Source organism: Streptomyces sp. ACA25 (assembly GCF_028200735.1).
GTDB lineage: Bacteria > Actinomycetota > Actinomycetes > Streptomycetales > Streptomycetaceae > Streptomyces.
On record NZ_JAQKPV010000005.1, the window covers coordinates 1 to 110780 of the forward strand.

The following is a 110780-nucleotide window of genomic DNA, read 5'->3' on the forward strand; positions in this document are numbered from 1 at the left end:
GCACACACCCGGGCGCCTCCACCGCCTGCCGGCAGCCCCATCCCCCCGCCCGTGCGTGTTCCGGCTTGCTCCCCGATGACCCGTGCCCGATACGGTAGCCGTCATGAGCGGTGAAGCATGGCTGATGTGGGACGAGAAGGTGACCGGCTACAACTTCGGTCCCGGCCACCCGATGGACCCGGTGCGCCTCGCGCTCACCATGCGGCTCGTCGAGGCGTTCGGCCTCGACAAGCAGCTCACGGTGAAGTCCGCGTTGTCCTGCGGAGACTCCACCCTCAGCCTCGTGCACCGCCCCGACTACCTGGCGGCCGTCCGGGAGGCCTCCGCGGACCCGTCCGCGGCCACCGGTGCCGAGCACGGCCTGGGCCCGGGAGACACCCCGGCGTTCCCCGCCATGCACGACGTCTCCTCGCTGATCGCCGGTCTGTCGGTGTCCGCGGCCGAGAACATCTGGAACGGCACCGTGCAGCACGCCGTCAACTTCGCCGGCGGGCTGCACCACGCCATGCCGGGCTCCGCCTCGGGGTTCTGTGTCTACAACGACGCCGCGCTCGCCATCGCCCGCCTGCTCGAGAGCGGTGCGGAGCGGGTGGTCTACCTCGATGTGGACGTGCATCACGGCGACGGGGTGCAGGCCGCCTTCTGGGACGACCCCAGAGTCCTCACGATCTCTCTGCACGAACACCCGCGCCACCTGTTCCCCGGGACGGGGTGGCCGGAGGAACACGGGGCGGACAGCGCGCCGGGCCACGCGGTGAACGTCGCGCTGCCGCCCGGCACCTCGGACGCCGGCTGGCTGCGGGCCCTGCACGGGGTGGTACCCGAGCTCCTGGCCGCCTTCCGGCCGCAGGTCCTGGTCACCCAGCACGGGGCGGACACGCACTTCGAGGACCCGCTCGCGCACCTCACCGTCTCTCTGGACGCTCAGCGTGCCGCCATGGAGGCATGCCACTCCTGGGCCCACGAGTTCGCCGAGGGCCGGTGGCTGGGCCTCGGAGGCGGGGGCTACGCGGTGATCGACGTCGTCCCCCGCAGCTGGACCCACTTGGTGGCGATCGCCGGCCACGTGCCGATCGCACCGGAAACGCCGGTCCCGGAGGAGTGGCTGCACGTCGTCCGCACCCTCACACGTTCCTCGGGACCCCGGCGCATGACCGACGGGCGGCAGCCGACGTGGCGGGACTGGGAAGCGGGATACGACCCCGCCGACCCCCTGGACCAGGCGATCCGGGCGGCCCGCAGATCCGTGTACCCGGCGCATGGCCTGCTGCCCTGACAGACCGTAGGGCTTGCGTGCGCGTCCACGGGTGAGAGCACTCGGCCTCGGTGCTGCCCCGCCTCGGCGCTGCCCCGCCTCGGTACGAAGCCCTGGACCAGGTGCCGCCGATGCTCCGCGAACCGGGCCAGGGACGTTCGCGGCCTGCCCGTCGCGCACGTCTACTGCTGCCCTCCTACGCCACCTTGGCCACAGGACACTCCGCGCCGGTATACCTACGTCTCACCCCGGTACAGGGCCGATCTATCGACATAACGACCCGATTTGAACTACGCATTGCCGACCGGTGCGGCGGCCCCGAACCGATGCGGTGTCAGCCGCGCTGTTGTGCAACGGACAGGGGAGAAGAGGGCGCACCACACCCTGCTTCCCCGTTCCCGGTCCGGTCTCCTCGGCGACAGCTGCCTCCTCCGGAAGGAGCAGACGAGACCACCGCCGGCTTCGCGGCGCAGGTCAACCGGGTAACGGGGGACAGCTGCCGGAAGTACACCGGTCCCTTCTGCCGTTCCGGCGGCCGCTTGGCAGCGGGTGCCGGCGGCAGCGCCGGGCGCCCCGGGCGCCGAGGCGTTCCCAGCGGTCGACGGCTCGCCGTGAGCCGGGGGAGTGCGCACTCCGCGCCACCGCGCTGGGCGTGCCCCTCTTTCTCTCTCGCATCACCCGCCCCTGATCTGGGGAGGACCGCACTTGCGAGAGGGAGTCACCGGAGGGGAAGCCGGTGTCCGACATGTGTGGAAGGGCAGGAGTGGCATGGCTGCTGGCGAGAGGCTTCTCAGCGAGGCCAAGTTCCTGACCGTGGCGGAGGTCGCCGCGGTCATGCGAGTGTCCAAGATGACGGTGTACCGCTTGGTGCACGCAGGTCATCTCCCCGCGATCCGGGTGGGAAGGTCCTTCCGGGTCCCCGAGCAGGCCGTCCACGAGTACCTCAGGCAGTCCTTCGTCGGCGTGGAGAGCGCGTAACGGCAGGACAGGAGCCCTGCGCGCCCCTCGATTAACCGGCATCACCCCGTGGCGGGTAGTCTGGCCCGATGTAGGTCGTGTGGGCTCGGACGCCCCGCACCGAGTAATTCGAAGTGAGCGAGGGTAGTCGTGGGCTCTGTTATCAAGAAGCGGCGCAAGCGGATGGCGAAGAAGAAGCACCGCAAGCTGCTCAAGCGCACACGTGTGCAGCGCCGCAACAAGAAGTGAGCGAGCGCAGCTGACGGTCCTCCCGCCTGTCCAGGCGGGAGGACCGTCGTGTTTCTGCAGGACCCGGAACAGCTGTCACGGGGGAGCGCCCGGGAGACGAGCGGGCAGCACGCACGCGGGACCCGTCGTCTCCTGACGGGTCCCGCGTGCGTGCTGCCCGGCCACGACGGGCCCCGGGCCGGGCAGCGGTCAGTCGGTCTTCCGCACCTCGATACCGAGGCCCGGGAGCAGGTCCTCGAGGAGCGGCGGGACAGTGATGTCCGGTTGCGGCCAGCCGGGATCCGACTCGGTGGACTCCGAGGGCTGCCCGCTGTCGTCCCGGCCCGGGTCGAGCAGCCCGGTGCCGCCCAGCAGTCCCTCGGACGGCTCCCCGGAGGGGACGGCGGGGCTCGTCGCCTCGCCGGTTTCCCGAGGACCCTCCGGGGTGCTCCGCTCCGGATGCTCCTCGGCGCCGGGCAGCTCGCCGGCGTCCTCGAGCAGGTCGGTCGGCCCGTCCGTCCCGCCGCGGGAGTCGTCGGGGGCGGTGGAACCGGTGCTCTCCGTCGCCGGTTGCTGCCGCAGGGGCAGGAGATCGTCCTCCATGGCCTCGAAGAGTGACGTCACGTCCTGACGCACGTCGTGGAGCGGAGCCGGCAGCCGGCTGCTCAGCCCATCCCAGGTGTCGCGGTGCTTCTCGGTGAACGCGGAAAGGGACCGCAGGGGGTCGAGCGACCCGTCGGACGCGTGCGCGCCGCTGAGCAGCCGGTGCCCCTCCGACGCGTCACGGTGCATGCTGGAGAGCGCCTGGCGGACCTCGGAGATCTGCTCCGCGTTCAGCTCTCCGGCCTTGCGCCGCTCCATCAGCCTTACCGACTCGTTCAGGCGGGTCGAGGCACGGTCGAGGTGGACCCTGCCGCGGTCGGCATCGCCCTGCGCGAAGTCCAGGCGGAGGTCCTCCATGCCGCGCTTGAGGCCGTAGAGGGTGTCTCCGGGCAGCGCACCGGTGCTGGCGGCGGCCGCGCCGCCGAACGCGCCGGCGGCCACGCCCACGGTGAGGCCACCGGCTGCCAGTCCCTTCGTGAGCCTTGTTCTGGGACGCAGCCTGCTGAGGGCGCGCACCGGGGTGGCCCGGTGGGCGCCCCGTCCGCTGCGGGCGGGGCCGGGCCGGGAGGAGCCCCGGCCCTCGGCGCCTCCCTCCGCGACGGCGGCCTCCATCGCCGCGACGAGCCGAGCCCGCTGGACGACTTTCGTGCCGGGACTCAGCTCCGGCTCGGGCAACGCCTCCAGCCCGTGCACCACGGACAGCAGAACCGCCACTTCGGACCCGGGCGCTGTAGCACCGGGGTCCGCCGGGGTCGGGTCTGCCGCCGCTTCCTCGCTGAGCCGCGGCTCAGCGAGGGCTTGGGCGAAGGCGTGGGCCCGGCGGTTCGCCGAAACGGATCGGATCACGGGCGGCACCTCCTCTCGTCAGCACGGTCGATTCCGCATTACGGCCGTATGAGTGCGTGACCGGGTCCCGTTCCGCCCGGAGGGGGTAACGGGGCCGTGGTCCCGGTGGCCGGGAGCTTGCAGACTCGACAACGAGCGGCAGGGCTCTCGGGTTACGGCTGAGTGATGATGTGACCGGATCAGTCCTTCCCCGCATCTCCGGCTGTTCCGTTCTTCACCGGACGTCCTCCGGCAACAGCCGGGCCAGGGTCCGGACGGCGCGGTACTGCAGGGTCTTGATGGCCCCCTCGTTCTTGCCCATGACCTGGGCCGTCTCGGCCACGGAGAACCCCTGCAGAAAGCGCAGGCTCACGCATTCCCGCTGCTGGGGGTTGAGCCGGCCGACGGCCTCCAGGAGCGCGGAGTTGGCCAGCTTCTCGAGGACCGAGTCCTCGGGGCTGCGCTCCACCTCGTTGGCGTCGAGCATCTCCCCGGTGGTGACCTCGAGCCGGAACCGGCTGGACTTGAAGTGGTCCGCGACCAGATTGCGGGCGATGGTGACCAGCCAGGCTCCGAAGTCCCGGCCCTGCCAGGTGAAGGTGCCGATGCGTCGCAGGGCGCGCAGGAACGTCTCGTTGGTGAGGTCCTCCGCGGTCGCCCGGCCGCCGACGCGGTAGTAGATGTAGCGGTAGACGGTGTCGGAGTACTGGTCGTAGAGGCAGCCGAAGGCCTCGGCCTCGCCGCTCTGCGCCCGTTCGACGAGGTCCATCATGCGGCGGCTGTCGCTGTCCGCGGCGGGACGGCGGGTGGTGCCGGCCGAGCCTGCGGAGCCTGAGCGGGCGCGCCTGCGCACCGGTGCGGCGCCGGCGGTGCTTTCGGCCAGAACGCAGGCAGGGCCTGCGGGGACTGGTGCGGCGAGGGTGAGGACGGCGTACGAGGTGGGGACGAGGGCGCGCAGCTGGTCGAGGACCAGAGCGCGCAGCGTAGCCAGGCCCGAGGCGTCAACCCCGACGTGTGGGTACACGGGACTCCCAGAGGCAGAGCTTGCATCACGTGCGGTGCGAGGTCCGAGGCCGTTACCTGGCTGGTGACGAGCGGGGACCGGGTTGCGTCCAAGGAGAATAACGCTTCGTGCCGGAACTGCTACCCCGAGTTGTGAAAATCACCGAGTCGGATTGGAGTGTGACACTTCGGGGTCGGTGCGCCAGGGTAACGCCAGGGCGATTGGGGTACATGAGTGACCGATTCTGCACAGTGGGTGATCAGGTTCGACCGATGTGCGCCGCCTGGTCTTGGGTCGCGCATCAGCGGGTAGGGGAGGCGAATGGCCGCCGGGGGTCGGTCGCGGAGCTCAGCGCCGACGGCGCTGCAGTGCCATCGCGGCGGCGGCCCCACCGGCCAGGGCACCCGCACCGGCGGCTGCGGGCACCCCGACTCGGACGGCCTTCCGTCCGGTCCGGTAGTCGCGCAGCCGCCAGCCCTGCTCCTTGGCATGGGAGCGCAGCTTGCTGTCCGGGTTGATCGCGTACGGATGTCCGACCAGCGACAGCATCGGGATGTCGTTGGCCGAGTCGCTGTACGCCGCGCACCGCTCCAGGTCGAGGTCTTCGGCCGTGGCGATGGAGCGGACCGCGACGGCCTTCGCAGCGCCGTGCAGCGGTTCCCCGACGAGCCGGCCGGTGTACACGCCGCCGACCGATTCGGCCACGGTGCCGAGCGCGCCGGTCAGTCCGAGGCGGCGGGCGATGATGGTCGCGGTCTCCACCGGGGCTGCGGTCACGAGCCAGACCCGCTGGCCGGCGTCGAGGTGGGCCTGCGCCAGGGCAAGGGTGCCGGGCCAGATGCGGTCGGCCATGTACTCGTCGTAGATCTCCTCCCCGATCGCCATCAGGTCGGCGACCCGGTGGCCCTGCACGATGGACAGGGCGCTCTCCCGGGCCTCTTCCATGTGGGCGGGATCCTCCGCGCCGGCCATCCGGAACCAGGCCTGCTGCCAGGCGAACCGCACCAGTTCGCGCTTGCTGAAGAACGCACGCTTGTAGAGCCCGCGTCCGAAGTGGAACAGCGCCGCCCCCTGCATCACGGTGTTGTCCAGATCGAAGAAGGCCGCGGCCCGGGGATCACCGGGAGCCGGGAACGGAGGCTCCACGGAGACCTGCCGGGCTGCTGCGGCGGCGGCCTCCCCGGCAAGCACGCTCAGCTCGGTGGTGGCGCCGTCACCCGGCCCGGGCCGGGGACGGAAGGGCAACGCGTCGCGCAGTACCCCGAAGAGACTGCTGCCGGAGCGCGGACCGGACGGCTGCTGGGGCATGCTATGAGGATAGCCACTCGGAGCCCGGCCCCCGGTTGCGCACGGGTGTCCCGACTCCGTCCGGGAGCTGCACAATGGCCGCTATGAGAACGTCCTGGCTCCGCAGCCGTCCCAAGCCCCCGCAGGACCACACGGTCACCCTCATCGGAAAGCCCGGATGTCATCTGTGCGATGACGCCCGCGCGGTGATCGAGGAGGTGTGCGGTGAGCTGGGAGTGAGCTGGGAGGAGAAGGACATCACCCAGGACCCGGAGCTCCACCGGCGGTACTGGGAGGAGATCCCGGTGGTGCTGGTGGACGGTGAGCAGCACGACTTCTGGCGGGTGAAGCCGGAGCGCCTGCGCCGGGCGCTGGGCGCTTGACCGAAATTCGTGCAGTATTCGAGGCCATTTGGGGGGCTAGGGCCTATACGTGAGGAGTGTGACGGGTGTCCGTGTCGATGTATGTGGCACCGGTCACTTTGGCCGGACAAATGGGACACCATCTTTGTGCACGCGTTCACAAAGGCATAGCCTGGAGCGGACGGAGCGGTCTTGGCGCGCGCGGCGCGCGCGGCCGCTCACCGCTTCGCTCAACCGGCAGGAGCACCGTGGCAACTGGCCGAACCCACCGACCGGCGACTCGCAGCCGAGGTATCCCCGAGGCGACGGTCGCCCGTCTGCCCCTCTACCTCAGGGCGCTCACCGCGCTCTCGGAGCGCTCGGTGCCCACGGTCTCATCCGAGGAGCTCGCCGGTGCGGCCGGGGTCAATTCGGCCAAACTCCGTAAGGACTTCTCCTACCTCGGCAGCTACGGCACCCGCGGGGTCGGCTACGACGTCGAGTACCTCGTCTACCAGATCTCCCGTGAGCTCGGGCTCACCCAGGACTGGCCGGTGGTCATCGTCGGTATCGGCAACCTCGGCGCCGCGCTCGCCAACTACGGCGGATTCGCCTCTCGCGGCTTTCGCGTCGCGGCCCTGATCGATGCCGATCCGTTGATCGCCGGCAAGCCGGTCGCAGGGATCGATGTCCGGCACATCGACGACCTGGAGGCGATCGTCGACGACAACGATGTCTCCATCGGGGTCATCGCCACCCCGGCCGGGGCCGCCCAGCAGGTGTGCGACCGGCTCGTCGCGGCCGGGGTCACCTCCATTCTGAACTTCGCGCCCACGGTGCTCGCGGTGCCCGACGGCGTCGACGTCCGCAAGGTCGATCTCTCCATCGAACTGCAGATTCTCGCCTTCCACGAGCAGCGCAAGGCAGGCGAGGCGTCGGTGTCGGAGACCGGCATCGAGGCCGCCCGCCCGGCGGTGCCCGCCGCCGCCGGCGCGTCCAAGCGGAACGGCAGCGGTCCTGACGACGGCCTTCCGGCGGTGGTGCCGGCATGACCCTGCTGGTCGTCGGCCTCAGCCACCGCAGTGCACCAGTGAGCGTCCTCGAGCGTGCTGCCCTCGCTCCCGAGGCGCGCGGCAAGCTGCTGGAAGACGCGGTGAGCACGGAGCCGGTCGTGGAGTCCGCGGTGCTCTCGACCTGCAACCGGATCGAGCTCTACGCCGATGTGGAGAAGTTCCACGCCGGGGTGGCCGAGCTGTCCTCGCTGCTGGCCCGGCACAGCGGCCTCGGCATCGACGAGCTCACCCCGTACCTGTATGTGCACTATGAGGACCGGGCCGTCCACCATCTGTTCTCGGTGGCCTGCGGGCTGGACTCGATGGTCGTGGGCGAGGGACAGATCCTCGGTCAGATCAAGGACGCGCTCGCCGTGTCCCAGGACGAGGACACCGCGGGCCGGCTGCTGAACGAGCTCTTCCAGCAGGCGCTGCGCGTGGGCAAGCGCGCCCACAGCGAGACCGCGATCGACCGGGCCGGGCAGTCCCTGGTCACCTTCGGCCTGGAGCAGCTGGCCGGAAGCCGGCCGGTCCCGGAGTGGGTGACGGGCAAGCGGGCTCTGGTGATCGGGGCGGGCTCGATGTCCTCGCTGGCCGCCACCACGCTCGCCCGCGTCGGCGTGTCCGAACTGGTGATCGCCAACCGGACTCTGGATCGTGCGGAGCGGCTGGTGTCCGCGCTGACCGGTGACGACGGCCCCGGCCATCCTCACCTGGCGGCCCGTTCGGTGCCGATCAACGCGATTTCCGTCACCGCCGAGCTGGCACTCGCGGACATCGTCGTGTCCTGTACCGGGGCGTCCGGGCTGGTCCTCACGGCGGACGTGGTGGAGAAGGCCGGAGCCGACCGACGGGCCGACGCCCCGCTCGCGCTTCTCGATCTCGCCATGCCGCGGGACATCGACACCGGGGTGCACCGGATCGACGGGGCGCGCCTGGTGGACATCGAATCCCTCGCCGAGGTGTCCGCCGACGCCCCCATGGTCGCCGACGTCGAGGCCGTACAGGGCATCGTCACCGAGGAGGTGGCCGCGTTCGACGCGGCCCAGCGCGCCGCACGCATCACTCCGACGGTGGTCGCCCTGCGCGCCATGGCCTCCGGTGTGGTGGCCGGTGAGCTGAACCGCCTCGAGGGCAGGCTGCCCGACCTCGACGAGAAGCAGCGCGCCGAGGTCACCCGGACGGTGCGCCGGGTCGTGGACAAGCTGCTGCACGCACCGACCGTGCGCATCAAGGAGCTGGCCCGTGAGCCCGGCGGTGCCGACTACGCGGTGGCACTGCGCGAACTCTTCGATCTCGACCCGCAGACGGTCGCCGCCGTCAGCAACCCGGAACAGGAGCGCCCATGAACAGCGGGCCCCAGCAGACCACCTCCGCGCCACCGGCCCTGCGGCTCGGCACCCGGCGCAGCAAACTCGCCATGGCGCAGTCCGGCGGTGTTGCGGACCGGGTGCGGCAGCTCACCGGCCGGGCCGTGGAGCTGGTCGAGGTCACCACGTTCGGGGATGTCTCCCGGGCGCACCTGACCCAGATCGGCGGCACCGGGGTCTTCGTGTCGGCACTGCGCGACGCGCTGCTCCGCGGTGAGATCGACTTCGCCGTGCATTCCCTGAAGGACCTGCCCACCACGCAGCCGGCCGAGTGCGCGCTGGCCGCCGTGCCGACGAGGGTGGACCCACGGGATGCCCTGATCGCCCGGGACGGACTGACGTTCGAGGGCCTCGCGGTGGCCGGGGGCGCGGGCGGCGGCGTCGCCCGGATCGGTACCGGCTCGCCACGCCGCATGGCCCAGCTGAGCGCATGGGCACGCGCGATCGGTTGCGAGATCGAAACGGTTCCGATTCGGGGGAATGTGGAGACCCGGATCGGGTACGTGCGCAAGGGCGAGCTCGACGGTGTCGTGCTCGCAGCCGCCGGACTGCGCCGGATCGGCCGGGACGCGGAAGTCACCGCTTTCCTGCCGACGGAGGCAGTTCTGCCCGCCCCCGGCCAGGGGGCACTGGCGATCGAGTGCGCTTCATCGAACGCACCGCTCGCCGCCCAGCTCGCCGAGCTCGACGACCCGTCCACCCGGGCCGTCGTGACCGCTGAGCGATCCCTGCTCGCCGCCCTGGAAGCCGGTTGCAGTGCCCCAGTCGGGGCGCTCGCCGACCTCCATGACGACGGGGAGGCCGCCACCGAAATGCGTCTGCGCGGCGCTGTCGGGACAACCGACGGTTCCACGCTGGTGCAGTTGTCCACCACCGGTTCCCTGCCGGCATCCGTCGAAGAGATCCTGGCCCGTGCCGAGCGCATGGGACGGGAACTCGCCGAGGAGATGCTGGCCAAGGGCGCGGCCGGTCTGATGGGGGAGCGAGTACTTTGAGCCCCACCACCGCCCACCCCGTGCACGTCCAGCCGTCCGGGACGGATCACGGGCACGTCACCTTCCTCGGTGCCGGACCCGGAGACCCGGGTCTGCTCACGTTGCGCGCTGTCGACGCGTTGGCGCAGGCTGATGTCCTGATCGCCGACCCGAGGGTCTTCGAGGTGGTGCGCACGCACATCCGGGCAGGGGTGGACACCCCCCTGCAGGTGACGGACGACGACACGTCGGCCATCCCGCCACGGGCTGACGATGCAGCAGATCTTGTCATGCGGGCCGCACGCAGCGGCAAGCGGGTGGTACGTGCGGTCGCCGGTGATCCGGGGATGGACGCGAACGCCCTCGACGACATGCTCGCCTGCGCCTCCGAGGGCATCACCTTCGAGGTGGTGCCGGGTATCTCCGAGGCGGTGGGAGTCGCCGCGTACGCCGGGGTGCCGCTGCGCAACGGCAAGGGAGCGGACGTGCGGTTCGTCGACGCCCGCTCGGCCGACGAACGCTGCTGGACCGAGGTCGGTACCAGTGACGCGACCGCGGTGATCAGCACGCCGCTGGACGAGGTTGCTGCCACCGCGCAGCGGCTGATCGCCTCGGGCCGCAAGCCGGACACCCCGCTGTCGGTGACGGTCGCGGGGACCACCACCCGGCAGCGCACCTGGAGCGCGACGCTGGCCACGGTCGAACGCACCCTGAAGGCGGCGAAGGTACTGCCGGCCGCGGACGGGGACCGGTCCGCCATAGCGGTGGTCGGGGAACACAGCACACCTGCCCTGCGTGAGCAGCTGGCCTGGTTCGAGTCGAAGCCGCTGTTCGGCTGGAACGTCCTGGTGCCGCGCACCCGGGAGCAGGCGGCCTCCCTCTCCGAGCAGCTGCGCTCCTACGGCGCGGTGCCGAGCGAGGTGCCGACGATCGCGGTGGAGCCGCCGCGCACGCCGCAGCAGATGGACCGGGCGGTCAAGGGTCTGGTCACCGGCCGCTACGAGTGGATCGCGTTCACCTCGGTCAACGCGGTGAAGGCGGTCCGGGAGAAGTTCGAGGAGTACGGGCTGGACGCCCGGGCGTTCGCGGGGATCAAGGTCGCGGCGGTCGGCGAGCAGACCGCCCGAGCGCTGATCGACTTCGGCGTGCGCCCCGACCTGCTGCCCAGTGGTGAGCAGTCGGCGATGGGTCTGCTGGAGGACTGGCCGCCCTACGACCCGGTCTTCGACCCGATCGACCGGGTTTTCCTGCCGCGCGCCGATATCGCCACCGAGACGCTGGTGGCCGGTCTGATCGACATGGGCTGGGAGGTCGACGACGTCACGGCCTACCGCACCGTGCGGGCCTCGCCGCCGCCGGCGGCGACCCGGGAGGCCATCAAGGGCGGCGGGTTCGACGCGGTGCTCTTCACCTCCTCCAGCACGGTGCGGAACCTGGTCGGCATCGCGGGCAAGCCGCACAACGTCACGGTCATCGCCTGTATCGGCCCGGCCACCGCCAAGACGGCGGAGGAGCACGGTCTGCGGGTCGATGTGATGGCGCCTGAGCCCTCCGTCTCGCAGCTGGCCCAGGCGCTGGCCGACTTCGGTGCGAAGCGCCGGGCCTCGGCGCTGGCCGCCGGCGAGGTGCTGAAGCGGCCCAGCGAGAAGCGTCCGCAACGCAGGAGGACCCGTACCCCGTGAGTGACGCACGCGCGGCCGGCCGGCCGTGCCGTCCGCGCGTGCGGTCGGTTCGCGGGTGCGCCGCGCGGGTGCCGAGGGTGGTGCGGGTGACGAGGTGAATCAGGAGATGGCGTGAGTACTTTTCCCCAGGCCCGGCCCCGGCGGCTGCGGACCACCCCGGCGATGCGCCGGATGGTGGCGCAGCACCATGTGCGTCCGGCGGATCTGATCCTTCCGGCGTTCGTCCGGGAGGGTATCCGGGAGCCGGTGCCGGTGTCGTCGATGCCCGGGGTGGTGCAGCACACCCGGGACTCGCTGCGGAAGGCCGCGGCCGAGGCGGCCGGGGCCGGTGTCAGCGGCATCATGCTCTTCGGGGTGCCGGCGGCCAAGGACGCGGTCGGTTCGGCGGCGACGGACCCGGACGGAATCCTGCAGGTGGCGCTCCGGGACGTGCGGGCCGAGGTGGGTGACGAGCTGGTCGTGATGTCGGACCTGTGCCTGGACGAGACGACGGATCACGGCCACTGCGGGCTGCTGGACGCCGAGGGCCGGGTCGACAACGACGCGACACTGGAGCGGTACGCCGAGATGGCCGTGGTGCAGGCCGAGGCGGGTGCCCAGGTGCTGGGCCCCAGCGGCATGATGGACGGCCAGGTCGGTTTCGTCCGGCGGGCCCTGGACGCGGCGGGGCACACCGAAGTCTCGCTCCTGGCCTACACGGCGAAGTACGCCTCCGCTTTCTACGGGCCGTTCCGCGAGGCGGTCAATTCCTCCCTGCAGGGCGACCGGAACACCTACCAGCAGGACCCGGCCAACGCGAAGGAGGCCCTGCGCGAGCTGGCCCTGGACCTTGCCGAGGGTGCCGACATGGTGATGGTCAAGCCGGGCCTGCCGTATCTGGACGTGCTGCAGCGGGTCGCCGACGCGGTGGACGTGCCGGTGGCCGCGTATCAGATCTCCGGTGAGTACGCGATGGTCGAGGCCGCGGCGGAGAAGGGCTGGATCGACCGGGAGCGGGCGATCGCCGAGACGCTGCTGAGCTTCAAGCGGGCGGGCGCCGACCTGATCCTCACCTACTGGGCCACCGAGGCCGCCCGCCGGCTCTGAGCGCTGCCGCGGCCCCGTGTCCAGGCAGGGGCGGTGGTGTTCCTGCCGGTTCTCCGGCCGCCCGGGAGAACCGGCAGGATCAGTGGCGACAGGTGGTCCGGGCGTACCGGGCGAGATCTGAGGGAGGCCATATGAGCAAGCGCACCGCGGTCGTGACCGGGGCCAGCAGTGGGATCGGGGCGGCCACCGTGCGGCAGCTGGCCGCGGCCGGCTTCCGGGTGGTGCTCACCGCCCGGCGGGCGGAGCGGATCGAGGAGCTGGCCGCCGAGCTGCGCCGGGAGCGTCATGACGCCACGGCGCACGCCCTGGACGTCACGGACCGGGCGGCGGTGGACGCGTTCGCGGCCTCGCTGGGCGGGTGCGAGGTGCTGGTCAACAACGCGGGCGGGGCGCTGGGGACCGATCCCGTGGCCCAGGGGGATCCGGCCGACTGGCGGGCGATGTACGAGGTCAATGTGCTGGGGGTGCTGCACATGACGCAGGCGTTGCTCCCCGCGCTGACCCGCAGCGGGGACGGCACGGTGGTGGTGCTGACCTCCACCGCCGGACACGGGACGTACGAGGGCGGCGCGGGGTACGTGGCCGCCAAGCACGGGGCGCACGTCCTCGCCGAGACACTCCGGCTGGAGCTGTGCGGGGAGCCGGTCCGGGTCATCGAGATCGCACCCGGCATGGTGCGGACCGAGGAGTTCTCGCTGGCCCGGTTCCGTGGTGACGAGGCGAAGGCCGCGAAGGTCTACGAGGGGGTGGCCGAGCCGCTGACCGCGGAGGATGTGGCGGAAACGGTGGCCTGGGCGGTCACCCGCCCCTCCCATGTGAACGTGGACCTGCTGCTCCTGCGTCCGCGGGCCCAGGCGTCGAACACCAAGGTGCACCGGGAGCGGTGAGGCCCGGTCCCGGGCCGCAGGTGGGGGGCTGTCGCGCTGCTGCGGTCCGGGACACGGGCGGTCGGGGCGGCCGTTCCCCGGCCAGGCTGCCGGGGAACGGGTCACCGGATCATCGGATGGTGACGGTCCGCGAGGTGGAGCCGGTGGCGCCGTCGTTGTCGGTGACCGTGAGGGTCACGGTGTAGGTGCCGGTCCGGTTGTAGGTCTTCCAGGTGGTGGAGCCGGTGCCGGTGGTGCCGTCACCGAAGCTCCATGCGTAGGAGACGATCTGGCCGTCGGCGTCCGTCGAGCCGGTGCCGTCGAAGTAGCACATGCCGAGGAACGTGTAGCAGTAGCCGGTGATGTCGGCAGCCGGCGGCTGGTTGTCACCGGGCTCGCCCGGGTCACCGGGGTCACCGGGGTCGCCCGGGTCGCCGGCGCCGATCTGGAGGAGCTTGTTCGGGCTGCCGCTGCCGGGGTTGCTGATCTTGCCGGTGACCGCGGCGGAGTCCAGGGCGTTCCAGACCTGCCCCGGGGTGGCTGAGGGGTTGTCGGCGAGGAAGAGGGCGGCTGCTCCGGCGACGTGCGGGGCTGCCATGGAGGTGCCGGAGATGGAGCGGGTGGCGGTGTTGCTGCCGATCCACGGTGCCGTGATGTTCTGACCGGGAGCGAAGATCTGCACCGCGCTGCCGTAGCTGGAGAACGAGGCGCGGGCATCGGTGCTGGTGCTGGCGGCCACGGTGATGGCCTCCGCCACGCGGGCGGGGGACCCGTTCCCGGCGTTGGCGTTGTCGTTGCCGGCCGCCACGGCGTAGGTGACACCGGAGGCGACGGAGTTCCGCACGGCCTGGTCGAGTGCGGAGTTGGCGCTGCCGCCCAGGCTCATGTTGGCGACCGAGGGGCCGGAGGCGTTGGCGGTGACCCAGTCGACGCCGTTGATGACACCCTGGATGGTTCCGGAGCCCTGGTTGTTGAGCACCCGCACGGAGACGAGGTCGACCTTCTTGGCCACGCCGTAGGCGGTGCCGCCGACGGTGCCCGCCACGTGGGTGCCGTGGCCGTTGCCGTCGTTGCCGTTGCCGCCGAAGGCGTCGAAGCCGGCTGTGGCCCGGCCGCCGAAGTCGGTGTGCGTGTAGTTGATCCCGGTGTCGAGGATGTAGGCGGTGACGCCCTCACCCGCGTGGTCGGGGTAGGTGTAGCGGTTGTCCAGCGGCAGGTTCGGCTGGTCGATCCGGTCCAGGCCCCAGGACGGCGGGTTGGTCTGGGTGGCGGCCAGTTGCACGACCTCGTCCTGGACGACCTTGTCCACCGCGGGGTCGGCCGCGAAGGCAAGGGCCTGCTCCTCGGTGGCCTCGACGGCGTATCCGTTGAGCGCGGCTTCATAGGTGGTGGTGATCTCCGCGCCGTACTTGGCGGCCAGGTCCGCGGCCTTCGAGGAGCCGGCGTCCAGTGCCGACTCGTGCAGCGTCACGATGTAGCTGCCTTCGATCGCCTCGGCGATTCCGGCGTTCTCGATGATGCCCTGGACCGACGGGGTGTCCGCGGCGGATGCCGCGGCCGGCAGCGCTGCGCCGAGGCCGAGCGCGAGCGTCGCGGCGGTGGCCACGACTGCGCCTTGTCTGCGGCGGTGGGGGGTGGTACGCATGCCTGCCATACGAGGGGTCCTCCTCTTGTGGTGGTGCGCCAACGGGAAGAGAACGGCGTGGTCATGACAACTGCCGTCGTCGAAAGATTCACTCAACCAGAGGAAATGGGCAAGGGGTTGGGACGCGATTTCACGTGGACGTCACATGCCCGGGGCAGACGCACCGGCCGCACCGCACACATTCCACGGTCAGACACACACAAAGCGACCGCCCTGCACCGGAATGCACAGGACGGCCGCTCGGCCGGACAGCAGCCGTTCAGTCGAACAGCGTCCGCTGTGAAGGGAGTTGCGCGTCGGAACCGGACCGGAGCCGGCGCGCGGCCGGCTACAGGCGCTCGGGCATCCGGATGCCGAGCAGCGCCATCCCCTGACGCAGGGTGCGCGCGGTCAGCTCGCAGAGGAACAGGCGGTTCTCCATGAGCTCGGGGGTCTCCGCCTTGAGAACCGGACACTGGTCGTAGAACGGCGTGAACGCCGTGGCCAGGCCGTACAGGTAGCCGGCGAGCCGGTGCGGCTCGTAGGTCTCGGCGACGGCCTGGACCGTCTCGGCGAACTCGTCCAGATGCAGGGCGAGGGCGCGCTCCGCGGGAGCCAGGGACAGCTCCGGGTGGGCGGTGGGCTGCCGGTCCCCGGCCCGCCGGACGATCGACTGGATCCGGACATGGGCGTACTGGATGTAGACGCTGGTGTCGCCGTTCAGCGAGACCATCCGGTCCAGGTCGAAGACGTAGTCCCGGGACATCGAGGTGGACAGGTCCGCGTACTTGACCGCGCCGATGCCCACCTGCCCCGCCCGCCCGGCGACCTCGGCCGCGGAGAGCAGCTGGTCCTTGTCCTTCTCCTGCACCACCTGCGAGGCCCGGTCGACGGCCTCGTCGAGCAGGTCGATCAGCCGCACCGACTCGCCCTCCCGGGTCTTGAACGGCTTGCCGTCCTTCCCGAGCACCGTGCCGAAGGGCAGATGCCGGCAGGTCTCCCCGTCGGTGAGCCAGCCCGCCCGGCGGGCCGTCTCGAAGACCATCCTGAAGTGCAGCGCCTGCCGGGCGTCCACCACGTACAGCAGGGTGTCGGCGTGCAGCCGGCCGACCCGGTCCCGGATCGCGGACAGGTCGGTGGCCGCGTAGCCGAAACCGCCGTCGGCCTTCCGCACGATCAGCGGTACCGGGTTGCCGTCCTGGCCCTTGACGTCGTCGAAGAAGACGCAGAGGGCCCCTTCGGACCGCACCGCCACGCCGGACTCCTCCAGGAGCCGGCAGGTTTCCTCCAGGGTGTCGTTGTAGGCGCTCTCGCCCACCACGTCCGCGTCCTTGACCTCCACGTCCAGGCGGTCGTACACGGCACGGAAGTAGATCATCGACTCGTCGACGATCCGGTGCCAGTGCGCCAGCGTCTCCTCGTCACCGGCCTGGAGCTGCACCACCCGTGCCCGCGCCCGCTCCTTGAAGCCCTCGTCGGAGTCGAACAGCGTGCGGGAGGCCCGGTACAGGCGGCCGAGCCGCGTCATGGCGGCCTCGCCCGACTCCCCGGCACCGCCCGCCTCGGAAGTGTGGTCCAGCTCGTGCGGGTGCTCGGTGAGGTACTGGATCAGCATCCCGAACTGGGTGCCCCAGTCACCGATGTGGTGGCGGCGCACCACCGTCTCGCCGCGGAACTCCAGCAGCCGCACGAGCGCGTCACCGATCACGGTGGACCGCAGGTGCCCGACGTGCATCTCCTTCGCCACGTTCGGCTGCGAGTAGTCGATGACCGTGGTGCCCGGCCGCTCGGCACGCGGCACTCCCAGCCGCTCGTCCGCGGCGCGCGCGGCCAGCGTGGAGAGGATCGCCCGGTCGGTCACGGTGATGTTCAGGAATCCGGGCCCGGAGACCTCGATCTCCCGGATCAGCTCGTCGTCCGGCAGCGCTTCCACGACCCGGCCGGCCAGCTCCCGCGGGTTCCCCTTGAGCCGCTTGGCGAGCGCCAGCATGCCGTTCGCCTGGAAATCGGCCCGGTCGCTGCGTCGCAGCAGCGGGTCCGAGGAGCCCGCTTCCGGCAGAGCGGCCGAGAGGGCGTCCGCGAGGCGCTGATGGACCGTGGCGGCGAGCGAGGGGACCGGGGCCATGAGGTCTGTGCCGTTCCGTCGGGGGTGGGGTGGGTCGATGCCCGCCCAGTATTCCATCCGTGCCACGGGTGCGGGCGGCACCTGCCCCCGGTGGGACAATGGGGGAGTCAGGCTTGGTGAGCACGAGGAGAAGGAAGTACCGGAAGTGGATCGGACCACCCCGGAGGCCGACTGGGTCTCCCGTTTCGCGGACGAGGTCATCGCCGAGGCGGAGCGGCGGGCCCCCGGGAAACCGATCGTCTGCGCCTCCGGACTCAGTCCTTCGGGCCCGATCCACCTCGGCAACCTGCGCGAGGTCATGACCCCGCACCTGGTCGCCGACGAAATCCGGCGCCGCGGCCACGCCTGTGAGCACCTCCTCTCCTGGGACGACTACGACCGTTTCCGGAAGGTCCCGGCCGGCATCGACCCGTCCTGGTCGGAGCACCTCGGCAAGCCGCTGACCTCGGTGCCCGCGCCGCCCGGCAGCCCGCACCGGAACTGGGCCGAGCACTTCAAGGCACCGATGCAGGAGGCGCTGAAGGCGCTGGGCGTGGAGTACCGCGGCATCAGCCAGACCGAGCAGTACACCACCGGGGCCTACCGCGACCGGATCCTCTTCGCGATGCGTGAGCGGACCCGGATCGACGCGGTACTGGACGCCTACCGGACGAAGGACAAGGGGCCGGAGGAGGCCGCCGCCCGGCCGCAGAGCGGGAAGGCCGGGCAGCAGCGCCGGCCGGACGCCCCGCTGGACGCCGCCGAACTGGCCGCCGCGGAGGGCTCCGGCGCCGCCGGTGAGGACGACGGCAGCGCCGGACAGGCCGGGTACTACCCCTACAAGCCGTACTGCAGGGCCTGCGAGCGGGATCTCACCACGGTGACCGCGTACGACGACGAGACCACCGACCTGTCCTACACCTGCGCCTGCGGACACGCCGAGACCTTCCCGCTGCGCGACGTCCATCACGGCAAGCTGGTCTGGAAGGTCGACTGGCCGATGCGCTGGGAGTACGAGGGAGTGATCTTCGAGCCCTCCGGCGTCGACCACTCCTCGCCCGGCTCCTCGTACGTGGTCGGCGGCCGGCTGGTGCGCGAGGTGTTCGGCGGCGAGCAGCCCATCGGACCGATGTACGCCTTCGTCGGCATCACCGGCATGGCCAAGATGTCCAGTTCGAAGGGCGGGGTGCCGACCCCGGCCGACGCGCTGGAGATCATGGAGGCACCGGTGCTGCGCTGGCTCTACGCCCGCCGCCGCCCGAACCAGTCATTCAAGATTGCCTTCGACCAGGAGATCCACCGGCTCTACGACGAGTGGGACGCGCTGGCCCGCAAGATCGACGAGGGCCGGGCGCAGCCCGGGGATCTCGCCGCCCACGGCCGGGCGGTGCGCACCGCCGAGCGCGAACTGCCCGCCACGGCGCGCCGGCTGCCCTACCGGATGCTCGCCTCCGTGGTCGACATCACCACCGGGCACGACGAGCAGACGCTCCGGATCCTCGCGGAGCTGGACCCGGACAACCCGGTCACCTCCCTGGAGGAGGCCCGGCCGCGCCTCGACTGCGCCACGCACTGGGTGGCCACCCGGATGCCGGACGACCAGCGCACCCGGGTCCGTGCCGAGCCGGACAGCGAACTGCTCGGCGCGCTGGACGAGGAGCAGCGCGAGTCGCTGGCGCTGCTCCTCGAAGGGCTCGACAAGCACTGGTCGCTGGACGGCCTGACCTCGCTGGTCTACGGAGTGCCGAAGGTGCGGGCCGGGCTGGCCCCGGACGCGAAGCCGACCCCGGAACTCAAGGCGGCACAGCGGGGCTTCTTCGCGCTCCTGTACCGGCTGCTGGTGGGCCGGGAGACGGGCCCCAGGCTGCCGACGCTGCTGCTGGCCGTGGGCGCGGACCGGGTGCGCAAGCTCCTCGGCGGGTAGCCCTGGGGCCGCGGCTCTGCGGGGTGCCGGGCGGGTGGCCGGCCGGGAGTTCCGGCTCCCGGCCGGCCTCAGCCGGCCATTCCCATGTCGGTGTTGTACCGCTCCTTGAACTCCCGCATGTACGGGCGCAGGTAGCCCTCGCTGAGCAGGCTGCCGTCGGCGTTGCGCACCCCGTTCTCGTGCAGCGTGCGGGAGAGCTGACGGGCGGTGGGGAAGGCGCCCTGCTCCGTGATGTAGCTGCGGTAGGCGTGGAAGAACGTCTCGCCCGGGGTCATGTCGTCCGGCATGCCGACGGGGTCGTCGTACGGCCGGGCCGGTGCGGGGGCCGGCGGCGGGTCCTGCTGCGGCTCGGTGCTCGGGGCGCTGCCGAGGGACCGGCGGCGCCCCGGGGAGACCGGGACCGTGACGCGGGCGGTGGTGGTTTCCGCCGCCGCGGAGACACCGGCCGGCTCCCGTCGCCCGGCCGGCACCGGGCGGCGGTCCGGGCCGTCCTGGTCCTCGCCCGGCCCCGGATCCGCCGGTGCGGGCTGAGCCTCCTGCCCGGTGTGCCCGGTGTGCTCAGCCGGCTCCTCCGGGGCGGTCTGCGCCGGCTGCCCGGGCCGTGGTGCCTGCCCGTGCTGCCCGCCCGGCAGTGGCTGTTCCTTCGAGAGCGGCCGTGTGCTGCCCGGTTCGGCGGGGAGGAGCGGCGCCGTCTCATGGAGCGGCACGCCGTAGCGGGCCAGCTTCAAGGGCATGCGTTCGCCCACCGGCGCCCGGCGGCGCCAGGCCCGCCCGTACCTCGCGCGCAGCTTCGCCTGGTAGACCAGCCGGTCCCGCTCCAAGGCGATGACCTCTTCGTATGACCGCAGTTCCCACAGCTTCATGCGCCGCCACAGCAGGAAGGTCGGGAACGGGGACAGCAGCCAGCGCCAGAACCGGACACCTTCCATGTGCCGGTCGGCGGTGATGTCGGCGATCCGCCCGATCGCGTGCCGGGCGGCCTCCACGGTGATGATGAAGAGCACCGGGATGATGGCGTGCATACCGACCCCGAGCGGATCGGGCCAGGAGACCGCGCCGTTGAAGGCGATGGTGGCCGCGGTGAGGAGCCAGGCCGTCTGCCGAAGGAGCGGGAAGGGGATCCGCAGCCAGGTCAGCAGGAGATCCAGGGCCAGCAGTACGACGATGCCGGCGTCGATCCCGATGGGGAAGAACGGGGCGAACTGCCCGAAGCCCTTGCGCTCTGCGAGCTCGCGCACCGCCGCGTAGGAGCCGACGAAGCCGATGCAGGCGATCACCACGGCACCGGACAGGACGATGCCCACGAGTATGCGGTGCGAACGTGTCAGCTTGATCGCGGCCACGCGCAGACCCCTCCACGACTGGAACTGGTGTTCTGGAGCGGCCCAGCCTGGCACACCAGGCAGGCGTCACCTGACGGAGAAGCCCGGTTCCTCCGGGTTTCCGGGGGAACCGGGCTTCCGAATCGGAATCCGGGAACAGGCATTTGTGTCGACGTGTCCCTGAACCCGGCTTTCCGGTCCGAGTGGTCGCAGCGAGCGCCTGGCACGGATGCACACCCGCAAGAGCCACGGCAGGGCGGCGGGGCGAGGGAACCGTTGCCTGGCCTTCAACGCCGGAGGTGAGACCTGGCCGCCACCTGGTCCGGCGCCACGTCGGGCCGTACACGGGTGGCTGGTCTTCCTCACGTGCATGCGAGAGAACGGTGCCGCGGCGCCGAGGCCGGACCTGAACGGAAACGCCATGTGGGGAGGGGAGCGGCGCTGGAGTCAAGCGCTATCGGCTCGTTCCCGAGCCGGCCACCGAGGTGAACGGCTCGGGAGAACGTATCCCTGAGGAGCGCGCTGCGCGTGGGGGCGCTCTCTTGTGGCTGCGGGCGCCCTTCCTCTTGTCGGACATCCTTCTGTGTCACTTGCAGCCCCGCCTCGCGCCGTTCGAGAACGCACGGCCGCGGAAATCATCCGGTGTACGGGGAGCCCGACATTCTCCATCGCCCCCTCGGGGCCGACTGATGGCAGGTGCATGGTGAGCGAACGGAATGCCTTCGGTGTGTCAGGTCCCGTCCTGGACGCTGTCTCTCCCACCGAAGTAATCCCGCGGGCAGTGTCGACGGTTCCGGTGGGGGCCATGCCTTTGGCGGTGGAGGTCAGTGTTCACGGAGCGCACGTCTACGTGGCCAACAGTGGTTCAGGGACGATCAGCGTTCTGGACGTGGGCACGCAGGCTTCCACCACCGCCATCGCCCCCTTCACCACTCCCAGCGGGGTGGCCGTCACCCCGGACAACGCCCGTCTTTTTGTGGCGAACAGCGGCACGCGCGCTGTCAGTACCGCGCTGAGAGACATCCTCGACGTCACCGGCACGATCGAGGTGGGAGACACTCCCTATGGCATCGCTGTGGATCCCAGCGGCCTGCGCGTCTATGTCACCAACCAGGGTTCGAACACCCTCAGCGTGATCGACACGCTCTCCATCACGGTACTGGCGACGATTGCGGTCAGTGAGGCTCCCACCGGGGTCGCGGTCGCCCCCACCGGGCTGGAGGTGTATGTGACGAACAGGGACGGCAACAGCCTCAGCGTGATCAACACTGCCACCAACACCGTGGTGGCTACCCTTTCCGGACTGTTTGCTCCGATCGGGGTGGCGGTCACCCGGGACGGCAGTCACCTCTACGTGGCCAACAGCAGCGCGAACACCGTCAGCGTCGTCGACACCACCACTCGGACGGTCACCGACACCATCGCGGTCGGCGCCACCCCCTGGGGTGTGGCGGCCAGTGCCGACAGCCGTCAGGTGTATGCGGCCAACAGCGGGGCCGATACCGTCAGCGTCATCGACACCACCACCAACACGGTCACCGACACCATCGCAGTGGGCACCCAGCCGACCGGGATCGCGGTCACTCCCAACAGCCTGAGTGTCTACGTGGCCAACAGCGGTTCCGACACCGTCAGCGTCATCCAGACACTCAATGCGATGGCTCCAGCCCTCGGTCCCCAGTCCGGTGGTTCCAAGGTCACGATCACCGGCACCAACCTCAGCGGAGTGACCTCGGTCAGATTCGGAAGCGTCTCCGCCAGCATCATCGCCAACACAGCCAACCAGGTCATCGCCGTCTCCCCGCCCGGCTCCGGAGTCGCCGCGGTCACCGTCACCACCGTCGGCGGCACCAGCAACCCCAAACCTTTCAGCTACTACCCCAGCGGGAACGCCCACTCCCTGACCCCTGGCGCCGGCCCCACCCTGGGCAGAAACCTGATCACCATCCACGGCTCCCAACTCGCCACCGCCAACCGGGTACTCTTCGACGCTGTCCCGGCCCTGCCCCTCATCGTCTCCGACCAGCAGCTCACCGTCGCCGTCCCACCCGCCATCACTCCCGGCCCGGTGCAGGTCACCGTCACCACCGCAGGCGGCCTCACTACCGGAACACTCACCTACACCTACGTTGACCCTCCACAGCTCACCGGTCTGAGCACCACCACCGGCACTTCCTTCGGAGGGAACGTCATCGCCTTGACCGGCCGGAACCTGGCGACCGCCACCGCAGTCACCATCAACGGCATCACCGCCCAGTACAGCATTGGCTCCGACACCGTCCTGGCCGTCATCGTCCCGCCCAGCCCTACCACCGGCCCTGCAGACGTCACCGTCACCACCGCTGCCGGCACCACCACCCTCCCCGACTCCTACACCTACACCTGACAGCCATCCAGGTGGCAGCCCACGAGGGGTGCCCAAGCCGTACGGACGCGTATGCGTGCCGAAACGACGACCGCGCCCGGTTCAGCCTTCGTACCAGCACACCCCGTTCGCGTCCCACGGTCGGAGCAACACCCCAACTCAAGGGGTGGTGGCATGGAGCCCGAGCTCCGCAAGCGGGGGGCGGGGGATCAGTCCTCGGAGTCCTCCTCCTTTCCGTCCTCCGCGTCTTCCTCGTCCACGTCGTCCCCGCCGTTCTCGTCGTCGGCGTCGTCGTTCTCCGTCGTCCCGGCGAAGTCCACCAGTGCCGTCACCACTTCCCGGGCCACCTGCTCGGCGTTCTCCCGGACGGACTCGGCGTCCGGCGCCTCACCGTCCTCGAAGCCGGTGCCGGTGTGGTCGACCGTCACCACGACGTTGTCCACCCGGATCACGACCCGCTGCTGGCGGTAGTCCCGGCTCTCGCTCTCGCTGTTCTCCTTGACCACGAGGTAACTGATGGTGGTGGCCTCGTCGCCGAGGCCCTCGAGCCCGGCCTCTTCGACGTCCTGGCTCTCTCCGTCGCCGGTCACTTCCTCCGCGGTCTGCCGCAGGTACTCCGCGGCACGCTCATCGCCGCTGCCGATGCTGAGATCGGAGTCGAACCGACGCATCGCCACGGTCAGGGACCGGAAGTCGTACCCGTCCAGGCCGCTCCAGAGGCAGGTGCCCGCGCGTTCCAGATCGGTGGAGTCCAGTGCCTCGCCGTCCTCGTCCTCGGCCTCCGGAACGACGTCCCCGATGGTGTCGGCACCGACCGTGGAGCAGGGTTCGGGGAGCGCGCTGAACCGTACCGGCTCAGGAGTCGGGTCGGTGACGGCGACGGAGTCCCCCTCCGGTGTGCCGCCGCCGGAGTCCGAGGAACAACCGGCGACCAGCAGCACGGGCACGACGGCCCAGCTCAGCGTGCGGAGGGCGAAACGCGTGGCGGTACGGTCCATGATTCCTTCGCTTCCAAAGACACATGAGGGCTCGTGCGGTGCCCGCTGGGAGGGACGGTACGTGCCCCGCCGCGGTTCCTGCGGCCCCGGGAGCAAGCAGGCGGACAGAGCCGGGCGCAGCCTACGTGCCGCCTTCCCGCCGGGGACGGGTGCGTCAGTCGGTGAAGCGTGCGGCGAGCTGCCGGGCGAGCGCCTGGGCCCGGTCCTGCAGGGTGGCACTGTCCGGTGTCACGTACCGGTCGGTCGCGGACTCGCTGTAGCTCACCGTCACGAGGACGTTGGCACTGCGGAAGGCCAGCGTGATGTCGCGGTGGGCACCCGCATCCCCGCTGACGAACTCGTCGTTGAGGAAGGCGTTCTGGCCGATTCCGGACAGGGCCCGCGGGGCCTGCTCACCGGTGGGTGATCCGCTGTCCGCGCCCTCTCCGGCCGTCCCGCCACCACCGGGCCGGGTCGGGTCCGGGTCCGGTGACGGGCCGTCCCCCGTACCGCCGGAACCGGGCGGGCTCCCGGAGCTCTCCGGGGTCACTGCCGGGTCTTCGGGCGACGGGATGCCCGCGGCCTCGCTGCGCGCCGCGAAGTCGAGTGCGGCCTGGTCGTCGTCGCTGATCCCGGGGTGGTAGGAAATGACGCGGTGGAAGTCCACCGCCAGGTGATGGGCCCCGGTCTCGGTGGAGGACCGCCACTGGCAGCCGACCCGGCGGCTGGTGTCGTAGGTGAGGTCCGGCTGCCCCGTGCGAACCTCGGGGTCCGCGCCCGGCAGCAGGACGTCGAGCTGCTCCTCGCTGACCGCGCCGCACGGCTCGGGAAGCCCCGAGTGCGTGCCTGGTTCGAGTGGGGTCGCCGCGGTCTCGGCGGTGGACCCGCCGTTTCCCCGGTCATCACCGCCGGTGCCGGCGGTGCAGGCAGCCAGCCCGAAGATCAGCGCGGCGGCCGCGGCGGCGCGCGTCGCGGAAGCTCTCAGCACCGGTCGGCCTCCCTTGCTCTGCTGACCGGGCGAGTATATGTACTGCTAAGGCCAGACCAGGCAGTACGGCTGGTGGCCGGCCTCGTGCAGGCGGCGGGAGAAGTCCTGCCATTCGTTGAGCAGCCGGTAGACACCGAAGGCGTCACTGGGGCCGCTGCGGTCGGGGACCGTGGACCAGATGAACGCGGCGGCGCCCACCGCCTCCACCCCCACACCGCGCAGCGGGTCGACGACGGTGGTGGGCAGCTTCACCACGGCGTAGTCCGGGTGCAGGACCACGAGCTCCAGCGGCGGCACCCGGTGGAGCGGGATGCCCTCGATGCCGGTCAGGACCATGGCGGCCATCGTCTCCGGCTTGATGCGGGTGAACATGCCCTGGCCGAGCTCGTCGCCGCCGAGCTCCTCCGGGCGCATGGTGGTGGGAACCCGGGCGGCCGTGGCGCCGTCGGGCGCGCCGAAGTACTTGTACGTCACGTCCATCCGGTCCATCCGGTTCACCCGGCCCCCCCTTCGGACCTCGCCGCTGTTGTTCTCCGCGCCACGCCGGTGGCGGCCGCGCGCACGCGTAGCCGGAGGAACTGCCTCCGGCCCGAGGTCCCCGGTGCCCTCGCCAAGTCCGCCACCGCGCTGCATGTCACCACCCGACTACTCGCGACCCCCGCCGCGTAACCCGATCATCGTCCCAGAGACCTCCCCCACCAGACGAGAGCGAAACGCCCGGCTGCTGGTGAGGTGCGCGTCTCTGCCACCATGGGCACGTGACTTATTCGTACGAAGCCCCAGTCTCGCAGACGCTCTACGACCGCGCTGCCGCTGTGACACCCGGAGGAGTGAACTCTCCGGTCCGTGCCTTCGGCGCGGTGGGTGGTACACCCCGGTTCATGGTGTCCGGTGCCGGTCCGTACCTCCGCGACGCCGATGGCCGGGAGTACGTCGACCTCGTGTGTTCGTGGGGGCCGATGATTCTCGGGCACGCCCACCCGGTAGTCCTGGACGCGGTGCGGGCCGCGGTGTCCCGCGGCACCTCCTTCGGCACCCCGGGAGAGGGGGAGGTCGAGCTGGCCGAGGAGATCGTGGCCCGCATTTCCCCGGTGGAACAGGTGCGTCTGGTGTCCTCGGGCACCGAGGCGACGATGTCCGCGATCCGGCTGGCCCGCGGTTTCACCGGCCGCCCCAAGGTCATCAAGTTCGCCGGCTGCTACCACGGCCATGTGGACGCCCTGCTGGCCTCGGCGGGTTCCGGCGTCGCGACGTTCGGGCTGCCCGACTCACCCGGAGTGACCGGCGCGCAGGCCGGAGAGACGATCGTCCTGCCGTACAACGATTTGGCAGCGGTGCGGGAAGCCTTCGCCGCGCACCCCGGGGAGATCGCCTGTGTGATCACCGAGGCGTCGCCCGGGAACATGGGCGTCGTGCCGCCGCGGGAGGGGTTCAACGCCGGGCTCCGGGAGCTGTGCACGGAGCACGGCGCGCTCCACGTCTCCGACGAGGTGATGACCGGGTTCCGGGTCAGCCGGCAGGGGTGGTTCGGCCTGGACGGCGTCGTCCCCGACCTGATGACCTTCGGCAAGGTCATGGGCGGCGGCTTCCCGGCCGCGGCCTTCGGCGGGCGCGCCGAGGTCATGGCGCAGCTCGCCCCGGCCGGGCCCGTCTACCAGGCGGGCACGCTCTCCGGCAATCCGGTGGCCACCGCGGCGGGTCTCGCCCAGCTGAGGCTGCTCCACGACACCGTCTACGAGGCGGTTGACACCGCCTCCCGGCGGGTTCGCGAGCTGGTGGCCGAGGCACTCACGAAGGAGGGTGTCGCACACCGGGTGCAGACGGCGGGCAACATGTTCTCGGTGTTCTTCACCGACCGGGAGGTGCCGGACTACGCCACCGCCGCCACGCAGGAGGTGTTCCGGTTCCGGGCCTTCTTCCACGCGATGCTCGCGGAGGGTGTCTACCTGCCGCCGTCGGCCTTCGAGTCCTGGTTCGTGTCGGCCGCGCACGACGACCGGGCGATCGAGCGCATCGCGGCCGCGCTGCCGGGCGCGGCCCGGGCCGCCGCGGGGGCGACCGCCTGAGGGCGCGATGATGGGTGGCATGACCATGAGCGAACAGCCCGAGGAGTCCGAGGTGGTGGCCGGCCGGCGGGCCGGCCACGAAGCCGGTGAGAAGACCGTCGTCCATCTGGTCCGGCACGGTGAGGTGCACAACCCCGAGGGTGTGCTCTACGGCAGGCTTCCGGGCTACCGCCTCTCCGGGCTCGGACGGGAGATGGCCGACCGGGTGGCGGAACACTTCGCCGGACGGGACGTCACCCACGTGGTGGCGTCCCCGCTGGAACGCGCCCAGGAGACTGCGGCGCCGATCGCCGGGGCGCACGGCCTGGAGGTGGCGACGGAGCGGCGGCTGATCGAGGCGGCCAACGCGTTCGAGGGGAAGTCCTTCGGCGTCGGGGACGGGGCGCTGCGGCGGCCCGCGAACTGGCGTCACCTGCGCAACCCCTTTCGGCCGTCCTGGGGTGAGCCGTACGTGGACCAGGTGGTGCGGATGAAGGGGGCGCTGGACGCGGCCCGGGACGCCGCCCGCGGGCATGAGGCCGTCTGTGTCAGCCACCAGCTGCCCATCTGGATCGTCCGCAGCTTCGTCGAGGGGCGCCGGCTGTGGCACGACCCCCGTAAACGGCAGTGCACCTTGGCCTCGGTGACGAGCTTCACGTACCGCGACGACGACATCGTCTCCCTCGGCTACACCGAGCCGGCCATCGATCTGGTCCCCGCCCATTTGCGGGGTGGTGGTGCGCGAGGCGCCGGCGCCTGACAGGTCCGAGCGGGCCCGCGGGAACGCGGAAAGTGTTCCGAGCGGGGGCGGGTGGGGTCCCGAGCAGGGACGGAACCCGGACAAGGGGGGCGCGGAAGATCACGGACGGCCGCATGGGAAACTTTTCACATGATCGAGAGCCGCGTCCCCCGTCGTCGTGGAACCCGCCGCCTCACCTCCGCCCTCGCCGGGGCCGCGGCGGCTGCCCTGGTCCTGACCGGGTGCGGCGGTGAGCAGGCCGGGCCGTCCGGTGGCGGGAGCAACATCGTCCAGGGCACCGGGGTGGTCACCGAGGTCCCGGCGGGCGAGCGGCAGCCCGCACCGGAGCTGACCGGCGAGGGCACCCACGACGAGGAACTGGCGCTCTCCGACTACCGGGGGCAGGTCGTGGTGCTCAACGTCTGGGGGTCCTGGTGCGCGCCGTGCATCGCCGAGGCCCCGCACCTGGCGAAGGTCGCCGCCGACACCGCCGACCAGGACGTGCAGTTCCTCGGCATCAACACCCGGGACCGGCAGAAGATCAACGCGCAGAAGTTCGACGAACGGCACGGCATCGACTATCCGAGCTTCTTCGACCCCACCGGCAGGCTGATCCTGGAGTTCCCGCGCGGGACGCTGTCCCCGCAGGCCATCCCGACCACCCTGATCCTGGACCGGGAGGGCAACATCGCGGTCCGCGCGCTCAAGGCCCTCACCGAGGACGAACTGCGGCGCGCGCTCGACCCGGTTCTTGCCGAGGGATGACCGCCTGATGCAGGTCCTCGCCGCCCTGACGGACACGAACGAGACCGTACTGTCCGGTGCCCTGCTGATCGCGATGCCGGTCGCGCTGCTCGCCGGCCTGGTGTCGTTCTTCTCGCCGTGCGTCCTGCCGCTGGTCCCCGGTTACCTCTCCTACGTCACGGGTGCCGGCGGGGCCGACCTGGAGCAGGCCCGGCGCGGCCGGATGTTCCTGGGCGCCTCGCTCTTCGTGCTCGGCTTCTCGGCCGTGTTCGTCTCCACCGGTGCGCTGTTCGGCGGCATCGGAAACGTCCTCCATGAGCAGCGTGAGGTGCTCACCAAGGTCTTCGGCGCGCTCACGATCGTTCTCGGCCTGGTGTTCATGGGGGTGGTCACCCGGTTCGGCCAGCGGGAGCTGCGCTTCCACCGGAAGCCCGCGGTGGGGCTGGCCGGCGCGCCCATGCTGGGGGTGATCTTCGGTATCGGCTGGACCCCCTGTATCGGACCGACGCTGGCCGCGGTCCAGGCGCTGGCGTTCACCGAGGCCACCGCGGCCCGCGGTGCGACCCTCACGGTCGCGTACTGCATCGGGCTGGGCATGCCGTTCATCGTGGCGGCGCTGGCCTTCCGGCGGGCGCTGGGCGCGTTCGGCTGGGTCAAACGGCACTACGCATGGGTCATGCGGATCGGTGGCGGCATGATGATCGCGACCGGGATCCTGCTGATGACCGGTATCTGGGACCACCTCGTCTACGAGCTCCAGGTCTGGTCCTCCGAGTTCACGGTTTGGATGTGAGGGGCATGCCCGAGCGGCAGAGCACGACGCGGCCGGCGGACGGTACCGCCGGTCCGGATCCCACTCCCGGGGAGGAGTCCGCCGGGCTCTCCACGGCGCCCGCCGAGGAGGAAGCGGCGGCACCGGGGAGCGGCGGCGGCTCGTTCGGCGGTGTGCGGGCACCCGGCCTGCGGGGCTCGCTGGCCTGGACGGGCCGCGAGATCGCCGGCTGGTCCCGCTGGTTCTGGCGGCAGCTGACCTCCATGCGGGTGGCGCTGCTGCTGCTGTTCCTGCTCGCGCTCGCCTCGATCCCCGGCTCGCTCATTCCGCAGGACAGCGTGAACGCCGCGGTGGCGGCAGACTTCCGGGAGCGCAACGAAGGGCTGACCGCCGTCTACGAGCGGCTGCAGCTCTTCGAGGTCTACTCCTCGGTGTGGTTCTCCGCGATCTACCTCCTGCTGTTCGTCTCGCTCATCGGCTGCATCGTGCCGCGTACCTGGCAGTTCGTCGGCCAGCTCCGCGGCCGGCCGCCGCGCGCCCCCCGGCGGCTGACCCGGATGCCCGCGTACACCACCTGGCGCACCGGGACGGAGCCCGAGCGGGTGCTGGACGCCGCGCAGCGGGCGCTCGGGCGACGGCGGTTCCGCCGGGTCCGGGCCGAGACGTCCGTGGCCGCGGAGAAGGGCTACCTGCGGGAGGCCGGGAACCTGCTGTTCCACGTGGCGCTGGTCGTCATGCTGGTCGCCTTCGCCGCGGGGCAGCTGTACCGCACGGAGGGCGGCAAGCTCATCGTGGAGGGCGACGGCTTCACGAACACCCTCACGCAGTACGACGACTTCCAGTCCGGCCCGCTCTTCGACGTGAACGAGCTGGAGCGGTTCAGCTTCGACCTCGACGAGTTCCACGCCTCCTTCGCCCGCGAGGGCCCGGACATGGGAACGCCACGCGAGTTCCGCGCCGATATCACCTACTGGCAGGAAGGCCAGGAAGGCGAGCAGGCGTCCATCGAGGTGAACCACCCGCTGACCGTGGGCGACGCGAAGATCTACCTGATCGGCCACGGATTCGCGCCGGTCGTCACCGTCACGGACGGGCAGGGGGAGACCGCCTTCACCGGAGCGGTGCCGTTCCTGCCGCAGGACAACGCGCTCACCTCCACCGGTGTGATCAAGGTCGCCGACTACCGGGACGAGAACGGCGAGTGGGACCAGCTCGGCTTCTCCGGGTTCTTCAACCCGACCTTCCGGCTCGACAGCGAACGCGGTCCGCACTCGACCTTCCCCGACCCGGACTTCCCGGTGCTGACGCTCAACGCCTACCAGGGCAGCCTGGGGCTGGACTCCGGCCTCGCGCAGAGCGTCTACCAGCTGGAGACCCGGAACATGGAACAGCTGCGGGACGAGGACGGGGAGCCGCTCCGGGAGAACCTGGCTCCCGGCGACACCTGGGAGCTTCCGGACGGCAAGGGCTCGCTGGTCTTCGAGGGCTACGAGCGCTGGGCGAGCTTCCAGGTCTCCACCCCTGCCGCCAACGGCTGGGCCCTCATCGGGTCGCTGGCCGCTGTCGCGGGACTGGCCGGTTCGTTGCTGATCCAGCGCCGCCGGGTGTGGGTCCGGGCGGTCGCCGCACCGGAGGGGCACACGGTGGTGGAGCTGGCCTCGCTCGGCCGCACCGAGTCCTCCAGGATCCCGGAGGAGCTGGGCGAGCTGGCCGACGACCTGCTGCCGGACGCACCCGTCCTCCGCGACCCGGACCCGGACCCGGACCGCGTCACCGACCCCGCCGCCGTTCGGGACGCCGGTGACGAGTCCGGTGCCGACGCAGATCCCGCCGCCGATCCCGCTCCCGCACGGAACCCGGCCCCGGACGCCGCGCGGGTTCCGGCCCCGGGCCGAGCGCCCGGGACCCAGCCCGCCGATTCACCCGAAGGAGCAGCGTGAACCTCGGAGCCAGCACGGAACTCACCGACCTCGCCAAGCTGATGATCTACTCGGCGATGGGGGTGTACGCCCTGGCGTTCCTCGCCTACATCGCCGAGTGGGCCTTCGGCAGCCGCAGCAAGGTCGCCCGGACGGCCGCCGCGCTGGGCACCGGGGACGGCACGGACCCTGCCGGGGACGGCGCAGCTGCCCGACAGCCGGCCGTCACCGTACGGAAGAAGAGCGGTACCTCGGTACTGGAACGCCCTGAGATCGTCACCCGCTCCGCCTCTCCGAGCCGCGATCACCTCCCCGACGGCCCGGGGGCGGCCGGCGGGGACGAGCAGGGCGACATGTACGGCCGGATCGCCGTCTCGCTGACGGTGCTGGCGTTCCTGCTGCACACCGCCGGCGTGCTGACCCGCGCCGCGGCCGTCCAGCGGGCGCCGTGGGCGAACATGTACGAGTTCTCCACCGCCTTCTCCATGGTGGCCGTCGCCGGGTTCCTGGGCTTCCTGCTGGCCCGCAAGAACGTCCGCTGGCTGGGGCTCCCGCTGGTCACCACCGTGCTGCTCGACCTCGGGCTCGCCGTCACCGTGCTCTACACCGAGAGTGACCAGCTGCCGCCCGCGCTGCAGTCGGTCTGGATGTGGATCCATGTCTCGCTGGCCATCATCTGCGGCGCGTTGTTCTACCTGGGCGCGGTCGCCACCGTCGCGTTCCTCTTCCGGGACCGCTACGAGAGCAAGCTCGCGGCCGGGGGCAGGGCGGGCGCCTTCGCGACGTCCGTGCTCGAACGCCTGCCGTCCTCGGTGACACTGGACAAGTTCGCCTACCGGATCAACGCCGCGGTCTTCCCGCTGTGGACGTTCACGATCATCGCGGGCTCCATCTGGGCCGAGAGCGCCTGGGGCCGGTACTGGGGCTGGGACCCCAAGGAGGTCTGGTCGTTCATCACCTGGCTGGCGTACGCCTGCTACCTGCACGCCCGGGCCACCGCCGGCTGGCGGGGCCGCAAGGCGGCGTACCTCGCGGTCGCGGCGTTCCTGTGCTTCCTGTTCAACTACTACGGCGTCAACATGTTCGTCGACAGCCTGCACTCCTACGCCGACATCCCGGACTGACCCGCCCCCGCCGGTGAACCCCGGTGCCCGATGAACCCCGGTGCTTCGGCGCACCCGGTGCACGACACGAAGGGCCGGTCACCACGGCATCCGCCGTGGTGACCGGCCCTTCACGCACCCGCCCGGCTCCCGTCCGGCCGGCTCCCCGAGGGAGCCCGCCGAGGTGCCGGGCTACGGCTTCGGCGGGTTGTCCTGCGAGCCGCCGCTTCCGCTGCTTCCGCTGCCGCCGTCGTCGCTGTCGTCCTGGCGGAGGTCCTCGTCACGGAGGTCCTCCTCGCGACGGCGCAGATCTTCCTCCCAGCTTTCCAGGAGTTCCTTGTCGCGCGCGTTCTCCTCGCGCAGCTTGTCCTCGTTGATCGACTTCAGGAAGTCCGGGTTGTCGTCCGGAGCGAGCCACCCACCGGGACGGTGAGCCGCGGGACTCCGTCCCGGAGCACCGGCCCGGTGCGGGAAGGTCCGTTCCCTGCCGAGAAGGATCCACGCCAGCGGACCGATCCCAAAGGCCAGCACGATCACCATGATCCAGACGACCTTCGGGAGGTGCTTGATGTCGTCCTTCTTGGTGCTGATGCAGTCGACGAGGGCGTAGATGGCCAGCGCGAGCAGCGCCAGAGGCATCAGTACCCTGAGCATGATCGTCCCCCTGGGAGATGGTGAGCCGGGCCGCGGGGTGGCCCCCTGACACGGCCAAGCGTAATGCGTCCGGAATACTGAGCGGCATGGCCTACGACGACCTTCGCACACTGCTCCGGGCTCTGGAACGTGATGGTGACCTCAGGCGGGTGAAGGCCGAGGTCGATCCCCACCTGGAAGTGGGTGAGATCACCGACCGGGTGAACAAGGCCGGCGGGCCCGCGCTGCTCTTCGAGAACGTCAAGGGCTCGGACCTCCCGCTGGCCATGAACGTGTACGGCACGGACCGCCGGCTGCTCAAGGCGCTGGGGCTGAAGTCCTACCGCGCCCTCGGGGAGAAGATCGGCGGCCTGCTGAAGCCCGAGCTGCCGCAGGGCTTCGTCGGGATGCGGGAGGCGTTCGGGAAACTGGGGTCGATGGCCCATGTCCCGCCCAGGAAGGTGAAGACCGGCCCCGTGCAGGAAGTCGTGCTGACCGGCGACGACGTCGACCTCGACCGGCTGCCCGCCCTGTTCACCTGGCCGGAGGACGGCGGCTCCTTCTTCAACCTGGGACTCACCCATACGAAGCACCCGGAGACCGGGGTGCGCAACCTCGGCCTGTACCGCCTGCAACGGCATGACAAGCGCACGATCGGGATGCACTGGCAGATCCACAAGGACAGCCGCAACCATTACCAGGTGGCGGCCCGTCGCGGGGAGCGGCTGCCCGTCGCCGTCGCTTTCGGCTGCCCGCCGGCGGTGACGTACTCCGCGACGGCGCCGCTGCCCGGCGACATCGACGAATACCTGATGGCCGGGTTCGTGCAGGGCAAGCGTGTCGAGATGGTCGACTGCCGGACGGTGCCGCTCCAGGTGCCCGCGAACGCCGAGGTGGTCATCGAAGGCTGGCTGGAGCCCGGGGAGATGCGCCCCGAGGGCCCCTACGGCGACCACACCGGCTTCTACACCCCGCAGGAGCCCTTCCCGGCGCTCACCATCGACTGCGTCACCATGCGCAAGCGTCCGCTCTTCCAGTCGATCGTCGTCGGCCGCCCGCCGACCGAGGACGGCCCGCTGGGCAGGGCCACCGAACGGTTCTTCCTGCCGTTGCTGAAGGTGATCATCCCCGACATCGTGGACTACCACCTGCCCGAGGCGGGGGGCTTCCACAACTGCGCGATCCTCTCGATCGACAAGAAATACCCCAAGCACGCGCAGAAGGTGATGTCCGCGGTCTGGGGAGCGCACATGATGTCGCTGACCAAGCTGATCGTGGTCGTGGACTCCGACTGTGACGTGCACGACCTGCACGAGGTCGCCTGGCGTGCCCTGGGCAACACGGACTACGCCCGGGACCTGCTCCTCACCGAAGGCCCCGTCGACCACCTGGACCACGCCTCCTACCAGCAGTTCTGGGGCGGCAAGGCAGGGATCGACGCGACCGCGAAGTGGCCCGAGGAGGGCTACACGCGGGACGGCGGCTGGCCGGAGATGGTGCTGTCCGACCCCGGGACGGCCGAGAAGGTGTCCCGCCGCTGGAAGGAGTACGGTCTGTGACCGGTACCCGGAGGGCCGCGGTGCCCCGGGCCGGGTGGGGCGGCGGGTGTCGTCGCCCACCCGGGAAATGACGAGGGAGAGCACGCTGTGACGGATGCGCGGGCGGCTGCCGCCGATACCACCGGCATGCCGGAGTCCGGACCGGTCCGGGCCTTTCTCCGGCTGGTGATGATCGAGCACTCGGTCTTCGCCCTCCCCTTCGCATACATCGCGGCGCTGAGCGCGATGTTCCTGGCGGACGGGACCGTCCACTGGTGGACGCTGTTCCTGGTCACCGTCGCGATGGTCGGGCTGCGGACCTTCGCGATGGCCGCCAACCGGATCATCGACCGCGAGATCGACGCCCGGAACCCCCGCACCGCCGGCCGGGAGCTGGTCACCGGGGCGGTGTCGGTACGCACCGCCTGGATCGGCGCACTCATAGCCCTCGTGGTGTTCCTCGGCGCCTGCGCGCTGCTCAATCCGCTGTGCCTGATGCTGGCACCCGTCGCGGTCGGCCCCATGGTGGTCTACCCCTACGGCAAGAGGTTCACGGACTACCCGCACGCCATCCTCGGGCTGGCCCAGGCCATGGGCCCGATCGGGGCCTGGATCGCGGTCACCGGCAGCTGGTCGTGGGAAGCGGTGATCCTCGGGCTGGCCGTCGGCATCTGGATCGGGGGCTTCGACCTCATCTTCGGCTGCCAGGACGTGGCGGCCGACCGGGCGGAAGGAGTGCGGTCGGTGCCCGCCCGGTTCGGCATCGCGGCGGCCCTGTACGGGGCGCGGGGCGCTCACGCGGTCGCCCTGGCGATGCTCGTCTGGTTCGCGCTGGTCACCGGGGCCGGGGCGTTTCTCTGGGCCGGGCTGACCGTGGTCGCGGCAGCCTTCGTCTACGAGCACGCGATCGTCAAGCCGGGTGACCTGAGCCGTCTCAACCGGGCCTTCTTCACCGTCAACGGCTTCGTCGGGATCTCGCTGTTCGGCTTCGCCCTCCTCGACCTCCTCGTGCGGGGCCTGAGCGCGTAGCCCGGTGACCGGCCGGGGCCGGTCACCGGGAAGGGCCGTCCGGGTGGAACCGGCCCGGCAGCCGGGTGAGTCCGCCGCTCCGGTCAGCCCGGGCTCTCCCCGGCCGGCAGAGCCCCGTCGGCGGATGCCGATCCGGCCGCCGCGCCCGGCGCCGCGCCGGTCACGAAGTGGTCGAACTCGTTGTTCCGCACGCCGAGGACAAAGGCATCCCACTTGACCCGGGTGGTGGTCACGATCTTGTCCGGCTCGTCCGTCTGGCGGATGTGGATCAGGTCGCCCTCGCCGGCCGCGATCTCGAAGCAGTGCTCGTCGCTGCCGTCCTCGACCTCGGCGCGCACCCAGCTCAACCGCTCCGCGTCGATGCCGCTCATCGTGTTCCTCCCCTGTCGTTCCCGCCGTCCGCGCGCCGGTGCGCCCGCTCGGGCGTCACGGTACCGGGCCGGCGTCCCCTCCACAGCATCAGCACGGTCCGAACGGGGTGGCCCGAAGGGGGCGGCCCGAAAGGAAACCCGGGCCGACCAGTGAAACCCCCTTCCCTGCTGGCCGGGGCGTTCCCAAGGTGTAAGAGAATTACTCCACAAGGGCTAATTCTCCACTGGTCCGACCGGTGACCTAATTGGGTTTCGACAAGATTGCCGAGGGGTAGTTCGGTGCGGTATGTGCTGATACCAAAAGGGCAAGTGCTACCAAATCCTTCAGCTGAATGAAACTTTCAGCTACAGGCATTGACTTCCTTTCTCGCGTGCCCGAAGGTGCTCGGCATTCGCTGATTCTCAGGTCTGGAAGGGGAGTACTTCCGTGGCAAGAACGTCTGACCGGTCGTTCCTGAAGCGCTCGGCCGTCGCCACGGTCGCCTGCGGCGTCGCCTTGTCGATGGCCCTGGCCGACGGCGCTCGCGCCCAGGACGAGGGCGACAAGCACACCCTGATCGTCGGCACCTACGGGCTCGACAACATCCCGCACATGAACCCGCTGGATTCCGGCTGGCTCATCCAGGGCGAGTTCAACAACCTCATGTACGACCCGCTGATCCGCTGGAGCCAGGACGACTACAGCCCTTCGCCCGCACTCGCGGAATCCTGGGAGCCCTCGGACGACGAACTGACCTGGACCTACCGCATCGACCCGGACGCCACCTGGTCGGACGGCGAGCCCGTCACCGCGCACGACGCGAAGTTCACCTTCGACCTGCTCCGGGACAACACCACCTTCAACAGCCGCCACGGCGACCTGGTCGACAACTTCACCTCGGTGGAGGCCACCGACGACCGGACCCTGGTCATCGAGGTGGAGGAACCGAGCGCCATGATGGCCCACCTCAAAGGGGTGGCCGTCATGATCATGCCGGAACACATCTGGGGCGAGCTGGAGAACCCCGAGGACTACATGGGCGAACCCGGCCAGCCGACCTCCGGAGCCTTCCGGCTCGCCGAGTACCGGGAAGGCGAACGGGTCGTCCTGACCGCCAACGAGGACTACTGGGCCGGCCCGGTCGCCTACGACGAACTCGTCATGCAGAACTACGAGACCCCCGAGGCCATGGTCCAGGCGCTGCAGACCGGTGAGGTGGACCTCATCGGCGGGCTGAACCCTCAGCAGTACGAGGCGCTCGAAGCGGTGGACAACATCACGACCAGCACCGGACCGGGCCGCCGCCTGCAGTCCCTCGGCTTCAACACCGGGGCCCGGAGCAAGGACGGCGAAGAGTTCGGGAACGGCCACCCGGCGCTGCAGGACCCCGCGGTCCGCCGCGCCATCCACCACGTGGTCGACAAGGAACGCCTGGTCGAGGTCGCCATGGGCGGACACGGCGTGCCGGGCGTCAGCTACGTCCCGCCGATCTTCGGTGACTTCGCCTGGGAGCCGGGCGCGGACCAGGTCGAGGTGAGCGCCGAGACCGGGAACCAGCTCCTGGACGACGCCGGATACCAGGAGCGGAACGCCGACGGCGTCCGCATCGACCCGGAGAGCGGCCGGCCACTGGAATTCCGGCTCTTCTACCACTCGGACCGGCCCACCTACGCCATCATCCAGGACTTCCTGGTCGACTGGGTGGAGGAACTGGGCATCAGCCTGGAGCCGGTCGCCATGGACACCACCCCGCTCAACGAGGAGCAGGAAGCCGGCAACTACGACATCGCCTTCGGCACCTGGAGCGCCGGCCCCGACCCGGGCTCCACCCTCGTCTACCACACCTGTGACCGCCTGCCGGACGAGCCCGAGGCCACCGACCTGACCTTCTCGTTCTACTGCAACGAGGACTACGACGAGATGTACCGGGCGCAGGACCGGGAGAGCGACCTGGAAGCCCGGGCGGAGATCGTGCGGGACATGCAGAAGCTCCTCTACGAGGAGGTCCCGGCCATCCAGATGTACTACGAGAACCAGCTGGAGGCCTACAACTCGGATGACTGGACCGGCTTCGGCACCCAGCCCACCGACGACGGAATGATCCGCGAGCAGCAAGGGGCCTTCGGCTACGAGAGCGCCACCCCGGCCGGGCTCGAGAACGGCGGCGGCGAGGCCGCGGGCGACACCGGCTCCGGAGCCGCCCCCTGGGCGCTCGGCGCCGCGCTGCTGGTGCTGCTCGCAGGAGGCGGCTACCTGCTGATGCAGCGCCGCAAGACTGCCGACAAGCGGGAGTAAGGAACACACGGGCAGATGGGCATCCACCCCACCGCCCAGGTGCCTGCGTCACCCTCCGGTGGCGCAGGCACCCCCGGCGGCGACACACACCCGCACGAGACACCACACCCCGGCTCGGGCGGAGATTTCTGGCGCTTCCTGGCCGTGAAGGCATCCGGAGCCGCGGTCTCCCTGGTCCTGGTGCTCTTCAGCGCCTTCTTCATCTTCCGCGTCATCGGCGGCGACCCCGTGAAGGCGATCGGCGGGGACACCGGGCTGACCCCCGGACAACGCGCGGAGATCGAGGAACGCCTCGGCCTCAACGAACCCCTCGGCGTGCAGTTCTGGGAATACGTCACCGGAGTGGTGACCCTCGACTGGGGCACCTCCTACGTCAACAACCAGGAGGTCACCACCCTGCTGTGGGCGCGGCTCCCCAACACGTTGCTGCTCACCATCACAGCACTGCTGCTCGCCGCGGGCTTCGGCATGTGGATCGGGGCCCGGGCGGGCTGGAAACAGGGCAGCCGCTTCGAGAAATCCCAGGTCGGGATCTCCCTCGCCCTCTGGTCGGCGCCCACCTTCTGGCTGGGCATGATCGTCATCATCGTGTTCTCCGTGAAACTCGGGCTGTTTCCGGTGAACGGGATGCGCTCCGCCCGGGGAGTCGGCGACGACCTCTGGTCGCAGACCGTCGACATCGCGCACCACCTGGTGCTGCCGGCCGTCACCATGGCCGCGGTGATCTACGCGCAGTTCGTGCTGATCATGCGGTCCTCGATCCTGGAGGAACGCGGCAACGACTACCTGACCGTGGCCAAGGCCAAGGGCCTGCGGGACGACGCGGTGCGCCGCCGGCACGCCGTCCCCAACGCCCTGCTGCCCACCGTCACCCTGGTGGCCGTCCAGGTCGGCACCGTCTTCAACGGCGCACTGCTGACCGAGACGATCTTCAGCTGGCCCGGCCTCGGCCTGCTCTTCTACCAGGCGATCAGGGTCCCGGACATCCCGCTGCTGCAACTGCTGTTCATCTTCTTCGCCGGCACCACCATTCTCGCGAACATGCTGGCCGACATCCTGTACCGCTTCCTCGATCCGAGAGTGCGCAGTTCCGCATGAGCACCCACGACACGCGCGACACGCCGGAAAGCCCCGACCCACCGGACGGGCCGGGCGCGGCGGCCACCCCGGACCCGCCAGGCGGCTCCGGGGCGCGCCGGCAGGCGCCTGCGGCACTCGGCTCGGCCCGCGCCATCACCTGGACCCGCCGACGGGCCGCACTCGCGGACTTCTGGCGGCTGTACCGCAAGCAGCGCGCCGGGCTGGCCGGCCTCGGCATCCTGCTGATCATCACCGCCGCCACACTGCTCGCCCCCTGGTACACCGACGAATCCGAACTGCGTGCCGTCAACGCCCCGGGCGAACGGCTGGAACCCCCCAGCACCGCGTTCTGGTTCGGCACCGACGAGATCGGCCGGTCGATCCTGCTGCAAGTCATCTGGGGAGCCCGGGTGTCGCTGCAGATCGGCATCGTCGCGGCCGTCCTCGCCGTCGGCCTCGGCACCCTCGTCGGCATGCTCGCCGCCCACTTCGCGGGCTGGGTCTCCTGGGTGCTGATGCGACTGACCGACTGGTTCATCGTGCTGCCCAGCCTCGTCCTGGCCATCGCCCTGGTCGTCGCCCTCGGAGCGAGCCGGACCACCATCATCATCGCCATCGCCCTGACCTCCTGGGCGAGCACCGCGCGACTGGTACGCGCCCAGACCATGTCGATCGAAGGGCGCCCCTACCTCGAACGGGCCAGAGCCCTGGGCGCCGGGCACTGGCACCAGATGTCCCGCCACGTCCTGCCGAACCTGATGCCGCTCATCCTGGCCAGCGCCACCCTCCAGGTCGCCGGCGCGATCCTCTCCGAAGCATCCCTGTCCTTCCTGGGCCTCGGCGACCCCAGCCAGGTCTCCTGGGGAAACATCCTGGAACGCGCCTTCCACGCCGGAGCCATCAGCTACGGCGCCTGGTGGTACATGCTGCCACCGGGCCTCGCCATCCTCGTGGTCGTGCTCGCCTTCACCCTGTGCGGCCGGGCCATGGAATCCGTCCTCAACCCGCGGCTGCGCGGCAGCGCCTGATGGGAGGCCCCTGATGCCGGTACTGGAGATCGACGACCTGCGGATCACGTACCGCGGCTCACGCGGCGACATCCCCGCCGTCCGCGGCATCTCGCTGGCCCTGGAACCGGGGGACACTCTCGGCCTGGCGGGGGAGTCCGGCTGCGGAAAGTCCACGGTCGCCGCGGCCGTGCTCCGCCTGCTGCCGCCGGGAACCGAGGTGACCGGCCGCATCATGCTGCACGGCGCGGACGTTCTGACCATGTCCTGGGGTGAACTGCGCGCGGTCCGCTGGGCCGGTGCGTCCATTGTCTTCCAGGGCGCCATGCACTCCCTCAACCCCGTGCACCGCATCGCCCGGCAGGTCGCCGAACCCCTCGTGCTGCACGAGCGGATGTCCTGGAACGCCGCCGAGGCACGCGCCGTCCAGCTGCTCCACCAGGTCGGCCTGCCCGCCTGGCGGGCCCGCAGCTACCCGCACGAACTGTCCGGCGGACAGCGGCAGCGAGTGATGATCGCGATGGCACTCGCCTGCTCACCCCGGCTGATCATCGCCGACGAGGCCACCACCGCCCTGGACGTCATGATCCAGGCGCAGGTGCTGCGCCTGGTGAAGGACCTGGTCGCGAAGCGCGACATCGCCCTGGTGATGATCAGCCACGACCTGTCGGTGCTGGCGGACACCTGCGAGCGCCTGGCCGTCATGTACGCCGGGAAGCTGGTCGAACACGGACCCGCCCACGAGGTGTTCGCCGCCGCACGGCACCCCTACGCCCGGGCACTGTCGGCCGCCTTCCCGACCGTGGGCGACCCCGCCGAGCGGCGCAACCCCTCCGGCCTCGCCGGCGACCCGCCGGACCCGGCCGCCCTGCCCGCTGGCTGCTCGTTCCATCCGCGCTGCCCGGTGGTGATGGACGAGTGCCGCTCCGCCACGGTGGGGTTGCGACCAGCCCGCCCCGACTGGCACGCCGCCTGCCTGCACGTCCCCGACCCGGGTCAGGGCCCGTCTGCCGGGGCCGTCGGCGGGGACGGTGACGTTGCCGACGCTGACGCCGCGCACGGGCCGGCCGACCCCTCCCATCCGTCCGTGCTCACCAAGGGGGACGCATGACCGATGCCGCCGAGCCTGCCGATGCCGCCGGGCCTGCCAGTGCCGCCGGGCCTGCCGATGCCGCCGGGCCCGTCCTGAGCGGCCGGGACCTCACGGTCCGCTTCACCGCGCCCGGCGGCCGGACCGCCCGTGCCGTCGACGGGGTGAACATCGACCTGGCACCCGGCGAGATCCTCGCGCTGGCCGGGGAGTCGGGCTGCGGCAAGACCACCGTGGCCCGCACCCTCCTCGGACTGGAGAAGCCGACGGCCGGAACGGTCACCTTCCAGGGCCGGCCACTGCGCTACCGCACCAAGGACCTCAAGGCATACCGCCGAGAAGCGCAACTCGTTCTGCAGGACCCCACGGGCGCCCTCAACCCCCGCCACACCGTCTACGACGCGGTCGCCGAAGGCCTGCGCATCCACGGGCTCCACGCCAACGAACGCGACCGGGTGGCGGACGCGCTGTCCCGGGCCGGGCTGCGCCCTCCGGAGAAGTTCTTCCTCACCTACCCGCACGAACTCTCCGGCGGGCAGCGCCAGAGGGTCGTCATCGCCGGCGCCCTGGTGCTGGACCCGACCCTCATCATCGCGGACGAACCCGTGGCATCCCTGGACGCCTCCGTGCGCGGGGAGATCCTGGCTCTTCTCCTGCGACTGCGCGACGAACTCGGCCTGGCCGCCGTGGTCGTCACCCATGACCTGGGGCTGGCCTGGAACATCGCGGACCGCATCGCGGTGATGTATCTCGGCCGCATCGTGGAGGTCGGCACGGTCGACGAGGTCCTGACGAACCCGCAGCACCCCTACACCCGTGCGCTGGTCTCCGTGCTGCCCGAAAGCCCGGTGGGTGAAGCCCAGGTCCTCCTCGGCGAACCGCCCGACGCGACCACCATCCCCGGAGGCTGCCGCTTCCACCCCCGCTGCCCGGCCTTGGCCCGCGGCGACGCCCACGCCGCGGGCGTCGCGGACGCCTGCCGCACCCAGCCCCTGCCAGTGCTCCGGCCAGGAACCGGTGTCGCCTGCCACCTCGTGGACGCCCGCACGAAGGCACCCGCCCCGGCCCGCTGAGCCTCTCGGTGGGCAGTGGCCCGGGTGTGGACCGGGGTTCAGGAGAAAACCTCCCGGCCTGCGGGCTCCGGCTGGTTTCGCGCCTCAGGGCTCCTGGTGCTCCTCGCACGGGGCCCGGGCGACGGCCGCCTGCATGTAGGGCTGAATCAGTTCGGCCAGCACGCGCTCGGATTCCTCCGGGTCCTTGGGGTACTTGGCGTCGATGACGAGGGTGAAGTCCTTGAGTGTTCCGGGGACGGTGCAGGGCGTGGTGGCCATGGCCGACCCGGGCCAGACCCAGGCGTCGAATTCTCCTTCCACGCGGAGCCCGTCCGCCAGCGCGCCTCCCTCACCGACCCCCATCCCGGGATACTGCTCCTCATACGTGCCCCCGTCGGCTTGGGACAGAATGACAATATCGCCGTCCACTCTGACGGAGCAGAACCCGATCAGGGTGTGAATCGAGCTTGTCTGCTCAACGCTTTTCCCTGGAGGGAAAAGAGGTGTGTACAGTTCTTGAGGTATTGCCTGATCGCACAGCGTGTCAGGGTATGTGTAATCGACTGACGATGCGTGATTAGTGCAGCCGACCGCAAGGTTTGCGGCAAGTGAAACGACAAGGCAAGCGGTATGTCTCTTCTTTTCTCTGGGCATTTATCAGCGGTATCCTTCCAGGCGAGTAATTCCCTTATTGAATCCGCTGTGAGCGGCATTTCGTGCTGTGTCGCGCAAGTCGGCCTCAGTGTCTGCGTTTTCATTCGAAAGAGCACGCTCGACTGCAGCAACGGCGTTAGCTTCCGTGGAGTCACGGCCGGACTCGTAGACGTCGTTCGCCGCCTTACTGGCGACGCCCTCCTGATCCTTCTTGATCGAGTCAAAGAATGCAGAATTTAATTCATCGGTAATCTTTGCAACTGGTGTCCCGGCGAATGGAATATCTTTTGTTGCGTAGTCAGAAACCGCGTTCAAGCTTCGTTCAGACCATTTCTGGTAAGTGGCCACACTTGCGTCGGTGTTGAGATCATAGATTGCTGATGACCGAGCATGGGTGAGGATGCCTGCCATCTCTGCTCCGGGACTGATGGCGATGGTCACACGAGTGCTCGGAGGCACTGTTGACTCGGTTTCCCCGTTCAATGCGACGTCAACGGTAACTGCTGTGTAGGCCTGCTGTGAAGCGCTGATCGCAATATAAGCCTCTGGGGCTCTCCCTACCTGTTCGAGGAACAGTCCTACAGGGACGCCGCGCAAGTTTGCACTGTTTTCCGGCAGGGGCAGGGTCTCGGAGCCGGCAAGCGAAAACTGGAAGTCGCCCATGTACTCCGCTGTCATTCTGCCCAGCTGTGGCCGCATGAAGGCGTAGCGGCCGTCGTCGGAGATGAGCTGAGGGGTCGCGCTGAAAGTGCTGACCACCTCATGCATGACGCGGGCGCCGGCTGCTGAGGGAGGCGGGGCGTCCGGGGGCGGATCCTGGTCAGGTGGGCGCCCGATTGTCGCCGCCTCCAGAGCATCGGCCAGACCGCTGGCTTCCCAGCCGATTGCCAGCTTCCAGAAGTCAGGTGGCTGCCTGCTGTCCTCCTTCTCTCCCAGCACGTATTCGAGGTGGTCGTTGTTGGCGGGGTCAAGGATCAGGGCGGCTGCCGCCGGATTGTTGTGGGCGGCCAGACCGAGTACCTGATGCAGCAAGTCGTGCGTCACCGTCTCCCCGGCTTCATCCGTATCGAACTGATACCAGATATCCGGGTGTTTCTTCTCTGCGGAGATGACGCCGTCCGCCAGCTCGTAGAGGAAGTGCTCGCCGATCGGCGTTTCCGCGTGTTCCAGTAGATCGGTGAGCTCGTGGTAGCCGTGCCGACCCCAACGCGCCGGACCGGATCCCTCCCAACGGCCCGGATTGTCGTGGCGCTCCAGGCCCAGTTCGTGCATTTCCTCCACCCACCCCGCGTACCTTCGGCCCTCCGGCGTTTCGGACAGCCACCGTTGGTAGGCAGGGTTGTCCGGGGACACGGCTGTCAGGTGGTCGGGCGTCCGTAGCGCGGTGGCCATCGTGTTCGACAGCCCTCGCAGCATGTCGTCATGCGAAGTGCCGGAGAGGAGCATGGCGGGCTGCCCGCTGAGCCGCTCGGACAGATCCAGCATTCCCCGCATTCCCAGTGCACTCATGACGTGGTCTGCGAAGGCAGGGTCGTCGTGGTGCTGGTTCATCAAGGACGCCATACGCGCAACGTCCTGGGGCAGCAGAGATGGGTTCTGCGCGAGTGCGATGAACTCTTCTGCGTCAGCTACAGCATGCTCGGCTCCTGTTGCTTCCCAGTTTCTGTAATGGGATTCCCTGAACTCGCCGGTGCCGTCCGCAACGATCTCCCGCAATGCTCGTGCAGCCGTTGCGTCATCGTCCGTGGCGCTTTGCAGGATGCTTCCGAGCCGGGTAGCCATATCCCGCATCGCGGCCCGTGTTTCCTCCGGGATTGGATGCGAGAGACCCGGTGCGGCCTCCATGATCAGTCCCGTGACGGGGTTGATGTTGCGGTGATCGGCTGACCACACACGCCCCGTCGCGTCGATGTGCAACCCGAGAGACGGGGCGGCCTCGACACACTCTCGAAGCGCGCGGCGGTGTGCGGTCAAGTGTGAAAGCAGGGCGCGCAACAAGCGGAGCGTCGCCTCTGCCTGGCTGTGCGCGTGGCGAAATTGCTCCGCTGTACGCCGTATGTACGGAACACTGGCTCGGGCGTTCTCCCCTTGCCATTCCCTGTCGCCTGACCTCACGTGCAGTTGGGAGCGGGCTTCCTCGGAGAGCCCTTCGAGGCGCGTCACCATGGCGGACCAATCGTCAACAGCAGCAGTCAGATGACTGAGGCGCAGGTGGTAGAGCTCCTCGAACATCATTGCGGCGTGGACCCCCCAGCGCCTTCGTCCTCCAACCACCGGGACAGCGTCGACACGTAGGGGCTCGGAGCAGCCCTGTCGGGGTCCACTCCGGCCAACCCGGCAAGGGAAGACGTCCACACGTCCGACCGGCTGTCCTGGAACGCGGACACCCAGGCGTATTCGGTGGTCTCATGCGAAGTGACGGTCCCGCCCAGATGCGCGGAAATTCTGTCGCAGTCCGTGACCAGGTTCACCCGGGCGAGAGCCCAGTCACTCATGAGCTCAAGCAGCGCTGCGCCGGAGAGGGCGCCATCAGCGGCGAGGGTCTCAGCCGCGTCAGCGGTACTGACATCCGCCAGACTTCCGTGAGCGAGCATGCCGTTCCGTAAGGCGTAGGCACTGTCAGCGAGTGACTCCAGATGAGAGCCCTGCACCGACAGGTCCGGATCTCCTTCTCCCGCTGCCCCCATCGCGCAGACGCCCCCTGCTGCTCATCGTGCCAATTTCCTCACTCACGGTACCGTCCGCGCGGGCTGAGGTGCGCGGCCGTCAGGCCAATTCCGCCTCAGGGCCCGGCAACGGCTGACGGGGTGCGATCGGACGGTTCGTCGTCGGCGGGCGGCTCTGCGGCAGCACCGGTGATGGTCACGGGCGCCACGTCCGCGACGCTGCGCTGCTTGCCGATCGTGGCTCGCAGTCTGCCGAGGCCCAGGAGCACGTAGCCGCCGATGATCACGGCCACCACAAAGCCGGCGATGGTGGCGACGAAGCCATCGGCCGACGGGTCGATGAACGAGTACGACGACACCTCGGCGTTCACCATGTAGGCCAGGTACGCGAGCAGCGGCAGGGTCCAGCTGAGTGGATACCACCAGGCGGCTGTGGACTGATTGCGTCCCACGGCAACCCAGTCGATGAGGACGATCAACGGGGTCAGTACGTGGGTGAACAGGGAGGAGGTGGTGCTGTAGTCGCTCTCCATCATGGTGGCGTACACGATGCAGACGAGCATGAGTGCGACGGTCAGGGACCCGCGGAGCCATCCGGAGCGGGGCTCGTGCCGCCGGCCCCCGGTGAGCAGCGGATAGGCGGCCAGCCCCAGGTAGACGAAGCCGGTGACCACACTGGCGAGCTGGCTGAGTTCGTGCAGATTGGCGAACGGAGTTCCGGCCCGGGCGACGACGTCTCCGTAGCCGATGAAGCAGAACGCCACGATGAGCAGTCGCCACAGGGTGACGCCCGTCAGTACCCGGCTCGGGAGGCGGGACGAGGGCTCCGGTTCGGCAGTCACCGGGCTGACCGGGACGGGACTCGCTGCATGCACGCTGGTGGACGCCATGGCGTGACAGTAGCGGGCCCCCGTCGCGAAGAGGTCACGGTTGGTGCGGTGAGCGTCGGCCTGCAGGGAACGGCAGCCACCGCCGGGAGGTGGCGGGCGGCGGAAGGGCGGGGCGCTCCGGATCCGGAGCTGTGAGCGCGGGGCAGGGGATTTCCGTGAACAGACGTGTGTCACGCGGTGTGTGGCAGGCTGGGTTCCCACGCGGCATGGGCACGACTGGGGAGGCGCGGGGAATGGTACGTGGCCGCAGAGTGGCCCGACGGGCGGCGGCGAGCGCCTTGTTGATCGGTCTGGTCGCCGCGTGCGCCGGTGGGCCGGCTGCCGACCGTGCGGGGCGGGAACAAGCAGAACCCGCTCCCCCCGGCGCGGAGGAGGCCGAGCCCGGTTCGCCGCCTTCGGCGGTACCGCCGGACGCCTCCGGCCCGGATCTCGACCCCGACCCCACCCCTGAACTTCCCGACCCCGACCCGGCACCGGCGGTCGGCACCGCCGAAGTGGCCGAGGTCGTCGCGAGAGGGCTGGACTCCCCCTGGGGGCTGGCCGAACTTCCCAACGGCGACTTGCTGGTTGGCTCCCGGGACAAGGCGACCATCCATCAGGTGGACAGGAACAGGGGTGAGACGACCCTGCTGGGAACGGTGCAGGGAGTGGCGCCCGGCGGTGAGGGTGGCCTGCTGGGAATAGCGTTCGAGGGTGAGCACGTGTACGCCTACTACACGACCGCCTCGGACAACCGGATCTCTCGCTTCCTGCTGCGTGAGGAGAGAGCGGAGGGCAGCAGGCTCAGCTCCCCGGACCACCTCGTGACGAGAATCCCCAAGGGAGACAGTCACAACGGGGGCCGGATCGCTTTCGGTCCGGACGGATTGCTGTACGCCGGCACCGGGGACGCCGGGGCGCCGGACAGTGCTCAGGATCCCGAGTCACTGGCGGGGAAGATCCTCCGTATGACTCCCCGCGGGCGTCCTCCGGAGGACGGGAATCTCAATTCCGGCTCTCTGGTCCACTCTCTGGGACACCGCAACGTGCAGGGCCTGGCCTGGGACGCTGCCGAGCGCCTGTGGGCCACGGACCTGGGGCCCGCTGCCTCCGATGAGCTGAACCTGATCCAGCAGGGGGGAAATTACGGCTGGCCGGACGTGACCGGAACCGGGGGGGACCCCGAATTCGTCGACCCGGTCCACGAGTGGGATCCCGCGGAGGCATCTCCCAGCGGACTCGCTCAGGTGAGTGGGTCGCTCTGGGTGGCGGCACTGCGGGGAGAGCGCCTGTGGCGAGTCCCCCTGGACGGCACCGGCACCGGCATCGTGGCCGAACCGCAGTCCTTCCTCGACGAGGAGTACGGGAGGCTGCGCAGCGTTCTGCCCGCAGGGGACGGGGAGCTGTGGGTTCTCACGAACAACACGGACGGTCGGGGTCATCCCGGCGAGGGGGACGACATGCTGATCCGGATGTCGGTGACCTAGACCGCCATGCCGTAAACGATGGTGAACAGCGTTCCGAGTGAACCGATGATGAAGACGCCGGTCAGCCCGGCGACGATGAGGCCCTTGCCCTGCTCCGCGCTGAAGGTGTCCCGCATCGCGGTCGCACCGATCCGTTGCTTGGCAGCACCCCAGATGGCGATCGCGAGGCAGATGATAATCGCCAGTGCCATGATCACCTGAACCATGGTCCGGGCCTCGTCACCGAGTGTGCCGAACGGCCCCCAGTCCGGGGCTATGCCGCCGATAATGGTGGTGATATCGCCTTCTTCGGCCAGGTACATGGTGAGCTCACCGCCTCTCGCTGTTGCTCTCCCGGATTGTGCCACGTTCTCCGGACAGAGGTGACCTCCAGTCAGAGAGGACGAACCCGCTGACGAGGTGTCGCGGGGCGGGATGGCTGGGGAGCATGGTCCTTGCCGGGTGGGGCCGGCGCACGTGCGGCGGTCGCGGGCGGCCGGGTGGAGCGTGCGCTGGGGTGTTCTGCTCCGGTGCGCCGGGTATGCGGGTCCTCGCTGGGCGAACGGGGTTTTCCCACCGGCCGGTTGTGCGGGATGGTTGTCGCATGAAAAAGGTGGCGCTGGTAGTTGGGCTGGGGTTCGGGGGGGTGGCCTTCTTCATGGCCCTCCTGGTCGTCGGTGTCTACGGTGCCGCGGCCGGTCTGCTCGGCCCCGGGGGCAAGGGCGGCCAGCTGGCGCGCAACTCCGTACCGGACGCGTACGCGGGGCTCGTCCAGGAGTGGGGGAACCTGTGTCCGGAGCTCACCCCGGCGCGGCTGGCCGCGCAGCTCAACCAGGAGAGCGGCTGGAACCCGAACGCGCAGAGCCACGCGGAAGCACAGGGCATCGCTCAGTTCATCCCCGGCACCTGGGCGGTGCACGGCATCGACGGCAACGGGAACGGCCGGGCCGACGTCTGGGATCCGGAGGACGCCATCCCGTCGGCCGCGTCCTACAACTGCAAGCTGGCGCAGTACGTGAAGGACGTGCCCGGCGATCCGGTGAACAACATGCTGGCCGCGTACAACGCGGGTCCGTACGCCGTCATCCAGTACAGCGGAGTCCCGCCGTATCAGGAGACGCAGCACTATGTGCGGGTCATCCGGGCGGCGGAGGAGAGCTTCGCCGAGGCGGAGGCCGAGGTGCGGCTCCCGCCTTCGGAGGCGGCGGCGCGAGCCGTGCATTTCGCGCAGGAGCAGCTCGGTACGCCGTACCTGTGGGGCGGGGACGGCGGCCCGGAGGATGACGGGCGGTTCGACTGCTCAGGGCTGACCAAGGCGGCTTTCGAGCAGGTGGGCATCGAGCTTCCGCGGGTGGCCAATGACCAGTGGCACGCGGGGCCGCACCCGGGCCGGGAGGAGCTGCTACCCGGTGATCTTGTATTCTTCGCGACCGACCTCACCGATTCACGCAGCATTCACCATGTGGGGATCTACGTCGGTGGTGGGTACATGATCGATGCTCCGTACACCGGGGCGGAGATACGTTTCAGTCCGATCGACAAGCCCGATTACTACGGGGCCACCCGCCCGGTTGCGACGTGACATGGTGATCGCGCTGCGTGAACGCTCCTGGCTGATCTCTCTTGGGTAACGCTGCGGTGATTCTTCGGTGGATGTCGGAACGCCGCAGGGTGTACGCGGCGTTACGTGGGCTGGTATGGAGCTTTCCGCTTCCGGATGTCACGACGCGGTGGACGAGTACGACGAGTACGACGAGTACGACGAATAAGAGGACGAAGGGGCCGCACGGCACATGGCAGGACTCGAGAACCCCGACGTCGATGTACTGCGCGGCATCAACGGGCTGGCAGAAGGGCTGACGGGCTGGGTCGGCGGCGCCGTCACGTTCATGGGGGAGTTCGGTCTCCCTCTGGCGCTGGTGCTCCTGGTGTTTGTCACCTGGTGGGTGGTGCGCCGTCGGACCGACGCCGTGCAGGCGGTGGCCGGGGCAGCCTGGGCCCCGCTGGCCGCCGCTCTGGCCTACTTGCTGAACTCCCCGATCCGGGAGTTCGTGGGCCGGCCCAGACCCTTCGTGGTGGATGCCGACATCCACGTGATGCTCGACGGCAAGGTCAGCTACTCCTTCGTCAGTGACCACGCGTCCGGGGCGATGACGATTGCGGTCGCCCTGATCCTGGTGCACCGCAGGATCGGGCTGATCGCTCTCGCGCTCGCCCTGCTGCAGGGCTTCGCACGGGTGCTGATGGGCCTGCACTACCCGACGGACATCATCGGCGGCTTCGCTCTCGGTACCGCCCTGGCGCTGCTCCTCTCGCCGCTGGCGATGGCCGCTCTCACCCCGTTGGTGCGGATCTGTTCCGAGTCCCGCTGGCTGGGCTGGGTGGCTGTACCGGCTGCCGGGCCCGATGCCGGGCCCCGCTCCGGGCCTGACGCCGGGCCTGATGCCGAGCAGGAACAGCCGCCCACCGGGCGCGCGGCGCGCCGACGTGCGCGTACCCGGAAGCGGATGGCTGCCTGAGCCCGAAGGTACGGCCGCCCTCAGCCCTCGGTACCCCCACCGGGCCCCGGAGACGGGGCGAGGACGTGGGCGGCGGCCTCGTCGCGGGCCAGCGGCCGTGAACGCCGGGCCGGGCCGGCCCAGCCGCAGCTGCAACGGGGGGCAAGGAAGGGGCCGCGCTCCACCAAGCTGATGTGGTGCTCAGGGGCGGGAGCGGCCCGCGGCGTTCTCGCTTCACTCTCGTGCTGCACGGATCCACCGTATCGAGCGCAGCCGGCCTTCCGCCCGTGACGGTGTCCGGGGGACTTCGTTATCCGGGTGAGGAAACGGTGACGGTGGTGGGGGGTCGGTGGTCCATGCGGGTTAGGCAGCGTGCGCGGCGCTCGAGCAGATGTCTCACAGCCCTGGTCTGCTGGGCGGCTGCGCTCGCCGCGGGGGTCGCGGTCACCGGCTGTTCGGGTATCGGCCCCGCGGCGCCCGGCACCGTGATGGACAGCGCCGCGGGGGTGGGCAGCGACCCCTCCGAGGAGGCCCGGGACGTCATCCGCCGAGTGGCGGACACGCTGGCTGCGGCGGAAAGCTCCCAGGCCGGCACCGCCTTGCGGATGACGTCCGGCGGCACCCGGCTCACGATCCATGGTGAAGGGGCCTTCGACTACGTGGGCCGGGTCGGTGAGCTGCGGGTCAGGCTCCCGGGGGAGCCGGTGGCCGAGCCGGTCACCGAGTTGTTCGCTCCGGGGGCGCTCTACATGAAGAACCGCGGTGCCGGCGTGCCCCCCGACAAATGGGTGCGGGTCGAGACCGCCTCGCTGTCCGACGGCAACCTCGTCACCGGCGGGGCCACGGATCCGATCACCGCTGCCGAGCTGTTGCGCGGCGTCCTGCAGGTCGCGGACCTCGGCGTCAAAGAGGTGGGGGGCGAGCTGCTGCGGCACTACCGGGGAGTGACGGACATCGCTGTGGCTGCGGAGGCCGCGGTGGATCCGGTGTACCGGGAGCAGCTGGCTGCGGCGGTGGGAGGCTTCGCCGACACAGCGGTACCGTTCGACGCCTATCTGGACGAGGACGGGCTGCTGCGGAAGGTCCGGCACCGCTTCAGCTTCGTGAACTCCGCGGCGGGTCAGGACGCGGCGGGCCAGGACACGGCGGGTGGGGACACAGCGGGCGGGGCGGCCGAGGACGCCCTCCCCGAGAGTATTGACGTCACCTCAACCGTTGTTCTGTTCGATTTCGGTGCGCCGGTGCACATCGTGATGCCGGAGCCGGAGGACATTTTCGCCGGGGCGGTGGTGGCCGCCGCGGCGCTGCGACGCGGGGAGCCCGCCGCTTCCTGAGCCACCGGTGCGTGGTGGACCCGGCCGCGGGCCGCCCGCAGCGGTGGGGTCAGGTCCTGAGCAGTCGCGCGATGGCCGCGGTGGCCTCCTCGACCTTGTCGTCGATACCCTCGCCGCCTTCCTGGGCGGCCCGGGCGACACAGTGCCGCAGGTGCTCCTCGAGCAGCTGCAGTGCGAAGGACTGCAGGGCCTTCGTCGAGGCGGAGACCTGCGTGAGTATGTCGATGCAGTACACGTCCTCCTCGACCATCCGCTGCAGGCCGCGCACCTGCCCCTCGATCCGGCGCAGCCGCTTGAGGTGGGCGTCCTTGTCCTTGCTGTAGCCGTGGCCGTGCTGGCTGTGCTCGGGCAGGACGGCCGGCGCAGGGCTCCCCGCCGTGCTCTCCTTAGCGGTGGTCATGACGGCTCCTCCCACGAGCGGATATACCCCTTGCGGGTATATCCTATCGAACGCGCGCTGCTTTCGGCAGTCTCGCACCTTCCGGGCTCTCCGGCGGCGGCCGGATGCGCCGGGGCTTACGGTTCTACCGAGGTGATTCTCCCCCTCGGCGGAATTCACCCCACGTGTTGCGTCGGCGCCCCGTGGTAGCCGGACAGGGGTGGGCAACCAGGCTGCCCTCCGCAGTTCATCTTCCGTTCACTTGCGACCGTCTGTCACTTCACCTGCTCTCCCTACTTTTGGCCTCGGGCGTGTGTCCGCGGCGTGCGTTCGCGGTCAGCCCCGGACCCGTACGGAAGGAACCGAAGACAGTGAAGCTTCCGCGCACGACCCGGCACCGTGCTCTCGGTCCGGTCGCCGTCGTGGTCTGCGGCGCCCTGGCTCTCACTGCCTGTGGCACCGATGACAACTCGGGAATCCCGGGTGCCGTCGACTACTCCTCCGAGAACGTGCGCTGCGGGCCCGAGGGGGCGCTGCTGGCCTCCGGCTCGACTGCGCAGGCGAACGCCATGGAGGTGTGGGCGAACACTTACCAGGCGAACTGCCTGGACAGTCAGGTGAACTACAAGGCGACCGGTTCCGGGGCGGGCATCCAGGAGTTCCTGCAGGGCACCACGGCCTTCGGTGGCACGGACTCGCTGCTGGGCGCCGCGGAGGTCGCCGAGTCGCAGGAGGTCTGCCGGGACGGCGGCAAGGCCATTCACCTTCCGATGGTGGCCGGCCCGATCGCCGTCGGTTATCACCTGCCGGGGGTCGAGGACCTGGTGCTGGACGCCGTCACGATGGCGGAGATCTTCGACTCCGAGATCACCCGCTGGGACGACCCGGCCATCGCGGAGCTCAACCCGGACGTCGAGCTGCCCGACATCCGGATCACTCCGTTCTACCGCTCGGACGGTTCCGGTACCACCGACAACTTCACCTCCTACCTGAACGCCTCGGCCCCCGAGGCGTGGCCGTACGAGCCGGACAAGCAGTGGCGGGGCAGCGGCGGACAGTCCGCGGACGGCTCCTCCGGCCTCGTCGGCATGGTGCAGCAGAACGTGGGGGCGATCTCCTACTTCGAGCTCTCCTACGCCCACGAGAACCACATACCCGTGGTGAGCATCGACACCGGCGCGAGCGAGCCGGTGGCCGCCACGGTGGAGACGGCCTCGGCCGGCATCGCGGCCGGGGAGATCATCGGTGAGGACGGGGACCTGGCCCTCCAGCTGGACTACGCGACATCGGACGAGGGCGCGTACCCGATCAACCTGGTCGCCTATGAGATCGTCTGCGACCGGGGGAACGCTCCGGACACGCTGGAGCTGACCAGGGCCTTCCTCGAGTACACCGCCAGCGACGACGGGCAGGGCATCGTGTCGGAGTTCGACTACGCGCCGATCCCGGAAGAGATCATCGTGCAGGTACGCGAGCGCATCGGCAGCATGAGCTGATGCCGGCTCCGCTGCCGGTCCCGGCTCTGACCGCCGGACCGACCGCTCCGCTCCGCGTCCCGCCCACACGGAAAGATGATGGGAATGCCTGCGACACGCACTGACCTCCCGCCTCCCGGGGGCGCGGGGCCGGCGAAGGCTCCGGCCGGCAAGGGAGCCACGCGCCCCGGCGACCGGATCTTCAGCGGCCTGTCCAAAGGGGCGGGTATCACCCTCCTGGTGATCATGGCCGCGATGGCGGCATTCCTCACCGCCCGGTCGGTGGTCGCCGTCCAGGCGAACGAGGGGAACTTCCTCACCACCTTCGAGTGGAACGCCAACGCCGACCCGCCGGTCTTCGGTATCGCCGTGCTGCTCTTCGGCACCGTGATCAGCTCGATCATCGCGATGGTGCTTGCCGTCCCGGTCGCTGTCGGTATCGCGCTGTTCATCTCGCACTACGCCCCGCGCAAGCTGTCCGGCACCATCGGCTACGTGGTCGACCTGCTCGCCGCCGTGCCCAGCATCATTTACGGCCTGTGGGGCGCGCTGTTCCTGGTGCCGCACATCACCGGCCTGTACGAGTGGCTGGACCAGTTCTTCGGCTGGACCGGTGTCCTCTCCTACGACGGCAGTCCGGCCCGTTCCCTGATGACGGTGGGCATCCTGCTGGCGATCATGATCCTGCCGATCATCACCAGCGTCACCCGTGAGGTCTTCAAACAGACCCCCAGGGCCCACGAGGAGGCCGCCCTCGCCCTGGGCGCGACCCGCTGGGAGATGGTCAGGATGACGGTGCTGCCGTTCGGCCGCTCCGGTGTCATCAGCGCCTCGATGCTCGGCCTCGGCCGCGCGCTCGGCGAGACGATGGCGGTGGCCACGGTGCTCTCCCCGGCCTTTCTCATCGACGCCAGCCTCCTGGAGTCCGGGGGCGCCACCTTCGCCCAGAACATCGCCAGCCAGTTCAAGGAGGCCGGGACGATGGGCCGGGACGCGCTGATCGCCTCCGGCCTGGTGCTCTTCCTCCTGACCATGCTGGTCAACGGCGCGGCGCGGCTGATCATCGCGCGCCGCAAGGAGTACTCGGGGGCCAACGCGTGAGTGAATCCGTGAAGCAGAACGAGAAGCAGGAGCCGGGCCCGCCCACGGTCGGTGACCAGCCGCTCCTGGACCCCGGTGCTCCGACGGCCGGCCATCGTGCCAGCACGCTGTACCAGCCGCGGCTGCCGCGCTGGGCGCCGGGCGCGACCGTGCTCGGCGCGATCGCCGTCGGCGTCGGCTGCGGGCTGGTGTTCGGCCTCGAGAGCCGCGTGCAGTGGGGCCTGATCGCCGCTCTGGTCTTCGTCACCGGCACGTTCGCGCTCACCACTGTGGTGGAGGGGCGCCGGCAGGCGGTGGACCGCTTCGCGGCCAGCCTGGTGTGGACCAGCTTCGTGGTGGCCGTCCTGCCGCTCGCCTCGCTGATCTGGGAGACGATCGCCCGGGGGGCCCCGGGGGTCAGCTGGTACTTCCTGACGCACTCGATGAACGGCGTACTCAGCTGGCAGGACGGCGGCGGCATCTACCACGCCCTCCTGGGCACCGTTCAGCAGGTGGTGCTCGGCTCGGTGATCGCCATTCCGATCGGCCTGCTCACGGCGGTCTACCTGGTGGAGTACGGCAAGGGGAAGCTCGCCAAGGTCATCACCTTCTTCGTGGACGTGATGACCGGCATCCCCTCGATCGTCGCCGGTCTGTTCATCCTCAGCATGTGGATCATGATGCTGGGCTTCGGCTACTCCGGTTTCGCCGGTGCGATGGCGCTGTCCATCCTGATGATGCCGATCGTCGTCCGGTCCACGGAGGAGATGCTCAAACTCGTCCCGAACGAACTCCGTGAAGCGTCGCTCGCCCTCGGGGTGCCCAAGTGGCGCACCATCCTCAAGGTGGTCCTCCCCACCGCTGTGGGCGGTATCACCACCGGCGTCATGCTGGCCCTGGCCAGGATCGCGGGCGAGACCGCACCGATCATCCTGCTCGTGTTCGGCAGCAACATGATCAACGCGAACCCCTTCGAAGGTGCTCAGTCCTCGCTGCCGCTGTTCGTGTACGAGCAGTGGGCACTCGGAACCGAGGCCGCCTACGACCGGGCCTGGGCCGCCGCCCTGGTACTGATCGTCTTCATCATGATCCTCAATCTGGTGGCGCGGGGAATCGCCCGCTGGAAGTCCCCGACCCACGCCCGCTAGCCGCCGGACGCCACCGACAGACGTGAGAGACAGCGAGAGACCCCATGGCCAAGCGCATTGACATCAAAGGCCTCAGCGCCTACTACGGCTCCCACCGGGCCATCGACGAGATCTCGATGCACGTGGAGCCCCGCTCCGTGACGGCCTTCATCGGACCGTCCGGCTGCGGCAAGTCGACTTTCCTGCGCACGCTCAACCGGATGCACGAGGTCACCCCCGGCGGCCGGGTGGAGGGCGAGGTGCTGCTGGACAACGAGGACCTGTACGGCCCGGGCGTCGACCCGGTACAGGTCCGCCGCACCGTCGGCATGGTCTTCCAGCGGCCGAACCCTTTCCCCACGATGTCGATCTACGACAACGTCACCGCCGGGCTGAAGCTGAACGGCAAGTACCGCAAGTCCGAGCTCGACGAGGTCGTCGAGAAGAACCTGCGCGGCGCGAACCTGTGGAACGAGGTCAAGGACCGGCTGCAGAAGCCGGGCTCCGGGCTCTCCGGAGGGCAGCAGCAGCGGCTGTGCATCGCCCGGGCCACCGCGGTCTCACCGGATGTGCTGCTGATGGACGAGCCCTGCTCGGCCCTCGACCCGATCTCCACGCTCGCCATCGAGGACCTGATCGACAAGCTGAAGTCGCAGTTCACCATCGTGATCGTCACGCACAACATGCAGCAGGCCGCCCGGGTCTCGGAGCGGACGGCGTTCTTCAACCTCGCCGCCGTCGGCCAGCCCGGCAAGCTCATCGAGGTCGACGACACCGACCGGATCTTCTCCAACCCGTCCCAGCAGGCCACGGAGGACTACATCTCCGGCCGCTTCGGATGACGCCGCCCCCGGGCCGGCCGTCAGCGGGACAGGGGCGGTCCGCGGGACAGGGGCCGTCCGCCGCGCGGCCGCGTCAGCCGAGGAGCAGCCGGAGCGCTCCGTAGGCACCCGCCGCGATCACCGCTGCCGCGGGCATCGTGACGAACCAGCCGGTCACGAGGTGTTTCGCCACCCCCCAGCGCACCGCGCTGAGCCGCCTCGTCGCCCCGACTCCCATGATCGCCGAGGTGATCACGTGGGTGGTGGAGATCGGGGCGTGGAATATGTACGAGGCGGCGTACATCACCGAGGCCGCCGTCGTCTCGGCAGCGAAGCCGCGCGGCGGGTCGAGTTTGATGACGCTCCGTCCCGTGCCCCGCAGGGTCCGCCAGCCGCCCGCGTACGTGCCCAGCGCCAGCGCCACCGCGCAGAGGAGCTTCACCCACAACGGGATCGGCTCTCCCTCACCGGCCGTCCCGCTGATGACCAGGGCCATCACCACCACGCCCATCGTCTTCTGGGCGTCCTGCAGACCGTGCCCGAGGGCCATACCGGCCGCCGAGACGGTCTGGGCCATCCGGAAGCCGCGCTTCGCCCGGCCCGGATGGGCGTCCCGGAACGTCCACAGCAGGGCGACCATCGCGAGCCGGCCCAGAAGCAGGCCGACGACGGGGAAGAGGAACATCGGGAGGACGACCTTCGTCACCACCCCGTCCCAGTGGACCGTGCCCGCACCGGCGAGCGCCGCCCCCACCAGGCCGCCGACCAGCGCGAGCGAGGACGACGAGGGCAGCCCGCGGCGCCAGGTGAGCAGGTTCCAGGCGAGCGCACCGACGAGCGCGGAGAACAGGATCGTCATGCCGTGGGAGCCGGTCTGTGGGGCAATCAGTCCTTCGCTGACCGTCCGGGCGACCTCGCTGCCCAGAAAGGCGCCGGCCAGATTCATGAAGGACGCCATGGCCAGGGCCACCCGCGGGGTGAGTGCCCGGGTGGAGACCGAGGTGGCAAGGGCGTTCGCCGAGTCGTGGAAGCCGTTGGTGCAGGTGAAGAGCAGGGCGGCCCCGATGACGAGAACGAGGGAGAAGGTGTCCAACGCGGTCAGGACTCCTTGACCACGATGGACTCCACCGTGTTCGCGACCTGCTCGAAGGCGTCCGCGGCCTCCTCCAGCACATCCACGACCTGCTTGAGCTTCATCACCTCAATGGCGTCGAAGCCGTCGTTGAACAGGTGGGCCAGCAGCTTGCGGTGGGCCCGGTCCGCCTGGTTCTCCAGCCGGTTGACCTCGATCCAGTACTCGGTCAAGCCGCTCATCGTCCGCAGCTGCGGCATCGCCGCAGAGGTCAGACCGGCAGCGCGGTGGAGCACCTCGATCTGCTCCTCCACGCCCCGGGGGAGCTCCTCCAGCCGGTACAGGACCACCAGGTCGACCGCTTCCTCCATGAAGTCCATGACGTCATCGAGCTGCGAGGCGAGCCGGTAGATGTCCTCCCGGTCGAAGGGGGTGATGAACGAGGAGTTCAGCTGGTGGATGATCGCATGCGTCGCGTCGTCCCCGGCGTGCTCGGCGGCCCGCATCCGCACGCCGATCTCTTCCCGGGAGGCACCGTCCGGGGCCGCGAGCAGTTCCAGCAGAAGCTCGGAGCCGGTGAGGATGTTGTCCGCCGCCTGAGCGAACAGCTCGTAGAAGCTGTCCTCCCGCGGCGTCAGGCGAAAGCGCACTGGAGGTCCTCACCGGGTTCATGTGGATGTACCCGATGATGCTAAGGCCAGTTTCCGGCCAGTACCCCACGTTCGTGCGAGACGTCACTCGTCACCCGGGGCGGCCGGGTACGGGCGCGGCAGGAGTCAGCGCCCACCGTTGTACGGGCCGTACGGACCGTCACTGCTGCTCCAGCCACCACGGCCGCCGCCCCCGCCTCCGGTGATGGCCTGGATCGCCGGGCGGACGTCCACGATGTACACGATGGCGGCGATGGTGCCGGCCAGGACCAGCAGCAGCCACGGCACGAAGAGCTGCACGGCCACGGTGAGCCCGAGGATGATCAGCCAGAACTGCTTGTTCTGCTTGTTCGCCGCGCGGAAGGCGTCGTCCCGTTGCAGCGCCGCGTGGACCAGCGCGAAGATGCTGAGGATGAGCAGGCCCAGGAAGAGAAGGCTCATCAGCGAGTTGAATCCTGACATCAGCATGCGTGTCCACCACCATGTCGGTAACCGGCCGTACCACCCCACGCTACCGGCCGTGCGGCCCTGCGCCCAATGCCTGGGCGGCCCGGGCTGCACGGACGGCGAACCCTTCCACGGTCAGTCCTGCGCGGGCGTCTTCTTCGGTCCGTCCCCCGCCTCGGCCGCGGGAGTCTCGGCCCGCTCCACGATCACCTCGGCGACGACCTCGGTGGAGTCCTTCTCGGAGCGCCACTCGTCGACCGCTCCCTTGCCGCGCTCGGTCAGCTCGTCATAGGTCTCCCGGGCCTTCGCCGCGTACTCGCGCGCGGCGCCGACGCCCTGCTGAGCGAGGGTCTGGGCCTGCTCGCGCAGCTTCGGCAGTTCGGTCTCCCGGACGCTCTGGATGCGGGCGGGCGCCTCGGCGCGCAGCTTGTCGAAGGTGGCGGGCAGCTCGCGCAGCTTCTCGGCCGCGAGGTCCGCGGTGCCGGCGGCGAAGTAGAGCGGGGTGGCGTTGCTGAGGGTCTTACGGAGGTCGTCGGTGCGTGCCATGGTTCTCGGCCCCTCCCAGGGTCTGCCGGACCCCAGGGCCCGGCGCTTGCGGTGGTTCAGTTGGGTTGTTCGGTCGGTGTGGAGTCGGCGGTGGTGCCGCGGAACGAGTCGTAGATCTGCAGCAGCGCCTGCTGCTGCTGCTCGGTCAGCGCCCGGTCGGCCAGCACTGCTTCCCGGACTCCCGGCCGGCCGGAAGGCTCCGCCTCCCGCTCGTCGAGAATCCCGGCCCGCACGTACAGCGTCTCGGCGGAGATCTCCAAGCCCTTGGCGATCTGCTGCAGGATTTCCGCGCTGGGTTTGCGCAGCCCCCGCTCGATCTGGCTGAGGTACGGATTCGACACCCCGGCGGCGTCCGCGAGCTGCCGCAGCGAGAGTTTCGCCTGGCGGCGCTGCTCGCGGAGGAAGTCGCCGAGACCACCGACGTCGAACGGAGTCATGACCTCAGCCTGCCCGATGTTGCTAACTATTGCAAGCGGAGTGCTTGCTTCTGTGCAGCACGGCGTGCCGGACCGCTGGGGAGCCCGGGTGCTGAACGGCGCGCCAGGAAGCAGCGGCACCTGACCGAGCTGCTCAAGAAGGTCCGGCCCCCGCGCCGCCCGTAGTAGCCACTTTTTTGTGGGTACTTGGCGACGGGCGGCAATGGGGTGACCCTGGTGAAGCGCGGCCGGAGGGCCGTCAGATCCTGGTGAAAGTGGGTGACGAGGCGATGCGTCATGAGGCCGACCGGGCCTCGGTGAGCTTCTCCGAACGGCGGTGGCCCCCGCCGATCTTCGAAGAGACCGCGGAGGAGGCCGACAGCGGTCACTACTCCGGTGAGGACAACCCGATCACGTGCCGTATCGTCCATGGCGCACATCGTCCACACCTCCGAGGCACACGGCATTGACGCGGGCGTGATGCGCGCGGCTGAGGGCATGGCCCGCCGAGCCATAGGACGGGGTCACGGTGCCGACGGGTTCATACGGGTCGCCGAGCTCCTGGGCCGCCGCTGAGGAAGACCCCGCGTTACCCGGATTGACTGAGACAGCCGAGCAGCAGCTGTCTCAGTCAATCTGCGCGGTGGGAACTCCAGCGGAGACGGGCCGGCCCATGGACGGGTCGTCAGCGGGTGGTGAGGATGATGAGCTGCCCGGTCGCCCGGGTCATCGCCACGTAACGGTCGACCGCTCCCTCGATCCCCGTGCCGAGCGTCCCCGGGTCGATGAGGACGACCAGGTCGAACTCGAGGCCCTTGGACAGCGCCGGGGTCAGCGACCGGACGCGGGGATCCGGCCGGAACGTGACGTCGCCGGTGCCGCCGGCGTGGATGACACAGGCGGTCCCCTCGGGGTGCGTGGCGAGCCAGTTGCCGAGAAGGGAGTCGATCTCCGCGACGGAGCCGTGCACGACGGGGGCGCCCCGGCGGACCGAGACCGGCACATTGGCATCCGGGAGCGCGGCCCGGATGACCTGCTCGGCCTCCGTCATGACCTCTTCCGGAGTCCGGTAGTTGATGCTCAGCGAGGCCACCTCGGCCCGGTCGAGCCCGATCCGCTTCAGCCGCTCCTGCCACGACTCCGTGAACCCGTGCCGGGCCTGGGCGCGGTCACCGACGATGGTGAAGCTGCGGGACGGGCAGCGCAGCAACAGCATCTGCCACTCGGCGTCGGTCAGTTCCTGGGCCTCGTCCACCACGATGTGCGCGAACGGGCCGGCCAGTGGTTCCGGGTCGGCGGTGGGCAGCGCGGCCCCGTCGATCAGGCTGTCCCGCAGGTCCTGGCCGTGCAGCATCGTGACCGCGCCCTCGCCGTCGTCATCGGCCGCGAGCACATGATCGATGACCTCGGCCATCCGGGCGCGTTCGGTGGCGAGGGCGGCGCTGCGCCTGCGTTCGCGCCGCTCCGCCTCCGGGTCGCCGAGCCGCTGCCGCGCCGCGTCCAGGAGCGGCAGATCGGACACCGTCCAGGCCCGGGGGTCCGCCCGCTGGAGCCTTCGGATGTCGTCGGGGCCGAGCCAGGGGGCGCACATCCGCAGATAGGCGGGCACCGACCACAGGTCGCCGACCAGGTCGGACGCCTCGATCAGGGGCCACGCCCGGTTGAGGGCCCCGGCCAGCTCCCTGTTCCGCCGCAGCGACCTGCGGAACGGTTCGGACGGGTCGTCGCCCTCCGGGCCGCCCGGCATGAGCTTGTCCTGCAGGATCGCGGTCAGCGCCTCCCAGATCTGCTCGCGCGCCTCGTTGTGCGGGGTGCCCGGGACCGGCGCGTCGAAAGCCTCGGCCCAGTCGTCGGCGCTCAGCCGGACGTCGGACCCGTCGACCGTGACCGTCATCCCCTCGGACGGCGGCTCCTCGTAGAGCCGGACGGCCGGCTCGATCGCCTTCACCATGTTGGCGGAGGACTTCAGGCGGGCCGCTTCCGGATCGGTCTCGGCCATCGCACCGGCCCCCTCGGGGACGAGGTCCCGCAGGGTGCAGACCCGTACGCCCTCCTCGCCGAGGGCGGGGAGTACGTCGGAGACGTAGGCCAAGTAGGGCTGGTGCGGGCCGACGAACAGCACGCCGCCACGCCGGTGACCGAGGCGGGGGTCGGAATGGAGCAGGTAGGCGGAGCGGTGCAGGGCGACGACGGTCTTGCCCGTGCCCGGACCGCCGTCCACCACGAGGGCCCCACGCGAGTCCGCCCGGATGATGGCGTCCTGGTCGGCCTGGATGGTGGCGAGCACATCCCGCATCCGGGCCGTGCGGCTCTCGCCCAGGTCGGCGATGAATGCGGACTGGTCGTCGAGCGCGGCGTGCCCTGCGAGCCCGTCGGCAGTGAACACCTCGTCCCAGTAGTCGCTGATCCGGTCGCCGGTCCAGCGGTACCGGCGACGGCTCGCCAGGCCCATCGGGTGGGCGTGGGTCGCCGCGAAGAACGGCTCAGCCGCAGGGGTGCGCCAGTCGATCAGCAGGCGGCCTCCCGCGCTGTCGGCGAGGCCGAGCCGCCCGATGTACAAGGGCTCGGGGGCGTCCGCGGGGACGATGCGGCCCAGGCACAGGTCCAGGCCGAAGCGGCGCAGGGCACGCAGACGGCCGGTCAGCCGGTGGATCTCCGCGTCCCGGTCCATGGCCTGCCGCCCGAGGCCGCCCGGCGCCCGGCGCACGGCGTCGAGGTGCTGGGACAGTTCCGTGATCGTCCGGTCCAGGCTCTTCGCGAGGGCCGCGAAGTGGCGCTCGTCATCGGCGATCAGCGCCGGGTCGGCCTTCGGGGAGAGGCGGGTGGGCAGCTCGAACGCGCTCCCACGCGCCGAAGGTGCCCTCGACGGCATTTCGGTATGCACTTCGTGAATCTCCCATTTCCGCAGGTTCTGGCCTCGGCAGGCGATTCTGCGGCACGACCGGGGTCTTGTGGCAAGGCCCCCCGTGCGCTATACGTTGAGAGTGGCAAGGAGAGGGTTCTCCTTGCCATTTCTGGTGTGCGGCGGACGCACGCCCCGGCAGCAGCCCGCACTGATGCCCGCAGGGCGCGTTTCCCCGTCGGAGCGACCCTTGTTCACGTGGAACGCCCGATGTCTGGTGCCACAAACCCGGCCCTGCGCCAATCCTCGGCGAGCGGCGTCACCCCCGCATGTCACAAACGGCCGGGCTGTCTCGTCTCAGGTCCTGGAGACCGAAAAGGCGGATTCCGGAAGGGTGAGGGGCATGCGGGTGTTCGTGGCAGGCGGGACCGGGGTCATCGGACGGCGGCTGGTGCCGCAGCTGGTGGCCCGTGGCCATCAGGTGACAGCGACGACGACGAGCGCGGCCAAGCTGGAACTGCTGGCGCGGATGGGCGCGGACGGGGTCGTGATGGACGGGCTGGACGCGGCGTCGGTCGGTGAGGCGGTGGCGGCTGCCCGGCCGGACACCCTCGTGCACCAGATGACCGCGATTTCCGCGGCACACGCCGGAAAGCCCGGCATACGGCACTTCGACCGGTACTTCGCCCCCACCAATCGGCTGCGCTCCGAAGGCACGGACCATCTGCTGGCCGCCGCCGAGGCAACCGGCGTGTCCCACGTCGTCGGGCAGAGCGTCGCCCTCTGGAACGGCCGCCGGGAGGAGGGGGGACGAGTGAAGACCGAGGAGGACCCGCTGCCCCGGGGTGTGGGCAGGTTCCGCCCGGCGGCGGAGGCGATCAGCCACCTCGAGGACGTGCTCGTCAAGGCCGGTGGCGCGGCCCTGCGCTACGGCGCGTTCTACGGGCCGGGCGCCACCGATGAGCAGATCGAGTTTGTGCGCAAGCGGCAGCTCCCCCTCGTCGGCGGCGGCACCGGCTGGACGTCATGGGTGCATGTCGACGACGCGGCGAGCGCCACCGTCCTGGCGGTGGAGCAGAAGGCCCAGGGGGTGTTCAACATCGTCGACGACGAGCCCGCTCCGGTCCGCGAGTGGCTGCCCTGGCTGGCTGCCTGCGTGGGGGCGAAGCGGCCGCTGCGGGTCCCCACGTGGGTGGCGCGGATGCTGGCCGGGGAGCTGGTGGTGACGATGATGACCGAGGCGCACGGCTTCTCCAATGCCAAGGCCAGGCGGGAGCTCGGCTGGGAGCTGCGCCACCCCACCTGGCGGCAGGGCTTCCAGGACGTGACGGCGTGACCCGGACCGAGGAGTTCGAGGAGCTGCGACCGCTGCTGTTCTCCCTCGCGTACCGGATCCTCGGCAGTGTGAGTGAGGCCGAGGACGCGGTCCAGGAAACCTGGCTGCGCCACGAGGCCTCCCGGACACAGCCCACCTCGGCCAAGGCCTTCCTCTCGGCCGCGGTCACCCGGATCTCGATCGACGTGCTGCGCTCGGCCCGTCTCCGGCGGGAGAGGTACGTCGGGCAGTGGCTCCCCGAACCACTGCTCACCGACCCCTACGAGGATCCCGCGCGCTCGGCGGAGCTGGCCGACTCGGTGTCGATGGCGGCCCTGCTGCTGCTCGAGCGGCTCAGCCCGCTCGAGCGGGCGGTCTTCGTGCTGCGCGAGGTGTTCGGGTTCGGCTTCCCCGAGGTCGCGTCGGCCGTCGGGAGGTCGGAGGCGGCGTGCCGCCAGCTCGCGGTGCGGGCGCGACGCCACATGGACGCGGGCCGCCCCCGCTTCGAGGCGGACCGCAGGGAGCGGGAGAAGCTGGCGGCGCGGTTCTTCGACGCGCTCCGGGAAGGCGATGTCGGAGGCCTGCGGGAGCTGCTCGCCGCCGACATTCAGCTGGTGGGGGACGGCGGCGGCAAGGCCCCGCAGCTGCCCATGACCCTCACCGGTGCCGAGAAGGTGGCCCGGGTGCTGGCCGCGAACTTTCCGCTGCTCGGCCGGGTCGGGGTGGAGATGGAGCCGCACGAGGTGAACGGCCGGCCGGGCGCGATCCTCCGCGACCGGCACGGCAGGGTGCTCAATGTCCTGACGCTCGACATGTCCGACGGGCGGATCCAGACGATCCGTTCGGTGGCCAACCCCGACAAGCTCGGACACGTGGGTCCGGTCGCGGACGGCTGGGCGCTCAAGCGGGAGGCGCAGCAGGCTCGCCGGCCGGCCGTTACGTGCTGTGCACGATCTGGATCAGGTTGCCGCAGGTGTCGTCCAGCACCGCGGTGGTGACCGTACCCATCCGCAGCGGCTCCTGGGTGAAACGCACCCCGCGCTCGCGCAGCCGGGTGAACTCCGCTTCCACGTCGTCCACGGCGAAAGAGGCGGCCGGGATGCCGTCCTGGAGCAGCGCCGTCCGGTAGGGCTGCACCGCGGGGTGACCGGAGGGCTCAAGCAGGAGTTCGGTACCGTCCGGGTCTTCCGGCGAGACCACGGTCAGCCAGCGGTCCTCGCCCAGCGGGACGTCGTGTTTCTGCACGAAACCGAGCACGTCGGCGTAGAAGCTCAGCGCCTTGTCCTGGTCATCGACGAAGACGCTGGACAGGTGAATCTTCATGGGCTGCTCTCCGGTGCGTCGGGTCTGAGCCATCGGGTCGCGATGCGCTCAAGAGGTTCGGTGTTCACGTCATGGAACTTGTAGCGGCCCTGGCGCCGGGAGCGGACCAGACCTGCGGATTCGAGGACGGCCAGATGCTGGCTGACCGCCTGACGAGAAAGCCCCAGACCGTGCTTGGTCACCAGCCGTGCGCATATCTCGAACAGGGTCTGGCCGTCCCGCTCCACCAGCTCGTCGAGGATGCGCCGACGAGTGGGGTCGGCCAGCGCCTTGAAAACGTCCTCCGCCATGACCACCACCATAGGCAAGTATTGGCTTGCCTATCAAGCGCTGTACCGCACGACGGCCGTGGGATGCTGGTCCGGTGCACCTGGAGGACCTGGTCCGGCTCCGCCGGGCCCGCGACCTGATGGACCGTGACTACGCCGAGCCACTGGACGTTCCGGCGCTGGCGCGCGTCGCCCTCATGTCGGCGGGCCACTTTTCCCGCAGCTTCCGCGAGGCATACGGGGAGACGCCCCACAGCTACCTGATGACGCGCCGGATCGAGCGGGCCAAGGCCCTGCTGCGGTGCGGCGAGCTGTCGGTGACGGAGGTCTGCTTCGCCATCGGGTGCACGTCGCTGGGGTCGTTCAGTTCGCGGTTCACCGAGCTGGTGGGCGAGAGCCCGAGCGCGTACCGGGCGCGCCGGCACGAGGAGGTCGCGGGAATCCCGGCCTGCGTCGCGATGATCTACACGCGACCGGTACGGACCGCGAAACCGGTCAGGAACGAAGAAGCGAAGCGCGTGGCGCGTCCGTAGCGTGAGCCCCATGGACATCAGACTTTCGCAATGCTTCATCGCCGTCGACGACCACGACAGGGCGCTCGGCTTCTACCGGGACGCACTCGGTCTCGAGGTGCGCAACGATGTCAGGTTCGAAGGGCTGCGCTGGGTGACCCTCGGCTCGCCGTCGCAGCCCGACGTGGAGATCGTGCTGGAACCGCCCACCGGCGACCCGAATGCCTCACCGGCCGACAAGCAGGCCATGGCGGAGCTGCTGGCCAAGGGCATGCTGCGCGGCGTGATCTTCTCGACCGACGACTGCGACGCCACGTTCGAGCGCATCCAGGCTTCCGGCGCCGAGGTGCTGCAGGAGCCGACCGACATGCCGTACGGGGTTCGCGACTGCGCCTTCCGCGACCCCGCGGGGAACCTGCTGCGCTTCGCGCAGCGCTCCGGCACGTGACCCAAGGCGCCGGCCGGTCCCACGGCACCGGCCGGCGCGCCACCGCACCGGCGACGGTGTCGGTCCGTGGCGGGACAGCGGGCCCGTGCGGGCCGGAGACCGTGCCCGGAACCGGCGAGGGCGAGCCGGTCAACGCTGAAGGGGGCCGCGAGGGCGGCTCGCACCCCACCGAGGGAGACACGATGGGCAGAACAACGAGGACGGACCCGCGGTCGCCGGTGCCGCACGTCGCCGACAGCCACGAGATGATCCGCGTGCACGGCGCGCGCGAGAACAACCTCCAGGACATCAGCGTCGAGATTCCGAAGCGCCGGCTGACGGTGTTCACCGGTGTCTCCGGCTCGGGCAAGAGCTCTCTGGTGTTCAGCACGATTGCCGCGGAGTCGCAGCGGATGATCAACGAGACCTACAGCGCCTTCGTGCAGGGCTTCATGCCGGCGTCGGCGCGGCCCGAGGTCGACGTGCTCGACGGGCTGACGACCGCGATCGTCGTCGACCAGGAGCGGATGGGCGCCGACCCCCGTTCCACGGTCGGCACCGCCACCGACGCGCACGCGATGCTGCGCATCCTCTTCAGCCGGCTCGGGCAGCCGCACATCGGCCCGCCCGGGGCGTTCGCCTTCAACGTTCCCTCGGTCCGGGCGAGCGGCGCGATCACGGTCGAACGCGGTGCGGAAAAGACCGTGAAGCAGACCTACACCCGCACCGGCGGCATGTGTCCGCGCTGCGAAGGCCGGGGCACGGTCACCGACATCGACCTCAGCCAGCTCTACGACGACTCCAAGTCGATCGCCGAGGGCGCGTTCACGATCCCCGGGTGGAAGTCGGACAGCTGGTGGACCGTGCGCACCTACGCCGAGTCGGGCTTCCTCGACCCGGACAAGCCGATCCGCACGTTCAGCAAGAAGGAGATGCACGACTTCCTCCACCGGGAACCGACCAAGGTGAAGGTCGAGGGCGTGAACCTCACCTATGAAGGGCTCATTCCCAAGGTCCGCAAGTCGTTTCTGTCCAAGGACCGGGAGGCTCTGCAGCCACACATCCGCGAGTTCGTGGACCGGGCGGTCACCTTCACCGCGTGTCCCGAATGCGGCGGCAGCCGGCTCAGCGCGGCGGCCCGGTCGTCACGGATCGGGAAGATCAACATCGCTGACGCGTGCGCGATGCAGATCAGTGATCTGGCCGCCTGGGCCGGCCGCCTCGACGAGCCGTCGGTGGCGCCACTGCTCACGACACTGCAGGGGACTCTCGACTCGTTCGTGGAGATCGGGCTGGGCTACCTGTCGCTCGACCGGCCGTCGGGCACGCTGTCGGGTGGCGAGGCGCAGCGCGTCAAGATGATCCGCCACCTCGGGTCGGCACTGACCGACGTCACCTATGTCTTCGACGAGCCCACCATCGGGCTGCACCCCCATGACATCCAGCGGATGAACCACCTGCTGCTGCGGCTGCGGGACAAGGGCAACACGGTGCTCGTCGTGGAGCACAAGCCGGAGACGATCGCGATCGCCGATCACGTCGTCGACCTCGGCCCCGGCGCCGGTGCGAAGGGCGGCACCGTGTGCTTCGAGGGCACCGTCGAGGGGCTGCGGGCGGCCGGTACTCTCACCGGCCGCCACTTCGACGACCGGGCCGCCCTCAAGCCGACGGTGCGGACGCCCGCCGGCGTGCTGGAGATCCGTCACGCGACGGCGCACAATCTGCGGGACGTCGATGTGGACCTTCCGCTCGGGGTGCTCGCCGTCGTCACCGGCGTCGCCGGCTCCGGGAAGAGCTCGCTCATCCACGGTTCGCTGGTCGACGGCCCGGCGGGCTCCGGCGCGGGCGTGGTGTCGATCGACCAGAGCGCGATCCGCGGCTCGCGGCGGAGCAACCCGGCGACGTACACGAAACTGCTCGACCCGATCCGCAAGGCGTTCGCGAAGGCCAACGGTGTGAAGCCGGCGCTGTTCAGCGCCAACTCCGAGGGAGCCTGCCCCGCCTGCAACGGCGCCGGCGTCCTCTACACCGACCTGGCGATGATGGCCGGCGTCACCACGACCTGCGAGGAGTGCGAGGGCAAGCGGTTCCAGGCGTCGGTGCTGGACCACCACCTCGGCGGCCTGGACATCAGCGAGGTGCTCGCGATGTCGGTGACCGATGCCCGGGAGTTCTTCGGCGCGGGCGAGGCGCGCACGCCGGCCGCGCGGGCCGTCCTCGACCGGCTCGCCGACGTCGGGCTCGGTTACCTCAGTCTCGGCCAGCCGCTCACCACGCTGTCGGGCGGTGAGCGGCAGCGGCTCAAGCTGGCCACGCAGATGGCCGCGAAGGGCGGCGTCCTCGTCCTCGACGAGCCGACCACCGGTCTCCACCTCGCCGACGTCGAGCAGCTGCTCGGCCTGCTCGACCGGCTCGTCGACTCCGGGAGGTCGGTCATCGTCATCGAGCATCATCAGGCGGTCATGGCGCACGCCGACTGGATCATCGACCTCGGCCCCGGTGCCGGCCACGACGGTGGCCGGGTCGTGTTCGAGGGCACCCCCGCCGACCTGGTCGCCGCCCGCTCCACCCTCACCGGCGAGCACCTGGCGGCGTACGTGGCCACCTGACCGAGGCCCGTGCGGCCACCGCAGGGCGGGGGCGGGGGCGGGTGCGGCGACGACGGGCCGGGGGTGCGCTCGTGGGCCGGAGCGGCGGACGGGGACGGCGGATGGGCCGTTGGCCTGAAGCGGGGCGGGCGTCGGCCGTGGCACGCCGGAGGACTCGCGCCACGGGGCGACGATGTGACGGGTCACCCGCCCCTCGCTCTTGCCGAGCCTCACGGACCCCGGAAGGACTTCTCCATGGAGATGCCCGTCGTGCGCGAATGCGCCGCGGAAGCCTGCGCGTACAACAGAGAGCTTTCCTGCCACGCTCTGGCCATCACGGTCGGCGACGCGCGGCACCCCCACTGCGACACCTTCGTCAGCGGGGCCCCCAAGGGTGGTGATCCGACCGCCGTCGGGAGAGTGGGCGCCTGCAAGATGTCCGGCTGCCTGCACAATGTCCAGCTCGAGTGCCGTGCTCCGGGTATCAGCGTGGGCGTTCAGTCCCAGGGGGCCGACTGCCTGACCTACGCGTCGGCCTGAGGAAGCCGGCCGGCGCACGGGGAAGCCCCCGCCGGACGCGTGGTGCATCCGGCGGGGGCTCCCCTGTGCGAGGTCGGCGGTGTTGCTCAGTGCCGGGATCTCAGCGGAAGTTCACATCGCTGCACATGTAGTACGACTGGTCCATGTGCGAGGCCTGCCAGATCGTGTACACGATGTGGTTGCCGCTGCGGCCGGGGGCGTTCACGTCGACCGTGATGTTCTGGGTCGGCGCGTAGCGGCCGGTCGTGCGTACCAGCTCAAGGTCGTTCCAGGTCAGCGGCTGGGTGTGGGGGTTGAAGCCCTGCCGCGTGACGTAGATCTGGAAATAGTCGGCACCGTGGCTGGCCTGGTCGTACAGGCGCAGGGAGAAGTTGCTGCCGACGCTGGTGGTCTGCCACGGACCGACCGTGTCCATGGAGTTGTAGCGACCGCCCTCGGTCCGGCCCGCACTGCACAGCTGACCGTTCGGAATGGCGCCCTGGTGGTTGCCGCGGACGTTCTCCCGGTACAGCCCGTTCCAGTTCCACATGGCGTTGGGGTTGTCCTGCCATGCCTGCCAGCACATGGGGTCCTGCTGGGCCATGTTCGGGTTCAAGTGGTCGCTGCCCCACCGGTCGAAGCAGCCGTAGTTGCGGGCGGCCGGATCGACGATGGACCCGTGGGCGGCGGCGGTGTCGGTCCAGGGGATCAAACCGAGCAGCACTGCGGACACCAGAGCTACAGCGCGAAGTGTCCAGTTCGAGTTCTTTACCTGATCATGACAATGCATTGCGCGATCTCCGTCTTCCGGCTGTGGGGTTTCCGGGTTGGGAGCGCTCCCATGTTTCGGGGACACTCTACCCGACGACACAACGCAGAAACATAGGGCGCGCTCCCTTACGTGCCCGGGCTTCGGGCACCCCCATGGTGGGCCGACGGGCACGGGGCCCTTGTGCCGTGCCGCGGGAGACCCGCCGACGGGCGCCGGACCGGGCACTCGCGCACCCGGAGGAGAAACGGTGCTCCGGGGGCGCATACTGGAGACAATGAAAAGGCCAGCCGTAAACCGGCGCTACCTGCCTAACAGTCCCTTCAAAGCCCCCGTGACACCCCCGATCGAGCAGTTCGCCGTGGGAGAGCGGGTCACCCACGACGAGCACGGCCTCGGCCGGGTCATCGGCGTCGAGGAGGGGATCGCGGTGCTTGTCGACTTCGGGTCGGTGCAGCGCCGGATCGTCAGCCCGTACACCAAGATGACCCATCTCTAGAGCCGTGGTGTCGACCGTGACGCCGGGCCGGGGGGTATCGGACGACCGCTTCCGGGTGGTTTCCGCATCCTCCTCGCCGGATCCCGTCACCGTCACCGTGCGCCGTTCCGCTCCCCCTTTCCGAAAGAGAGTCGTCCCCATCGCCAGTTCCTCGTTGTTCTCCGCTCCCGAGCAGGCGCTTCTGCCGTCCCGGGCCGGAGCGTGCGCTCCTACGATCACGCCCTTCCAGGCTCCCGACTTCGACGGAGCCATGGCCGAGGCCTCGGTCTTCGCGGATGCCGAGCCCGCACCCCGGGGCAGCCGTACGCCCTTTGTCCCCTCGGTGTGAGGCCGGTCTGCCCGGCCCGGGCCGGGCAGCACGCGGCGCGCGCCGCTGCCGCCGGGTGACCACCGCGAAGGCGGCAGGTCCGGTGGTCAGCGGCGCCCGGTGAAGAGCCGCGGTCACTGTGCCTCGAACAGCTCCAGCAAGTCCGCCTTCTCGAACATCCGTGCTGTGTCGATGGCGGAGGGCTGCCCCTCGGCGGGGTCTGCGCCGCCTTCCAGCAGCGCCCGGACCACTTCGGTCTCGCCCTTGAACACCGCTCCGGCGAGTGGCGTCTGCCCGCGGTCGTTGAGCCGCCCGGGATCGGCGCCCCGGGCCAGCAGGACCCGGACCGTGTCGGCGTGTCCGTGGTACGCGGCCAGCATGATCAGGGTGTCGCCCTTGTCGTTGCTGAGGTTCGGGGGCACCCCCGCGTCCACATAGGCGGCCACCGTGTCGGTGTCCCCATGTCTGGCCAATTCGAAGATCTTCGCCGCGAGCTGCAGTACCTCCGGGTCGTGGGCGGGCTCGTTGCTCTCGGGAGCCGGGCCGGTCATGAGTACTCCTTCTCGGGGCTGCGATCACCTGCAGCCGCTGATTGGGTGTCGGTTCTCCGACCGCAGGTTCTCAGACCGGCCCGTTCCCTGCCATCAGCCCTCACTCGATGGACGGCAGCGCCTCCCCGTGGTAACGGGCTCCGGCGTTCCAGAGCAGGAAGGATTCCATCCCGTTGTCGGCGGCGCCCCTGATCTGCTCGGAGACCTCCTTCGCCCCGTACGACACGCCCATGGAGAAGTCCTGCAGCCAGGGCACGATCTCGACGTGGGTGCCCTCGGTGATCTTGGCGAAGTCGGCCAGCGACCGGTGGGTGATGTCGTAGGGCTGGGTGTTGGGGGAGGAGACCCCGTACTCCCCGGCAGCCCAGTGCGAGGGGTAGATCATCGGCGCGATGTAGTCGGCGTGCTCGGCGAGCCCTGGGATGTCCTGGCCGATCTCGGTCGGCCGGGTGGCCGCGATGCCGTAGACGGAGACCCCGAGGAAGGCGCCGTGCTCGCGGACCACCGCGCGGGTGTCCGCGGTGAAGTCGACGATCGACTCCTCCGGGGTGCGGTCGCCGAGGCCCGGGAAGACCTGGGCGCTGAGCTTGCCGTCGGGCCGGCGGATGTAGTCGTAGAGGATGTCGTCGAAGCCCAGCTCGGCGGCCTCGGCCGCCAGATCGATGTGGTACTGCCGCACTTCGGGGTGGGCGAAGTTGGTGAAGGACAGCGCCCCGTAGTTCGTGCTGCCGCCGTACGGCTGCCCGTCGCTCGTCTGGGCCACCCGGTCCCGGTCACCGCTCTCCCAGGACGCCTTGGCCAGCACCGGGTCCCGGAAGGCGACGATCCGTCCGATGACCTCGCCGCCGGCCTCCTGGATCTCCTTGATGGCCTGGCGCGCGTCGTAGTGTCCCTTGACCGCGCCGATCTCCCGGGCCAGTGGGACCTGGGAGTCGTATCCGATCTCCCCGGACTCGTCCTTGATGTCGAGCTGCACCGCGGTGAGCTTTCCCTCCCGCACCAGCTCCAGGATCGGCTCGCGCAGCCCGTCGGAGGTCCAGCCGATGGCGCTCAGGTGTGCGGCGCGCATCAGAGGCCGCCGCACGGCGATGTCGATGCTCTCGGTGGCGGTGTTCCCCGCCTCGTCGGTCGCCGCGACCTCCACCCGCATGCCGGGGTCGGCGACCGGCACCTGGAAGGAGCCGTCCGGGCCGAGCGGCGCTGCCTGGCCGGCCACGGACAACTCCGCGGCTCCCGGGGCGGTGCCCGTGATGGTGACCGAGCCCGTCGGACCGGCGGCCTCGGCCGGATCCACGCTGAGCCCGGGCGGGGAGGTGTGCACCTCGAACGCCTTCTCCACGTTCCGTGACGTGAACGGGTTCGACCCGCCGTGCGTGATCCTGAGTTCGTATCTGCCGTCGGACAGCTCCGGCAGGTCGAGAGCGAGACCGTCACCGGCCGTCCGGGTCTCCACCGGTTCACCGTTCAGGGTGATCTCGGCCCCGTCCAGCCGGGTTCCGTGCACGGAGAGATCTACGGTGGACACCGTCTCGGCGTTGAACGTCCCGCTGTCCGGCAGCCCACGTATCTCCGTGTCGGGAGCGAACGGGCGAGCCGCCAGGACGGCTGCCAGAGTCGCCAGGCCGACGACCCCGGCGACGAGCGTGATGAGCAGCGGGCGGGGGAACCCGCTTGACGAGGAGTCGGAGGAGTCGGAGGAGCCGGTGACGACCGGGGGGCCCGGAGCGTCACCCGAGTCTGAGGAATCCGAGGTTATCCGGCCGAACCGCATTGGCGTTTTCCCTTCAAGGAGCTTGTGTGCACTGTCGTCGTTTCTCTGGATCTCTGTCCTGTTTGGCAGCTCTTGCCCTGTTGGCAGTCTCCTGCTCCGGCTCCGGAAGCGCACCCGCGGACGGGGCCGACCGGAGGGCCGCCGAGGAGGCGTCCTCCGGAACGGCGGGCCGTTCGGGTGAGTCCCCGGAAGGGGACGAGCCGCAGGCTCCGGACCCGGCGAGGGTGGGCGCCAACGAGCTCGGTGCGGTCCCGGTGCTGATGTATCACCAGCTCATCGACGACCCGAGCAGCGTCTACGACCGTACGCCGGAAGAGTTCCGCGCCGAGCTCGAGCGGCTCGCCGGCGAGAACTACGTACCCGTCACGGCGGGGGACTACAGCCGCGGAATGATCGACATTCCGGCGGGCACCCATCCGGTGGTGCTCACCTTCGACGACTCCACGAACAGCCAGCTCGCCCTGGGACCCGACGGCGAGCCCACCCCGGAGAGCGCCGTGGGCATCCTGCTGGACGTCGCCGCGGAGCACCCCCGCTTCCGTCCGACGGCGACGTTCTTCGTGAACGATGACCCGTTCTCCGGAACCGGGGCGGCGGAGGCACTCGGCTGGCTGGCTGCCAACGGCTTCGAGATCGGCAACCACACCCTGGGCCACGCGAATCTCGCCCGCAGTTCCGAGGCGGAGACCCAGCGGGAGCTCGCCGCCAACCAGCGCGCCATCCAGAAGCACGTGCCCGGCGCGGAGGTGGTCTCGCTGGCGCTGCCGTTCGGCATCATGCCCGAGCCGGCCGGGCTGGCGGTCTCCGGAAGTGATGACGGGGTGAGCTACGAGCACGCAGGGGTCTACCTGGTGGGCGCGAACCCGGCGCCCTCCCCCTTCGCCGACAGCTTCGACGCGGCGGCGATCCCGAGGATCCGCTCGGCCGGGGCGGACGACCAGGACGCCGAGTTCGGCTCCGCCAGCTGGCTCGACCGGCTCGCGGACGGCACCGTCACCCGCTACACGTCCGACGGGGACCCGGAGACCGTCTCCTACCCGGAGCAGGACGCCGGCCTGCTGGCGCCCGCCCACCGGGACCGGGCCCGGCCCTACCCGGCCGGGTAGGGCCGGAGCTGCGGCTCCGGGTCCGGCGTCATCCGTCTTCCGGCGGCGCCGACGGCCAGGCCGCCGGAGGACCTGCGGACCGGGTGACTGCGTGCCCGGCAGGTGCGGGCCGTCCCGGCAGTGCGGTCCGGGCGCCACCGGGCAGCGACCGGGACAGCAGGGGTGCCGGCCCGCTTCCCTGCTCCGGCAGCCGGTCGGGGAGCGGTTCTCGCGGTCCGGTGGCGCGCAGCTGGGCGTAGGCCGCCTCGATGCGCCCCTGCTCCGGCACGGATTCCAGCCGCATGATGCCGGCTGCCCGGCGCAGGGCGGCGGAGACCGCTACCGAGGCCCGGGCGAGCTGCTCCGGTACCTGGGCTGCCGGGACTTCGCGGATGAGGAGGCCGTGCCGGATGACGTCCGTGAAGACGGACTGGACGCGCTTGTACTGGAGGTAGACGGGGAGGTCCCGGAGCAGGCCCGCCGAGGCGCCGGGCAGGACTTCCTCCACGACGCGGCTCCAGCGGCCGGGGAGGGTCAGCTGCTGGGCGGGGGGATAGCCCATCAGGTGCAGGTGGGTCGCCAGGTCGTAGAGCGGGTCACCGAGCAGCGCCAGCTCCCAGTCGATGGTCCACAGCGCGCCGTCCTCCGCCGCGACGATGAGGTTGTCACGGTGCAGGTCACCGTGGAGGAGGCAGAACGGGCGGTGCGTGAGCTGGTCGGCTGCCCGGGCCAGCGGGCCGGTCTCGGCCAGTACCTGCGGTCCGATTCCCAGCGCGGCGAAGAGGGTGTGCATGGCCGGAAGGTGCGGGTGGTAGACCTGCTCCCGCGTGAAGCGGACCAGGGCGCGCAGGAACTCGCCGCTGTGCCGGGCCCGCCGGGAGGGCGGGCAGTGGTGCAGCAGCGCCAGGTCGGAGGGCCTGATGGCGGCGAGCCGGCCGAACAGGCCGAGCAGTTGGTGCAGGTGTCGTCGGGACAGGCGGCTGCCCGGGGGGCGCCGCAGGGCGAGGGGGTTGCCCTCGATGTAGCTGTGCACGGGGATGGTCGTGTCCCCGAGCCGGTAAACGGCCGGGACCCGGGGCACTTCCCTGCGCGCGAGTTCGACGAGGAGGTCCTCCTCGGCAGTGAAGCACCGGGGATCGAAGTGGTGGATGCCGGGGCGGGACCCGCCGACCTTGAGACGGCCCAGCTCTGCCAGGCTGCCCTCGGGGCGGATCACCTCCCAGTCGCGGTGGTATCCCGCGAGCCGTTCCTCGGTGGCCCCCAGGAGCAGGGGGGACGCGGGCGGCGCGGGTGTCGGGGTGTATGCGGGTGACCGTGGTGTCGTCGGCTGAAGGCTCATCATCCGTGGCTCCGAACGGCGGCGTGAGTGGGCCGGGCCCTGCCTTCAGTGCCGCACTCCGGTTCGCGGCGGGTGGTGCTGTCGCGGCTCGGTGTGGCTTCCGGGGACAGGACCCAGGCGGTGTCCGGGCTCGGCAAGACCACCCGGATACCGCCCAGTGCCGCGTCAGCCAGGGTTTGCGCGAGAGGCGAACCCTGGCGGACGCGGCACTAGCAGCACGGTACGCCCGCGAGGATCGGGTTGCCGACGGTCGGCGGCACCGATCACCCGACGGAGGAAGCGCTCAGTTCTCTCAGTACGTCGTCGAGGGAGTGGGTGAGGTGGGGGGCGCCCGCCGCGCTGAGCAGCCGCCCGGCCGCTTCGTCCGGGGCGTAGCCGATGAAGGCGGCCCCCGCTGCCCTGGCCGCGACCAGGTCCGAGGGGGTGTCACCGATGACGAGCGCGCGTCCGGGGGGCGTGCGGGTGGAGTCCAGGGCCCGGTACAGCACGTCGGGGTGGGGCTTGAGGAGAGCCACGTCCGCGGTCCGGCCGTGGAGGTGACCGGCGAAGTGGTCGGCCATCCGGTGCTTGCTCAGGTAGCCGGCAACGGCGAGCGGGGAGTTGTTGGTGACGATGGCGAGTTTTCTGCCCCGCTCGGCAAGCGCGCGAACCAGTGCTGCGGCGTGCGGGGTGGGCCGGGCGTTGCCGGCCGCGTACACCTCCTCATGGGTGAGTGCTTGCTCCAGGCGCCGGACGACGGCTGGGTCGGGTCTGCTCCGGGCAACGCCCCGCAGCACGGCGTGCGGGTCGTCGGTGGCGCGCAGTTCAGCGGTGAGCAGGAGCCCGGGGGGGTGGCTCAGTTCCTCGGCCAGGGCACGGAGCCGCTGGGCGATCGAGGCGGCCGGACGTGCGGCGAACAGGCTGCAGATCGGGCCGTCGAAGTCGAAGAGGACACAGTCAGCGTTACCGAGGAGTTCCCTCATTTAACCCAGTGTGACGGGTTGGGCAATCGTTGACCAGAGGGACTCGAACCACAGCAGTGACTCCTGAACGAATGCCGTCTCCTGCTCGTCCCGGCTGTCCTTGTCGGAGGAGGAGCGGAAGATCTTGGAACTCAGCCCGAGAACGTCGTAGATCTCCATCTGTTCCTGCTCGTACTCCACGGTGCGGGAGACCACCTGGTAGTAGCCGAGCAGCACCTCGGTGCCGTTCAGCAGGTACATCTTCTGCAGCGGGGTGGAGCCGACGGTGCGGATGTCCACCGTCACCTCGGGGACGAGCCGGCGTTCCGCGAGGGAGATCAGCTGGTGCCGGAGCGAGGCCGAGAAGGTACGGGTGAGCTGCTGCAGGCGTTCCAGCGGCCGCTTGTCCAGCGGGTCGGAGACGAGCTGGGGCAGGGCGAGGTGCACCTCCGGGCTCGGCAGCAGCACCCGGACGCGGATGGACCGGGGGGCCAGCTCGCCCGCCGAGATGGACATCATCGGGAGGGACAGTGCGGAGGTGAGGGTCTCCGCGGTGAGACAGAAGGCGTCTATCGATACGTGCTCGGACTGGAAGGCGAGCCCGATCCGGTCCGCGAGCTCCACGTCCGCGGTGCGGGGCGCGTCGGCGCGCCGCCCGGCGACGGTGGCCGGGGCGCCGCGCCCCCGGGACGCCAGGTAGCCCTCCCGCTCCAGGGTCGCGAGCGCCTGGCGGACGGTCGCGCGGTTGACGCCGAACTCCTCGACGAGGGCGCGCTGCGTGGGGATGCGGGCGTTACGGGGCAGCTCTCCGGACCGGATCCGTCTGCGGAGTTCGTCGGCGACACGGCCGGGGGGGTGGTGTTCGGGCGGCGACGCGGGTTCGCCGCCTTCCGGAGTGGGCTCCTGAGAGGTCTCCTGAGGCACCCGGTCACCTTACAACTTCAAGCCAGTTACCGATAGTTGCCGTTCGGGCGTTTCTGGTCAGCACTCAGCTGGGGATAACTCAGTCATGGTTGGCGGATAACTTCACCAACTTGTTCGTAGTTCGCTTAGTTGACACGACCCGAGGAGGGGTGCTGATGGTCACCTCCACACTCGTCGTCGCTGTCCTCGCCATCGTGGTGGAACGTGTGGTGGAGACCCGCTTCGGCCTAGCCGGGGTCATCGGCCTGCTTTTGCTGCGTACCGGCATTCGTCATCGCAACGCCACGTGCGGATGCGTGGGCGCCACGGTGCTCCTCATGCTGGTGCTGGACCCCTGACGGCACAGTGTTCCCACGGCGCGGCTTTCCTGGCCCGCGCCGGCTCAACGGCCCGCCGGCCCCGACCGGCGGGCCCTTGCCGTGCCCGCCGGTCAGAACCCGTCGGGGCACCACGGGCGCCGCCCGGTGTGCAGCAGCAGCCCGGCCCGCCGCACGGCACCGGGGCGCTCCTCCGAGATGCGGCCGAGAGCGGCCAGCCGGGCCGGCGTGTGGTCACCGAACTGGAGCGAGCTCAGAGCCCCGGTGTCCATCGAGAGGTCGGGGCCGCGAGTGGTGGCCGTGCAGCTCGCTCCCTGCGGCGACACCTCCAGGAGGTACCGGCCAGCGGTGAGTCCGAGCGGATCCGTCACGTCCAGCACCAGCTCTCCGGCCGCCGGGTAGGCGCGGGCCTCCAGCATCCGGGGAATGTCCAGCGGACGCATCCACAGAAAGTCCGCGTGCTCACGCGCCCGCGCCGCCCGGGGATCGGGCAGCAGGTGGGGCAGCAGGTCGTCGGGGCCACGGCCGCTCGCGGCGATCACCGTCACCCAGTCGACCGACAGCAGGAAGTGCCACAGGGCACGCTCGGCGGCCGGCGTGGTCGCGATCAGACGGTCCACCGTCGCGCGCTGGTCCGGCATCGAGCCCGTCCAGGTGGCGTCGGACCGGTAGGTGACCAGGCCCTGCGGCTCGCCGTCGGTGTCCCGGTACACCACGTGGAACGGCTCCTTCCACGCGTCGGGGCCGAAGTCGACTTCGCCGGTGTGCCGCTGCCACCACAACGGCCGGCGGTTGACGGCCCCGGGCTGCCCGGCCCGGAACCGGTCGTGCAGCCCGGGGCCGAGCTTGCGCACCTCCGCACCGTCGGCGAAGGAGATGCTGCCCCCGCACTCCGGCCCGGACCACCGCGGGTCCACCCCGGCCCGGGTACCGGTCACCTCCCAGGAGGTATGTGAGGTGACCGGCCCGAAACCGAACCGTCCGTAGATCGGGTACTCCGCGGCGATCAGCGTGGACACCACATCACCGCGCTCCTTGGCGGCGGCCAGATCGGCGGTGATGAGCCCGCTCAGCAGCCCGCGGCGCCGGTGAGTGGGCAGCACGGTCACCCCGGTGACGGCGTTCGACGCCAGCGCCGCACCGCCGACCGTGGTGACCTGCTGGTCGAAGCTGCGGTAGGTCGCCACGCACCGGTCACCCTCGAAGACCCCCACCGTCCGGCTGAGATCCATCAGGCGGCGGTGGGCGTCGAGCTGCTCCTCGGTGAGCAGCGGCGGCTGGGCGAACCCGGTCAGCACGGCGCGGAACCAGGCCGCGCAGTCGGAAGGGCTGTCAGTGACGGGGCGGGTGTCCAGAACCATGGTTTCGACCCTGTCACGCGGTGGGCGGTCCGGACCACCGGGTTTCCGCGGGCCGCCACCGGTACCGTGCCGGTCAGGGCTCACGCCCGGCGGGCCCTGACCGGCACAGGCATCAGAAGACCGCCCGGACCTCGCCGACCGGACGGCCGCCGCCCAGCAGCGGGGCGTGCGCGATCCGGCTCAGCACCTCCGACTCGACGCCGGCCCCGCGCAGCGCGGCGGCCAGCACCGGGCCGCGGGCCCGGGCGTTCCCGTCATCGATCTTGAATGCCAGGGCCCGGCCGTCCGCCAGCGCGACCGCCTGGACGCCCTCCGCACCCGCCTTCGACAGGGCGCCGGGCACGGCCCGCATCAGCCAGGTGTCCTCCAGGCGGGTGCCCGCCACGTACTCCGGGTGCGCCCGCATCGCGTCCGCCACCCGGCGCTCCGGGGTCCCCTCGGCGGCCAGCACGAAGGTACGGAACGCGCGGGCCAGGCCGGTCAGGGAGTAGGCCAGCAGCGGGGCGCCGCAGCCGTCCGTTCCGGTGTGCGCCACGGGCTCCCCGGTAGCCGACTCGACCGACTCCCGGATCAGCAGTTGCAGCGGGTGCCGCGGGTCGAGGTAGGAGTCCAGGGGCCAGCCGCGGGCGGCACAGGCCGCCAGCATCGAGGTGTGCTTGCCGGAGCAGTTCATGGCGATCCGGGTGCGGCCCCGGCCCGAGACCAGCTGTGCCTCCCTCGCCTCCTGGTCCACCGGCAGGTCCTCCGGACAGCCCAGCCGGTCCTCGGTCAGCCCGTGCTCGGCGAGCATGGTGGCCACCAGCTCCTGGTGGAAGCCCTCCCCCGCGTGACTGGCGGCGGCCAGCGCCAGCCGCGCCCCGGACAGTTCGAGACCGGAACGCAGCACCGCGGCCGCCTGCATCGGCTTGCTGCTGGAGCGGGGGTAGACCGGGGACGTGACCTCACCCAGCGCGCGGTCCACGGAACCGTCGGGGTTCAGCAGCACGAGCGCACCGCGGTGGTGGCCCTCGACGAAGCCGGAACGCACAACCTCGGCGAGGACAGGGGGTATCTGGGAGGACATCGTCGGCCTTCCGGGGCGATCGTCGGCGGGGGCGCTGACGGGCCGGGCCCGTCAGGAGAGCAGGTCGTCGACCTGCGCTTCGCCCTCACGGTACCTGCGGGTGATCTCCGCACTGCACCCGTCCACCGTGCCGTGCAGGACCTGCCGTCGCCCGGAGACCTGGGCCTCGTACCGCTGGAGACGGCCGAGCGCGGCGAGCAGCTCGTCGTCCGTCCGCGCGGTGAGGTCCGACAGCTCCACCTCGGACAGCATCTCCTCGGCCAGCCGCCGGTACTCCTCGCTGACCGGAGTGCCCAGCGTCACATGCCGGGCCGAGGAGCGCTGCGGCGACGGACTGTCGGCCAGGATCTGCGGCAGCTGGTCCACCACCGAGGAATCCGGTACGGACCGCCGCCGGCGCTCGGCCTCGAGGATGTCGATGCGGCCCTGCAGCAGCCTGCGCACATAGCTGAGGTCGGACTCCTCGCGCTGTGCCGTCCGCCGCAGCTCGCGCAGCTCCGGCAGACCCAGCCCGCGGAGGTCGGGCCGGACGGTGTCCCGGAGGGTGCTGCGCGCACTGCGGCGCCGGCGCGGCGGCCGGCCGGCCGGCTCCTGCGCACGAGCGGTCGGCACAGCGGCGGGCTGTCGCCCGGGACCCGGTGTGATCATTGGGTTGTGTCCCCTCGTACCTTTTCGGCGTGGTGGCACGGTACGTACCCCCTGGCACGCATCGTGTCACTGTGTACCCCCCGGGCGCAGCGTGTTGGCGCACCCATCCGGGCAAGCTCCGCGCCGGTGCGGGCCTGCGGCATGATGGTCGGCATGCGAGCAGTGGTGCAGCGGGTGGACGGCGCCTCCGTGGTGGTGGACGGCGAGACGGTGGGGGAGTTCACCGGTGAGGGGTTGTGCGTGCTGGTCGGCGCGACCCACGGGGACGGCCCGGAGACGGCGGCCCGGCTCGCCCGCAAGCTGTGGACGCTGCGCGTCCTGGACGGCGAGAAGTCCTGCTCGGACATCGGTGCCCCGCTCCTCGTGGTGTCGCAGTTCACCCTCTACGGTGACGCCCGGAAGGGCCGCCGGCCGACCTGGAACGCCGCCGCGCCCGGCGAGGTGGCCGAGCCGCTGGTGACCGAGGTGTGCGCCCAGCTCCGGAAGCTGGGGGCCCGGGTGGAGACGGGACGGTTCGGCGCGAAGATGCGGGTGACGCTGACGAACGACGGCCCCTTCACCGTCCTGCTGGAGATGTGACCCCCGGTGGAGCTCCGGCCCCCGGTGGAGCCGTGACGCCCGGTGCGGACGCGGCCCCTCCGGAGGTGCCCCCTCCGGAGAGGTGACGCCCCCCCCGCTCGGATCAGGGTTCGACGACGGCTTCCTGCGCGGCCAGGGTGTCGCCCGCGAGCAGCTCGACATCCAGGGGCACGTTCCGCTTCACCAGCGCGAGGGCGATGGGACCCAGCTCGTAATGGCGGGCCGCGGTGGTGACGAAGCCCAGCTGCCGGCCCTCGGGCCCGTCGGAGGACAGCCGGACCGGGTCGCCGTGCTCGGGGATCTTCACCTCGCTGCCGTCCAGGTGCAGGAAGACCAGCCGGCGCGGCGGCTTCCCCAGGTTGTGGACGCGCGCCACGGTTTCCTGGCCCCGGTAGCAGCCCTTCTCCAGGTGCACGGCCGAGCCGATCCAGCCCAGCTCGTGCGGGATGGTGCGGTGATCCGTCTCGCGGCCCAGCCGTGGGCGGTGACCTTCCACCCGCAGGGCCTCGTGGGCCAGCACCCCGACCGCCGGGCCGTGCTGCGCCGCGAAGGACTCCAGCCGGGCCCGGGGCAGGAACACGTCCCGGCCGTGCGGGGTCTGCAGGACCGTGGTGTCCGGCTCGAGCTCCGCGATGGAGCCTGCCGGGAGATACACCACCGCGAAGTCCGCGGTGCGGTCGGCGACCTCCACGCGGTAGAAGAACTTCATGCCCTCCAGGTAGCCGATCAGCGCTTCCGCCGCCCCCGGCTCGGTGTGCATCCAGGTCGTCGCGCCGTCGTCCACCAGATGGACGGCGTGCTCGATGTGACCCTTCGCGGAGAGGACCAGCGCCTCGGTGGCGTGTCCGGCCGGCAGCTCCGCCACGTGCTGGGTGAGCAGCAGGTGCAGCCAGGCCAGCCGGTCCTCGCCGGAGACGGACAGCACATCGCGGTGCGAGAGGTCCACGAAGCCCTCACCGCGGGCGAGGGAGCGCTGTTCGCGGAACAGATCACCGTAGTGCGCGGCCACTCCCGCGTCGGGAGCGTCCGCCTCCACGGCGGCGGGCAGGGCGAGGAGCGGGCTGGCGTAGGGCATACCGTCAGCGTACGACGCGCCGGGCCTGGAGCCTTCGGGCGCCCCGGCCGGTCAGGACCCGGCCTCCTGCTTCAGGGTGGCCGTGCACCGCGCGCACCGGCCGAAGATCGCGAAGTGCTTCATGTCGGTCTCGAAGCCGAACTCCTCGCGCAGCCGCTGGGTGAACGGGGCCGCCAGCTCCATCTCCGCCTCCACCACGGTCTCGCAGTCCCGGCACATCAGATGCATGTGCTGGTGCCGCTCCGCGAGGTGGTACGTGGGGGCGCCGTGGCCCAGGTGGGCGTGCGAAACCAGGCCCAGCTCCTCCAGCAGCTCCAGGGTCCGGTACACGGTGGAGATGTTGACCCCGCCCGCGGTACGGCGCACCTCCGCGAGGATGTCGTCGGGCGTGGAGTGCTCGAGTCTGTCGACAGCCTCCAGCACCAGCTGCCGTTGCGGGGTCAGCCGGTAGCCGCGCTTGCGCAGGTCGGCCTGCCAGTCGGTGCTCACCACGCCTGACAGTGTAGGCGCGGTGACGCTTCCGGCGCGGCGCGGCGGCGGAGGACCACCCGGCCGCGGGCTCCCGCGCGCGGCTCCGTGGGGCCGTCAGCGCAGGTCGCGCAGGTATGCGGCCAGTGCCGTGACGGCTGCCGGGTTCCGTGGACTTTCGACCAGGTCGACGTAATTGAGCACGAAAACACGGTCGTGCTTGATCGCCGAGACCTCCGACAGCGGGCCGTAGGACTTCAGGAACTTCTCCTTCTGGGCGGCTGTCGTGGCGCCGTAGTCGTTGATCACGATGACCTCCGGGTCGCGCTCCACGACGGTCTCCCAGCCGACGGTGACCCAGGAGTCCGCCAGGTCCGCCATCACATGGTCACCGCCCGCCCTGGTGATGATGTCGTGCGGGCCGGCGTAGCGGCCCGAGGTCAGCGGCTTGTCCCGGCCGTCGTCGTAGAGGAAGACCCGTGGCCGGTCGGAACCGCTGGGCGCCAGGGCCTGGGCCTCCTCGACCTCCTGCCGGAACTCCGCGATCAGCTCGGCGGCACGGTCCTCGACGTCGAAGACCGTGCCGAGGGCGGCCAGGTCGGTGTAGAGGGCCTCCAGCGGCGGCATCACCCCGCGTGCCGACCCCTCGCCGGTGCGGCAGGACTCGGTCAGCACCCAGGAGCCGATGCCGAGCTCCCGCAGCGCGTCCGGGGTGACCCCGGTGGTCTCGCCGAAGCCGTAGTTCCAGCCCGCGAACACCAGGTCCGCTCCGGCGTCCAGGATGAGCTCCTTGCTGATCCGGTCCTTCGCCAGCCATTCCGTCTTCTCGTAGCCGTCGCCCCAGGGCACGTCGGTGCTGCTCGCCCGGTCGTCGGGCAGCACGGCGTATCCCACCATGTGGTCGGTGAGTCCGAGGGCGAACATGATCTCGGTGATGCCGGCGTCGTTGGTGAGCACCCGCTCGGGGGCGCGGTCGAACGTCAGCTCCTCGCCGCAGTTCTCGACGGTCACCGGGTAGTGACCGGACGGGCCGGGGCCGGCCGTCTCTTCCGCCGCGATCTCGGCGCCGCAGCCGGTGGCGGCCGTGGCGGTGAGCGCGAGAGCGAGTGCCAGGGCCGTCCCGGGGCGGACCGCCGGCCGGCCGTGGCGGGGGGCGGCCCGGCCGGATCGGGTCCGGGGTGTGCGGGTGCGCATGGGGCTCCTTCAGGGGTGTCAGGGGGACAGCCGGTCGAACAGCAGTTGCACGGCCCCGGATTCGGGGTGCCGGACCCGGTGGGCCCGGACGCCGAAGACCTCGGCCAGCAGTTCCGGGGTGAGGACCTCGTGCGGGGTGCCGGAGGCGACGATGCGCCCGGCGGCGATCACGTACAGCTCGTCGCAGTGCACCGCGGCGAGGTTCAGGTCGTGCAGCGCGGTGAGGACCGTCAGCCCGCTGCCGCGCACCAGGGCGAGCACCTCCAGCTGCTGGGCGATGTCCAGGTGGTTCGTCGGCTCGTCGAGCACCAGCACCCGGGGTTCCTGGGCGAGGGCGCGGGCGATCAGCACCCGTTGCTTCTCACCGCCGGACAGCGACCCGAAGCTGCGTCCTGCGAGGTGCGCGGCGCCCACCCGCTCCAGCGCCGCGGCACAGGCGGAGCGGTCCGCGGCCCCGACGCGGGCGGTGGCCGGCTGATGCGGGATGCGGCCCATGGCGACCAGCTCGGCGACGGTGAAGCCGACGTCGGCCTGCGTCTCCTGCGGCAGTGCGGCCAGCCGGCGGGCCCCCTCCCGGTGGCTCATCGTGTACAGGTCGTCCCCGTCGAGGCGGACCGTCCCGGACCGGGGACGGCAGGCCCGGTAGACGCAGCGCAGCAGGCTGGACTTGCCGCTGCCGTTCGGGCCGACCAGGCCGACCAGCCGTCCGCTGCCGACGTGCAGGGACACGTCCCGGACCAGCCGGGTGCCGGCCACCTCGACCGAGAGGTGATCGATCTCGACGCGCATCAGGCGCCCCCGAAGGAGTAACCGCGGCGCCGCATCAGGAGCAGGAAGCAGGGCACGCCGATGACCGCCGTCAGCACGCCGACCGGCAGTTCGGCGGGGGCGAGCAGCATCCGCGAACCGATGTCCACCCACACCATCAGCACCGCCCCGGCCAGCGGCGCGACCACCAGCACCCGCCGGTGGTCGGCGCCCACGAGCATCCGCACGGCGTGCGGCACCATCAGCCCGACGAAGCCGATCGCACCGCTGACCGCGACCACGGCACCGGTGACGCCCGCCGCGACGACGAAGAGCTCCTTGCGGAGCCGGCCGGCGTCCACTCCCAGGGCGGCGGCGGTCTCGTCACCCATCGCCAGGGCGTTGAGCCGGCGGGCGGACAGCAGGAGGTGGCACAGGCCGGCGGTCACCGCTCCGGCGGCGATCGGGACCGAGGCCCAGGTCGCGCCCCCGAGGCTGCCGAGCAGCCACATCATCGCGGAGCGGGCCGCTTCGCCCCGGTGGGAGCTGAACACCATGAGGGTGGTGAGGGCGGAGAATCCGTAGTACATGGCGGTTCCGGTCAGCACCAGCCGCAGCGGGGTGAGGCCCTGCGGGGTGCGGGCGGCCCCGTACACCAGCAGCATGGCGAGCATCGCCGAGCAGAACGCGGCGGTGGACAGCGCCCACACGCCGAGTCCGGCGAAGGCCCCGAACAGCAGCACGGCGTTGGCGCCCACGGCCGCGCCCGAGGAGATGCCGAGCACGAAGGGGTCGGCCAGCGCGTTGCGCACCATCGCCTGCACCGCCACCCCGGTCGCGGCCAGCCCCGCACCCACGACGGCGGCGAGCACCGCGCGGGGGAAGCGGATTTCCCAGACGATGGTGTAGGCGGCTGCCCGGTCGGCCGGTACCGATCCGCCGGTCAGCCCCGACCAGAGCAGCCGGAGCGCGGTCTGCCAGGTGAGGCCGCCGGCGGCCCCCACGGCGACCGCGCACAGCAGGGACAGCAGGAGCGCGGCGGTGAGGGCGACGAGCAGGGGCGCCACCGGCACCCGCCGGGGTGGTGCGGGCGCGCCGGAGGCGGCGGGGGGAGCAGTGCGTCGGACCGGGGTGGCGATGGCCGCGGCCGCCTTCGGGTCGGGCCGTGGAGACACCGTGCGAAAGCAGCCCGGGACGGCTGGCGTCCGGTCGGCTTCCCCTCGCAGTCCACGGCGAGTTGTACAGGAGCACACGCCACCGCGGGTAATCGGGCTCGCGGAGCCGTGGCTCCGCCCACCGTTGCGGGTCAGCGCCGGAATTGGACCGGACTTCCCCCGCGAGGCACCGGCAGCCTAGCCCGCCCGGCACGCAGGCCGCCGGTGGGTGCCCTTGTTCGTGGCCGGATTCACACCGCACCGCCGGTGCTCTCCGGCCGGGCGCCCGGCAAAGGTGCGGCGCGCCGGTGGCCGCGTGCCGCATGCTGGGGCGTGGCAGCACGGCCGTCCGGCAGGCGGCCCGGCGGAGACGCGGGGCAGCCGGGGCGGCCGGTCGGGCACGAGGATGAGTGGAGCAGTGGATGGATCTCGGACTGTCGGGTCGGGTCTACGTCGTGACCGGGGGCAGCAAGGGGCTGGGGTTCGCGACGGCGGCGGCCCTGGCCGGTGACGGCGCCCGGGTGGTGCTGTCCTCCCGGAACCCGGACCACGTGGCGGCGGCGGTCGAGCGGCTCGGAGGTGCGCCCGGGGTGGTCGGGGTCCCCGCCGACCTGGCCGCCCCGGAGACGGCGCAGCGGCTGGCGGACGCGGCGCACGAGCACTTCGGACGCCTGGACGGGGCACTGATCTCGGTGGGCGGCCCGCCGCCCGGCACCGCGGCGAGTGTCAGCGACGAGCAGTGGCGCAGCGCTTTCGAGAGTGTCTTCCTGGGCGCGGTCCGGGGTGTCCGGACCTTGGCCGGCCGGCTCTCCGGGGACGCCGCGATCGGGATGGTGCTGTCCTCCTCGGTGCGGTCACCGATCACCGGCCTGGGGATCTCCAACGGTCTGCGGCCCGGCCTGGCGATGGTGGCCAAGGACATGGCGGACGAGTTCGGGCCCCGTGGGGTCCGGGTGTTCGGTCTGCTTCCGGGCCGTATCGCCACCGGCCGGATGCGGCAGCTCGACGAGGCGGACCCGTCGGGCCGGGAGCGCGCGGTGGAGGCGATCCCGCTCCGCCGGTACGGCGACCCGGAGGAGTTCGGCCGTACGGCGGCCTTTCTGCTGTCACCGGCCGCCGGGTACGTCACCGGCTCGGTGGTCGCGGTGGACGGCGGTGCGCTCCGGGCCCTGTGAGGGTGCGCCGGCCCGCCCGGGACGGGCGGCGCGGGGGAGGGCGCCCGGGCGGGAGGCGGGCCGGGAGCGCCGTCCCGGAGCGGGCCCGGGCGGGGGCCGGGGGGCTCAGCGGAAGAAGGCGATGCCGTCGTCCGGCAGGTCCTTCACGTCCTTGGCCCACTCGCGGGGGTCGACGACGCGCTTGAGCTGGGCCGACATGTACGGCCGGAGCGGAGCCTCGGGGGTGGACTTCTCGCCCACCCACATCAGGTCGCTGTTGACGTAGCCGTAGAGCCGCTTGCCGCCGGAGTACGGGGGGGCGGCCGCGGTGCGGGCGACAGCGTCGGTGACGAGGTCGATCTGCGGCTTGCCGTCGGCGAGTTCGCCGTACCAGATTTCGACGACGCCCTGGTCGCGGGTCATCACGATCTCGATCTTGCGTTCTCTGGCCCGCCAGTAACCGTGCTCCGACTCCAGCGGGTTGAGCTTCCGGCCCGCGCTGTCCAGCCGCCAGGTGTGCGAGGCGTACTCGAGGAAGTCCCGGCCGTCGTGCGAGAAGGAAACCTCCTGCCCGAAGTTGCACTGGCCCTCGCCCGGGAGGTCCGCGACTCCGGCGCCTTCCCAGTTGCCGAGCAGGAAGACGAGGGGCACGAGGTCCGGGTGCAGGTCGGACGGAATCTCGATCATGAGGCTCAGCCGTCAATCGGGGTAGAGATGAGGGGACAGTGGGGGGTCAGCGCTGGCCCTGGTACAGCTTCTTCACGACCAGGCCGGTGAATGCCGCGGTACCGACGCCGACCAGAACCATCAGGGTAATAAAGAATGCCTCAAGCACGGGGGCGCTCCTTGAGCGAGCAGAGGGTTGCGGGCCGGGGCCGAGTCTAGTCGCCGGGAGTCGGTGCGGCGGTGTGGGGTACACCGCACGGGCAGCCCTGAATCCAGCATGAGTGACTGTTTTGTGACCGGTATCAGTGAACGCGGAAGCAGGCTGCCGCGTCTAACTGCGGAGAAAGGGTGTGATCATGACTTGTCCTAACTGTGGAGGCCCGATGCAGCAAGGTCCGAACGGTGAGTGGATCTGCCCGAACTGCGGAGCCAGCCGGTGATCCCGGGTTGCCCGTCAGCCCAGTAGCTGGGCTTGCAGCATGACTGTTTGGTGGAACGGCACCTCGGCCGCGTTGTCCGGATGCGACTGGATGACGAGGCCGAGGGTGTCTCCGGCCCGGAAGTACGCGTACCGGGTGTGGTCCTTCCCCGGGTCCGGTGCGGAGTCGCGCACGGTGGTCTCCACCCCGCCGATCCTGCGGGCGTTCCGGGGCCACTCCTCGTCAACCCGGCCGTCGGGTGCGGCCGTGAGCCGGATCCGGTCCCGGTGGCCGCCGAGACTTTCGTGGAAGAACGTGTCGGTCACCGCCCCGGTGGTGAAGCGCACCAGGTAGATCTCGGTGCGGGTGCGGTCCGGCATGGTCCAGCCGCGGGCGGTGATGTGCCGCAGCGGGTGCGTCACCAGGGCGTCGGCGATCCCTTCGCGGGATTCCTCGGCGTAGAGGGCGGCGAAGTCCTCCGGTTCGAGCCAGGCGCCGTCCGGCAGCGCGTCGAGCGGTTCGGCGTCCTCGGGGGCGGGCAGGAGCAACTCCCGCAGATCCGCGTGATGCACCTGACCCGGGTTGCCCTGGGCGAAGGCCCGGGGCGCTCCCTCGGGCAGTGCGGGCAGCCCGAATTCGGGGTAGTCCCAGCGGCCGTCGTGCTCGGTGGCCAGTCCGGGGAGGCTGGTGCGTTCGGCCTGGGTCAGCGCGTGGGCGACGCCCGCACCGGATCCCGCGAAGAGCACCGCGGCCACGCTCCACCGGGCCGCGGCCCGCACCCAACGGCGGTGCGGGAAAGCCGGTTTCACAGGAGGGGCCGTGGCCGGCCCCCAGTGCGCCGGCCACGGCGATGCCGGTGGCACCGGTGGCACCGGCGGCAGGGCCGGCACCGGTGGCGCCGTGGGCATGGCCGGCTCCGGCGCTCCGGACGGCCGGTCCGGGGACGCGGGTCGGAGGGGCTCACTCATATCGCCATTCCCGGAGAGGTGAGGTGGTCGAGCTGGTTCTCGAGGAGGGTGGTGACCGCGTGCAGCGGGAACGGCGTCAGCCCGTAGGCCTCGACGACGATGTGGTGCTCACCGCGCGTCGCGGTGCACAGCATCCGGTCCAGCCCGGTGCCGTGCTCCGCCATGTCCGGGTAGTGGGAGGGGTCGCGCCCCACGAAACGCACCAGGTCCTCCCCCTGCGGCGGGAAGAAGCAGCGTGCCTCGTCGTGTCCGTCCAGCCGTGGCCCGTCCCGGAACAGCTCCATGGTCTCGTAACCGTCCCGCAGCCCACGGTGCATGGTCTCCGCGTCCGTGTCCGCTCCGTACCGGGTGAGGGACACGTCGACGACGAACTCACTGCTCCGATGCTCGTAGGAGCGGAACGCCCGCCCTTCCGGCCGCAGCTTGTCGATGGTGTCGAGAATCTCGACGCGCAGGCGCCGCGGCCACTGGGCGACGCTGTCCTTGAGCTGCTCGCCGGCCTCCTCGCCGGAGATCTCCCCGTCCCTGCCGTAGCGGCCGATGTCGGGCCCCAGCCGGTACGGCGGCTCGGCGGGGAGGAGCAGCTTGCTCAGCTCACTGTCGCTGCGTCCGCGCAGCAGCCCGGCGCTGTCGTCCTCGGCGTACTTCTCGGCGAGCAGGCTGCTGCCGAGTTCGGTGGGGGAGGCGCGGTCGGCGCCGTCCACGGTGTTCTTGGTGTACAGGGCTCCCCCGCCGGTCAGTCCGAGGACGAGGAGGGCCGCGAGCGCGGTCGGGACCACCCGTTTCACAGGCGCTCCAGCTGCTGCTCGGCCAGGTCCACGAGGAAGGCGGCGGGATCCTCGTCGTAACTCAGCATCCAGATGTCCATGACCACGTCACCACGCTGGGCGAGGGCCCGGCCGTGGTACTCCGTGTAGGGGAGGTAACCCGGTTCCTCGAAGGTCTCGTGCCACCGGTAGGTCCAGGCGTTCACTTCGCCCGGCAGCGCTGTGCCCCGGCGCCCTTCCCCGTGCATGCTGTCCCGCCCGTTTCCCAGGTACTGGGGGGCCACGACGTTGGCCTCCTCGCGGAACTGGATGAGTTTCACGAGGACGGACCGGCCGTCCTGGTCGTTCCAGCTGACGACCGCCACCCGGCGGACCTCCCGCTCGAGGTTCCAGAAGAACGCCTCCGCGGGCTCGACGAAGTTCGCGCTGAACTCACCGAGGTCCATCCAGCCGTTGGCACCCTGCGGGATGTCCCAGTCCGTGGCGCCCTCCGGGGCGCCGACCAGCAGTTCACGCAGGTCACCGTCGGCTCCGGCCCAGCGGTCCGCGTCCTCGGGCAGCGGAGCCGGCTGTGCCTGCCCGGAAAGCGCTTCTCCGGGGTCGGCGAGGCCGGTCCGGGCCAGCGGGGGGAGAGGGGTGGGGTCGCGGTCGGCCTGGACCGTGTATCCCACGGCGGTGCCGCCGGTGATGCCGAGGAGCAGGGCGGTCGCGAGCAGCGCCGTCGTGCGTCCCCAGCGGCGCGGAGGGCGGCCCGGCGGTGCCACCTCCTGGGGCGGGGGCACGGCGAAGACCCCCGCCGAGGGCTGCGGGGGAGGCGGCGGAGGCGCCGGGTGCATCAACGAACACTCCTTGGGTTCCGTGTGCCCGGCCAGACCGCCGAAGGCAGACGTTGGTTGCCTCGCGGAGGATCACGATCGGGTACCGCCCTGAGCCCCGGACGGGACGAGGGCCGCGCCCCGGACCTTTCGTCCGGGGCGCGGCCCTCGTGTGTTCTGCGCGGCCCTTCCCTCCCCGCCGGCCCGCTGGGGCCCGCTCCGCGGGGGCTTCGGACCGTCAGCCGTCAGACGGCGATGGAGACCTCTGCCAGACCGCCCTGCTGGGCGACCACCTGACGCTCAGCCGTGCCGCCGGGCACCAGCGCCCGGACGGTCCAGGTGCCCTCGGCCGCGTAGAAGCGGAACTGGCCGGTGGCGGAGGTCGGGACCTCCGCGGTGAACTCGCCGGTGCTGTCCAGCAGCCGTACGTAGCCGGTCACCGGCTCGCCGTCGCGGGTGACGGATCCCTGGATGGTCGTCTCGCCGGCCTTGATGGTGGAGGCGTCCGGGCCGCCTGCCTGTGCTCCGCACATGGAGTGTCCTTAAGGGCTGAAGGAGGGGAGGGGTGTGGGGCGGAGTTACTTCGCCGGGCCGGTCTCGACGGGAACGCCGATGAGCGAGCCGTACTCGGTCCACGAGCCGTCGTAGTTCTTGACGTTCTCCTGGCCGAGCAGCTCGTGCAGCACGAACCAGGAGTGGGCCGAACGCTCACCGATACGGCAGTAGGCGATGGTGTCCTTGGCCAGGTCCACTCCCTCGCCCTCGTACAGCTCCTTCAGCTCCTCGTCCGAGCGGAAGGTGCCGTCGTCGTTGGCCGACTTGGACCACGGGATGTTCCGGGCGCTCGGCACGTGGCCGGCGACCTGGGACTGCTCCTGCGGCAGGTGGGCCGGGGCCAGCAGCTTGCCGGAGAACTCGTCGGGGGAGCGGACGTCCACCAGGTTCTTGGCGCCGATCGCCGCCACGACCTCGTCGCGGAAGGCCCGGATCGAGGTGTCCTGCGGCTTGGCCCGGTACTCGGTGGCCGGCCGGCTGGGGACCTCGGCGACCAGGTCGCGGGAGTCGAGCTCCCACTTCTTCCGGCCGCCGTCCAGCAGCCGGACATCGCCGTGGCCGTAGAGCTTGAAGTACCAGTAGGCGTAGGCCGCGAACCAGTTGTTGTTGCCGCCGTACAGCACAACGGTGTCGTCGTTGCCGATGCCCTTGGCGGAGAGCAGCTTCTCGAAGCCCGCCTGGTCGATGAAGTCGCGGCGGACCGGGTCCTGGAGGTCCTTCTTCCAGTCGATCCGGACCGCGTTGCGGATGTGGTTCTTCTCGTAGGCCGAGGTGTCCTCGTCGACCTCCACGATGACGACCTTGGGGTCGTCGAGGTGGTCCTGGACCCAGTCTGCGTCCACCAGGACGTCGCTGCGGCTCATGCTGTTCTCCTTCAACTGCGTGGGTGCGAGGGTGCGTGGGTGCGGGAGTGCGGAGTGCGGCCCGTGCGGTGGCCCCGGGCACGGCGGCGGATGCGCAACGCTGCGCCGGAGCGGAGGCGAAAAAGAGAGGGGAAGGCCGTCAGGCGGCGGGGCGACAGAGCATGGCGGCGACGCGGCAGAGGTCGACCGCCCGTCGCTTCGTGAGGCCCCCGGTCGGGACGCCCATAGCCTGTCGCATCATGCCGCGATCGTACGGAGCGACAGGCCGCACTGTCACCGGCGTTCCGGATGGTGAGACGCTGGTGACTACTATGTGGGAATCATTCGGCTGAACGGGTGGCTCCGACCCCTCCGCAGCCCGTTCCGCTCCAGGAATCTGCCCGGTCCGGTGCAGCTGTCTCAGCAGCCGGACAGGGAGCGGGGCCCGGGGCCGCTCCGGGCCGGCCGCGGTGGCGTCAGCCGAGGTTCCCGGTCAGGCGCACGTCGGTGCCCTCCACGGTCAGCTCCAGGCCGTCGTCGGTGGCCCGGGCCTCGGACAGGGCCAGGCCGCTCGGCAGGCCGGCGAGCTCCCGCTCCCGGTCGATGCGCTCCCGCAGGGTGCTCTCGATCCCGGGGATGCTCCCCAGCACGGGCAGCTCCTCCAGCGAGGGGATGTCGCCGACCTGCATCTGCACGATGTTGCCGTCCACCGCGATGTCGCTGGTCAGAGCGGGGCCGACGGCCCGGTCCAGCACGGTGATCCGGATCTCCACCTGGTTGCCCTCCCCGGGGCCGAACTGGAGGCCGAAACCGCCTTCGGTCCCCGCCAGGGCCGACAGCTCCGCGTAGCTCATCAGGCCGCTGCCGGTGGCGCGGGTGGCCACGGCGTCGGAGTAGTTGTTCTCCAGCCGCACGTCGTACAGCTCGACGTCCAGGCCGTCCAACGTGGCCTGCTCACCGTCGATCTCGACCTCGAAACCGTTCAGGTCGAGATCGACGCGTTCAAGCTCCTTGCCCACCACCTGGGTCAGGAAGGGGAATCCCTTGATGGACACCCCCGGCTCCGCATGGAGGTCGAGACCGCTGTGGGCCTTCGACGCGACCTCGCCCTCGGCGAAGCGCACGGCCAGCCGGTCGGCGGCCACCGCCAGCCCTCCGAGGATGACAAGCAGGATCAGGCCTATTCGCAGGGCACGCATGTGGTCCGTTTCCCCCCAGGGTGATCGGCGGCGTGCCGCGAGCGTAACGCGGCCTGAGCCGCCCGGGCCGTCCGGCCCGGTGCTTGCAGCAGTGCCGTTACACGGCCCCGGTCACCGCCACGGCCCCGGTCACAGCAGCCAGGCCAGCAGGTGGGCGGCGGGCGCGGCGGCCGTCAGCGGCAGCGCGACGCCCGCGGTGAAGTGCACGAAACGGGAAGGGAAGTCGTAGGAGGCGACCCGCAGCCCGATCAGGGCGCAGACGCCGCCCGCCAGCCCCAGCAGCACCCCGGCCGGGAGGGAGAGCTCCTCCCTCAGGACCCCTGCGGCTGCCCCGACCGCCGCGGCGACCGCCCAGGCGACCACGGGGGACAGGTAGGGCTGCCGCAGCACGGCACGGACCAGCGTCGCGGCAGCCACCGCGGCCGCCGTCACCACCACGGCCGCCACCGACTGCGCACCCGCGGCCAGGAAACCCGCGGCCAGCACGGTCAACACGGTGGCGGCGGCCGTCGCGGTCAGCGAGTCCAGCCGCTCGTCGGCCGAGCCGTGGTGCCGCAGCTGGAGCAGCACGATCACCAGGAACCAGACCGCGAGGGTGCCGATCAGAGCACTCATCGCCCGGTCCGCAGGAGCGGCGAGCAGCGCGATGTCCGCCGTCAGCCCGGCGGCGAACGCCGCCGCGATCCCCTGCCGGGCCGGCCACATGCCGTTCAGCCGGAACCAGCCGGCCGCGGTCACCGCCTGGAGCACGATCACGGCCGGCAGCAGAGCCCACTGGCCCAGTACCGCGGCACCGGCGATCAGCACGGCCAGCGCGGCCGTCAGCGCCCCGGGCTGCATCCCCGGAGGAACAACCGGGGACGCGGCCCGGTGCCGGGGAACGCCGGAGGCGGCCGGGGGCGCGGGGGACGCTCCGGCGTGCTGCGGAGTGGTGGGGTCGCTCATCGTGCGCCTCCGGCAAACGGCGGAAGGACATCGACGGTGCCGCCCTCGGGGAGCGCGACCGTGTCATGACTGCGGGAGCCGACCTGTCGCTCGTCCACCAGGAAGGAGCAGCGCTCCAGCACCCGGCCGAACTCGCCGGTGTGCCGTGTGCGGGCGGTGGCCAGCGCTTCGGCGAGCGTTCCGGCCTCGTAGGTCTCCTCAGCCGTCCCGGCGGCGGCTTTGGCCGCCGCCCAGTATCGGATCGTGCCGCTCGCCATCGGTTCCTCCTGCTGTGACAGCCCTGTGCACCCATGATGGCGCCTCCGGGGACCTCCCCTGCGCGCGGGAGGGAGAAAGGCCCCCATCCATCGGCCGCATGACAGCAGAATGACGGGAGTGTGACCTACGCCCTGCGCGCCGGGCGTGCACTCCGCTATGCTTTCTCGACGTAAGGATCCGGGCGATGACGCCATACCCGGGTCCTTTTGTGCTTTCTGGGCAGAGCCGCTCGAACCGTCCCCCGGCCAGGACTGTGGAAGGAACGCCCCTGATGAGTTCGCTGCTTCTGTTGACCAACGCACTCCAACCCTCCTCTCAGGTCCTCCCCGCTCTCGAGCTCCTCCTGCACAACGTGCGGGTGGTGCCTGCCGAGGGCCCCGCCCTGGTGGACGCCCCGAGCGCCGACGTCATCCTCATCGACGGCCGCAAGGACCTGCCGCAGATCCGTTCGCTCTGTCAGCTGCTGCGTTCCACCGGGCCCGGCTGCCCGCTCATGCTGATCGTCACCGAGGGGGGACTGGCCGCCGTCACCGCCGACTGGGGCGTGGACGACGTCGTGCTCGACACGGCGGGGCCGGCCGAGGTCGAGGCCCGGCTGCGGCTGGCCGGCGGCCGCCACCAGCTCAGCTCGGACGACAGCCCCATGGAGATCCGCAACGGCGACCTCTCCGTCGACGAGGCGACCTACAGCGCCCGGGTCAAGGGCCGGGTCCTCGACCTGACCTTCAAGGAGTTCGAACTCCTCAAGTACCTGGCCCAGCACCCCGGGCGGGTTTTCACCCGCGCGCAGCTGCTCCAGGAGGTCTGGGGCTACGACTACTTCGGCGGCACGCGCACCGTGGACGTCCATGTCCGGCGGCTGCGGGCCAAGCTGGGGCCCGAGCACGAGGCGCTGATCGGCACCGTGCGCAATGTCGGCTACCGCTTCGTCACGCCGGAGAAGGGTGACAAGTCCCCGGAGCAGGCCCACGCCCGCGCCGTCACCCGGGAGGCGGAGCAGCTGGTGCAGCAGGCCGCGCGGCAGAACCGCAATCCTCGCGCGTAGACTGCGCGCGTGGCCAAGGTGACGCGGGACGACGTGGCGCGACTGGCGGGTACGTCCACCGCGGTGGTCAGCTATGTCGTCAACAACGGCCCCCGCCCGGTGGCGGCTGCCACCCGGGAACGGGTGCTCGCCGCGATCAAGGAGCTGGGATACCGCCCCGACCGGGTCGCGCAGGCGATGGCCTCCCAGCGCACCGACCTGATAGGCCTGATCCTGCCCGACGCCCGGCAGCCCTTCTTCGCCGAAATGGCGCACGCCGTGGAGCAGGCCGCCGCCGAGCGCGGGAAGATGGTGCTCGTCGGCAACTCCGACTACCTCGACGAGCGCGAGGTGCACTACCTGCGGGCCTTTCTCGGCATGCGGGTCTCCGGGCTCATCCTGGTCAGCCAGGGCCCCAGCGAGCACGCCGCGTCCGAGATCGAGGCATGGGACGCCCGGGTGGTGCTGCTGCACCGGCGGCCGGACGCCATCGACGACGTCGCGGTGGTCCTGGACGATGTGGGCGGCGCGCAGCTCGCCACCCGGCACCTGCTGGAGCACGGCCCCGCGTATGTCGCCTGCCTCGGCGGCGTGGAGACCACCCCGGAGTCCGGTGACCCGGTCACCGACCACGTCACCGGGTGGCGGCGGGCGATGGCCGAGGCGGGGATCAGCACCGTGGGCCGGCTGTTCCAGGCCCCCTACAACCGCTACGACGCGTACCGGGTGGCGCTCGACCTGCTGGCCGGGCCCGACCGCCCGCCGGCTCTGGTCTGCGCCACCGACGACCAGGCCATCGGCGTGCTGCGGGCGGCCCGGGAGCTCCGGATCGACGTTCCCGGCGAGCTCGCGGTCGCCGGTTTCGACGACGTGAAGGAAGCGGCGCTCACCGACCCGCCGCTGACGACCGTGGCCTCGGACCGGGTGGCGATGGCCCGCGAGGCGGTGCGCCTCGCGGTGGGCGAGCCGGCCGAGGACGGCAACGGCGACCGCGTGCAGCAGTTCCCGGTCACCCTGCGGATCCGCCGCTCCTGCGGCTGCCCCACCGCTTCCTGACCACCGCCCCTTGACCGCCGCTCGCTCCGCGCGGCCGGGCGGAGCGAGCAGCTCGGCCGGGCGGAGAGGTCAGCCGTTGCGGAACGAGCCGGTGTGCTCCTCGGTGCGGGTCGTGTAGGCGCTGCACACGAGGAGCATCGTCTCGGAGCCCGGGTTCATGATGGCCGGCTCGTCGGTGACGTCGTACCGCGGGTTGCCCTGCTCGTTGTAGCCGACCCCGAAGTACTCCGCGAAGTGGGCCTCACAGCGTTCCTGCCGGGCTTCCGCGACCGCCCTGAGGTCGTCGGCGCCCCCGAGGTCGAACTCCTCGTCGATCCCGACGACCTCGAAGACGTGCGGTTCGCTGCAATGGCGCGGGTCGTGGTCCACCTTGCCGGCGCGTCCCCAGCAGTCACCGACCGTCAGATCGGTGCTCGTGTCGCCGAATTCGAAGTCGTAGTCGCCCAGGTCGAAGTCCTCGAAGTCCTCGAGGTCGCCGAGGTCCAGGTCGTCGAGGTCCAGGTCCAGATCGTCCAGGCCGAGGTCGTCGAGGTCCAGATCGTCCAGGCCGGTCTCGACGGACTCCGGGACCTCCGGGGGCGCGACGGCCTGGTCGCTGTCGTTGGAGCATGCGGCCAGGCCGAAGCCCAGGGCCAGTGCGGCCGTCACGGCGGCAGTGCGGGGCATTCGGGTGAGTCGCATGGTCTTCTTATAGCCCATCGGTCTGCGGAGTGGCACGTTCCCGGTCCCGGACCGGTTGCCCCGGTCCGCTTCCTGCAGATTTCCGCCGTCGTGGAACCGGCCCCGCACCTTCCCGTTCGGTCGTGGCGGTCGCCCGCCTCGCCTGACCGTCGCGCACCACCCGCCGTGCGAGGGCGGGCAGCTCTGCGTGACGGACAGCCTCGTTCGGGTGAACCGGTCCGGTGGACCTTCCCCGTCCCCGCGCGGCATGCTGGGCTTGGTGCCGCACCGATCGAGGAGACCGCCATGAGCGCACTCACCGTCGAACACCAGCAGGGCAACGGCTACGGCTGGCAGGATCTCCTCCGGATCTGGGAGGCGACAGACGCGCCTGAGGGTTGCCGGGTGGAGATCATTGAGGGGATCGTCACCGTGGCACCGCCGCCGTCCAAAGAGCACAACCTCATGGCCCACAAGCTGCAGAAGCAGCTGTACCCGGCGATTCCGGACGGCTGGGGGATTTACCAGACCCTAGGGCTGACGGTCCCCTCCCGTAACGGCCTCTACATCCCGGACCTGGTCGTTCTGCCCGAGGCCGCCCTTTCCGGGCCGGGATACCAAGTCCCCGCTGACGAGGCGGAATTGGTCGTGGAGATCACCTCTCCCGGGAACGGAGGCCAGGACCGCGTCAGCAAGCCCGCCGGGTATGCCGCGGCTGGAGTGCCGCTGTACCTGCTGGTGGACGGCTGGGCTCCCGGCGGGCCGACGGTCACGCTCTACGGTCAGCCGAACGGTGACGTCTACCGGACGCTCCGGGCGGTCACGTTCGGAGAGGACGTGCCGCTGCCGGAGCCTTTCGGTATCAGCCTCGACACCAGCGGGTTTCCCGCCGCCTGAACGGCCGGATCCCGGGGACCGGTAGCGCCGTCACGGAACCGGCCCCGTACCTTCCCGTTCGCGGGACAATGCGTCCGGGTGTTCCCCGGCACTCCCTTGCATACGGCTTGGCCGTCCGGGTACCGGGCAGCGGTGAAGATTAGCTTCCTCGTCCACAACATGTACGGGATCGGCGGCACGGTCGTGGCGGTCGCCCATCTCGCCGCCGGGCTCAGCGAGCACCACGAGGTGGAGATCGCCAGCGTCTACCGCCGGGCCGACACCCCTGGGATCGCGCTGGACCCCCGGGTGCGCGTGGTGCCGCTCATCGACGCGCGCGGCGGGCTGTGGAAGCACCTGCGGCCGTCGGCCAGGAAGCCCAGCCGGATGTTCCACGACCCCGGCCCGGCCAACAGCCCGCTGCCGCCCACCCGGCTCGCGGATCAGCGCATCAAGCGGTACCTGCGCCGCACCGACGCCGACGTCGTCATCGCCACCCGGCCCTTCCTCGTCGGGCACCTGGCCCGGCACGGCTCGGACCGTTACCTGCGCATCGGGCAGGAGCACCGCACCCTCGACTCGCACAACCCCGAGCTGCGCGAGGAGTGCCTGGCCGCCGTGCAGCACCTGGACGCGTACGTCACGGTCAGCGAGGCCGACGCGGAGCAGTGGCGGGCGGCGCTGCCGGAGCGCCCCACCACCCGGGTGCTGAGCATCCCCAACGCCGTGCCCGCCCCGTCCGCCCGCCCCTCCACCGGAGACTCAAAGACGGTCGTGGCCGCAGGCCGCTTCATCCCGATCAAACGGTACGACCGGCTCATCGAGGCCTTCGCCAAGGTCGCCGCCGAACGCCCCGACTGGCAGCTGCGCATCTACGGCCGGGGCCGGCACGAGAAACGGTACCGGCGGCAGATCGAGCGGCTCGGCCTCTACGACCGGGTCCGGCTCATGGGCGCCGTCTCCCCGATCGAGACGGAGTGGGCAAAGGGGGCGATCGCGGCGGTCGCCTCCGACGGGGAGTCGTTCGGGATGACCCTCGTCGAGGCGATGCGCTGCGGCGTGCCGGTGGTATCCACCGACTGCCCGTACGGCCCGGGCGAGATCATCTCCCACGGCCGCAACGGGGTGCTGGTCCCGCTGGAGGGCGGGAGTGACGCGTTCGCGGACGCGCTGCTCCGGCTCATCGACGACCCGGAGCAGCGGCAGCGGCTCGGCGCCGAAGGGCTGAGCCGTGGCGCGGACTACGACCCCGCCCGCATCGCCGGGCGCTGGACAGGGCTGCTGGCGGAGCTGGCCGAAGCGCGCGCCCCGCAAGGACGCCGGCCCTGGCCCGGGCTCACCCCCGCGCCCGCCTTCCACACCGGCCCCCGGCTCGAAGGGCTGCTGCGGCGACAGCCGATGGACCGTACCGACGACCGGCCGTCCGTCCCGGCCCGCGCGGTGGTCACCCCCGACGGTTCGCTGACCGTCGAGCTGGCCGCAGCGAGCCTGCCGCCCGGCGAGCTGGAGCTGGTCGGCCGGCGGCGCCGGGCCGCGGAGGACGGGAGCTTCCGGCTCCCGGTCCCCGCCCCTCCGCCGGACCCGGGAGCGGGCGGCGCCGACCCGTGGGTCCGGGTCACCGTTCCGCGTACCGGGCGGGTGCTCCCGGAAGGACGCTGGGACTTCGCCCTGGAAAGCCGCGGGACCGACGGCGGCCTGGCGCAGGACCCCCGGCTCCAGGTGCAACTCGTCGACTCCGCGGCGCTGATGACCCTGCCCCCGGCCGTGGACGAGCACGGTGTCGCCACCCGGATCCCCTACCGCACCGAGGAGGGCGGGCTGGCCCTGCGCACCTGGCTGCGCCCCGCGCACGCGGAGGCCGAGCAGGTGGTGACCGGCGAGCGGACCGTCACCGTCACCGCCGCCCTGTACGGCGCCACGGGCGAACCGGTCGCCGCGCTCGCCCGGTCACGCACCGGCGGGGACATCGGCCTGCCGCTGCGTCCGCTGGGCGATGGGCGGGTGGAGGTCACCCTGCCGTACGCCGCGCTGACGGCCCGGCTCGCCGGGGAGGACGACAGCTGGGAGCTGCGGCTGCGTGCGGAGACCGGCCGCGCGACGGTGCCCATCGGCCGGATCGCCGGCGACTGGCCCGACCGCAGACGCACCGACCGCTTCCCCGCCGTCACCATGGACCGCGAGGGGGCGGCCCCGGTCCGGGTCCGGCCGCACTTCACCGCCCGCCACGACCTGACCGTCACCGCCACCGAGGTCCGCCCTTCCTGACCTGGGTGCGGGCGGTGGGTGGCGCGGGGCGGTGCGGCGGCGGGCCGCGTGTGGCGCCTTTCCACGTCATTGCGGGCCCTTTCGACGTGGAAAGGCGCACTGCCACGGCCGGGCGGTCGTCGAGCCCGGCGCAGGTGCGGCAACCACGTCGGTCCGGCTCGACCTAGACTCCGGCGCATGGTTCGAGAGGCGTATCTGCAATGGGCCGCCGCCGCTGCCGACATCATCGGGTCGCCCTCCGTGGCGGCTGCTTGGGACGAGCCGAGCGTCCTCCCCGGGTATCACGTCGGCGGTCTCTGCGGTCACCTCGCGCGCAACATTGTGCTGGTGGAGCCGGTGCTTGCGCAGCCGTCCGCCGGGGCCCGCCCCGTCCCCCTCCTTGAGCACTACACGGGCGACGACTGGGTTGATGCCGACCCGCAGAGCGATCAGCATGCGGCCATCCGCAGCAGGGGCGAGGAGGCAGCGGCAGACGGACCCGAAGCCCTCGCCGAACGCGTCGCAGCCGCCGTCCGGCGACTGAGCGAGGTGCTCCCCGCAGAGCCGAAGGACCGGGTCGTCGACCTGCCCGGTATGTGGAGCCTGACCCTTGACGACTATCTTCTGACCCGGCTGGTCGAAGTAGTGGTGCACAGTGATGATCTGGCGGTGAGCGTCGGTGCCCCCACCCCCGATCTGCCACCCGCGCATTCCGAGGAGGTCATCGGCCTGCTCGCACGGCTCGCGGTGCGACGGCACGGCCCGACGGCCGTTATCCGTACGCTCAGCCGAGCGGAGCGGGCGCCAGGAAGCGTCTCCGCCTTTTAGACGTACGTCCCGGTCGCTCCCCTGCTGCTCACACCTTTCCGGAAGTGCTGCCCGCACAGCCCCAGGGGGCCGGTTCACCGCTCAGGCTGCCGGGTGGACGCGCCAGGGGCGGGTGGTGGTCTGGGTGTACGTATGGGGGTGGACGTGGCGGGCGGCGTGCTGGAGCTGCCAGTCCTGGATGGTGCCGAACTCGACGCTGGTGTGGGACTTCGCGCCGCACACGTCACAGGACAGCCGGTAGGTGGCAGGGGCGGCATCGGGCGCGGTGTCGGGTTCGCTGACCCAGCGCAGGGTGCGCAACGTGGTTCGGGGGCGGCGGAGCATGACGGCCTGTCTTTCGGTGCGGGGGTACCGGCAGATGCTGCGTGGGAAGCACCGGCGGGGGAAGAGCGACGGGACCGGGCGACGGTGACCGGGGCCGGGGCGGAAGCGGTGCGGGAACACCGGTGGGGGAGGGGCGACGGGACCCGGCGACGGTGACCGGGTGCCGGGGGCGGTCTCCCGGCTGAGGGGGTCCCGTCCCGTCGGGGCGCATTTCCACGTCCTCCGGGCCCGTCTCGACGTGGAAATGCGCCCGCTGATGCGGAGGGGGCTCGTCGGCTCACGCCTGGCCCGGTTCCTGGAGCGGCGTGGGGTACTGGGGGAGGGGACGCAGGGAGAGCTCCCAGAGGCAGTCGTCCCCGGCGCAGCTGTAGATGACCGCTTGGCCGGCCAGCAGCAGGTGGTGGGTACGGGCGGTGGCCACGTCGTGGGCCCAGGCCAGGAACCGGGCGGCGGTCCCCGGGTCCTCGGGACCGAGGCTGGCCGCGATCTGCGTGGCACGTTCCCCCGCCCACTGCCGCGCCTCCCCGGCCTCGGTGGAGAAGCGGTCGCCCAGGTGGAACATGCACGGCTCGGGGGTCCCGCAGTAGGCGACGGCCTCGACCCGGTACGCGGCGGGCGGGCTGTTCACCGGCCCTCCCGCGCGACGTCGGTACCGGCACCGGTGCTTGGGTCGGCTTCGGCAGCGGCGCCGGCCCTGGCGTCAGCACCGGCCTCGGCACTGGGGTCGGCTTCACCACCTGCGTCAGCACCGGTGGTGAAGGGGACGGTGAACCACACCCCTTTGCCCCCGGGCACGAGGGTGTAGCCCATGGCGCCCGTCATCTCGCGCAGCAGCCACAGCCCTCGCCCTTCCTCCGCGTCACCGCCCGGCACTAGCACTGCCGGTACCTGCGGGGACCCGTCGTACACCTCGACCAGGACGCCCTGTCCGTCCTGCCGCACTTTCAGCAGACACCGCCGGTCCGGTACGTGCTTGCAGACGTTCGACAGCAACTCGGAGACGCCCAGCCGTGCCACCTCCACCGCCGCCGGATCTCCGCCCCACGCCCGCACGGTCGCCCCGACCACCCGGCGCCACCTCGCGATGTCCCGCGCCTGAGCGACTATGGCCCACGAAGTCTCTCCGTGCTCGGTGACCGGTGCAGTGAACGCCATGACAACCTCCAGCGAAGAATGAGGCGCCACCCCCGTTCGAGCAGCGCAGAGATGACGCCCCGTCACGCCGCAGCCATCACGGGCCACACGACGCGGGCCGATGACCCGGCCCCGAGCCGGGTCGCCCACACCACCGCCCGCTCCACCGACTCCAGCCGCAGTACGAGCAGGCCGTCCTCCCCGACCAGGTGCACGTGACCGTCCGGGTACGCCATCCCCCAGGCAGCCACGCATGCGTCCCACTCGCCGTCCCCGTCGACGGCCTCCAGGACCACCGCGAACACCCGAGGCGCGGTCTCCACCACCAACTCCCTTACCTCCCGGTCGAACCCGGGCGGGACGGGAGTGTGGTTCTGCGGGGATACGGTGGTCATGGCGATCTCCCAACACGCAGCGGAGTTGACTGACTACGGGAATACCGTAGCCTTTGCCACTGGAATCCATGCCATTTAGTCGTCAGTACGGTGAAGTCAGACCGGTTCGAGTGCACGCCAGTGCAGCTGTTCGATAAGGGGAGCGAGGCACGATGCCGCCCAACACTGTTCCGCCGACGGTGCGCCAACGGCGCCTGGGTACGGAGTTGCGCAGGCTTCGCGAGAAGGCTGAGCTCACAGCCACTCAGGCAGGCGCGATGCTCGGTGGCAATCAGGCACGGATCAGCAACACCGAGGCCGGCCGCTACGCCGTGAGTGCGGAGCGGGTCAGGGCTATGGCCCACGCCTACGAGTGCAGTGACCAGCAACTCATCGAGGCACTCGTCCGCATGACCGGTGGCAGGACCCGGGGTTGGTGGGAGGACTACCGCGACATCCTCCCGGCAGGGTGGCTGGACCTGCCTGAGCTGGAACACCATGCGAAGGCCATCCGCATCGGCTCGGTGATCCACATGCCCGGACTGCTCCAGACCCGCGACCACGCCCGCGCGGTCTTTGACGAGGGAGTGCCACCCCTCACACCACCGGAGGTGGAGCACCGGGTTTCCCACCGGATCAAGCGCCAAACGGTGATTTACTCAGCACAGCCGACGCCGCTGACCGCAATCGTCCATGAGGCCGCACTTCGGATGGGTTTCGGCGGCCCGGCAGTCGCCCGTGCACAGCTGGAGCACCTGCTCGTGATGAGCGAGCGTGAGCACATCACCCTCCTGGTGATCCCGTTCGGCGCCGGGGCCTTCCCCAGTTCGGGGCATGGCATCGTCTACTTCGATGCAGAGGTGCCGTCGCTGGGTACTGTCCAACTGGACACTGACCACGGCTCGATGTTCGTCGACACCGAGCCGCAACTCGTCAAGTACCGAACGGTGCTGGACCGAATGGAGGCATGTGCCCTGCCGCCATCGGAGTCACGGGATCTGATCGAACGCATTGCTCAGACCACTTGAGAGGAAAGCATGACCACCCACAACTGGCAGAAGTCCTCCTTCAGCGCTGACGCAGCCAACTGCCTCAACGTCGCAACCACCGCTGGTGGGGGGACTCTCTTCCGCGAGAGCGACGACCCCGACACCGTCCTCGCCACCACTCCGACCCGCCTCGCCGCTCTTCTCGCCGGCGTGAAGAGCGGCGCCATACCGCTCAACAGCAGCCACACAGCGTAGTATTCCGCTTCTCTTCTCGCCGAGTCGCTGACCGGTGACTTCGAGCCCGAGCTCGTCAAAGCGGCAGAACGTATGCATGTCAGCGTGGGCGAAGCGGGCCTCAGGGATAGCGTCGTGCAACGTCGAGCTCTTCCGGATGGGCTTGGTGCAGGAACCCCCGTCCTCGGGAGACCTCGACGCCTACCCGGCCACCGGCGCGGGGTGAGCTGCCACCGCCGGTGTGACACAAGTTCCTGACGGCTGATGATCTGAAGTCTTCCAGGTGAGGGCGAATCGTCCTGCTTCGGCCTCGGTCGCGCGAAGGTGACCGGGGCCGGGCCTCGAACGGTGGCTTCGGTCGTGGCTTGTGAGCCGTTCAGCTCTGGGGCATTCAGCGGCTGATGTCGTCCAGCTCGGTCAAGTCCTCATGGGAGAGGGAGAGTCCCGCGCCGGCGATGTTTTCGCGCAGGTGTGCCGTCGATGACGTGCCGGGGATGAGCAGGATGTTCGGTGATCGCTGCAGCAGCCAGGCCAGTGCGACGGACATCTGTGTCGCCTCCCATCGAGCGGCGACCGCCGAGAGCGCCGAGGACTGAAGCGGGGTAAAGCCCCCGAGGGGGAAGAAGGGCACGTACGCGATGCCGTCGGTGGCGAGCCGGTCGATGAGCTTGTCGTCGTGGCGGTGAGCGAGGTTGTACATGTTCTGCACGCACACGATCGGCGCGATGCTCTGTGCCTCGGTGACCTGCTCCTCGGTGGCGTTGCTGATCCCGAGGTGGCGGATCAGGCCCTGCTGCTGAAGTTCGACGAGCGTCTCGAACGCCTCTGCGAGCGAGCCGGGCTGGGGACCTTCGGCGTTGCCGAGTCGGAGGTTGACCAGGTCGAGTACGTCGAGCCGGAGGGACTTGAGGTTGTCGTGGACCTGGCGGCGCAGATCTTCGGGTCGCCGGGCTGTAGGCCAGCCACCCTGTTCGTCGCGGGTCGCGCCCACCTTGGTCACGATGTGCAGCGACTCGGGATAGGGGTGCAGTGCCTCGCGGATCAACTCGTTGGTGACCCGCGGCCCGTAGGCGTCGCTGGTGTCGATGTGGGTGATACCGACGTCAACTGCTTCACGCAGAACGGCCAGAGCACCCTCGCGATCGGCGGGCGGCCCCATGACCCACGGGCCGGCCAGTTGCATGGCGCCGTAACCGAACCGGGTGACGGTCAGGTCACCCGGAGTCCAGGTGCCGCCGGGAAGAGAGAGGGAGGGTGTGCTCATCTTGTTGCCTTTCGTCGTGCACTCGGGGGTGACGCCTGCTGCCTCCCTGCATCAGCATGGGAGAGAAACTTCCTGTCGGGAAGTAGGCACTTGGGAGTGCGTAACCCACCCATGAGTGAGAGGTGCGATCAGTGACGACGATGAAGGCGGCGCAGAAGAGGGCTCAGGCCAAGGTGGAGTACAACGCGTTCCTGGCAGGGTGCCCCAGCCGGCAGCTGCTCGACCGAATCTCGGACAAGTGGGTCGTCCTGATCCTGTGTGCGCTGGGCGGCGACCACAGCGCTGGCCGGCCCGATGCAGCACACGCAGACGCTCCGAAGGCGATGCGTTACTCCGAGATCTCTCGTCTTCTGGCCGGGGTCAGCCAGAAGATGCTGACCCAGACGCTACGATCGCTGGAGCACGATGGTCTGCTCACCCGTACCGTGACGCCAACCGTCCCTGTCACCGTCTCCTACGAGCTGACCGACCTCGGGCTCTCGCTCCACCACATGACGCGCGAGCTCAGAAACTGGGCGCAGACGCACATGGCCGAGGTCCTCGCAAACCGCGAGAACTACGACGCTCGCACCTCCTGACGACTCACATCCAACCATCCACAGCTCTGCATTCTCGGCGTTACACCCTCGACTGCGAAAAGCCGCTGTGAATGTTCCTGAGAACACCACCTGACAGAAGTCCTCCTACAGCGGTGACGCGTGCCAACTGCCGTGATCTCGCGACCATTGCCGGTCGCGTTGCTCTTCCGGGAGAGTGACGACCCCGGCACCGTCCTCGCCACCACTCCTGCTCGTCTTGCCGCTCTTCTCACCAGATCAGGAACAGCAGCATCTGACGCCGGGCGGACGCCTGGACCGGGCGCGAGCGGGCGGCGGGGCCCAAGCGGCCGGGACCGTCCTCGCTGCCCCGACCCACGTACCGTGGCCCCTGCCCCTCGGCCCGCCGACTGCTGACATGTCGGCCGACAACGAACGGAAGTCCCCTCATGAATCCCCGATTCGACCGTCAGCGGGTCGTCATCACCGGCGCTTCCCGCGATTTCGGCCGCACCTTGGCGGTCCGCTTCGCCCAACAGGGGGCGGAGGTCTACTTGTCCGCGCGCAGCCTCGCCGGCGCAGAGAAGGTACGGGACGAGATCCGGGCCCTGGGCCACGAGAACGTCCATGCCTTTGCCTGCGACCTCGCAGATCCCGCTTCCGTACGCGACTTCGCCTCCCGCCTCCGCGACGCCACCGACCGCGTCGACGTTCTGGTCAACAACGGCGCACGCTGGCTGGAGGGCACGGATCTGCTCAGCGCGTCGGATGAGGACATCGTGGACACCATCGCCTCGGGTGCCACCGGAACCGTCCTGGTCGTGAAGCACCTGCTGCCGCTGCTCCTGGTCTCGGACCGGCCCGACATCGTCACCATGATCTCGACCTGCGGTGTCCCCGGGTCGGAGGGCTCCGGCGCACACGCCGCCTTTCACGCAGCGAAGCACGCCCAGAGCGGATTCACCGGCATTCTGTCCAAGCGGCTGCGGCAGCAGGGAGTCCGGGTGATCTCCCTCTATCCGCCCGACTTCCGGAACGCCGATCCGCTCTCCGGCGAATGGCACACCACCTCGCGCGCTGCGGGCGACCTGCTGACTTCCCAGTCACTGTCGGACTGTGTGCTGTTCGCCGTCGCCCAGCCTCGTGACTGCTTCATCAGCTCCTTCCATTTCGAACAGGTCTGAAACCCGGGGATGACCGGCGACTGCGCCTGCTGACAGCCGTGGCGCCGGGTGGTTTTCCTCGACGCTCGCGCCAACATTGTCCGCCTTCGTCAACACCTCTGGAGGCGGAACGCTGATCTTCGGGTGGGATGAATCGGATCATCCACTGGTGGATATGATGGCGCAGCCTGCAAAGCGGCGCTCGTGTCCTGCTCGGACCGCAGGTCAGGGGCTACCCTTTTCTGTGCGTCGCCCATATGTGACCATGTCAGTCATGGGAATGATGCGACGTCGCTGGCTCCGGGTGAATGCTGCAATAGTGTTCGGAGTCTGTTCCGCGTGGCCGGTGGGCAGCCTAGTCAGAGGGGAAATGCCCCCAGGGGTGGCAATTGCCTATCTTGCGGTCATTCTGGGGGTTGTCTCCTTCATTTTTTATCTAGCCTTTAGCATTGAAAGGCCTCAAAGAGGCATTGGGTGCAATTCATAGCTGATTCCGCAAAGTGACTGTGTTCACTGTGTATTTCAACCCAGGTTGTCCTTGGTCTGCCTGTGGGGGAGCCGCGGAATCATCGACCGGTTGCTGAGGAAGAGGCGCCCGGGCGCCCGCGACACCCGCGCAGTACGAGCGGGTGGTCAGCAGCGGATGAACCGCCTGGGGCCGGGGCCTTGGGTGCTGAGCACGTCGTCGGGGTTGGCCAGCGTGCAACTGCTCAGGGACAGGCAGCCGCACCCGATGCACTGGTCGAGGTTGTCCCGCAGTTCGGTGAGCTGGTCGATCCGTTCGTTGAGCTCGTCCTTCCAGCCGCTGGAGACCTCGGCCCAGTCCTCGGGGGTCGGGGTCCGTTCCTCCGGGAGCCGGCCGAGGGCCTCGCGGATGGTGCTCAGCGGCATGCCCAGGTTCTGCGAGACCCGGACGAACGCCACTCTGCGCAGCATGTCCCGCGTGTAGCGGCGCTGGTTGCCCGAGGTGCGGCGGCTGTGGATGAGCCCCTGGTCCTCGTAGAAGCGCAGCGCGGAAGTGGCGACGCCGCTGCGCTCGGCGAGCTGTCCGATGGTGAGTTCTCTGGAGACCGGAGCCATGCGCTCAGCATAGCTTGACCTCAAGTGGCCTTGAAGTTTCATGCTGGTCCCCGTCCGGAAGAAGACCTCTCAGACGGGAAGTTGCCCTCATGTCTGCTGTCACCCCTCTCAAGATCGCCGTGATCGTCGGAAGCACCCGCGCAGGACGGTTCGGCCCCGCCCTCGCCGACTGGGTCGTGGAGCGGATGGCCCGGCACGGCGGTCTTGAGCCCGACCTGCTGGATCTGGCCCACTTCGACCTGCCCACCGTCATCGACTTCGGTGCCCCCGAGCCGCCCGCGGTGGGCGAGCTGGGGCGCCGGCTCGCGGACGCGGACGGGTTCCTCGTCGTCACCCCGGAGTACAACCACAGCTTCCCGGCCTCGCTGAAGAACGCCATCGACCTCTACCGGTCCGAGTGGAACGCCAAGCCGGTCAGCTTCGTGTCCTACGGCGGGATCAGCGGCGGGCTGCGCGCCGTCGAACAGCTGCGCCTGGTCTTCGCCGAGCTGCACGCCACAACGCTGCGGGACACCGTCAGCCTGCACGGCACCACCGACCTGGGGCCGGACCCGGGCCGGGAGGCCGCCGCCAAGGTGCTGTTCGACCAGCTCACCTGGTGGGCCCAGGCGCTGCGGGACGCCCGGACCGCCCGCCCCTACGCTTCCTGATCTCCTCCGGGCCTCACGCACAGCGCTGCCCCCGGCGGCCGAAGACCGTCGGGGGCAGCAGCGGTGCGGGGTGGTGCGGGGTGGTGCGGGGTGGTGCGGGGTGGTGCGGGGTAATGCGGGGCGGTCAGCGGAGGACGGTGATGCGGTCCGCTGCCGGTGCCGTGATCGGTGCGTCGGCGGAGGAGATGGCGGACAGGTGGTCCGCCAGGGCCTCCAGGTCGTTGCCGCCGACCAGCGGGTTGGTGTGCTCGGCCAGGGTCGGGAAGCCGTCGCCGCCGCCCGCCAGGAAGGAGTTGACCGCGACCCGGTAGACCCGGTCGGCCTCCAGCGGCTCGCCGTGCAGGGTCACCGAATCGGCAACGATGCGGTCGGCGCCGGAACGGGTGAGGTCCAGGGTGTAGGCGAAGCCCTCCGACGGCTGAAGGATCTTCATGGTGCCCAGGTTGGGGCCGCTGACCTGCTCGCGGAGCACGGCCAGCAGTTGCTCACCGCTGAGGTCCACCAGGTACACGTAGTTGGAGAAGGGCTGCACCGCGAAGCCCTCCCCGTAGGTGACCACGCCGTCGCCCTCCTCACCCGAGGCGGCGTAGGTCAGGTCGGTGCGGATGCCCCCGGGGTTCATCAGGGCGAGCACCGCGGACTCGTCGAGCCCCTGGGCGTGTGCCAGTTGCGCGTCGGCGATCAGGTTGCCCAGCGGGGACTCGGGGATGTTGCGGTCCTGGGTGATGTCCTCGGTGATCCAGCCGATCGGCCGGTTGGCGATCGGGGCGGCCAGCTCGTTCCAGAAGCTGAGCAGGTCGGTCATGTCGGCCGCCCGCTGGTGGTCGCGGTGCACCACCCGGTTGGTGCCCTCCACCGAGGCCCGCACGATGTCCTTGCTGCGCCGGTCGTAGGACATGTTCAGCTCGGTGACCAGCCGGCCGTTGGACTGGGCCGAGGTCACCAGACGGTCGTTGCCCGCCGGGTCGGGAATGGTGCACACGTACGGCTGGTGGGTGTGCCCGGTGATCAGCACGTCCACGCCCGCGTGGGTGTTCTCCGCGATGTCCACGATCGGGCCGGACAGGCCGCCGTCGGCGTCGCAGTCGTGGTTGTACGCCGTGGAGGCCGGGTAACCACCCTCGTGGACCAGGGCGATGACGGCGTGGACGCCCTTGCGCTTCAGCTCTTCGGTGTACTTGTTGAGCGTCTCCACCTCGTCACGGAACTCCAGCCCGCGGATTCCCTCCGCGGTGACGATGTCCGCGGTGCCCTCCAGCGTCACGCCGATGAAGCCGACCTTGACGCCCTTGATGTTCTGCACGCTGTACGGGGCGAGGACCGGCTTGCCGGTGTCCTCGTGCACGACGTTGGCGGCCAGGAAGGGGAAGTCGGCGCCCTCGAACTCGCGGTCCTCCACGTAGCAGCCGTCCGCCGGGTGGCAGCCGCCCTCCTGCTTG

At 70.5% G+C, this 110780-nt stretch carries 113 protein-coding genes and 2 pseudogenes (1 of these 115 running past the window's edge); 57 read left to right on the plus strand and 58 right to left on the minus strand.

The window, feature by feature from the left end; genetic code table 11:
• Positions 1 to 103: 103 nt before the first annotated feature.
• The 3 genes from PJ985_RS09900 (at position 104) to PJ985_RS09910 (ending at position 2461) form a co-directional block, all read left to right on the plus strand.
• The gene (locus PJ985_RS09900; protein ID WP_271683267.1) at positions 104 to 1276 is read left to right on the plus strand and encodes an acetoin utilization protein AcuC; all 1173 of its coding nucleotides are present in this window, start codon (positions 104 to 106) and stop codon (positions 1274 to 1276) included.
• A gap of 747 nt (positions 1277 to 2023) precedes the next feature.
• Positions 2024 to 2233 (plus strand): helix-turn-helix domain-containing protein, encoded by a 210-nt coding sequence (locus PJ985_RS09905; protein ID WP_271683268.1) that lies wholly within the window; start codon positions 2024 to 2026, stop codon positions 2231 to 2233.
• A gap of 129 nt (positions 2234 to 2362) precedes the next feature.
• Positions 2363 to 2461, plus strand: coding sequence for a 30S ribosomal protein bS22 (locus PJ985_RS09910; protein WP_003948845.1), 99 nt, complete (start codon positions 2363 to 2365; stop codon positions 2459 to 2461).
• 189 nt (positions 2462 to 2650) lie between these two features.
• Here PJ985_RS09910 and PJ985_RS09915 read toward each other — a convergent pair whose 3' ends face one another.
• From PJ985_RS09915 to PJ985_RS09925, 3 genes are all read right to left on the minus strand, one after another.
• Positions 2651 to 3889, minus strand: a complete 1239-nt coding sequence (locus PJ985_RS09915) for a DUF5667 domain-containing protein (RefSeq protein WP_271683269.1) — start codon at positions 3887 to 3889, stop codon at positions 2651 to 2653.
• A gap of 214 nt (positions 3890 to 4103) precedes the next feature.
• Positions 4104 to 4892 carry an ECF subfamily RNA polymerase sigma factor, BldN family gene (locus PJ985_RS09920; protein ID WP_271683270.1) on the minus strand — a complete coding sequence of 263 codons (789 nt, stop codon included), beginning with the start codon at positions 4890 to 4892 and terminating at the stop codon, positions 4104 to 4106.
• A 327-nt stretch (positions 4893 to 5219) separates the two neighbouring features.
• Positions 5220 to 6179: an HAD family hydrolase gene (locus PJ985_RS09925; protein ID WP_271683271.1), complete on the minus strand. Its 960-nt coding sequence runs from the start codon at positions 6177 to 6179 to the stop codon at positions 5220 to 5222.
• A 74-nt stretch (positions 6180 to 6253) separates the two neighbouring features.
• On the opposite strand from PJ985_RS09925, the gene PJ985_RS09930 reads away from it, so the two are divergent.
• The 7 genes from PJ985_RS09930 (at position 6254) to PJ985_RS09960 (ending at position 13550) form a co-directional block, all read left to right on the plus strand.
• Positions 6254 to 6541 carry a glutaredoxin family protein gene (locus PJ985_RS09930; protein WP_443033453.1) on the plus strand — a complete coding sequence of 96 codons (288 nt, stop codon included), beginning with the start codon at positions 6254 to 6256 and terminating at the stop codon, positions 6539 to 6541.
• Between the two features lie 227 nt (positions 6542 to 6768).
• Positions 6769 to 7551 (plus strand): redox-sensing transcriptional repressor Rex, encoded by a 783-nt coding sequence (locus tag PJ985_RS09935; RefSeq protein WP_271683273.1) that lies wholly within the window; start codon positions 6769 to 6771, stop codon positions 7549 to 7551.
• The gene (locus tag PJ985_RS09940; protein ID WP_271683274.1) at positions 7548 to 8900 is read left to right on the plus strand and encodes a glutamyl-tRNA reductase; all 1353 of its coding nucleotides are present in this window, start codon (positions 7548 to 7550) and stop codon (positions 8898 to 8900) included. Before PJ985_RS09935 ends, PJ985_RS09940 begins: the two co-directional genes overlap by 4 nt.
• Positions 8897 to 9916 (plus strand): hydroxymethylbilane synthase, encoded by a 1020-nt coding sequence (gene hemC, locus PJ985_RS09945; protein WP_271683275.1) that lies wholly within the window; start codon positions 8897 to 8899, stop codon positions 9914 to 9916. The genes PJ985_RS09940 and hemC overlap by 4 nt, the downstream gene beginning before the upstream one ends.
• Positions 9913 to 11577, plus strand: coding sequence for a uroporphyrinogen-III synthase (locus PJ985_RS09950; RefSeq protein WP_271683276.1), 1665 nt, complete (start codon positions 9913 to 9915; stop codon positions 11575 to 11577). Before hemC ends, PJ985_RS09950 begins: the two co-directional genes overlap by 4 nt.
• Before the next feature lie 111 nt (positions 11578 to 11688).
• Positions 11689 to 12663 carry a porphobilinogen synthase gene (hemB, locus tag PJ985_RS09955; RefSeq protein WP_271683277.1) on the plus strand — a complete coding sequence of 325 codons (975 nt, stop codon included), beginning with the start codon at positions 11689 to 11691 and terminating at the stop codon, positions 12661 to 12663.
• A 131-nt stretch (positions 12664 to 12794) separates the two neighbouring features.
• A complete protein-coding gene (locus tag PJ985_RS09960) occupies positions 12795 to 13550 on the plus strand; it encodes an SDR family NAD(P)-dependent oxidoreductase (protein ID WP_271683278.1) in 756 nt (251 codons plus the stop codon).
• 109 nt (positions 13551 to 13659) lie between these two features.
• Here PJ985_RS09960 and PJ985_RS09965 read toward each other — a convergent pair whose 3' ends face one another.
• Together PJ985_RS09965 and argS are read right to left on the minus strand one after the other, a co-directional pair.
• Entirely contained in the window at positions 13660 to 15174 is a 1515-nt protein-coding gene (locus PJ985_RS09965; protein ID WP_443033461.1) for a S8 family serine peptidase, read from the minus strand.
• A gap of 328 nt (positions 15175 to 15502) precedes the next feature.
• On the minus strand, positions 15503 to 17278 hold the full coding sequence (gene argS / locus PJ985_RS09970; protein ID WP_271683543.1) for an arginine--tRNA ligase: 1776 nt from the start codon (positions 17276 to 17278) through the stop codon (positions 15503 to 15505).
• A gap of 145 nt (positions 17279 to 17423) precedes the next feature.
• Here argS and lysS point away from each other — a divergent pair, with 145 nt between their 5' ends.
• Positions 17424 to 19181 carry a lysine--tRNA ligase gene (lysS, locus tag PJ985_RS09975; RefSeq protein ID WP_271683280.1) on the plus strand — a complete coding sequence of 586 codons (1758 nt, stop codon included), beginning with the start codon at positions 17424 to 17426 and terminating at the stop codon, positions 19179 to 19181.
• 68 nt (positions 19182 to 19249) lie between these two features.
• On the opposite strand, the gene PJ985_RS09980 is transcribed toward lysS, so the two are convergent.
• Entirely contained in the window at positions 19250 to 20524 is a 1275-nt protein-coding gene (locus tag PJ985_RS09980) for a DUF2637 domain-containing protein (RefSeq protein WP_271683281.1), read from the minus strand.
• A 784-nt stretch (positions 20525 to 21308) separates the two neighbouring features.
• On the opposite strand from PJ985_RS09980, the gene PJ985_RS09985 reads away from it, so the two are divergent.
• Positions 21309 to 22889: an IPT/TIG domain-containing protein gene (locus PJ985_RS09985; protein ID WP_271683282.1), complete on the plus strand. Its 1581-nt coding sequence runs from the start codon at positions 21309 to 21311 to the stop codon at positions 22887 to 22889.
• 188 nt (positions 22890 to 23077) lie between these two features.
• Here the strand turns inward: PJ985_RS09985 and PJ985_RS09990 are convergent, their stop codons facing one another.
• The 3 genes from PJ985_RS09990 to PJ985_RS10000 form a co-directional block, all read right to left on the minus strand.
• Positions 23078 to 23866 (minus strand): DUF3558 domain-containing protein, encoded by a 789-nt coding sequence (locus tag PJ985_RS09990; RefSeq protein WP_271683283.1) that lies wholly within the window; start codon positions 23864 to 23866, stop codon positions 23078 to 23080.
• 154 nt (positions 23867 to 24020) lie between these two features.
• Complete coding sequence (locus PJ985_RS09995; protein WP_271683284.1) at positions 24021 to 24833, minus strand: hypothetical protein; 813 nt, start codon at positions 24831 to 24833, stop codon at positions 24021 to 24023.
• A 45-nt stretch (positions 24834 to 24878) separates the two neighbouring features.
• Complete coding sequence (locus tag PJ985_RS10000; protein WP_271683285.1) at positions 24879 to 25466, minus strand: hypothetical protein; 588 nt, start codon at positions 25464 to 25466, stop codon at positions 24879 to 24881.
• Positions 25467 to 25591: 125 nt separating this feature from the next.
• Here PJ985_RS10000 and hemL point away from each other — a divergent pair, with 125 nt between their 5' ends.
• The 6 genes from hemL (at position 25592) to ccsB (ending at position 32176) form a co-directional block, all read left to right on the plus strand.
• A complete protein-coding gene (gene hemL, locus PJ985_RS10005; protein WP_271683286.1) occupies positions 25592 to 26899 on the plus strand; it encodes a glutamate-1-semialdehyde 2,1-aminomutase in 1308 nt (435 codons plus the stop codon).
• 25 nt (positions 26900 to 26924) lie between these two features.
• On the plus strand, positions 26925 to 27638 hold the full coding sequence (locus PJ985_RS10010) for a histidine phosphatase family protein (protein WP_443033462.1): 714 nt from the start codon (positions 26925 to 26927) through the stop codon (positions 27636 to 27638).
• 129 nt (positions 27639 to 27767) lie between these two features.
• Positions 27768 to 28382: a TlpA family protein disulfide reductase gene (locus PJ985_RS10015; protein WP_271683288.1), complete on the plus strand. Its 615-nt coding sequence runs from the start codon at positions 27768 to 27770 to the stop codon at positions 28380 to 28382.
• Between the two features lie 7 nt (positions 28383 to 28389).
• On the plus strand, positions 28390 to 29154 hold the full coding sequence (locus tag PJ985_RS10020) for a cytochrome c biogenesis CcdA family protein (RefSeq protein WP_271683289.1): 765 nt from the start codon (positions 28390 to 28392) through the stop codon (positions 29152 to 29154).
• Between the two features lie 5 nt (positions 29155 to 29159).
• Complete coding sequence (resB, locus tag PJ985_RS10025) at positions 29160 to 31073, plus strand: cytochrome c biogenesis protein ResB (protein WP_271683290.1); 1914 nt, start codon at positions 29160 to 29162, stop codon at positions 31071 to 31073.
• Positions 31070 to 32176 carry a c-type cytochrome biogenesis protein CcsB gene (gene ccsB, locus PJ985_RS10030; RefSeq protein WP_271683291.1) on the plus strand — a complete coding sequence of 369 codons (1107 nt, stop codon included), beginning with the start codon at positions 31070 to 31072 and terminating at the stop codon, positions 32174 to 32176. The genes resB and ccsB overlap by 4 nt, the downstream gene beginning before the upstream one ends.
• Before the next feature lie 171 nt (positions 32177 to 32347).
• Here the strand turns inward: ccsB and PJ985_RS10035 are convergent, their stop codons facing one another.
• The gene (locus PJ985_RS10035; protein ID WP_271683292.1) at positions 32348 to 32809 is read right to left on the minus strand and encodes a PLD nuclease N-terminal domain-containing protein; all 462 of its coding nucleotides are present in this window, start codon (positions 32807 to 32809) and stop codon (positions 32348 to 32350) included.
• Positions 32810 to 32895: 86 nt separating this feature from the next.
• Between PJ985_RS10035 and PJ985_RS10040 the strand changes: the two genes are divergently transcribed.
• Both PJ985_RS10040 and mqnP read left to right on the plus strand, forming a co-directional pair.
• Positions 32896 to 34347 (plus strand): menaquinone biosynthesis decarboxylase, encoded by a 1452-nt coding sequence (locus PJ985_RS10040; protein ID WP_271683293.1) that lies wholly within the window; start codon positions 32896 to 32898, stop codon positions 34345 to 34347.
• Between the two features lie 126 nt (positions 34348 to 34473).
• A complete protein-coding gene (gene mqnP / locus PJ985_RS10045; protein WP_271683544.1) occupies positions 34474 to 35355 on the plus strand; it encodes a menaquinone biosynthesis prenyltransferase MqnP in 882 nt (293 codons plus the stop codon).
• Positions 35356 to 35438: 83 nt separating this feature from the next.
• Here mqnP and PJ985_RS10050 read toward each other — a convergent pair whose 3' ends face one another.
• Positions 35439 to 35726: a DUF397 domain-containing protein gene (locus PJ985_RS10050; RefSeq protein WP_271683294.1), complete on the minus strand. Its 288-nt coding sequence runs from the start codon at positions 35724 to 35726 to the stop codon at positions 35439 to 35441.
• Positions 35727 to 36153: 427 nt separating this feature from the next.
• Here PJ985_RS10050 and PJ985_RS10055 point away from each other — a divergent pair, with 427 nt between their 5' ends.
• The 5 genes from PJ985_RS10055 to PJ985_RS10075 are packed head-to-tail and all read left to right on the plus strand — an operon-like array spanning position 36154 to position 42251.
• The gene (locus PJ985_RS10055; protein WP_271683295.1) at positions 36154 to 38001 is read left to right on the plus strand and encodes an ABC transporter substrate-binding protein; all 1848 of its coding nucleotides are present in this window, start codon (positions 36154 to 36156) and stop codon (positions 37999 to 38001) included.
• 15 nt (positions 38002 to 38016) lie between these two features.
• Positions 38017 to 39099, plus strand: a complete 1083-nt coding sequence (locus PJ985_RS10060) for an ABC transporter permease (protein WP_271683296.1) — start codon at positions 38017 to 38019, stop codon at positions 39097 to 39099.
• Complete coding sequence (locus PJ985_RS10065) at positions 39096 to 40109, plus strand: ABC transporter permease (protein ID WP_271683297.1); 1014 nt, start codon at positions 39096 to 39098, stop codon at positions 40107 to 40109. Before PJ985_RS10060 ends, PJ985_RS10065 begins: the two co-directional genes overlap by 4 nt.
• Before the next feature lie 13 nt (positions 40110 to 40122).
• Entirely contained in the window at positions 40123 to 41199 is a 1077-nt protein-coding gene (locus tag PJ985_RS10070; protein WP_271683298.1) for an ABC transporter ATP-binding protein, read from the plus strand.
• The gene (locus tag PJ985_RS10075; RefSeq protein ID WP_271683299.1) at positions 41196 to 42251 is read left to right on the plus strand and encodes an ABC transporter ATP-binding protein; all 1056 of its coding nucleotides are present in this window, start codon (positions 41196 to 41198) and stop codon (positions 42249 to 42251) included. The genes PJ985_RS10070 and PJ985_RS10075 overlap by 4 nt, the downstream gene beginning before the upstream one ends.
• Positions 42252 to 42335: 84 nt before the next feature.
• On the opposite strand, the gene PJ985_RS10080 is transcribed toward PJ985_RS10075, so the two are convergent.
• From PJ985_RS10080 to PJ985_RS10095, 4 genes are all read right to left on the minus strand, one after another.
• Positions 42336 to 42593: a hypothetical protein gene (locus PJ985_RS10080; protein ID WP_271683300.1), complete on the minus strand. Its 258-nt coding sequence runs from the start codon at positions 42591 to 42593 to the stop codon at positions 42336 to 42338.
• A gap of 294 nt (positions 42594 to 42887) precedes the next feature.
• Positions 42888 to 45119 carry a hypothetical protein gene (locus tag PJ985_RS10085; protein WP_271683301.1) on the minus strand — a complete coding sequence of 744 codons (2232 nt, stop codon included), beginning with the start codon at positions 45117 to 45119 and terminating at the stop codon, positions 42888 to 42890.
• Positions 45116 to 45571: a hypothetical protein gene (locus tag PJ985_RS10090; RefSeq protein WP_271683302.1), complete on the minus strand. Its 456-nt coding sequence runs from the start codon at positions 45569 to 45571 to the stop codon at positions 45116 to 45118. The genes PJ985_RS10085 and PJ985_RS10090 overlap by 4 nt, the downstream gene beginning before the upstream one ends.
• Positions 45572 to 45666: 95 nt before the next feature.
• Positions 45667 to 46440 carry a hypothetical protein gene (locus PJ985_RS10095; protein WP_271683303.1) on the minus strand — a complete coding sequence of 258 codons (774 nt, stop codon included), beginning with the start codon at positions 46438 to 46440 and terminating at the stop codon, positions 45667 to 45669.
• Between the two features lie 233 nt (positions 46441 to 46673).
• Between PJ985_RS10095 and PJ985_RS10100 the strand changes: the two genes are divergently transcribed.
• Complete coding sequence (locus PJ985_RS10100; RefSeq protein WP_271683304.1) at positions 46674 to 47906, plus strand: PQQ-dependent sugar dehydrogenase; 1233 nt, start codon at positions 46674 to 46676, stop codon at positions 47904 to 47906.
• Here PJ985_RS10100 and PJ985_RS10105 read toward each other — a convergent pair.
• Positions 47903 to 48208, minus strand: coding sequence for a hypothetical protein (locus PJ985_RS10105; protein WP_271683305.1), 306 nt, complete (start codon positions 48206 to 48208; stop codon positions 47903 to 47905). The genes PJ985_RS10100 and PJ985_RS10105 overlap by 4 nt on opposite strands.
• 281 nt (positions 48209 to 48489) lie before the next feature.
• Between PJ985_RS10105 and PJ985_RS10110 the strand changes: the two genes are divergently transcribed.
• The 3 genes from PJ985_RS10110 to PJ985_RS10120 all read left to right on the plus strand — a co-directional run bounded on the left by PJ985_RS10110 (position 48490) and on the right by PJ985_RS10120 (position 51717).
• A complete protein-coding gene (locus tag PJ985_RS10110; RefSeq protein ID WP_271683306.1) occupies positions 48490 to 49467 on the plus strand; it encodes a bifunctional lytic transglycosylase/C40 family peptidase in 978 nt (325 codons plus the stop codon).
• Between the two features lie 211 nt (positions 49468 to 49678).
• A complete protein-coding gene (locus PJ985_RS10115; protein WP_271683307.1) occupies positions 49679 to 50404 on the plus strand; it encodes a phosphatase PAP2 family protein in 726 nt (241 codons plus the stop codon).
• Between the two features lie 335 nt (positions 50405 to 50739).
• Positions 50740 to 51717: a hypothetical protein gene (locus tag PJ985_RS10120; RefSeq protein WP_271683308.1), complete on the plus strand. Its 978-nt coding sequence runs from the start codon at positions 50740 to 50742 to the stop codon at positions 51715 to 51717.
• Positions 51718 to 51766: 49 nt separating this feature from the next.
• Here the strand turns inward: PJ985_RS10120 and PJ985_RS10125 are convergent, their stop codons facing one another.
• Positions 51767 to 52117: a metal-sensitive transcriptional regulator gene (locus PJ985_RS10125; RefSeq protein ID WP_271683309.1), complete on the minus strand. Its 351-nt coding sequence runs from the start codon at positions 52115 to 52117 to the stop codon at positions 51767 to 51769.
• 350 nt (positions 52118 to 52467) lie between these two features.
• Between PJ985_RS10125 and pstS the strand changes: the two genes are divergently transcribed.
• The 4 genes from pstS (at position 52468) to pstB (ending at position 56620) form a co-directional block, all read left to right on the plus strand.
• Positions 52468 to 53592 carry a phosphate ABC transporter substrate-binding protein PstS gene (gene pstS, locus PJ985_RS10130; protein ID WP_271683310.1) on the plus strand — a complete coding sequence of 375 codons (1125 nt, stop codon included), beginning with the start codon at positions 52468 to 52470 and terminating at the stop codon, positions 53590 to 53592.
• Between the two features lie 84 nt (positions 53593 to 53676).
• Positions 53677 to 54672: a phosphate ABC transporter permease subunit PstC gene (gene pstC / locus PJ985_RS10135; RefSeq protein WP_271683311.1), complete on the plus strand. Its 996-nt coding sequence runs from the start codon at positions 53677 to 53679 to the stop codon at positions 54670 to 54672.
• A 65-nt stretch (positions 54673 to 54737) separates the two neighbouring features.
• Positions 54738 to 55799 (plus strand): phosphate ABC transporter permease PstA, encoded by a 1062-nt coding sequence (pstA, locus tag PJ985_RS10140; protein ID WP_271683545.1) that lies wholly within the window; start codon positions 54738 to 54740, stop codon positions 55797 to 55799.
• 44 nt (positions 55800 to 55843) lie between these two features.
• Positions 55844 to 56620: a phosphate ABC transporter ATP-binding protein PstB gene (gene pstB, locus PJ985_RS10145; RefSeq protein ID WP_271683312.1), complete on the plus strand. Its 777-nt coding sequence runs from the start codon at positions 55844 to 55846 to the stop codon at positions 56618 to 56620.
• 73 nt (positions 56621 to 56693) lie between these two features.
• On the opposite strand, the gene PJ985_RS10150 is transcribed toward pstB, so the two are convergent.
• From PJ985_RS10150 to PJ985_RS10170, 5 genes are all read right to left on the minus strand, one after another.
• Entirely contained in the window at positions 56694 to 57692 is a 999-nt protein-coding gene (locus tag PJ985_RS10150; RefSeq protein WP_271683313.1) for an inorganic phosphate transporter, read from the minus strand.
• Positions 57693 to 57697: 5 nt separating this feature from the next.
• Positions 57698 to 58321: a DUF47 domain-containing protein gene (locus PJ985_RS10155; RefSeq protein ID WP_271683314.1), complete on the minus strand. Its 624-nt coding sequence runs from the start codon at positions 58319 to 58321 to the stop codon at positions 57698 to 57700.
• A 126-nt stretch (positions 58322 to 58447) separates the two neighbouring features.
• Positions 58448 to 58789 carry a DUF2516 family protein gene (locus tag PJ985_RS10160; protein WP_271683315.1) on the minus strand — a complete coding sequence of 114 codons (342 nt, stop codon included), beginning with the start codon at positions 58787 to 58789 and terminating at the stop codon, positions 58448 to 58450.
• A gap of 114 nt (positions 58790 to 58903) precedes the next feature.
• The gene (locus PJ985_RS10165) at positions 58904 to 59314 is read right to left on the minus strand and encodes a hypothetical protein (protein WP_271683316.1); all 411 of its coding nucleotides are present in this window, start codon (positions 59312 to 59314) and stop codon (positions 58904 to 58906) included.
• Positions 59315 to 59370: 56 nt separating this feature from the next.
• Positions 59371 to 59751 carry a helix-turn-helix domain-containing protein gene (locus PJ985_RS10170; RefSeq protein ID WP_271683317.1) on the minus strand — a complete coding sequence of 127 codons (381 nt, stop codon included), beginning with the start codon at positions 59749 to 59751 and terminating at the stop codon, positions 59371 to 59373.
• A 323-nt stretch (positions 59752 to 60074) separates the two neighbouring features.
• Between PJ985_RS10170 and PJ985_RS10175 the strand changes: the two are divergent.
• Positions 60075 to 60306, plus strand: a pseudogene (locus PJ985_RS10175) (NAD(P)-dependent oxidoreductase); the annotation flags it as partial.
• Positions 60307 to 60415: 109 nt separating this feature from the next.
• Here PJ985_RS10175 and helR read toward each other — a convergent pair.
• Positions 60416 to 62602, minus strand: coding sequence for an RNA polymerase recycling motor ATPase HelR (gene helR, locus PJ985_RS10180; RefSeq protein WP_271683318.1), 2187 nt, complete (start codon positions 62600 to 62602; stop codon positions 60416 to 60418).
• Positions 62603 to 62975: 373 nt separating this feature from the next.
• Between helR and PJ985_RS10185 the strand changes: the two genes are divergently transcribed.
• Together PJ985_RS10185 and PJ985_RS10190 are read left to right on the plus strand one after the other, a co-directional pair.
• Entirely contained in the window at positions 62976 to 63908 is a 933-nt protein-coding gene (locus tag PJ985_RS10185) for an NAD-dependent epimerase/dehydratase family protein (protein WP_271683319.1), read from the plus strand.
• Positions 63905 to 64885, plus strand: a complete 981-nt coding sequence (locus PJ985_RS10190; protein WP_271683320.1) for an RNA polymerase sigma-70 factor — start codon at positions 63905 to 63907, stop codon at positions 64883 to 64885. The genes PJ985_RS10185 and PJ985_RS10190 overlap by 4 nt, the downstream gene beginning before the upstream one ends.
• Here the strand turns inward: PJ985_RS10190 and PJ985_RS10195 are convergent.
• Together PJ985_RS10195 and PJ985_RS10200 are read right to left on the minus strand one after the other, a co-directional pair.
• Positions 64824 to 65210 carry a VOC family protein gene (locus PJ985_RS10195; RefSeq protein ID WP_271683321.1) on the minus strand — a complete coding sequence of 129 codons (387 nt, stop codon included), beginning with the start codon at positions 65208 to 65210 and terminating at the stop codon, positions 64824 to 64826. The genes PJ985_RS10190 and PJ985_RS10195 overlap by 62 nt on opposite strands.
• Positions 65207 to 65500, minus strand: a complete 294-nt coding sequence (locus tag PJ985_RS10200; RefSeq protein WP_271683322.1) for an ArsR/SmtB family transcription factor — start codon at positions 65498 to 65500, stop codon at positions 65207 to 65209. The genes PJ985_RS10195 and PJ985_RS10200 overlap by 4 nt, the downstream gene beginning before the upstream one ends.
• Positions 65501 to 65574: 74 nt before the next feature.
• Here PJ985_RS10200 and PJ985_RS10205 point away from each other — a divergent pair, with 74 nt between their 5' ends.
• The 4 genes from PJ985_RS10205 (at position 65575) to PJ985_RS10220 (ending at position 69546) form a co-directional block, all read left to right on the plus strand.
• Positions 65575 to 66012, plus strand: coding sequence for a helix-turn-helix domain-containing protein (locus PJ985_RS10205; RefSeq protein WP_271683323.1), 438 nt, complete (start codon positions 65575 to 65577; stop codon positions 66010 to 66012).
• A gap of 10 nt (positions 66013 to 66022) precedes the next feature.
• A complete protein-coding gene (locus PJ985_RS10210; protein WP_271683324.1) occupies positions 66023 to 66439 on the plus strand; it encodes a VOC family protein in 417 nt (138 codons plus the stop codon).
• A 182-nt stretch (positions 66440 to 66621) separates the two neighbouring features.
• Positions 66622 to 69027, plus strand: a complete 2406-nt coding sequence (locus PJ985_RS10215; RefSeq protein WP_271683325.1) for an excinuclease ABC subunit UvrA — start codon at positions 66622 to 66624, stop codon at positions 69025 to 69027.
• A gap of 234 nt (positions 69028 to 69261) precedes the next feature.
• Positions 69262 to 69546, plus strand: coding sequence for a DUF1540 domain-containing protein (locus tag PJ985_RS10220; RefSeq protein WP_271683326.1), 285 nt, complete (start codon positions 69262 to 69264; stop codon positions 69544 to 69546).
• A 100-nt stretch (positions 69547 to 69646) separates the two neighbouring features.
• On the opposite strand, the gene PJ985_RS10225 is transcribed toward PJ985_RS10220, so the two are convergent.
• A complete protein-coding gene (locus tag PJ985_RS10225; RefSeq protein ID WP_271683327.1) occupies positions 69647 to 70315 on the minus strand; it encodes a lytic polysaccharide monooxygenase auxiliary activity family 9 protein in 669 nt (222 codons plus the stop codon).
• 256 nt (positions 70316 to 70571) lie between these two features.
• Here PJ985_RS10225 and PJ985_RS10230 point away from each other — a divergent pair, with 256 nt between their 5' ends.
• Positions 70572 to 70793 carry a hypothetical protein gene (locus tag PJ985_RS10230; protein WP_271683328.1) on the plus strand — a complete coding sequence of 74 codons (222 nt, stop codon included), beginning with the start codon at positions 70572 to 70574 and terminating at the stop codon, positions 70791 to 70793.
• A 441-nt stretch (positions 70794 to 71234) separates the two neighbouring features.
• On the opposite strand, the gene PJ985_RS10235 is transcribed toward PJ985_RS10230, so the two are convergent.
• Both PJ985_RS10235 and PJ985_RS10240 read right to left on the minus strand, forming a co-directional pair.
• Positions 71235 to 71651 (minus strand): ankyrin repeat domain-containing protein, encoded by a 417-nt coding sequence (locus PJ985_RS10235; RefSeq protein ID WP_271683329.1) that lies wholly within the window; start codon positions 71649 to 71651, stop codon positions 71235 to 71237.
• 100 nt (positions 71652 to 71751) lie between these two features.
• Positions 71752 to 73422, minus strand: coding sequence for a putative glycoside hydrolase (locus PJ985_RS10240; protein WP_271683330.1), 1671 nt, complete (start codon positions 73420 to 73422; stop codon positions 71752 to 71754).
• A 62-nt stretch (positions 73423 to 73484) separates the two neighbouring features.
• Between PJ985_RS10240 and PJ985_RS10245 the strand changes: the two genes are divergently transcribed.
• Positions 73485 to 74528, plus strand: coding sequence for a polysaccharide deacetylase family protein (locus PJ985_RS10245; RefSeq protein WP_271683331.1), 1044 nt, complete (start codon positions 73485 to 73487; stop codon positions 74526 to 74528).
• A gap of 28 nt (positions 74529 to 74556) precedes the next feature.
• Here PJ985_RS10245 and PJ985_RS10250 read toward each other — a convergent pair whose 3' ends face one another.
• The 3 genes from PJ985_RS10250 to PJ985_RS10260 all read right to left on the minus strand — a co-directional run bounded on the left by PJ985_RS10250 (position 74557) and on the right by PJ985_RS10260 (position 77711).
• The gene (locus PJ985_RS10250) at positions 74557 to 75849 is read right to left on the minus strand and encodes an aminoglycoside phosphotransferase family protein (protein ID WP_271683332.1); all 1293 of its coding nucleotides are present in this window, start codon (positions 75847 to 75849) and stop codon (positions 74557 to 74559) included.
• Positions 75850 to 76109: 260 nt separating this feature from the next.
• Entirely contained in the window at positions 76110 to 76808 is a 699-nt protein-coding gene (locus tag PJ985_RS10255; protein ID WP_271683333.1) for an HAD family hydrolase, read from the minus strand.
• A complete protein-coding gene (locus PJ985_RS10260; RefSeq protein WP_271683334.1) occupies positions 76809 to 77711 on the minus strand; it encodes a GntR family transcriptional regulator in 903 nt (300 codons plus the stop codon). It abuts the gene before it with no gap.
• 155 nt (positions 77712 to 77866) lie between these two features.
• Here PJ985_RS10260 and PJ985_RS10265 point away from each other — a divergent pair, with 155 nt between their 5' ends.
• The gene (locus tag PJ985_RS10265; protein ID WP_271683335.1) at positions 77867 to 78049 is read left to right on the plus strand and encodes a hypothetical protein; all 183 of its coding nucleotides are present in this window, start codon (positions 77867 to 77869) and stop codon (positions 78047 to 78049) included.
• Positions 78050 to 78141: 92 nt separating this feature from the next.
• On the opposite strand, the gene PJ985_RS10270 is transcribed toward PJ985_RS10265, so the two are convergent.
• The 3 genes from PJ985_RS10270 to PJ985_RS10280 all read right to left on the minus strand — a co-directional run bounded on the left by PJ985_RS10270 (position 78142) and on the right by PJ985_RS10280 (position 81100).
• The gene (locus tag PJ985_RS10270) at positions 78142 to 79389 is read right to left on the minus strand and encodes a GNAT family N-acetyltransferase (RefSeq protein WP_271683336.1); all 1248 of its coding nucleotides are present in this window, start codon (positions 79387 to 79389) and stop codon (positions 78142 to 78144) included.
• Positions 79390 to 79501: 112 nt separating this feature from the next.
• Positions 79502 to 80452: an asparaginase gene (locus PJ985_RS10275; protein ID WP_271683337.1), complete on the minus strand. Its 951-nt coding sequence runs from the start codon at positions 80450 to 80452 to the stop codon at positions 79502 to 79504.
• 51 nt (positions 80453 to 80503) lie between these two features.
• Positions 80504 to 81100, minus strand: coding sequence for an RsiG family protein (locus PJ985_RS10280; RefSeq protein WP_271683338.1), 597 nt, complete (start codon positions 81098 to 81100; stop codon positions 80504 to 80506).
• A 153-nt stretch (positions 81101 to 81253) separates the two neighbouring features.
• Between PJ985_RS10280 and dtd the strand changes: the two genes are divergently transcribed.
• Complete coding sequence (gene dtd / locus PJ985_RS10285; protein ID WP_271683339.1) at positions 81254 to 81679, plus strand: D-aminoacyl-tRNA deacylase; 426 nt, start codon at positions 81254 to 81256, stop codon at positions 81677 to 81679.
• Positions 81680 to 81782: 103 nt separating this feature from the next.
• Here the strand turns inward: dtd and ygfZ are convergent, their stop codons facing one another.
• From ygfZ to PJ985_RS10310, 5 genes are all read right to left on the minus strand, one after another.
• Positions 81783 to 82754, minus strand: coding sequence for a CAF17-like 4Fe-4S cluster assembly/insertion protein YgfZ (gene ygfZ, locus PJ985_RS10290; protein ID WP_271683340.1), 972 nt, complete (start codon positions 82752 to 82754; stop codon positions 81783 to 81785).
• Positions 82755 to 82805: 51 nt separating this feature from the next.
• Positions 82806 to 83246 carry a Fur family transcriptional regulator gene (locus PJ985_RS10295; RefSeq protein WP_271683341.1) on the minus strand — a complete coding sequence of 147 codons (441 nt, stop codon included), beginning with the start codon at positions 83244 to 83246 and terminating at the stop codon, positions 82806 to 82808.
• 93 nt (positions 83247 to 83339) lie between these two features.
• Positions 83340 to 84416 (minus strand): ABC transporter substrate-binding protein, encoded by a 1077-nt coding sequence (locus PJ985_RS10300; protein ID WP_271683342.1) that lies wholly within the window; start codon positions 84414 to 84416, stop codon positions 83340 to 83342.
• 18 nt (positions 84417 to 84434) lie between these two features.
• Positions 84435 to 85205 carry an ABC transporter ATP-binding protein gene (locus tag PJ985_RS10305; RefSeq protein WP_271683343.1) on the minus strand — a complete coding sequence of 257 codons (771 nt, stop codon included), beginning with the start codon at positions 85203 to 85205 and terminating at the stop codon, positions 84435 to 84437.
• The gene (locus PJ985_RS10310; RefSeq protein WP_443033463.1) at positions 85205 to 86302 is read right to left on the minus strand and encodes a FecCD family ABC transporter permease; all 1098 of its coding nucleotides are present in this window, start codon (positions 86300 to 86302) and stop codon (positions 85205 to 85207) included. The genes PJ985_RS10305 and PJ985_RS10310 overlap by 1 nt, the downstream gene beginning before the upstream one ends.
• Before the next feature lie 437 nt (positions 86303 to 86739).
• On the opposite strand from PJ985_RS10310, the gene PJ985_RS10315 reads away from it, so the two are divergent.
• Positions 86740 to 87492 carry an SDR family oxidoreductase gene (locus PJ985_RS10315; protein WP_271683344.1) on the plus strand — a complete coding sequence of 251 codons (753 nt, stop codon included), beginning with the start codon at positions 86740 to 86742 and terminating at the stop codon, positions 87490 to 87492.
• Positions 87493 to 87597: 105 nt separating this feature from the next.
• Here PJ985_RS10315 and PJ985_RS10320 read toward each other — a convergent pair whose 3' ends face one another.
• Positions 87598 to 88158: an FABP family protein gene (locus PJ985_RS10320; protein WP_271683345.1), complete on the minus strand. Its 561-nt coding sequence runs from the start codon at positions 88156 to 88158 to the stop codon at positions 87598 to 87600.
• Between the two features lie 335 nt (positions 88159 to 88493).
• Here PJ985_RS10320 and PJ985_RS23445 point away from each other — a divergent pair, with 335 nt between their 5' ends.
• Positions 88494 to 88577, plus strand: coding sequence for an Sjogren's syndrome/scleroderma autoantigen 1 family protein (locus PJ985_RS23445; RefSeq protein ID WP_443033464.1), 84 nt, complete (start codon positions 88494 to 88496; stop codon positions 88575 to 88577).
• Positions 88578 to 88591: 14 nt separating this feature from the next.
• On the opposite strand, the gene PJ985_RS10325 is transcribed toward PJ985_RS23445, so the two are convergent.
• The 9 genes from PJ985_RS10325 to PJ985_RS10360 all read right to left on the minus strand — a co-directional run bounded on the left by PJ985_RS10325 (position 88592) and on the right by PJ985_RS10360 (position 94904).
• Positions 88592 to 89311, minus strand: coding sequence for a hypothetical protein (locus PJ985_RS10325; protein ID WP_271683346.1), 720 nt, complete (start codon positions 89309 to 89311; stop codon positions 88592 to 88594).
• 209 nt (positions 89312 to 89520) lie between these two features.
• Entirely contained in the window at positions 89521 to 90312 is a 792-nt protein-coding gene (locus PJ985_RS10330; protein WP_271683347.1) for a hypothetical protein, read from the minus strand.
• Positions 90309 to 91127, minus strand: coding sequence for a hypothetical protein (locus tag PJ985_RS10335; protein WP_271683348.1), 819 nt, complete (start codon positions 91125 to 91127; stop codon positions 90309 to 90311). The genes PJ985_RS10330 and PJ985_RS10335 overlap by 4 nt, the downstream gene beginning before the upstream one ends.
• A gap of 224 nt (positions 91128 to 91351) precedes the next feature.
• A complete protein-coding gene (locus PJ985_RS10340; protein WP_271683349.1) occupies positions 91352 to 91639 on the minus strand; it encodes a DUF1416 domain-containing protein in 288 nt (95 codons plus the stop codon).
• Between the two features lie 45 nt (positions 91640 to 91684).
• Positions 91685 to 92524, minus strand: coding sequence for a sulfurtransferase (locus tag PJ985_RS10345; protein WP_271683350.1), 840 nt, complete (start codon positions 92522 to 92524; stop codon positions 91685 to 91687).
• 139 nt (positions 92525 to 92663) lie between these two features.
• Positions 92664 to 92765, minus strand: coding sequence for an Ms5788A family Cys-rich leader peptide (locus PJ985_RS23325; protein ID WP_333909842.1), 102 nt, complete (start codon positions 92763 to 92765; stop codon positions 92664 to 92666).
• 214 nt (positions 92766 to 92979) lie between these two features.
• Positions 92980 to 93702 carry an LmeA family phospholipid-binding protein gene (locus PJ985_RS10350; RefSeq protein WP_271683351.1) on the minus strand — a complete coding sequence of 241 codons (723 nt, stop codon included), beginning with the start codon at positions 93700 to 93702 and terminating at the stop codon, positions 92980 to 92982.
• A gap of 129 nt (positions 93703 to 93831) precedes the next feature.
• A complete protein-coding gene (locus tag PJ985_RS10355; RefSeq protein ID WP_271683352.1) occupies positions 93832 to 94647 on the minus strand; it encodes a hypothetical protein in 816 nt (271 codons plus the stop codon).
• Complete coding sequence (locus PJ985_RS10360; RefSeq protein WP_271683353.1) at positions 94644 to 94904, minus strand: MoaD/ThiS family protein; 261 nt, start codon at positions 94902 to 94904, stop codon at positions 94644 to 94646. The genes PJ985_RS10355 and PJ985_RS10360 overlap by 4 nt, the downstream gene beginning before the upstream one ends.
• Before the next feature lie 272 nt (positions 94905 to 95176).
• On the opposite strand from PJ985_RS10360, the gene PJ985_RS10365 reads away from it, so the two are divergent.
• Complete coding sequence (locus PJ985_RS10365; protein WP_271683354.1) at positions 95177 to 95950, plus strand: winged helix-turn-helix transcriptional regulator; 774 nt, start codon at positions 95177 to 95179, stop codon at positions 95948 to 95950.
• Between the two features lie 9 nt (positions 95951 to 95959).
• Positions 95960 to 96985: a LacI family DNA-binding transcriptional regulator gene (locus tag PJ985_RS10370; protein ID WP_271683355.1), complete on the plus strand. Its 1026-nt coding sequence runs from the start codon at positions 95960 to 95962 to the stop codon at positions 96983 to 96985.
• A 69-nt stretch (positions 96986 to 97054) separates the two neighbouring features.
• On the opposite strand, the gene PJ985_RS10375 is transcribed toward PJ985_RS10370, so the two are convergent.
• Complete coding sequence (locus tag PJ985_RS10375) at positions 97055 to 97666, minus strand: hypothetical protein (protein WP_271683356.1); 612 nt, start codon at positions 97664 to 97666, stop codon at positions 97055 to 97057.
• A 285-nt stretch (positions 97667 to 97951) separates the two neighbouring features.
• On the opposite strand from PJ985_RS10375, the gene PJ985_RS10380 reads away from it, so the two are divergent.
• The 3 genes from PJ985_RS10380 (at position 97952) to PJ985_RS10390 (ending at position 101593) form a co-directional block, all read left to right on the plus strand.
• Positions 97952 to 98542 (plus strand): Uma2 family endonuclease, encoded by a 591-nt coding sequence (locus tag PJ985_RS10380; RefSeq protein WP_271683357.1) that lies wholly within the window; start codon positions 97952 to 97954, stop codon positions 98540 to 98542.
• Between the two features lie 132 nt (positions 98543 to 98674).
• A complete protein-coding gene (locus PJ985_RS10385) occupies positions 98675 to 100786 on the plus strand; it encodes a glycosyltransferase family 4 protein (RefSeq protein ID WP_271683358.1) in 2112 nt (703 codons plus the stop codon).
• Between the two features lie 177 nt (positions 100787 to 100963).
• Positions 100964 to 101593 (plus strand): maleylpyruvate isomerase N-terminal domain-containing protein, encoded by a 630-nt coding sequence (locus tag PJ985_RS10390; protein ID WP_271683359.1) that lies wholly within the window; start codon positions 100964 to 100966, stop codon positions 101591 to 101593.
• 81 nt (positions 101594 to 101674) lie between these two features.
• On the opposite strand, the gene PJ985_RS10395 is transcribed toward PJ985_RS10390, so the two are convergent.
• The 4 genes from PJ985_RS10395 to PJ985_RS10410 all read right to left on the minus strand — a co-directional run bounded on the left by PJ985_RS10395 (position 101675) and on the right by PJ985_RS10410 (position 103446).
• A complete protein-coding gene (locus PJ985_RS10395; protein ID WP_271683360.1) occupies positions 101675 to 101917 on the minus strand; it encodes a DUF7848 domain-containing protein in 243 nt (80 codons plus the stop codon).
• Positions 101918 to 102194: 277 nt separating this feature from the next.
• Entirely contained in the window at positions 102195 to 102545 is a 351-nt protein-coding gene (locus PJ985_RS10400) for a hypothetical protein (protein WP_271683361.1), read from the minus strand.
• The gene (locus PJ985_RS10405; RefSeq protein WP_271683362.1) at positions 102542 to 103072 is read right to left on the minus strand and encodes an ATP-binding protein; all 531 of its coding nucleotides are present in this window, start codon (positions 103070 to 103072) and stop codon (positions 102542 to 102544) included. Before PJ985_RS10405 ends, PJ985_RS10400 begins: the two co-directional genes overlap by 4 nt.
• Before the next feature lie 62 nt (positions 103073 to 103134).
• Positions 103135 to 103446 carry a hypothetical protein gene (locus PJ985_RS10410; protein ID WP_271683363.1) on the minus strand — a complete coding sequence of 104 codons (312 nt, stop codon included), beginning with the start codon at positions 103444 to 103446 and terminating at the stop codon, positions 103135 to 103137.
• Between the two features lie 152 nt (positions 103447 to 103598).
• Here PJ985_RS10410 and PJ985_RS10415 point away from each other — a divergent pair, with 152 nt between their 5' ends.
• Both PJ985_RS10415 and PJ985_RS10420 read left to right on the plus strand, forming a co-directional pair.
• Positions 103599 to 104453 carry a helix-turn-helix domain-containing protein gene (locus PJ985_RS10415; protein WP_271683364.1) on the plus strand — a complete coding sequence of 285 codons (855 nt, stop codon included), beginning with the start codon at positions 103599 to 103601 and terminating at the stop codon, positions 104451 to 104453.
• Positions 104454 to 104462: 9 nt separating this feature from the next.
• Positions 104463 to 104669, plus strand: a complete 207-nt coding sequence (locus PJ985_RS10420) for a DUF397 domain-containing protein (protein ID WP_271683365.1) — start codon at positions 104463 to 104465, stop codon at positions 104667 to 104669.
• Here the strand turns inward: PJ985_RS10420 and PJ985_RS23450 are convergent.
• Positions 104646 to 104789 (minus strand): annotated as a pseudogene (locus PJ985_RS23450) (ISL3 family transposase); the annotation flags it as partial. The gene PJ985_RS10420 and the pseudogene PJ985_RS23450 sit on opposite strands and share 24 nt — an antisense overlap.
• Between PJ985_RS23450 and PJ985_RS10425 the strand changes: the two are divergent.
• Entirely contained in the window at positions 104746 to 104874 is a 129-nt protein-coding gene (locus PJ985_RS10425) for a hypothetical protein (protein ID WP_271683366.1), read from the plus strand. The pseudogene PJ985_RS23450 and the gene PJ985_RS10425 sit on opposite strands and share 44 nt — an antisense overlap.
• A 165-nt stretch (positions 104875 to 105039) precedes the next feature.
• On the opposite strand, the gene PJ985_RS10430 is transcribed toward PJ985_RS10425, so the two are convergent.
• The gene (locus PJ985_RS10430; protein ID WP_271683367.1) at positions 105040 to 105912 is read right to left on the minus strand and encodes an aldo/keto reductase family oxidoreductase; all 873 of its coding nucleotides are present in this window, start codon (positions 105910 to 105912) and stop codon (positions 105040 to 105042) included.
• A gap of 140 nt (positions 105913 to 106052) precedes the next feature.
• Between PJ985_RS10430 and PJ985_RS10435 the strand changes: the two genes are divergently transcribed.
• Together PJ985_RS10435 and PJ985_RS10440 are read left to right on the plus strand one after the other, a co-directional pair.
• Entirely contained in the window at positions 106053 to 106490 is a 438-nt protein-coding gene (locus tag PJ985_RS10435; protein WP_443033465.1) for a winged helix-turn-helix transcriptional regulator, read from the plus strand.
• A 407-nt stretch (positions 106491 to 106897) separates the two neighbouring features.
• Positions 106898 to 107632: an SDR family oxidoreductase gene (locus tag PJ985_RS10440; RefSeq protein ID WP_271683369.1), complete on the plus strand. Its 735-nt coding sequence runs from the start codon at positions 106898 to 106900 to the stop codon at positions 107630 to 107632.
• A 612-nt stretch (positions 107633 to 108244) separates the two neighbouring features.
• Here PJ985_RS10440 and soxR read toward each other — a convergent pair.
• Positions 108245 to 108691, minus strand: coding sequence for a redox-sensitive transcriptional activator SoxR (soxR, locus tag PJ985_RS10445; RefSeq protein WP_271683370.1), 447 nt, complete (start codon positions 108689 to 108691; stop codon positions 108245 to 108247).
• An 89-nt stretch (positions 108692 to 108780) separates the two neighbouring features.
• Here soxR and PJ985_RS10450 point away from each other — a divergent pair, with 89 nt between their 5' ends.
• A complete protein-coding gene (locus PJ985_RS10450) occupies positions 108781 to 109341 on the plus strand; it encodes an NADPH-dependent FMN reductase (protein ID WP_271683371.1) in 561 nt (186 codons plus the stop codon).
• Positions 109342 to 109465: 124 nt separating this feature from the next.
• Here the strand turns inward: PJ985_RS10450 and PJ985_RS10455 are convergent, their stop codons facing one another.
• Positions 109466 to 110780, minus strand: partial view of a bifunctional metallophosphatase/5'-nucleotidase gene (locus PJ985_RS10455; RefSeq protein WP_271683372.1) — the 3' portion only. 491 nt of this gene lie beyond the right edge of the window; the window shows 1315 of its 1806 coding nt (coding positions 492–1806); its start codon lies beyond the right edge, outside the window — the gene reads right to left on this strand; the stop codon is at positions 109466 to 109468.

Coding starts and splice junctions, on each gene's coding strand:
- PJ985_RS10105 (WP_271683305.1), bottom strand. CDS start 48,208: ATGTACCTGGCCGAAGAAGGCGATATCACCACCATTATCGGCGGCATA.
- PJ985_RS10345 (WP_271683350.1), bottom strand. CDS start 92,524: ATGAGCCGCAGCGACGTCCTGGTGGACGCAGACTGGGTCCAGGACCAC.
- PJ985_RS10375 (WP_271683356.1), bottom strand. CDS start 97,666: ATGCGACTCACCCGAATGCCCCGCACTGCCGCCGTGACGGCCGCACTG.
- soxR (WP_271683370.1), bottom strand. CDS start 108,691: ATGGCTCCGGTCTCCAGAGAACTCACCATCGGACAGCTCGCCGAGCGC.
- PJ985_RS10280 (WP_271683338.1), bottom strand. CDS start 81,100: ATGATCACACCGGGTCCCGGGCGACAGCCCGCCGCTGTGCCGACCGCT.
- mqnP (WP_271683544.1), top strand. CDS start 34,474: ATGCCGGAGTCCGGACCGGTCCGGGCCTTTCTCCGGCTGGTGATGATC.
- PJ985_RS10340 (WP_271683349.1), bottom strand. CDS start 91,639: ATGTGCGGAGCACAGGCAGGCGGCCCGGACGCCTCCACCATCAAGGCC.
- PJ985_RS10390 (WP_271683359.1), top strand. CDS start 100,964: ATGGTTCGAGAGGCGTATCTGCAATGGGCCGCCGCCGCTGCCGACATC.
- PJ985_RS10305 (WP_271683343.1), bottom strand. CDS start 85,205: ATGCGCGTCGAGATCGATCACCTCTCGGTCGAGGTGGCCGGCACCCGG.
- PJ985_RS10225 (WP_271683327.1), bottom strand. CDS start 70,315: ATGCATTGTCATGATCAGGTAAAGAACTCGAACTGGACACTTCGCGCT.
- PJ985_RS10075 (WP_271683299.1), top strand. CDS start 41,196: ATGACCGATGCCGCCGAGCCTGCCGATGCCGCCGGGCCTGCCAGTGCC.
- PJ985_RS10240 (WP_271683330.1), bottom strand. CDS start 73,422: ATGCGGTTCGGCCGGATAACCTCGGATTCCTCAGACTCGGGTGACGCT.
- PJ985_RS10440 (WP_271683369.1), top strand. CDS start 106,898: ATGAATCCCCGATTCGACCGTCAGCGGGTCGTCATCACCGGCGCTTCC.
- PJ985_RS10120 (WP_271683308.1), top strand. CDS start 50,740: ATGCGGGTTAGGCAGCGTGCGCGGCGCTCGAGCAGATGTCTCACAGCC.
- PJ985_RS10200 (WP_271683322.1), bottom strand. CDS start 65,500: ATGGCGGAGGACGTTTTCAAGGCGCTGGCCGACCCCACTCGTCGGCGC.
- PJ985_RS10270 (WP_271683336.1), bottom strand. CDS start 79,389: ATGGTTCTGGACACCCGCCCCGTCACTGACAGCCCTTCCGACTGCGCG.
- PJ985_RS10060 (WP_271683296.1), top strand. CDS start 38,017: ATGGGCATCCACCCCACCGCCCAGGTGCCTGCGTCACCCTCCGGTGGC.
- PJ985_RS23325 (WP_333909842.1), bottom strand. CDS start 92,765: ATGATGCGACAGGCTATGGGCGTCCCGACCGGGGGCCTCACGAAGCGA.
- hemC (WP_271683275.1), top strand. CDS start 8,897: ATGAACAGCGGGCCCCAGCAGACCACCTCCGCGCCACCGGCCCTGCGG.
- PJ985_RS09960 (WP_271683278.1), top strand. CDS start 12,795: ATGAGCAAGCGCACCGCGGTCGTGACCGGGGCCAGCAGTGGGATCGGG.
- PJ985_RS10335 (WP_271683348.1), bottom strand. CDS start 91,127: ATGCACCCGGCGCCTCCGCCGCCTCCCCCGCAGCCCTCGGCGGGGGTC.
- PJ985_RS10320 (WP_271683345.1), bottom strand. CDS start 88,158: ATGATCGAGATTCCGTCCGACCTGCACCCGGACCTCGTGCCCCTCGTC.
- PJ985_RS10035 (WP_271683292.1), bottom strand. CDS start 32,809: ATGCTCAGGGTACTGATGCCTCTGGCGCTGCTCGCGCTGGCCATCTAC.
- PJ985_RS10395 (WP_271683360.1), bottom strand. CDS start 101,917: ATGCTCCGCCGCCCCCGAACCACGTTGCGCACCCTGCGCTGGGTCAGC.
- PJ985_RS10015 (WP_271683288.1), top strand. CDS start 27,768: ATGATCGAGAGCCGCGTCCCCCGTCGTCGTGGAACCCGCCGCCTCACC.
- PJ985_RS10255 (WP_271683333.1), bottom strand. CDS start 76,808: ATGAGGGAACTCCTCGGTAACGCTGACTGTGTCCTCTTCGACTTCGAC.
- PJ985_RS10235 (WP_271683329.1), bottom strand. CDS start 71,651: ATGACCGGCCCGGCTCCCGAGAGCAACGAGCCCGCCCACGACCCGGAG.
- PJ985_RS10080 (WP_271683300.1), bottom strand. CDS start 42,593: ATGGGGGTCGGTGAGGGAGGCGCGCTGGCGGACGGGCTCCGCGTGGAA.
- PJ985_RS10350 (WP_271683351.1), bottom strand. CDS start 93,702: ATGCGTGCCCTGCGAATAGGCCTGATCCTGCTTGTCATCCTCGGAGGG.
- PJ985_RS10430 (WP_271683367.1), bottom strand. CDS start 105,912: ATGAGCACACCCTCCCTCTCTCTTCCCGGCGGCACCTGGACTCCGGGT.
- PJ985_RS10220 (WP_271683326.1), top strand. CDS start 69,262: ATGGAGATGCCCGTCGTGCGCGAATGCGCCGCGGAAGCCTGCGCGTAC.
- PJ985_RS23445 (WP_443033464.1), top strand. CDS start 88,494: ATGACTTGTCCTAACTGTGGAGGCCCGATGCAGCAAGGTCCGAACGGT.
- argS (WP_271683543.1), bottom strand. CDS start 17,278: ATGGCCCCGGTCCCCTCGCTCGCCGCCACGGTCCATCAGCGCCTCGCG.
- PJ985_RS10425 (WP_271683366.1), top strand. CDS start 104,746: ATGTCAGCGTGGGCGAAGCGGGCCTCAGGGATAGCGTCGTGCAACGTC.
- PJ985_RS10115 (WP_271683307.1), top strand. CDS start 49,679: ATGGCAGGACTCGAGAACCCCGACGTCGATGTACTGCGCGGCATCAAC.
- PJ985_RS10230 (WP_271683328.1), top strand. CDS start 70,572: ATGAAAAGGCCAGCCGTAAACCGGCGCTACCTGCCTAACAGTCCCTTC.
- PJ985_RS10170 (WP_271683317.1), bottom strand. CDS start 59,751: ATGACTCCGTTCGACGTCGGTGGTCTCGGCGACTTCCTCCGCGAGCAG.
- PJ985_RS09905 (WP_271683268.1), top strand. CDS start 2,024: ATGGCTGCTGGCGAGAGGCTTCTCAGCGAGGCCAAGTTCCTGACCGTG.
- ygfZ (WP_271683340.1), bottom strand. CDS start 82,754: ATGCCCTACGCCAGCCCGCTCCTCGCCCTGCCCGCCGCCGTGGAGGCG.
- PJ985_RS10405 (WP_271683362.1), bottom strand. CDS start 103,072: ATGGCGTTCACTGCACCGGTCACCGAGCACGGAGAGACTTCGTGGGCC.
- dtd (WP_271683339.1), top strand. CDS start 81,254: ATGCGAGCAGTGGTGCAGCGGGTGGACGGCGCCTCCGTGGTGGTGGAC.
- PJ985_RS10010 (WP_443033462.1), top strand. CDS start 26,925: ATGAGCGAACAGCCCGAGGAGTCCGAGGTGGTGGCCGGCCGGCGGGCC.
- PJ985_RS10250 (WP_271683332.1), bottom strand. CDS start 75,849: ATGATGAGCCTTCAGCCGACGACACCACGGTCACCCGCATACACCCCG.
- PJ985_RS10415 (WP_271683364.1), top strand. CDS start 103,599: ATGCCGCCCAACACTGTTCCGCCGACGGTGCGCCAACGGCGCCTGGGT.
- PJ985_RS10315 (WP_271683344.1), top strand. CDS start 86,740: ATGGATCTCGGACTGTCGGGTCGGGTCTACGTCGTGACCGGGGGCAGC.
- PJ985_RS10040 (WP_271683293.1), top strand. CDS start 32,896: ATGGCCTACGACGACCTTCGCACACTGCTCCGGGCTCTGGAACGTGAT.
- PJ985_RS10420 (WP_271683365.1), top strand. CDS start 104,463: ATGACCACCCACAACTGGCAGAAGTCCTCCTTCAGCGCTGACGCAGCC.
- PJ985_RS09985 (WP_271683282.1), top strand. CDS start 21,309: ATGCCTTTGGCGGTGGAGGTCAGTGTTCACGGAGCGCACGTCTACGTG.
- pstC (WP_271683311.1), top strand. CDS start 53,677: ATGCCTGCGACACGCACTGACCTCCCGCCTCCCGGGGGCGCGGGGCCG.
- PJ985_RS09930 (WP_443033453.1), top strand. CDS start 6,254: ATGGCCGCTATGAGAACGTCCTGGCTCCGCAGCCGTCCCAAGCCCCCG.
- PJ985_RS10185 (WP_271683319.1), top strand. CDS start 62,976: ATGCGGGTGTTCGTGGCAGGCGGGACCGGGGTCATCGGACGGCGGCTG.
- PJ985_RS10410 (WP_271683363.1), bottom strand. CDS start 103,446: ATGACCACCGTATCCCCGCAGAACCACACTCCCGTCCCGCCCGGGTTC.
- PJ985_RS10020 (WP_271683289.1), top strand. CDS start 28,390: ATGCAGGTCCTCGCCGCCCTGACGGACACGAACGAGACCGTACTGTCC.
- PJ985_RS10435 (WP_443033465.1), top strand. CDS start 106,053: ATGAAGGCGGCGCAGAAGAGGGCTCAGGCCAAGGTGGAGTACAACGCG.
- PJ985_RS10090 (WP_271683302.1), bottom strand. CDS start 45,571: ATGGGGGCAGCGGGAGAAGGAGATCCGGACCTGTCGGTGCAGGGCTCT.
- pstB (WP_271683312.1), top strand. CDS start 55,844: ATGGCCAAGCGCATTGACATCAAAGGCCTCAGCGCCTACTACGGCTCC.
- PJ985_RS10265 (WP_271683335.1), top strand. CDS start 77,867: ATGGTCACCTCCACACTCGTCGTCGCTGTCCTCGCCATCGTGGTGGAA.
- PJ985_RS10380 (WP_271683357.1), top strand. CDS start 97,952: ATGAGCGCACTCACCGTCGAACACCAGCAGGGCAACGGCTACGGCTGG.
- PJ985_RS10110 (WP_271683306.1), top strand. CDS start 48,490: ATGAAAAAGGTGGCGCTGGTAGTTGGGCTGGGGTTCGGGGGGGTGGCC.
- PJ985_RS10095 (WP_271683303.1), bottom strand. CDS start 46,440: ATGGCGTCCACCAGCGTGCATGCAGCGAGTCCCGTCCCGGTCAGCCCG.
- PJ985_RS09900 (WP_271683267.1), top strand. CDS start 104: ATGAGCGGTGAAGCATGGCTGATGTGGGACGAGAAGGTGACCGGCTAC.
- PJ985_RS10355 (WP_271683352.1), bottom strand. CDS start 94,647: ATGAGCGACCCCACCACTCCGCAGCACGCCGGAGCGTCCCCCGCGCCC.
- PJ985_RS10160 (WP_271683315.1), bottom strand. CDS start 58,789: ATGCTGATGTCAGGATTCAACTCGCTGATGAGCCTTCTCTTCCTGGGC.
- PJ985_RS10125 (WP_271683309.1), bottom strand. CDS start 52,117: ATGACCACCGCTAAGGAGAGCACGGCGGGGAGCCCTGCGCCGGCCGTC.
- PJ985_RS10050 (WP_271683294.1), bottom strand. CDS start 35,726: ATGAGCGGCATCGACGCGGAGCGGTTGAGCTGGGTGCGCGCCGAGGTC.
- PJ985_RS10065 (WP_271683297.1), top strand. CDS start 39,096: ATGAGCACCCACGACACGCGCGACACGCCGGAAAGCCCCGACCCACCG.
- PJ985_RS10210 (WP_271683324.1), top strand. CDS start 66,023: ATGGACATCAGACTTTCGCAATGCTTCATCGCCGTCGACGACCACGAC.
- PJ985_RS10100 (WP_271683304.1), top strand. CDS start 46,674: ATGGTACGTGGCCGCAGAGTGGCCCGACGGGCGGCGGCGAGCGCCTTG.
- resB (WP_271683290.1), top strand. CDS start 29,160: ATGCCCGAGCGGCAGAGCACGACGCGGCCGGCGGACGGTACCGCCGGT.
- PJ985_RS10215 (WP_271683325.1), top strand. CDS start 66,622: ATGGGCAGAACAACGAGGACGGACCCGCGGTCGCCGGTGCCGCACGTC.
- PJ985_RS09990 (WP_271683283.1), bottom strand. CDS start 23,866: ATGGACCGTACCGCCACGCGTTTCGCCCTCCGCACGCTGAGCTGGGCC.
- PJ985_RS10300 (WP_271683342.1), bottom strand. CDS start 84,416: ATGCGCACCCGCACACCCCGGACCCGATCCGGCCGGGCCGCCCCCCGC.
- PJ985_RS10070 (WP_271683298.1), top strand. CDS start 40,123: ATGCCGGTACTGGAGATCGACGACCTGCGGATCACGTACCGCGGCTCA.
- PJ985_RS10360 (WP_271683353.1), bottom strand. CDS start 94,904: ATGGCGAGCGGCACGATCCGATACTGGGCGGCGGCCAAAGCCGCCGCC.
- PJ985_RS09940 (WP_271683274.1), top strand. CDS start 7,548: ATGACCCTGCTGGTCGTCGGCCTCAGCCACCGCAGTGCACCAGTGAGC.
- helR (WP_271683318.1), bottom strand. CDS start 62,602: ATGCCGTCGAGGGCACCTTCGGCGCGTGGGAGCGCGTTCGAGCTGCCC.
- PJ985_RS10165 (WP_271683316.1), bottom strand. CDS start 59,314: ATGGCACGCACCGACGACCTCCGTAAGACCCTCAGCAACGCCACCCCG.
- PJ985_RS10000 (WP_271683285.1), bottom strand. CDS start 25,466: ATGCAGCGCGGTGGCGGACTTGGCGAGGGCACCGGGGACCTCGGGCCG.
- PJ985_RS09925 (WP_271683271.1), bottom strand. CDS start 6,179: ATGCCCCAGCAGCCGTCCGGTCCGCGCTCCGGCAGCAGTCTCTTCGGG.
- PJ985_RS10365 (WP_271683354.1), top strand. CDS start 95,177: ATGAGTTCGCTGCTTCTGTTGACCAACGCACTCCAACCCTCCTCTCAG.
- PJ985_RS10275 (WP_271683337.1), bottom strand. CDS start 80,452: ATGTCCTCCCAGATACCCCCTGTCCTCGCCGAGGTTGTGCGTTCCGGC.
- PJ985_RS09965 (WP_443033461.1), bottom strand. CDS start 15,174: ATGCGTACCACCCCCCACCGCCGCAGACAAGGCGCAGTCGTGGCCACC.
- PJ985_RS10195 (WP_271683321.1), bottom strand. CDS start 65,210: ATGAAGATTCACCTGTCCAGCGTCTTCGTCGATGACCAGGACAAGGCG.
- PJ985_RS10085 (WP_271683301.1), bottom strand. CDS start 45,119: ATGATGTTCGAGGAGCTCTACCACCTGCGCCTCAGTCATCTGACTGCT.
- PJ985_RS10450 (WP_271683371.1), top strand. CDS start 108,781: ATGTCTGCTGTCACCCCTCTCAAGATCGCCGTGATCGTCGGAAGCACC.